This window comes from Pedobacter gandavensis (assembly GCF_032678745.1).
GTDB classification, from domain to species: domain Bacteria; phylum Bacteroidota; class Bacteroidia; order Sphingobacteriales; family Sphingobacteriaceae; genus Pedobacter; species Pedobacter gandavensis_C.
The window spans coordinates 57,672-173,014 of record NZ_JAVTST010000010.1 but is presented as its reverse complement, the minus strand read 5'-3'; the positions used below and the strand labels follow the sequence as shown (position 1 = coordinate 173,014).

At 40.4% G+C, this 115,343-nt stretch carries 104 protein-coding genes (2 of these 104 cut by a window edge); 63 read left to right on the top strand and 41 right to left on the bottom strand.

Translation table 11 applies throughout. The annotated features are described in order from the left end of the window. Both R2S10_RS22990 and R2S10_RS22985 read left to right on the top strand, forming a co-directional pair. On the top strand, nt 1-1,091 hold the 3' portion of the coding sequence (locus R2S10_RS22990; RefSeq protein ID WP_316842765.1) for an arylsulfatase. Its footprint begins 433 nt before the window's first position; the window shows 1,091 of its 1,524 coding nt (coding positions 434-1,524); its start codon lies beyond the left edge, outside the window; the stop codon is at nt 1,089-1,091. A gap of 183 nt (nt 1,092-1,274) precedes the next feature. Further along, the gene (locus R2S10_RS22985; RefSeq protein ID WP_316842764.1) at nt 1,275-3,560 is read left to right on the top strand and encodes a helix-turn-helix domain-containing protein; all 2,286 of its coding nucleotides are present in this window, start codon (nt 1,275-1,277) and stop codon (nt 3,558-3,560) included. Here R2S10_RS22985 and dapF read toward each other — a convergent pair whose 3' ends face one another. Next, nucleotides 3,561-4,346 carry a diaminopimelate epimerase gene (gene dapF, locus R2S10_RS22980; RefSeq protein ID WP_316842763.1) on the bottom strand — a complete coding sequence of 262 codons (786 nt, stop codon included), beginning with the start codon at nt 4,344-4,346 and terminating at the stop codon, nt 3,561-3,563. 223 nt (nt 4,347-4,569) lie between these two features. Here dapF and R2S10_RS22975 point away from each other — a divergent pair, with 223 nt between their 5' ends. The 4 genes from R2S10_RS22975 (at nt 4,570) to R2S10_RS22960 (ending at nt 9,810) form a co-directional block, all read left to right on the top strand. Then, entirely contained in the window at nt 4,570-6,105 is a 1,536-nt protein-coding gene (locus R2S10_RS22975) for a Do family serine endopeptidase (RefSeq protein WP_316842762.1), read from the top strand. Nucleotides 6,106-6,327: 222 nt separating this feature from the next. Then, nucleotides 6,328-7,008 carry a succinate dehydrogenase cytochrome b subunit gene (locus R2S10_RS22970; protein WP_316842761.1) on the top strand — a complete coding sequence of 227 codons (681 nt, stop codon included), beginning with the start codon at nt 6,328-6,330 and terminating at the stop codon, nt 7,006-7,008. 29 nt (nt 7,009-7,037) lie between these two features. Beyond that, entirely contained in the window at nt 7,038-9,017 is a 1,980-nt protein-coding gene (locus tag R2S10_RS22965; RefSeq protein ID WP_316842760.1) for a fumarate reductase/succinate dehydrogenase flavoprotein subunit, read from the top strand. A 22-nt stretch (nt 9,018-9,039) separates the two neighbouring features. Next, a complete protein-coding gene (locus tag R2S10_RS22960; protein ID WP_316746507.1) occupies nt 9,040-9,810 on the top strand; it encodes a succinate dehydrogenase/fumarate reductase iron-sulfur subunit in 771 nt (256 codons plus the stop codon). Nucleotides 9,811-9,904: 94 nt separating this feature from the next. Here the strand turns inward: R2S10_RS22960 and R2S10_RS22955 are convergent, their stop codons facing one another. From R2S10_RS22955 to R2S10_RS22935, 5 genes are all read right to left on the bottom strand, one after another. Beyond that, the gene (locus tag R2S10_RS22955; protein ID WP_316842759.1) at nt 9,905-10,858 is read right to left on the bottom strand and encodes a TonB family protein; all 954 of its coding nucleotides are present in this window, start codon (nt 10,856-10,858) and stop codon (nt 9,905-9,907) included. A 24-nt stretch (nt 10,859-10,882) separates the two neighbouring features. Beyond that, complete coding sequence (locus R2S10_RS22950) at nt 10,883-12,604, bottom strand: TonB family protein (RefSeq protein WP_316842758.1); 1,722 nt, start codon at nt 12,602-12,604, stop codon at nt 10,883-10,885. After that, nucleotides 12,601-12,978, bottom strand: coding sequence for a BlaI/MecI/CopY family transcriptional regulator (locus R2S10_RS22945; RefSeq protein WP_316822311.1), 378 nt, complete (start codon nt 12,976-12,978; stop codon nt 12,601-12,603). Before R2S10_RS22945 ends, R2S10_RS22950 begins: the two co-directional genes overlap by 4 nt. A gap of 191 nt (nt 12,979-13,169) precedes the next feature. After that, nucleotides 13,170-14,738 carry a M28 family metallopeptidase gene (locus R2S10_RS22940; protein WP_316842757.1) on the bottom strand — a complete coding sequence of 523 codons (1,569 nt, stop codon included), beginning with the start codon at nt 14,736-14,738 and terminating at the stop codon, nt 13,170-13,172. 249 nt (nt 14,739-14,987) lie between these two features. Next, nucleotides 14,988-15,191 (bottom strand): hypothetical protein, encoded by a 204-nt coding sequence (locus R2S10_RS22935; RefSeq protein ID WP_316842756.1) that lies wholly within the window; start codon nt 15,189-15,191, stop codon nt 14,988-14,990. 279 nt (nt 15,192-15,470) lie between these two features. Here R2S10_RS22935 and R2S10_RS22930 point away from each other — a divergent pair, with 279 nt between their 5' ends. Then, entirely contained in the window at nt 15,471-16,499 is a 1,029-nt protein-coding gene (locus tag R2S10_RS22930; protein WP_316842755.1) for a sensor histidine kinase, read from the top strand. Then, on the top strand, nt 16,496-17,248 hold the full coding sequence (locus tag R2S10_RS22925; RefSeq protein WP_316842754.1) for a LytTR family DNA-binding domain-containing protein: 753 nt from the start codon (nt 16,496-16,498) through the stop codon (nt 17,246-17,248). Before R2S10_RS22930 ends, R2S10_RS22925 begins: the two co-directional genes overlap by 4 nt. Nucleotides 17,249-17,261: 13 nt before the next feature. On the opposite strand, the gene R2S10_RS22920 is transcribed toward R2S10_RS22925, so the two are convergent. Genes R2S10_RS22920 through R2S10_RS22910 form a run of 3 tightly spaced genes read right to left on the bottom strand, consistent with a single transcriptional unit; the run spans nt 17,262 to nt 21,074 of the window. Beyond that, on the bottom strand, nt 17,262-17,996 hold the full coding sequence (locus R2S10_RS22920) for a lysophospholipid acyltransferase family protein (RefSeq protein ID WP_316842753.1): 735 nt from the start codon (nt 17,994-17,996) through the stop codon (nt 17,262-17,264). After that, nucleotides 17,989-18,567 carry an NUDIX hydrolase gene (locus R2S10_RS22915; RefSeq protein WP_316842752.1) on the bottom strand — a complete coding sequence of 193 codons (579 nt, stop codon included), beginning with the start codon at nt 18,565-18,567 and terminating at the stop codon, nt 17,989-17,991. The genes R2S10_RS22920 and R2S10_RS22915 overlap by 8 nt, the downstream gene beginning before the upstream one ends. A 14-nt stretch (nt 18,568-18,581) precedes the next feature. Further along, nucleotides 18,582-21,074: an outer membrane beta-barrel family protein gene (locus R2S10_RS22910; protein WP_316842751.1), complete on the bottom strand. Its 2,493-nt coding sequence runs from the start codon at nt 21,072-21,074 to the stop codon at nt 18,582-18,584. Between the two features lie 98 nt (nt 21,075-21,172). Between R2S10_RS22910 and R2S10_RS22905 the strand changes: the two genes are divergently transcribed. After that, nucleotides 21,173-21,772: a thioredoxin family protein gene (locus tag R2S10_RS22905; protein ID WP_316842750.1), complete on the top strand. Its 600-nt coding sequence runs from the start codon at nt 21,173-21,175 to the stop codon at nt 21,770-21,772. Nucleotides 21,773-21,814: 42 nt separating this feature from the next. Here R2S10_RS22905 and R2S10_RS22900 read toward each other — a convergent pair whose 3' ends face one another. Next, on the bottom strand, nt 21,815-22,096 hold the full coding sequence (locus R2S10_RS22900; protein ID WP_182960553.1) for an ATP-dependent Clp protease adaptor ClpS: 282 nt from the start codon (nt 22,094-22,096) through the stop codon (nt 21,815-21,817). Nucleotides 22,097-22,173: 77 nt separating this feature from the next. Here R2S10_RS22900 and R2S10_RS22895 point away from each other — a divergent pair, with 77 nt between their 5' ends. After that, a complete protein-coding gene (locus R2S10_RS22895) occupies nt 22,174-23,223 on the top strand; it encodes a beta-ketoacyl-ACP synthase III (protein ID WP_316842749.1) in 1,050 nt (349 codons plus the stop codon). Between the two features lie 35 nt (nt 23,224-23,258). Here the strand turns inward: R2S10_RS22895 and R2S10_RS22890 are convergent, their stop codons facing one another. The 4 genes from R2S10_RS22890 to dcd all read right to left on the bottom strand — a co-directional run bounded on the left by R2S10_RS22890 (nt 23,259) and on the right by dcd (nt 28,221). Further along, nucleotides 23,259-24,134, bottom strand: coding sequence for an SDR family oxidoreductase (locus tag R2S10_RS22890; RefSeq protein ID WP_316842748.1), 876 nt, complete (start codon nt 24,132-24,134; stop codon nt 23,259-23,261). A gap of 3 nt (nt 24,135-24,137) precedes the next feature. Beyond that, entirely contained in the window at nt 24,138-24,899 is a 762-nt protein-coding gene (locus tag R2S10_RS22885) for an enoyl-CoA hydratase/isomerase family protein (RefSeq protein ID WP_316842747.1), read from the bottom strand. Between the two features lie 7 nt (nt 24,900-24,906). Then, on the bottom strand, nt 24,907-27,600 hold the full coding sequence (locus tag R2S10_RS22880) for a carboxypeptidase-like regulatory domain-containing protein (protein ID WP_316842746.1): 2,694 nt from the start codon (nt 27,598-27,600) through the stop codon (nt 24,907-24,909). Nucleotides 27,601-27,684: 84 nt separating this feature from the next. Continuing rightward, the gene (gene dcd, locus R2S10_RS22875; RefSeq protein ID WP_316842745.1) at nt 27,685-28,221 is read right to left on the bottom strand and encodes a dCTP deaminase; all 537 of its coding nucleotides are present in this window, start codon (nt 28,219-28,221) and stop codon (nt 27,685-27,687) included. A 66-nt stretch (nt 28,222-28,287) separates the two neighbouring features. Here dcd and R2S10_RS22870 point away from each other — a divergent pair, with 66 nt between their 5' ends. Genes R2S10_RS22870 through R2S10_RS22855 form a run of 5 tightly spaced genes read left to right on the top strand, consistent with a single transcriptional unit; the run spans nt 28,288 to nt 30,899 of the window. After that, nucleotides 28,288-28,929 (top strand): 4'-phosphopantetheinyl transferase family protein, encoded by a 642-nt coding sequence (locus R2S10_RS22870; RefSeq protein WP_316842744.1) that lies wholly within the window; start codon nt 28,288-28,290, stop codon nt 28,927-28,929. A 10-nt stretch (nt 28,930-28,939) separates the two neighbouring features. Next, complete coding sequence (gene lipB, locus R2S10_RS22865) at nt 28,940-29,635, top strand: lipoyl(octanoyl) transferase LipB (RefSeq protein WP_316842743.1); 696 nt, start codon at nt 28,940-28,942, stop codon at nt 29,633-29,635. Between the two features lie 30 nt (nt 29,636-29,665). Then, nucleotides 29,666-29,971 (top strand): DUF2752 domain-containing protein, encoded by a 306-nt coding sequence (locus R2S10_RS24745; protein WP_410479019.1) that lies wholly within the window; start codon nt 29,666-29,668, stop codon nt 29,969-29,971. 37 nt (nt 29,972-30,008) lie between these two features. After that, nucleotides 30,009-30,263 (top strand): hypothetical protein, encoded by a 255-nt coding sequence (locus tag R2S10_RS22860; protein WP_316842742.1) that lies wholly within the window; start codon nt 30,009-30,011, stop codon nt 30,261-30,263. Between the two features lie 12 nt (nt 30,264-30,275). Further along, complete coding sequence (locus R2S10_RS22855) at nt 30,276-30,899, top strand: GDSL-type esterase/lipase family protein (RefSeq protein ID WP_316842741.1); 624 nt, start codon at nt 30,276-30,278, stop codon at nt 30,897-30,899. 23 nt (nt 30,900-30,922) lie between these two features. Here the strand turns inward: R2S10_RS22855 and R2S10_RS22850 are convergent, their stop codons facing one another. The 9 genes from R2S10_RS22850 to miaB all read right to left on the bottom strand — a co-directional run bounded on the left by R2S10_RS22850 (nt 30,923) and on the right by miaB (nt 40,121). Next, nucleotides 30,923-32,350, bottom strand: a complete 1,428-nt coding sequence (locus R2S10_RS22850) for an L-serine ammonia-lyase (protein WP_316842740.1) — start codon at nt 32,348-32,350, stop codon at nt 30,923-30,925. Between the two features lie 76 nt (nt 32,351-32,426). Next, nucleotides 32,427-33,083, bottom strand: a complete 657-nt coding sequence (locus R2S10_RS22845) for an MgtC/SapB family protein (protein ID WP_316842739.1) — start codon at nt 33,081-33,083, stop codon at nt 32,427-32,429. A gap of 101 nt (nt 33,084-33,184) precedes the next feature. After that, nucleotides 33,185-34,825, bottom strand: coding sequence for a chaperonin GroEL (gene groL, locus R2S10_RS22840; RefSeq protein ID WP_316842738.1), 1,641 nt, complete (start codon nt 34,823-34,825; stop codon nt 33,185-33,187). A gap of 58 nt (nt 34,826-34,883) precedes the next feature. Further along, nucleotides 34,884-35,177, bottom strand: a complete 294-nt coding sequence (groES, locus tag R2S10_RS22835) for a co-chaperone GroES (protein WP_182960577.1) — start codon at nt 35,175-35,177, stop codon at nt 34,884-34,886. A 238-nt stretch (nt 35,178-35,415) separates the two neighbouring features. Beyond that, entirely contained in the window at nt 35,416-35,766 is a 351-nt protein-coding gene (gene secG, locus R2S10_RS22830; protein WP_316842737.1) for a preprotein translocase subunit SecG, read from the bottom strand. A 14-nt stretch (nt 35,767-35,780) separates the two neighbouring features. Continuing rightward, nucleotides 35,781-36,845 carry a hypothetical protein gene (locus R2S10_RS22825; RefSeq protein WP_316842736.1) on the bottom strand — a complete coding sequence of 355 codons (1,065 nt, stop codon included), beginning with the start codon at nt 36,843-36,845 and terminating at the stop codon, nt 35,781-35,783. Between the two features lie 31 nt (nt 36,846-36,876). Continuing rightward, nucleotides 36,877-37,389 (bottom strand): LptE family protein, encoded by a 513-nt coding sequence (locus tag R2S10_RS22820; RefSeq protein WP_316842735.1) that lies wholly within the window; start codon nt 37,387-37,389, stop codon nt 36,877-36,879. A 34-nt stretch (nt 37,390-37,423) separates the two neighbouring features. Continuing rightward, on the bottom strand, nt 37,424-38,653 hold the full coding sequence (locus R2S10_RS22815; RefSeq protein WP_316842734.1) for a sigma-54 interaction domain-containing protein: 1,230 nt from the start codon (nt 38,651-38,653) through the stop codon (nt 37,424-37,426). 19 nt (nt 38,654-38,672) lie between these two features. Beyond that, nucleotides 38,673-40,121: a tRNA (N6-isopentenyl adenosine(37)-C2)-methylthiotransferase MiaB gene (miaB, locus tag R2S10_RS22810; RefSeq protein WP_316842733.1), complete on the bottom strand. Its 1,449-nt coding sequence runs from the start codon at nt 40,119-40,121 to the stop codon at nt 38,673-38,675. A gap of 170 nt (nt 40,122-40,291) precedes the next feature. Between miaB and R2S10_RS22805 the strand changes: the two genes are divergently transcribed. The 9 genes from R2S10_RS22805 to R2S10_RS22765 all read left to right on the top strand — a co-directional run bounded on the left by R2S10_RS22805 (nt 40,292) and on the right by R2S10_RS22765 (nt 51,392). Then, nucleotides 40,292-41,092, top strand: coding sequence for a TIGR04325 family methyltransferase (locus tag R2S10_RS22805; RefSeq protein ID WP_316842732.1), 801 nt, complete (start codon nt 40,292-40,294; stop codon nt 41,090-41,092). Continuing rightward, complete coding sequence (locus tag R2S10_RS22800) at nt 41,085-42,092, top strand: glycosyl transferase (RefSeq protein WP_316842731.1); 1,008 nt, start codon at nt 41,085-41,087, stop codon at nt 42,090-42,092. The genes R2S10_RS22805 and R2S10_RS22800 overlap by 8 nt, the downstream gene beginning before the upstream one ends. Before the next feature lie 62 nt (nt 42,093-42,154). After that, entirely contained in the window at nt 42,155-42,637 is a 483-nt protein-coding gene (locus R2S10_RS22795; protein ID WP_316842730.1) for a hypothetical protein, read from the top strand. A 9-nt stretch (nt 42,638-42,646) separates the two neighbouring features. Further along, on the top strand, nt 42,647-43,258 hold the full coding sequence (locus R2S10_RS22790; RefSeq protein ID WP_316842729.1) for an RNA polymerase sigma-70 factor: 612 nt from the start codon (nt 42,647-42,649) through the stop codon (nt 43,256-43,258). A gap of 10 nt (nt 43,259-43,268) precedes the next feature. Then, nucleotides 43,269-44,309 (top strand): FecR family protein, encoded by a 1,041-nt coding sequence (locus R2S10_RS22785; RefSeq protein WP_316842728.1) that lies wholly within the window; start codon nt 43,269-43,271, stop codon nt 44,307-44,309. Further along, the gene (locus R2S10_RS22780; protein ID WP_316842727.1) at nt 44,309-46,858 is read left to right on the top strand and encodes a TonB-dependent receptor; all 2,550 of its coding nucleotides are present in this window, start codon (nt 44,309-44,311) and stop codon (nt 46,856-46,858) included. The genes R2S10_RS22785 and R2S10_RS22780 overlap by 1 nt, the downstream gene beginning before the upstream one ends. A gap of 1 nt (nt 46,859) precedes the next feature. Beyond that, the gene (locus tag R2S10_RS22775; RefSeq protein ID WP_316842726.1) at nt 46,860-47,690 is read left to right on the top strand and encodes a hypothetical protein; all 831 of its coding nucleotides are present in this window, start codon (nt 46,860-46,862) and stop codon (nt 47,688-47,690) included. Nucleotides 47,691-47,741: 51 nt separating this feature from the next. Then, complete coding sequence (locus R2S10_RS22770; RefSeq protein WP_316842725.1) at nt 47,742-49,529, top strand: hypothetical protein; 1,788 nt, start codon at nt 47,742-47,744, stop codon at nt 49,527-49,529. 33 nt (nt 49,530-49,562) lie between these two features. Further along, a complete protein-coding gene (locus R2S10_RS22765) occupies nt 49,563-51,392 on the top strand; it encodes a hypothetical protein (protein WP_316842724.1) in 1,830 nt (609 codons plus the stop codon). Between the two features lie 80 nt (nt 51,393-51,472). On the opposite strand, the gene R2S10_RS22760 is transcribed toward R2S10_RS22765, so the two are convergent. The 10 genes from R2S10_RS22760 to R2S10_RS22715 form a co-directional block, all read right to left on the bottom strand. Then, nucleotides 51,473-52,537 (bottom strand): phytase, encoded by a 1,065-nt coding sequence (locus R2S10_RS22760; protein WP_316842723.1) that lies wholly within the window; start codon nt 52,535-52,537, stop codon nt 51,473-51,475. Nucleotides 52,538-52,574: 37 nt separating this feature from the next. After that, nucleotides 52,575-53,828, bottom strand: a complete 1,254-nt coding sequence (locus R2S10_RS22755) for a right-handed parallel beta-helix repeat-containing protein (RefSeq protein ID WP_316842722.1) — start codon at nt 53,826-53,828, stop codon at nt 52,575-52,577. 46 nt (nt 53,829-53,874) lie between these two features. After that, nucleotides 53,875-56,649, bottom strand: coding sequence for a TonB-dependent receptor (locus tag R2S10_RS22750; protein WP_316842721.1), 2,775 nt, complete (start codon nt 56,647-56,649; stop codon nt 53,875-53,877). Nucleotides 56,650-56,974: 325 nt separating this feature from the next. Continuing rightward, nucleotides 56,975-58,585, bottom strand: coding sequence for a tetratricopeptide repeat protein (locus R2S10_RS22745; protein WP_316842720.1), 1,611 nt, complete (start codon nt 58,583-58,585; stop codon nt 56,975-56,977). 52 nt (nt 58,586-58,637) lie between these two features. Next, a complete protein-coding gene (locus R2S10_RS22740) occupies nt 58,638-59,147 on the bottom strand; it encodes a hypothetical protein (RefSeq protein WP_316842719.1) in 510 nt (169 codons plus the stop codon). Between the two features lie 123 nt (nt 59,148-59,270). Further along, nucleotides 59,271-61,391 carry a S9 family peptidase gene (locus tag R2S10_RS22735; RefSeq protein ID WP_316842718.1) on the bottom strand — a complete coding sequence of 707 codons (2,121 nt, stop codon included), beginning with the start codon at nt 61,389-61,391 and terminating at the stop codon, nt 59,271-59,273. Between the two features lie 106 nt (nt 61,392-61,497). Then, complete coding sequence (locus tag R2S10_RS22730; protein ID WP_316842717.1) at nt 61,498-62,562, bottom strand: branched-chain amino acid aminotransferase; 1,065 nt, start codon at nt 62,560-62,562, stop codon at nt 61,498-61,500. Nucleotides 62,563-62,682: 120 nt separating this feature from the next. After that, the gene (locus R2S10_RS22725) at nt 62,683-63,645 is read right to left on the bottom strand and encodes a tryptophan 2,3-dioxygenase family protein (RefSeq protein ID WP_316842716.1); all 963 of its coding nucleotides are present in this window, start codon (nt 63,643-63,645) and stop codon (nt 62,683-62,685) included. A 10-nt stretch (nt 63,646-63,655) separates the two neighbouring features. Continuing rightward, a complete protein-coding gene (locus R2S10_RS22720; RefSeq protein WP_316842715.1) occupies nt 63,656-64,954 on the bottom strand; it encodes an HAD-IB family phosphatase in 1,299 nt (432 codons plus the stop codon). A 4-nt stretch (nt 64,955-64,958) separates the two neighbouring features. Continuing rightward, a complete protein-coding gene (locus R2S10_RS22715) occupies nt 64,959-65,936 on the bottom strand; it encodes an NAD-dependent epimerase/dehydratase family protein (protein WP_316842714.1) in 978 nt (325 codons plus the stop codon). A 74-nt stretch (nt 65,937-66,010) separates the two neighbouring features. Here R2S10_RS22715 and R2S10_RS22710 point away from each other — a divergent pair, with 74 nt between their 5' ends. The 4 genes from R2S10_RS22710 to R2S10_RS22695 all read left to right on the top strand — a co-directional run bounded on the left by R2S10_RS22710 (nt 66,011) and on the right by R2S10_RS22695 (nt 70,922). Next, a complete protein-coding gene (locus tag R2S10_RS22710) occupies nt 66,011-67,192 on the top strand; it encodes a formimidoylglutamase (RefSeq protein WP_316842713.1) in 1,182 nt (393 codons plus the stop codon). 124 nt (nt 67,193-67,316) lie between these two features. Next, nucleotides 67,317-68,465, top strand: a complete 1,149-nt coding sequence (locus R2S10_RS22705; protein WP_316842712.1) for a TlpA disulfide reductase family protein — start codon at nt 67,317-67,319, stop codon at nt 68,463-68,465. 504 nt (nt 68,466-68,969) lie between these two features. Continuing rightward, the gene (locus R2S10_RS22700; RefSeq protein WP_316842711.1) at nt 68,970-69,821 is read left to right on the top strand and encodes a DUF6266 family protein; all 852 of its coding nucleotides are present in this window, start codon (nt 68,970-68,972) and stop codon (nt 69,819-69,821) included. Between the two features lie 90 nt (nt 69,822-69,911). Further along, the gene (locus R2S10_RS22695; protein WP_316842710.1) at nt 69,912-70,922 is read left to right on the top strand and encodes a hypothetical protein; all 1,011 of its coding nucleotides are present in this window, start codon (nt 69,912-69,914) and stop codon (nt 70,920-70,922) included. A gap of 64 nt (nt 70,923-70,986) precedes the next feature. On the opposite strand, the gene purD is transcribed toward R2S10_RS22695, so the two are convergent. Beyond that, nucleotides 70,987-72,258, bottom strand: coding sequence for a phosphoribosylamine--glycine ligase (gene purD, locus R2S10_RS22690; protein WP_316842709.1), 1,272 nt, complete (start codon nt 72,256-72,258; stop codon nt 70,987-70,989). 217 nt (nt 72,259-72,475) lie between these two features. Here purD and R2S10_RS22685 point away from each other — a divergent pair, with 217 nt between their 5' ends. The 10 genes from R2S10_RS22685 (at nt 72,476) to R2S10_RS22640 (ending at nt 84,010) form a co-directional block, all read left to right on the top strand. After that, nucleotides 72,476-72,958, top strand: a complete 483-nt coding sequence (locus tag R2S10_RS22685) for a sigma-70 family RNA polymerase sigma factor (RefSeq protein WP_316842708.1) — start codon at nt 72,476-72,478, stop codon at nt 72,956-72,958. Between the two features lie 4 nt (nt 72,959-72,962). Further along, nucleotides 72,963-73,613 carry a hypothetical protein gene (locus R2S10_RS22680; protein ID WP_316842707.1) on the top strand — a complete coding sequence of 217 codons (651 nt, stop codon included), beginning with the start codon at nt 72,963-72,965 and terminating at the stop codon, nt 73,611-73,613. A gap of 218 nt (nt 73,614-73,831) precedes the next feature. Beyond that, the gene (secA, locus tag R2S10_RS22675) at nt 73,832-77,143 is read left to right on the top strand and encodes a preprotein translocase subunit SecA (RefSeq protein WP_316842706.1); all 3,312 of its coding nucleotides are present in this window, start codon (nt 73,832-73,834) and stop codon (nt 77,141-77,143) included. A gap of 70 nt (nt 77,144-77,213) precedes the next feature. Continuing rightward, complete coding sequence (locus R2S10_RS22670; RefSeq protein ID WP_316842705.1) at nt 77,214-77,672, top strand: SPOR domain-containing protein; 459 nt, start codon at nt 77,214-77,216, stop codon at nt 77,670-77,672. Further along, complete coding sequence (locus tag R2S10_RS22665; protein ID WP_316842704.1) at nt 77,656-78,843, top strand: M20 family metallopeptidase; 1,188 nt, start codon at nt 77,656-77,658, stop codon at nt 78,841-78,843. Before R2S10_RS22670 ends, R2S10_RS22665 begins: the two co-directional genes overlap by 17 nt. After that, nucleotides 78,843-79,784 (top strand): hypothetical protein, encoded by a 942-nt coding sequence (locus tag R2S10_RS22660; protein ID WP_316842703.1) that lies wholly within the window; start codon nt 78,843-78,845, stop codon nt 79,782-79,784. Before R2S10_RS22665 ends, R2S10_RS22660 begins: the two co-directional genes overlap by 1 nt. A gap of 44 nt (nt 79,785-79,828) precedes the next feature. After that, nucleotides 79,829-80,503 (top strand): SGNH/GDSL hydrolase family protein, encoded by a 675-nt coding sequence (locus tag R2S10_RS22655; RefSeq protein WP_316842702.1) that lies wholly within the window; start codon nt 79,829-79,831, stop codon nt 80,501-80,503. A 53-nt stretch (nt 80,504-80,556) separates the two neighbouring features. After that, nucleotides 80,557-82,563, top strand: coding sequence for a DNA primase (dnaG, locus tag R2S10_RS22650; RefSeq protein WP_316842701.1), 2,007 nt, complete (start codon nt 80,557-80,559; stop codon nt 82,561-82,563). Next, nucleotides 82,564-82,926: a YraN family protein gene (locus R2S10_RS22645; RefSeq protein ID WP_316842700.1), complete on the top strand. Its 363-nt coding sequence runs from the start codon at nt 82,564-82,566 to the stop codon at nt 82,924-82,926. 7 nt (nt 82,927-82,933) lie between these two features. Further along, a complete protein-coding gene (locus R2S10_RS22640) occupies nt 82,934-84,010 on the top strand; it encodes a glutaminyl-peptide cyclotransferase (protein ID WP_316842699.1) in 1,077 nt (358 codons plus the stop codon). Between the two features lie 68 nt (nt 84,011-84,078). On the opposite strand, the gene R2S10_RS22635 is transcribed toward R2S10_RS22640, so the two are convergent. Further along, on the bottom strand, nt 84,079-84,618 hold the full coding sequence (locus R2S10_RS22635) for a DUF4251 domain-containing protein (protein WP_316842698.1): 540 nt from the start codon (nt 84,616-84,618) through the stop codon (nt 84,079-84,081). 75 nt (nt 84,619-84,693) lie between these two features. Then, complete coding sequence (gene pgi / locus R2S10_RS22630; RefSeq protein WP_316842803.1) at nt 84,694-86,340, bottom strand: glucose-6-phosphate isomerase; 1,647 nt, start codon at nt 86,338-86,340, stop codon at nt 84,694-84,696. 120 nt (nt 86,341-86,460) lie between these two features. Between pgi and R2S10_RS22625 the strand changes: the two genes are divergently transcribed. The 4 genes from R2S10_RS22625 to R2S10_RS22610 all read left to right on the top strand — a co-directional run bounded on the left by R2S10_RS22625 (nt 86,461) and on the right by R2S10_RS22610 (nt 90,430). Continuing rightward, the gene (locus R2S10_RS22625) at nt 86,461-87,765 is read left to right on the top strand and encodes an amidohydrolase (RefSeq protein WP_316842697.1); all 1,305 of its coding nucleotides are present in this window, start codon (nt 86,461-86,463) and stop codon (nt 87,763-87,765) included. Between the two features lie 83 nt (nt 87,766-87,848). Continuing rightward, entirely contained in the window at nt 87,849-88,349 is a 501-nt protein-coding gene (locus R2S10_RS22620) for a DUF937 domain-containing protein (protein ID WP_316842696.1), read from the top strand. A gap of 83 nt (nt 88,350-88,432) precedes the next feature. After that, a protein-coding gene (prfB, locus tag R2S10_RS22615) for a peptide chain release factor 2 (RefSeq protein WP_316842695.1) occupies nt 88,433-89,510 on the top strand; the annotation gives its coding sequence in 2 pieces (ribosomal slippage) (nt 88,433-88,492 and nt 88,494-89,510; 1,077 coding nt in all). A 2-nt stretch (nt 89,511-89,512) separates the two neighbouring features. Beyond that, nucleotides 89,513-90,430: an alpha/beta hydrolase gene (locus R2S10_RS22610; protein WP_316842694.1), complete on the top strand. Its 918-nt coding sequence runs from the start codon at nt 89,513-89,515 to the stop codon at nt 90,428-90,430. Nucleotide 90,431: 1 nt separating this feature from the next. Here the strand turns inward: R2S10_RS22610 and R2S10_RS22605 are convergent, their stop codons facing one another. Then, nucleotides 90,432-91,301, bottom strand: coding sequence for a transglutaminase-like domain-containing protein (locus tag R2S10_RS22605; protein WP_316842692.1), 870 nt, complete (start codon nt 91,299-91,301; stop codon nt 90,432-90,434). Between the two features lie 44 nt (nt 91,302-91,345). On the opposite strand from R2S10_RS22605, the gene R2S10_RS22600 reads away from it, so the two are divergent. Further along, complete coding sequence (locus R2S10_RS22600; RefSeq protein WP_316842691.1) at nt 91,346-92,128, top strand: class I SAM-dependent methyltransferase; 783 nt, start codon at nt 91,346-91,348, stop codon at nt 92,126-92,128. 9 nt (nt 92,129-92,137) lie between these two features. Here R2S10_RS22600 and R2S10_RS22595 read toward each other — a convergent pair whose 3' ends face one another. Then, on the bottom strand, nt 92,138-93,271 hold the full coding sequence (locus R2S10_RS22595) for a BamA/TamA family outer membrane protein (RefSeq protein WP_316842690.1): 1,134 nt from the start codon (nt 93,269-93,271) through the stop codon (nt 92,138-92,140). A gap of 160 nt (nt 93,272-93,431) precedes the next feature. Here R2S10_RS22595 and R2S10_RS22590 point away from each other — a divergent pair, with 160 nt between their 5' ends. From R2S10_RS22590 to R2S10_RS22495, 20 genes are all read left to right on the top strand, one after another. Further along, nucleotides 93,432-94,412, top strand: a complete 981-nt coding sequence (locus R2S10_RS22590; protein ID WP_182960662.1) for a deoxyhypusine synthase family protein — start codon at nt 93,432-93,434, stop codon at nt 94,410-94,412. Between the two features lie 252 nt (nt 94,413-94,664). Beyond that, nucleotides 94,665-95,960 carry a cytochrome c3 family protein gene (locus R2S10_RS22585; RefSeq protein ID WP_316842689.1) on the top strand — a complete coding sequence of 432 codons (1,296 nt, stop codon included), beginning with the start codon at nt 94,665-94,667 and terminating at the stop codon, nt 95,958-95,960. Between the two features lie 44 nt (nt 95,961-96,004). Continuing rightward, nucleotides 96,005-99,079, top strand: a complete 3,075-nt coding sequence (locus tag R2S10_RS22580; protein ID WP_316842688.1) for a TAT-variant-translocated molybdopterin oxidoreductase — start codon at nt 96,005-96,007, stop codon at nt 99,077-99,079. Between the two features lie 23 nt (nt 99,080-99,102). After that, the gene (gene nrfD / locus R2S10_RS22575) at nt 99,103-100,575 is read left to right on the top strand and encodes an NrfD/PsrC family molybdoenzyme membrane anchor subunit (protein ID WP_316842687.1); all 1,473 of its coding nucleotides are present in this window, start codon (nt 99,103-99,105) and stop codon (nt 100,573-100,575) included. 2 nt (nt 100,576-100,577) lie between these two features. Continuing rightward, entirely contained in the window at nt 100,578-101,114 is a 537-nt protein-coding gene (locus R2S10_RS22570) for a DUF3341 domain-containing protein (protein ID WP_316842686.1), read from the top strand. Further along, on the top strand, nt 101,107-101,694 hold the full coding sequence (locus R2S10_RS22565) for a cytochrome c (RefSeq protein ID WP_316842685.1): 588 nt from the start codon (nt 101,107-101,109) through the stop codon (nt 101,692-101,694). Before R2S10_RS22570 ends, R2S10_RS22565 begins: the two co-directional genes overlap by 8 nt. Before the next feature lie 14 nt (nt 101,695-101,708). Further along, nucleotides 101,709-102,923, top strand: coding sequence for a quinol:cytochrome C oxidoreductase (locus R2S10_RS22560; protein WP_316842684.1), 1,215 nt, complete (start codon nt 101,709-101,711; stop codon nt 102,921-102,923). 68 nt (nt 102,924-102,991) lie between these two features. Then, entirely contained in the window at nt 102,992-104,230 is a 1,239-nt protein-coding gene (locus R2S10_RS22555; RefSeq protein WP_316842683.1) for a cytochrome c oxidase subunit II, read from the top strand. A 20-nt stretch (nt 104,231-104,250) separates the two neighbouring features. Further along, entirely contained in the window at nt 104,251-106,131 is a 1,881-nt protein-coding gene (locus R2S10_RS22550) for a cbb3-type cytochrome c oxidase subunit I (RefSeq protein WP_316842682.1), read from the top strand. A 91-nt stretch (nt 106,132-106,222) separates the two neighbouring features. After that, entirely contained in the window at nt 106,223-107,281 is a 1,059-nt protein-coding gene (locus R2S10_RS22545; RefSeq protein WP_316842681.1) for a COX15/CtaA family protein, read from the top strand. A gap of 14 nt (nt 107,282-107,295) precedes the next feature. Continuing rightward, nucleotides 107,296-108,174, top strand: coding sequence for a heme o synthase (cyoE, locus tag R2S10_RS22540; protein WP_316842680.1), 879 nt, complete (start codon nt 107,296-107,298; stop codon nt 108,172-108,174). Nucleotides 108,175-108,184: 10 nt separating this feature from the next. Next, entirely contained in the window at nt 108,185-108,775 is a 591-nt protein-coding gene (locus tag R2S10_RS22535) for a cytochrome c oxidase subunit 3 (protein WP_316842679.1), read from the top strand. A 30-nt stretch (nt 108,776-108,805) separates the two neighbouring features. After that, nucleotides 108,806-109,513, top strand: a complete 708-nt coding sequence (locus R2S10_RS22530; RefSeq protein ID WP_316842678.1) for a cytochrome c oxidase subunit 3 — start codon at nt 108,806-108,808, stop codon at nt 109,511-109,513. Between the two features lie 20 nt (nt 109,514-109,533). Then, nucleotides 109,534-109,884, top strand: coding sequence for a cytochrome C oxidase subunit IV family protein (locus tag R2S10_RS22525; RefSeq protein WP_316842677.1), 351 nt, complete (start codon nt 109,534-109,536; stop codon nt 109,882-109,884). Then, nucleotides 109,884-110,585 (top strand): SCO family protein, encoded by a 702-nt coding sequence (locus R2S10_RS22520; RefSeq protein WP_316842676.1) that lies wholly within the window; start codon nt 109,884-109,886, stop codon nt 110,583-110,585. The genes R2S10_RS22525 and R2S10_RS22520 overlap by 1 nt, the downstream gene beginning before the upstream one ends. Nucleotides 110,586-110,607: 22 nt before the next feature. Continuing rightward, nucleotides 110,608-111,177, top strand: a complete 570-nt coding sequence (locus R2S10_RS22515) for a DUF420 domain-containing protein (RefSeq protein WP_316842675.1) — start codon at nt 110,608-110,610, stop codon at nt 111,175-111,177. A 123-nt stretch (nt 111,178-111,300) separates the two neighbouring features. After that, nucleotides 111,301-111,549 carry a hypothetical protein gene (locus tag R2S10_RS22510; RefSeq protein ID WP_316842674.1) on the top strand — a complete coding sequence of 83 codons (249 nt, stop codon included), beginning with the start codon at nt 111,301-111,303 and terminating at the stop codon, nt 111,547-111,549. A gap of 50 nt (nt 111,550-111,599) precedes the next feature. Beyond that, nucleotides 111,600-111,998 (top strand): DUF983 domain-containing protein, encoded by a 399-nt coding sequence (locus R2S10_RS22505; RefSeq protein ID WP_316842673.1) that lies wholly within the window; start codon nt 111,600-111,602, stop codon nt 111,996-111,998. Next, a complete protein-coding gene (locus R2S10_RS22500; protein WP_316842672.1) occupies nt 111,995-112,657 on the top strand; it encodes a DUF2461 domain-containing protein in 663 nt (220 codons plus the stop codon). The genes R2S10_RS22505 and R2S10_RS22500 overlap by 4 nt, the downstream gene beginning before the upstream one ends. Nucleotides 112,658-112,662: 5 nt before the next feature. Beyond that, nucleotides 112,663-113,505, top strand: coding sequence for an OmpA family protein (locus R2S10_RS22495; protein WP_316842802.1), 843 nt, complete (start codon nt 112,663-112,665; stop codon nt 113,503-113,505). 86 nt (nt 113,506-113,591) lie between these two features. Here R2S10_RS22495 and rfbC read toward each other — a convergent pair whose 3' ends face one another. The 3 genes in view from rfbC to R2S10_RS22480 are tightly spaced (at most 16 nt apart) and all read right to left on the bottom strand, a layout consistent with a single transcriptional unit that may run on beyond the window. Next, nucleotides 113,592-114,146, bottom strand: a complete 555-nt coding sequence (gene rfbC, locus R2S10_RS22490; RefSeq protein WP_316842671.1) for a dTDP-4-dehydrorhamnose 3,5-epimerase — start codon at nt 114,144-114,146, stop codon at nt 113,592-113,594. Between the two features lie 7 nt (nt 114,147-114,153). Further along, entirely contained in the window at nt 114,154-114,456 is a 303-nt protein-coding gene (locus tag R2S10_RS22485) for a DUF4286 family protein (RefSeq protein WP_316842670.1), read from the bottom strand. Between the two features lie 16 nt (nt 114,457-114,472). After that, nucleotides 114,473-115,343, bottom strand: partial view of a tetratricopeptide repeat protein gene (locus R2S10_RS22480; RefSeq protein WP_316842669.1) — the 3' end only. Its footprint extends 938 nt past the window's final position; the window shows 871 of its 1,809 coding nt (coding positions 939-1,809); its start codon lies off the right edge, out of view — the gene reads right to left on this strand; its stop codon occupies nt 114,473-114,475.

The following is a 115,343-nucleotide window of genomic DNA, read 5'->3' as shown; positions in this document are numbered from 1 at the left end:
ATAATGAAGTGAAACCAGGACCTAATGAAGTTGGTTTTAACTATTCCTTTATCTTTCCAGCTACCGCAGATCGGGTACCTACTGTGTTTCTGGAAAATCATAAAGTATTGGCTTTGGAAGCCAATGACCCTATAGAAGTGGATTATGCGAAAAAAGTAGGGGATGATCCTACGGGCAAAGACCATCCTGAATTATTGAAAATGCATAGTTCCCCGGGACAGGGGCATAACCAGACCATTGTAAATGGCATTGGCCGTATCGGTTATATGAGCGGTGGTCATATGGCAAGATGGGTGGATGAGGAGGTTTCTACCACCTTTTTAAATACTGCTCAAGGCTTTATTGAGAAAAATCAGCACCAGCCTTTCTTCTTGTATTTCGCATTAACGGAACCACATGTACCGCGTATGCCAGCTACCAGATTTAAAGGAACAAGTGGCTTAGGATTGCGTGGTGATGCGATTTTACAGTTAGACTGGACGATTGGAGAAATCATGAAGCAGCTGAAATTGCTGGGCATTGATAAAAATACAATGATTGTATTTACGAGTGACAACGGTCCGGTTCTGGACGATGGCTATCAGGATGAGGCGGTAACCAAGCAAAACGGACATCAGCCTGCCGGCGTATTGCGTGGTGGAAAGTATAGTTCGCTGGAAGGCGGAACCAGGGTTCCTTTTATTGTGAGCTGGCCTGGGCAATTGAAGCCACAAGTGTCTTCTGCATTGGTAAGTCAGATGGATTTAATTGCTTCCTTCTCGAAGTTGATTCAACAGCCGGTTCCTGCCGGTGATGCCCCGGATAGTGAGAATTTACTGGATGCTTTGATGGGTAAATCTCAAAAAGGCAGGTCGGCATTTGTCGCACAAGGTGCTTCTCTTTCTCTTTTGAAAGATGGATGGAAATATATCGGGCCGAGTAAAGGGGCTCCATTCATGCAGGATGTAGGCATCGAAACGGGAAACCTGCCCAGCGCACAACTGTATCATTTGACGGAAGATCTGGGAGAGAAAAACAACCTGGCCTCTAAATATCCAGAGCGGGTAAAAGAGATGGCGGCCCTGCTGGAACAGATTAAAGAAAAGAAATAAATAATTTTTGAAGCGCCCGGTCTTAGATCTGGCGCTTGTTGTTTTGCTTCTTTACCCAAATCTCAAATGGGGCTTTTTATATCGTAAGACGATTGATTTTTAATCATTATTAATTAACAGCATTCTTCTTATCTTTGAGCACAACAATTTAAAGATGGTTTATTTTTAATTGATGCCCATAATATGTCTGAACAAAACCCCGCCGAGCTTGCCGCTAAATTTGTAAACTATACTTCCAAACACATCTTTCTGACAGGAAAGGCCGGCACCGGAAAAACTACCTTTTTGCGTAACCTGATTGATCTGACTCATAAAAAGGCAGTCATCGCGGCACCAACAGGTATTGCAGCGATTAACGCTGCAGGAGTTACCATTCATTCTTTATTCCAGCTTCCTTTTGGCACTTATTTGCCTAAAGCTCCGGCTGCAGATGGGGATCATTATAACCAACAATACAATACTCCCAAATCTATTGTCCGCCACTTAAACATGACTTCCTCGAAAAGGAAGGTATTGATCGATATGGAACTACTGATCATCGATGAGGTAAGTATGCTTCGTGCAGACCTACTGGATGCCATAGATATGGTATTGCGCTATATCAGAAGGAACAACACAGCTAGTTTTGGCGGCGTACAGGTATTATTTATCGGTGATTTACACCAGTTGCCTCCAGTAGTGAAATCTTCGGAATGGAACCTGATGGGGCAGTTTTATAACAGCGCTTATTTCTTCGATGCCCTCGCCCTGCAAAATAATCCGCCAATCTATATTGAGCTGGAGAAAATATACAGGCAGGCAGATCAGGTGTTCATTAATTTGTTGAATAACCTGCGTAATAATGAAGTAACCGCTCAGGATGTGGCATTGTTGGATCAATACTATAAGGCCGATTTTAAGCCTACTGTTAATGATAAATACATTACCCTAACTACCCATAATAACAAGGCTGATACTTTAAATAAGGAAAGACTGGAAGAGTTACAAGCTTCGTCTTACTTGTACACAGCTAAAATTGAGAATGATTTTAGCGAGTATGCCTATCCTGCAGAACATATTCTGGAGCTTAAAAAAGGCGCACAGGTGATGTTTATCAAAAATGATCCTACGGGAGAGCAGCGGTTCTTCAATGGTAAGATTGCAGTGGTGACTGAATTGAGGACGGATCTGATAGAGGTGCAGGCGGAGGGGACAAATGAGAAGATTATCCTGGAAAAATATACCTGGAAAAATATTAAATATACCACGGATAAGGTGACCGGGGAGATTGAAGAGGAGCTGGCAGGAACGTTTACACAATATCCTTTGAAACTGGCCTGGGCAATTACCGTCCATAAAAGTCAGGGTTTAACTTTTGATAAAGCCATTATTGACATTGGTAGTGCTTTTGCCCCCGGACAAATTTATGTGGCACTATCCCGTCTTCGTTCCCTGGATGGACTAATCCTTACTTCCAAAATATCAGGCTCTGGTATCCGACAGGATCAAAATGTGTCTTTCTTTTCGAAAACTAAAGAGAATCAGCTGAGCCTGGATACACAGATCGTTACAGAAAGTGATGCTTTTTTAAGATCTTATCTCTTACAGTGTTTTGACCTGACGCCATTAGATAATTATGTGTACGAACATGTGCATTCTTATACAAAAGATATTAATAAATCTGCCAAGCAAAAGCATGTGAAATGGGCCGGACAGTTGCTCAAAGATTTGAGTGAAGTGAAGGCGAATGCCAATAAGTTCTTAGGGCAGATTCAACGGATGTATGCTGTAGATACCCCTGAAGGAAGAACGGCTTTACTGGAAAGAACCATCGCCGCTGAAAACTACTTCAATCCGATTGTAGTTGGTTTTTCCAAACGTATTTTTGAACGTATGGAACTGGTAAAACAGGATAAGCAGGTGACTGCCTATTTAACAGAGCTGTTGGAAATGGAAGCCTTGTTTTATGATCAGTATAAGAAAATAAGAAAAGCAACGGCGATGTTGAGTTCCACCATTAATGGAAGGGATTTCACCAAAAAGGACGTAACGGCGTTGATGAGTCAGGAGGAAAGAGCGGCTACGATGGCCAAAGTATTTGCCGTTCCGGGTAAGCTGGACTTTACCGCTAAGAAAGGAAAAACTGCGACAAAAGGGAAAATCGCTGTTGTTAAGGCAGAAAAAGAACCTAAAGTAGATACGAAAGAGGTTTCTCTGGAAATGCTGAAAGCAGGAAAAACACTAGCTGAAATTGCTTCGGAACGTAAAATGGTGATTGGTACCATTGAAGGACACCTTGCTTTTTATGTCGCGAAACATGAGGTTTCGGCGAAGGATATCATTGGTAAGAAGAAACTAGATAAGATTTTGAAAGCGATTCAGGATTTAAAGACCCTCCAGATGAATCCGATTAGGGAACACCTGGGTAGGGACTATACTTTTGGAGAGATTAAAATCGGCGTGGCCGCACACCTTGCAGAAGGGGAGTAGTTATACGTTAACTTCTCCTTTGAAAACCTGCACTGCCGGCCCACATAAAAATATATTGCGGAATTTTGAGCCGTCATAATCAAACTGGATGCGTAAATCGCCTCCTAATACTTTTATAGGGGTTTCAATGTGTCCTTCTTGTTTTAAGTGTTGCGCCATGGATAGGGCTACTGCGGTAACGCCGGTTCCACAGGCATAAGTTTCATCTTCCACGCCTCTTTCGAAAGTGCGGACAAAGAAATGATCCCCTTGGTTTTCTACAAAATTCACATTGATGCCTTCCGTTTTATAGGTTTCATTATTGCGAATGGCTTTTCCTTCACTAAAGACATCCTTGTCCTTTAAGCCGGTCACTTGTAATACATAGTGTGGTGAACCTGTATTTAAAACATAGGCATTTCCATCTTTTTCTATCGTATCAATGTCGATCATTTGTAAGTTTACCCAGTCGCCTTCTGCTGAAATTTTGGCATAATGAGGGCCGTCTACTGCCAAAAATTCAGTTTCTATATCAATGATGCCCAGGTACTTGGCAAATGCAACGATGCACCTTCCACCATTCCCACACATGCTGCCCAGTTTCCCGTCTGCATTGAAGTATAACATCTCAAAATCATGACTTTCATGATCCTGAAGCAACATTAATCCATCCGCTCCAATTCCGAAACGCCTGTTACACAGGTCTAAAACCGCATTATTATCCTTATATTGGAAAGAAAGATCACGGTTGTCAATTAAAATGAAGTCATTTCCTGCGCCCTGGTACTTGAAGAACTTGGTTTTCATAAACGTTATTTGGTTTCTATTTTAACATTTTTTAACAGTTTTAAAGGGCTGTTACTAATGCAAATATCGTTGATCTGGTATTAAATTTGACTAATCCAATGAAAAGAAAAGTTCTTAACAGGTAAAATAAATAAATGCGGTCTGGCTTTTCGCCAATTAGGTAGATGGGTTGAACCAGATCGGAATAGAGTTAATTGAAAACATACAAAAAAATAGGAGACAAATGAAAAGAATAGGATTGATAGCATTGGCCGCTCTGATGGGTGGAGCTGCTGCACTTGGTGGCTATAAATTATTGGAACGTAATCAGGATGGAAGGTCCATCACTGAGCAACAAAATGTACTTTTTGCAAATAACCCGGCGAAGATTTCTTCAACAGGTGCGGTAGATTTTGTGCAGGCTGCAGCAGCAGTATCGCCAGGGGTGGTACACATTAAAACTACTTATGGTGGCAAAAGTTCTGAGCAATCTGCAGGTTCGCCAATAGATATGTTCGAAGAATTTTTTGGTCGCGGTGGCCGTAGTATGCCACGTGCGCCAAGAGCTGCTTCTGGTTCCGGTGTTATTTTAACCCCAGATGGATATATTGTAACCAATAACCATGTGGTGGAAAATGCAGATAAAATTGAGGTGATCCTTTCTGATCGCCGTAAGGTAATAGCGAAGGTAATTGGTACAGATCCAAATACTGACCTTGCCTTGATTAAGGTGGAAGAAACAGGATTACCAGTGGTAAAAATGGGTAACTCTGATAATGTGCAGATTGGGGAATGGGTATTGGCTGTAGGCTTCCCATTGGATCTTCAAACTACCGTTACTGCAGGTATTGTGAGCGCAAAAGCCAGAAGCATTGGTATCCTTGCGAGACAACAAAACCAGCTAACAGAACAAGAGTATGAAGAATACCGCAGAACTGGTAAAGCACCTCAACGTGTGAACACCAGTATTGAGTCTTTCATTCAAACTGATGCCGCGATTAACCCTGGAAACAGTGGTGGTGCCTTGGTGAATGCAAATGGTGAATTGATTGGTATCAATGCAGCGATTGCTTCTCAAACCGGTACTAACGAAGGTTATGGTTTCGCAATTCCAGTGAATCTTGCTAAAAAGATTCTGGAAGATTTCAGAAAATATGGCACGGTAAAACGTGGTTATATAGGCGTTTCTTTCCGTCCACTGGATGCAGATGCTGCGGAAGATCTGAAAGTTAAAGACATCAACGGTCTGTATGTAATGGATGTAGTTGAAAATGGTGGTGGTGCCGCTGCAGGTATCAAAAAAGGTGATATCATCAAAAAGGTAGAAGGTCAGCCAATTTATGATTCTCCTGATTTACAGGAAAAAATTGGCCGTATGAGTCCTGGTGATAAAATCAACCTGACCATTTTAAGAGATGGCGCTTTGAAAGATATTAGCGTAACCTTAAAAGGTGAAAGCAGTGTGACTACGCCAAAAACTGCGGCAACAGGTAAAGCTACAGGTGCAACGATTAGCAAACTGGGCGCAACTTTTGCACCAGCTCCAGCTACGCTAAAAGCAAAACTTGGTGCTAAATCCGGAGTTGTGGTTACTGCTGTTGAGCCAGGTAAATTGTTCGACTCTTTGGAGATTCCAAAAGGATTGTTGATCACTGGCGTAAATGGTAAACCAGTAAACTCTGCGAAAGATGTAGAAGCAGCATTGCCTACTTCTAAAAACGGAATGACAACGATCACTGGTGTAGGTGCCGATGGTCAAAATTATTCCTTCACTTTCTAAGGAATTAGTTTTCATAAATGATTTAAACGGGAAGCAGTTTTTACTGTTTCCCGTTTTTTTTTTGCTTTAAAGGATGCCTTTCGGATAGAATGGAGCGGCTTTTTGTGTTGCAAAGTCTAGAATGTTTCTAAATAGACCGATTGTCGTTTTTTTATGACAATCCTTAACCAATTAATTCTTTTATTAAATACTTTTGCATGAATAGAACTAAAATACAATCAAATGGCTAGTTTCGGAAACGCTTTTTCCTCGTCTATAGGAAAAAAACTAATAATGGGTATCACCGGCCTGTTTCTTATTTCATTTCTCGCAGTTCACTGCTTTATCAATTTATTGATATTTGTAAATGACGGTGGCTTAACCTTCAATGTAGGGGCACATTTTATGGCTACCAACTGGCTAATCAGAGCGATGGAAGTCGTATTGATGGCTGGATTATTAGCACACATTATCCAGGGCTTACGTTTGGTTTTCCAAAATCAGGCGGCACGTCCGGTAAAGTATGCGGTAGTTGATGGCGCAGCAAACAGTAAATGGTATTCCAGATCAATGGGATTATTAGGAACTATCCTTTTAATTTTCCTGATCGTGCATTTATCTGACTTCTGGGTAGTTTCTCGTTTTACAGGAATTCCTACAGTTGATGCTGACGGACATGAAAACCTTTTTGCAGTAATGGTAGCAAGATTCCAAACACTTTGGGTGGTGATCTTATACACATTGGCAATGGCTTCTCTATGTTACCACTTATTACATGGCTTTGCTTCTGCATTCCAGACTTTAGGATGGAATCATAAAAAATACACGCCGCTAATAAAAGCATTTGGTGTATGGTATTCAATTATCATCGCAATTCTATTTGCTATTATGCCTGTTGCTATTTACGCAGGTTTTATTAAATAATTTTTGAACTTATATAAAGCTTAAATAAAATGGCTGAATTAAATGCAAATATACCGGAAGGCGATTTAATGGAGAAATGGACTAAATTAAAGTCCTCGATGCCATTAGTTAACCCGGCAAATAAAAGAAGCATAGAAGTTATTGTAGTAGGTTCTGGGTTGGCAGGTGCTTCTGCAGCAGCAACTCTAGCTGAAATGGGTTATAAAGTGAAGTGTTTCTGCTTCCAGGATTCACCAAGAAGAGCGCACTCTATCGCGGCTCAAGGTGGTATCAATGCCGCAAAAAACTATCAGAATGATGGTGACAGTACTTACCGTCTATTCTATGACACTATAAAAGGTGGTGATTACCGCGCTCGTGAATCTAATGTTTACCGCTTGGCAGAAGTGAGTGCAAACATTATCGATCAGTGTGTGGCTCAAGGTGTGCCTTTAGCAAGAGAGTATGGTGGTCTTTTAGACAACCGTTCTTTTGGTGGTACACAGGTTCAAAGAACATTCTATGCTGCGGGTCAAACCGGTCAGCAATTGCTTTTAGGAGCATATAGCGCTTTAGAGCGCCAAATTGGTATGGGTAAAGTGGAAATGTTTACCCGCCATGAAATGATGGACGTTGTAGTTATTGATGGTAAAGCACGTGGTATCATTGCCCGTAACTTAATCACCGGTGAATTAGAGCGCCATTTCGGTCATGCAGTATTGCTAGGTAGTGGTGGTTACGGTAACGTTTTCTACCTTTCTACAAATGCAATGGGTAGTAACGTAACGGCAGCCTGGAAAGCACACAAAAAAGGTGCATTCTTCGGTAACCCTTGTTACACGCAGATTCACCCTACTTGTATCCCTGTTTCAGGAGATCACCAAAGTAAATTAACCCTGATGTCTGAGTCATTACGTAATGATGGAAGAATCTGGGTGCCTAAGAAAAAAGGTGATGATCGTTCTCCAATCGATATTCCTGAAGAAGAAAGAGATTATTATTTAGAGCGTAGATACCCTGCTTTCGGTAACCTTGTTCCTCGTGATGTAGCCTCTCGTGCGGCTAAAGAACGTTGTGATGCAGGTTATGGTGTAGGTAAATCTAAATTGGCAGTATACCTGGATTTCAAAGCAAATACAGAACGTTACGGTCGTATTGAAGCAAATAAACAAAATATCCATAATCCTGATAAAGAAACTTGCATGAGCCTAGGCCGTGAGGTGATTAAGGAAAAATATGGTAACCTGTTTGATATGTACAAGCAAATCACCGGAGAAGATCCTTATGAGTTGCCAATGCGTATTTATCCTGCTGTTCACTATACAATGGGTGGACTTTGGGTAGATTACAACTTGATGACTACTGTACCTGGATTGTACGCTTTAGGTGAAGCTAACTTCTCAGATCATGGTGCAAACCGTTTAGGTGCTTCGGCATTGATGCAAGGTCTTGCAGATGGTTATTTTGTGATCCCGCTTACTATCGGTGCTTACTTATCTAAAGAGATTGCTACAAAAGCAATTCCATTGGATCACCCTGCATTTGTGGAAGCTGAAGCTAGTGTGAAAGGCATTGTAGATCAGTTATTCGCAATTAAAGGAACTAAATCTGTGGATCATTTTCATAAGAAATTAGGAAAGATCATGTGGGATAAATGTGGTATGGCCCGTAACGCTAAAGGATTAACGGAAGCAATTGCGGAAATTCAACAGCTGCGTAAAGACTTCTGGTCTGATGTGCGCGTACCAGGTGAGGCTAATGAGTTCAACCCTGAATTGGAAAAAGCAGGTCGTGTGGCCGACTTTATCGAATTAGGTGAGTTGATGTGTATTGATGCCTTGAACAGAAATGAATCTTGTGGTGGTCACTTCAGAGAAGAGTTCCAGACAGAAGAAGGTGAAGCACTCCGTGATGATGAAAACTATGCTTATGTATCGGCATGGGAATACAAAGGAGATGTGACTTTCAACCTGCATAAAGAGGAGTTGAAGTTCGAAAACATCAAGGTTGCACAAAGAAGTTATAAATAGCAAGTACTAAAATCTCAATATCATGAGTACAGGAAATATGAATTTAACGCTGAAAATCTGGCGTCAGAAGAATAGCAAAACCAATGGTAAATTGGTGGATTATAAGTTGTCAGAGATTTCTCCTGATATGTCTTTCTTAGAAATGTTTGACGTGTTGAATGAGGAGTTGATTTCAAAAGGTGATGAGCCAGTTGTTTTTGATCACGATTGTAGAGAAGGTATCTGTGGTGCCTGCTCTATGTACATCAACGGCCGTCCTCACGGACCAAAAGAAGGGGTAACAACTTGTCAGTTGCACATGCGTTCATTTAAAGATGGAGATACGATCGTTGTAGAACCATGGAGAGCGAAGGCTTTTCCGGTAATCAAAGATTTAACGGTAGATCGTACTGCTTTTGACCGCGTTATTGCAGCTGGTGGATTTATTTCAGTGAATACAGGGAATGCACAGGATGCAAACAACCTGCCTATTCCAAAAGTACAGGCGGATTCAGCTTTCGAAGCTGCAGCTTGTATCGGATGTGGTGCTTGTGTAGCAACTTGTAAAAATGCTTCGGCAATGTTATTCGTTTCTGCAAAGGTTTCTCAGTTGGCACAATTGCCTCAGGGACAGCCGGAACGTTACCGCAGGGTACAAAGTATGGTAGCGCAAATGGATGCCGAAGGTTTCGGTAACTGTACCAATACTGGTGCTTGTGAAGCAGAATGCCCTAAAGGAATTTCTTTAGAGAATATTGCACGTATGAATAGAGACTTTTTATCAGCAAAATTTGTATCTGAGGAATCTATTTAATAGCTTTAAGTAACGAGACAAGGATATTAAACACGAAAGCCCGGCTATTATAGCTGGGCTTTCGTGTTTAAGTAGGTTTTTTTAGGTGACTATATTATCTAGGTTTCGATAGTTTTAAGGTAATAGGCATCGTGTAATTGACACGGAGGTATTTGTGATCTCGAACACCAGCAATCCACTTTGGGGATGCTTTCATCAATCTGATGATTTCTTCATCTACGGCTGGATCTAGGCCCCGGATGACTTTAAGGTCACTAATGCTACCATCTTTTTCTACCACAAAGGATAGGAATACTTTCCCTTCTATCTTTTTCAAACTAGAGTTCTTAGGGTAATTGAAGGCGATGCCTATATATTCGTAGAATTTTGACATGCCTCCAGGAAATATTGGGGCGAGTTCTACTGCGTCTACATCATATTTTGTGGTATCGTTGCTGTCGATTGTGACATCTTTGTATTTGAGGGCCATTTCTTTTTGATCGGCTTCGTTTTTGGCCTTCGCTGCTGCCTGGCTACGGATTTCTGCTGGACTGAGCATATCCTGAGCTACGACAACGATTGACTTTAAAGGAGTAAAGCCAGCTAAAACAGGTATTGTGGGGTTTTTTAATGGACTAGTAGAGCCGGCAAAGGTGAAGCTGACTTGAAGAATATGATTTCCATCATTTTCAGAGGTAAATCCTGGGTAGGTATTGAGTAGTTTGATGACCTCATCATCACATCCCGCACCCAATTCTTCCAAAAGGCTAATTTCGCCAATCTTGCCGTCTTTAATGCTGAATTTAAGATGAGTATTACCTTGGACTCCGTAGTCTCGAGCCTGAGTAGGGTACTTTATCTTTTTTAAGAAATAGCTGTAAAGTCCTCCCCAGGTCTTTTTAAATTGATCATCATGGTGTTTGCTGGAAAGGATTGGTGTTGTTGCTGTAATTAGCGCTCCATGATTAGGGGTCGTTGTGGCGGAAGCCGCCATTGTACTGGTGACTGCATGCAGAAAAAGTCCGTATGCGAATACGGACTTTTTGGTTAAAATGTTTGTTTGGAGCATAAATATGATAAAATTAATCTTTTGTTACTGGGGGGATGGCGTCATCGAGAAGCTGATTGGTATATTGAATTTTACGCGCACAATCGTATGATTTAGCACTCCAGGGTCCCATTTTGGGGATTCTTTTAATACGCGGACGGCCTCCTCATCTGTGCCATATCCCAACTTCCTTTCTACTTTAATATCGCTAAGTTTTCCATCTTTCTCTACGATGAAGGAAATAAAAACTTTGCCTTCTATTTTATTAGTATAAGCTTCTTTAGGATATTTGACGCTGCTCTTTACATACTTGTAGAAGTTGGCCATGCCCCCAGGAAAGCTAGGTTGCCTGTCGACAGTCACAAAATCATGGACTTTTGAGTCTTCAGCGCTGACTACAACTTCATTGAGATTGCCGGTTTTAGACGCTGTTTCTTTAGCGGGTCCAAAGGTGATGATGGTAATCAGGCTTAAAGATGTATAGCCTTTTAACGCCGTTAGCTTAGGGTTTTTTAACGGATTGGTATCTTCAGAAAACTTGAAGAGTACCGGAAGGATGTAATTCCCATCCTGAGCCGTACTGAAGTCTTCATAAGAAACCAGGTTTCTAATCACTTCTGCATCGGTTCCAGAGCCTAATTTACTTAGGATACTGATATTGCCTACCTGGCCAGCTTTAATGCTGAACTTCAACTGGCTATGTCCTTGTAACCTGGTGTTGTACGCTTCGGCAGGGTATCTGATGTGTCTTTTAAGATAGGTATAGAACTTTTCCCATGCTGGGGACTTCGGGTCTATGCTGATCGTTTTGACAGCCGTATGGCTTGCTATTGCTTTTTTGGCTATTAGCTTCACTTTAACTGGCGCTACGATCACTTCATTAATAGCGGTTAGTGGTTCGTTTAATGGGATCTCTTCTGTTACTGCAATGATGGTTTCATTACTGCGAATAGTTGCAGAAGAAAGCATCAGCGTGATGGCAAAAAGAGGAAAAAATAGGCCGTATTTGAATATGGCGGTTCTGGTTGATCGTTGTTTATGTAGCATAAATATTCTCTTTTTAATCAGTGATTTATTAAAGAAAGTATTAGTGAGACTGTTTGGCGCAATATGAAATGCCCTGCTCAACAACAGTAGGGTATATTGCTCCTTGTCTCCCTGGAATTTGGCAGCTTCCTCATCCGCCAGGTACTCATGGATGTTTTTAATGGCGTACTTGTAACCGTAAATGATGGGATTAAACCAGGTGAAAATGCTCAACAATTCAAAAAACAGGATGTCCATACTGTGCAGCTGACGGATGTGAATCTCTTCATGCTTATTAATGGTGTCTAGCTCCGGAAGCTGCTCATCTATTCTTTTTTTAGTAAAGAATGAAAAGGCATTTCCAGTAGTTTTCCGCCTTAACAGTCTGGTTACCATAATCAGCTTATAAAGGAACAGGAGGGTACAAATCATTATACCTGCTAAATAAACTACGACCAGCAAATTCCCTGGGCTGAACCTTTCCGGGGCTTCCGGGCCGTAGGTCACTTGTGTTACAAAGTCCTGTAACTGGTCCACCCCTGTGTAAATGGGCTGCGCCACAGCTTGCTTTGTAAACCACTCGATTCGTAAAAAAGGAATGGATAAGGACAAGATCCCCGACATCACCAGGTACACCCGGTTCATGGTAAAGTAGGTCTCATTTGCTAGAAACAGTTTATAAAAGCCATAGAATATCACTAAATAGATATTGGCCTGCAGGATATAATGTGCCCAACTCATCTCGGTCTGTTTTTAATTTTGTTAATCATTTTAAGAATTTCATCTACATCACTCAAGTCAAGTTTCTCTTCTTTTACAAAGAAAGAAAACATGCTTTCCACCGAATTTTCAAAGTAGTTTCCCAATAGCTTTTCTGTAGCATGGCGTTTATAGTCCTCTCTGCTAATGAGCGGAAAGTATTGGTGTGATTTTCCGAAGGCCTCGTGCCCAATAAAACCTTTCACCTCGAGGATCCTGATGATCGTTGAGACGGTGTTATAAGCGGGCTTTGGCTCTGGCAAAAAGTCCATTACTTCTTTCACGAACCCCTTTTCAATCTGCCACAGAATTTGCATGATTTGTTCTTCTGCTTTTGTTAAATCTTTAATCTCCATCGTGTTTGTTTTTTTACCGGTGTTTTTTACTGGGTTAAAGGATCATGTTTGCTCGTCAACAGACACTATAACTAAAACCTTAGTATAAACTTAAAACTAATATCTTAGTTTTCAAAATGTTTCTACTTATTTATTTATCTAAAAAAATAAAAACCCCCGTTATGGAGGTTTCTATGAATATATTGAGCTTATTATTTTTGCGCCTCTGCAGCTTTGGGCAATTCTTTTCTTGGAATCTGTGCTTCACGTTGCGCCGTATGGTATACAAAGGAGGCCACAATAGTAGCGGCTCTTTTTAAATCTTCTTCTGCCAGGCGGTCAAAGGTGTCCTGGTTGCTATGGTGCGTTCTGGTATTGTAATCCATTGGATCCTGAATGAACTGGAAACCCGGGATGCCCAGGGCATCAAAGGCAAGGTGATCTGTTCCTCCTGTATTGCTGAGAGTCACTGTTGTAGCGTTCAGGTCCTGGAAAGGACTCAGCCACTCTTTAAATATAGGGGCAGCAGCAGTGTTGCCCTGTGCGTAAATTCCTCTTATGGCACCTGTTCCATTGTCCAGGTTGTAATAAGCGCTAACTTTTTTATGGTCCTTTGTAAGGAGCATGGTCTTAGAATCTCCAAAATGCTTGGCCACATAACCCCTGGAGCCATGGAGTCCCTGTTCTTCTGCAGACCAAAGTGCAATTCTGATGGTGCGTTTCGGTTTGAAATTGATGGTTTTTAGAATGCGCATGGTTTCCATCATCACCGCAGCACCTGCGGCGTTGTCTGTGGCACCTGTAGCCGAATGCCAGGAATCATAGTGTCCTCCAATCATCACGACTTCCTCTTTTAATTTTCTGTCAGTTCCTGGTATCTCAGCAATGACGTTGTAACCCTGAGGATCCTGATCGTAAAAGGAAGTTTTTATATCGGCTTCTATTTCTACTTTTTGTCCGGCACGTAATAAACGTAAAATGTGTAGGTAATCTTCTGAAGAAATTTCCAGTTCTGGAGAAACTGCTGGCGCATCCAGTGCATAAGATGCCCCATTGCTGGTAAAGAAAGTGCCATAGCTTCCTCTGGCATAAGAAAGGATCATGCCCACTTGCTCGTCCTTCATGAAGCTAGCCATTGCGGCCCGTGTGGCTCTCATTTTCATCATCTGGGCCATCATGTTATTTGCAGCTCCGGCTCGCGGAGAACGCTGTCCTGGCGTTTGTACACCAGCTTCCGCCATTTTGTATAATGTAGAGTCGGTATAGCGGACTACATCCGGCTTGTAGGAAGGGGATAAGGGTTGCAGGGTAAGCTGATCAAATAATACAATCTTTCCGGCAAGTTTCCCTTTGTAAGGGGCAAGGTCGGTAATGGTATCTGCTTTGATCAATATTACTTCAGATTTAATTGGACCTTTGGTACCCGGTGTCCATGCTTTAGGAGCGCCAATAATGGCGTGGTAATAAGGAAGGGTAGTGGCGGCATAATACTTATCAATTTGCCAGCCTTTTCCAAATGTTCCCCAGGATTCCAGGTGGACGTTTTTTAGTCCCCAGGAAGTGAATTGCTGTACCGCCCAGTCCTGCGCACGTTTGAGTCCTGGAGAGTTAGACAATCGCGGACCTGCTACATCTGTAATCTGGAAGGCAATGTCCATTACTTTTGAGTTTTCAAGCCCTTCCTGGCGGATTTTCTGGATCGCCGGAAGATCTAGTTTTTCCTGCGCAAACAGGGAGATACTCCAGCTGATGGCCAGCATAGTTAATGTCAGTTTTTTCATATATTTTTTTCTTGCTATCCAGATGAATACCTGAATTTACAGCAAAAGATAATGGCTTGTATTTTTTTCGCTAAATTATTACATCCAGACTGTTGGATATTTGTACCGCAGCGCAGAAGGCAGCTGGAGATAAAATGAAAAGGGTGGTACAAGACCACCCTTTTCTGACTATTAACTAAAACTAAAAATTATAATTTTTACCCTTCAGATGGCTATGGCGTAGCCGATCCTAAAAGAGCTGGATATTCTTTATTTGAAAGAAATGCTGCTTACCTGTGCAATTCCTTTTACAGAAGTACTAGCTTTTGCTGCCATTTCTTCATCTTGTGCATGACTGATGCTTGTCGCAATGGTCAATACCATCATCATGAACACTGGTACCAATAACAATAAGAACGGTGATACATTTGCTAATCTTTTCATGATGTTTGTATTTATAGATGCAGTTTTCATAATCGTTTCGTTTTGATGAAACAAATAGAACAAATTTTAAAATGCTGCTAAAATCTTTTAGACCAAGCACATATTATCCTAGATAAACGCCTGTTTAGGGTAGTTTTGTGATTGATTGTCTATTTTGTCGATTTGGTAGAAAAAAAATGCCCGTTCGTCGAAAGCCAAGCCCTAAAACAGCCGGAAAAATTTACTTTAGGCCTATAAGTTATGGCCTGTAGAAATTTCAGATAAAGGAAATGAATTAGGTTTTATACTTTTGATCACATAAATATTTCAATGAAAAACAAAGGCCCTCTTATTGTACATCTGATTTTTTGGTCGTTTATCTTGTTCCTTCTCGTATTGAGTGTTCTTTTTTCCAAAGAGCCCCAAACGCCATATAAGATTGCCGTTAATTTTGGATATTCCGGGCTGATCAATATCTCTATCTTTTATATTAACTATACCCTATTAATACCCTTATTGGTTAAAGAGCAGAAAAAATATGGCCTTTATATGGGGGCAATTTTATTGCTGATTGTGGTGATGAGTACTATTAAAACGGTATTGGCAAGTTTAAACGCAGACATCATCTTACTGATAAATGATCATGGTACAAGAGAATTTGTGACCTTAGGTAAATATGCGTTAGCTGCAGTTTTTACCTCTGGATTTTTTGTTGTGGTTTCTGCATTACTTAAATTTGGAATTGATTGGTTTGGTAATGAACGGATTCAACGCGACCTGGAATCTGAAAAGAAGGAGATGGAGCTGCAGTTTCTAAAATCACAATTGAACCCTCATTTCTTATTCAATTCCTTGAATAACATTTATTCACTGGCTTACCAGAAATCAGATAAAACGGCAGATGCGATTTTAAAACTTTCAGAGATTATGCGCTACATGATTTATGAAAGTAATGATAGTTGGGTTTCTCTCAGCAAAGAAATTGAATACCTGCACAGTTATATAGAACTACAGAAATTAAGGTTCAGAGATGGTGCTTCAGTGCAGTTTCAATTGAATGGCGAGATTGATGATCAGCAGATTGTACCGCTCATTTTAATCTCTTTTGTAGAGAACGCGTTTAAGCATGGTGTGGCCAATGATCCTAAAGATCCGATTAGGATCAACATTATTGCCAATCAAAAGATCCTACATTTTAGTATCACAAATAAGAAAAACCAACATAATAAAGATGAAGTGGGAGGCGTAGGCCTCAACAATGTAGAGCGAAGGTTACAATTGCTATATCCTGATAGATATAAATTAAATATTGTAAATTCGGCTACCCATTACACGAGTGAATTAATGCTAGATTTATGACAAAATTAAGATGTATTGCGGTCGATGATGAACCATTGGCGCTGGATATTATAGAAGATTATGTGTCAAAAGTACCATTCCTAGAACTGGTAAAAAGAACAGAAAATGCTATTGAAGCCTTACAAATGGTACAGGCTGGTGGGATTGATCTGGTATTTCTGGACATTCAAATGCCTGAACTTACAGGAATCCAGTTTCTGAAAATTGCTAATGGCAAATCTAATTATATCCTGACGACCGCTTACTCTCAATATGCCCTGGAAAGTTACGACCTGAATGTTTCTGATTACCTGCTGAAACCGATTGCTTTCGATAGATTCTATAAAGCCGTGGAAAAAGTACACAATCAGCAATTGAAGAGCCTGGAGCAGGCTCCACTGGCACCAGTTGTTGCACCAGTAGTGGCTGCTGCACCTACCGCTCATCCGGTACAGGACTTTATCTTCGTGAAAACTGAACATAAAATCCAGAAGATTCAACTGGATGATATCCTTTATATCGAAGGTTTAAAAGATTATATCTCTATTTATACAAAGGCGGAAAGGGTAATTACCCTGCAAAACATGAAAAAAATGGAAGAAACCCTGCCTAGTAGTCAGTTTATAAGGGTTCATAAATCTTATATCATCTCCCTTGATAAAATTGAAAGTATTGAACGCAGCAGGATTACCATTTTTGGTAAAGTTATCCCAATAGGAGATACTTATCGTGATGAGTTTTTCAAGCGGATCGACAATAAGAATATTTAAAGATCAGGAAAGGCTATTGACCCAATTTATGGCGAATGGCCTTTTCTGCTTCCTGTGTCACCTCTTCAGGATTTTTACCTGCAGGCTCAATCGGTGTTAATACCGTCCAGCGGATCTTTTCTCCAAAACTTAGCGGATAACTTCCATATTGTACCAGCTTCCATGAATTTTCTATGGCAATGGGTACAATCAGTGCATTTGGCACCTTTTTAAGCAAGGTGGCAATTCCACCTACATGGAAAGGTTTCAACAGCCCATCTTTTGAACGTGTGCCTTCAGGAAAGATCATTGCCGACCAATTATTTTCTTTCATGCGCTGTCCCAGTTTAATGATTTCTCCAACAGCTTGTTTACTGTCTTTACGGTTAATATTTGCTCCACCACCATGCTTCAGGTTGAAAGAGATCGAAGGGATGCCCTTCGTTAACTCGATTTTAGAGATAAACTTGACATGGTGTTTTCTTAAAAACCAAATCAGAGCCGGAATGTCATACATACTCTGGTGATTCGCTATAAAGATAATCGGCCTATCCCCAGGCAATCCCTGTGTGTTGATAAAGGTCACAGAAGCACCCATAAATAGGTCACAATAGGTGAGGCAGAAATTTAGCGCATCTACCGAAGCTTTATGCGCTTTATAGCCAAATACATGGAAACAAACCCATTGCACAGGTTGGAAAATTAATAAGCTAAGTAGGAATAGTATATAAAATATCGGGCTGAAAATGTATCCTAGGAATTTATTCATAAAGGGCTGTTGTAACGTTAAAAGGGTTTTCCTGAAGTATAATTTTAGTTTTTAGAATGGCGGCAACGCTCATACTGTCGGTGATTTCTCCGTTTAATACCATTTGATAGGCCGATTCGAAAGGAAGTTTCCGGATTTGAAGCTGTTCCGTTTCTTCTGGTTCAGCTTCGCCCATAGTCAGGCCACGGGCAATATAAATGATGGCAAGTTCATCACTCACAGAATTAGATAGATGCATGCGTTGGATTTCTTCCCACTGTGTAGCGATAATGCCGGTTTCTTCTGCCAGTTCGCGTTTTGCACTGTCTAAAGGATCAGTGTCCAGTGGACCTCCTCCCTCAGGAATTTCCCAGCTATAGGCTTTCATGGGAAAGCGGTACTGTCCAACAAGCCAGGTGTTCAATTCATCATCTAAAGGAAGGATTCCTATGGCATAGTTCTTAAAGTGGACTTCGCCATATATTCCTTTGCCTCCCGATGGATTGAGCACCTGGTGTTCTGTTAATCCGATCCAGTTATTTTCATAGACCTTACGGCTTTCCAGAATGGTCCAGGGGTTGTTTTCTTCCATGGACGCAAATATACTTAAAATGACTCTTCATCGGAACGCATTTCCGATTGATCAGATTTTTTGGTTTTCTTAGATTTAAAGTCGGTTTTTCCGAATCGGTAAGAGAAGGTTAAACTGCCCATTGTACCTTGCATATAACGTTCGAAATCAATCATAGACTTCGTAGTACTGGTCGTCATGCTCCAGGCACGGGTATTGAAAAGATCCCTAACATTTAAACTTAAAGAAGCTTTCTTGTTTTTGAAGTCGTATTTCGCACCGGCATCCACTCCATACATTGCGTTTCTTGTGCCCTGTGCCATCACCTGACGCGCGCGGTAATCTCCTTTTACTTGTAAGGTAACGCCATAAGGCAACACAAAGTTGTTGGTTAGGTTGGCATTCCATGTGAATCCTGAATTTTCAATCACTCCAGTTGCAGGAACACCGTCTATTTTACTCTGGTATAAGTTTGCATTGGCGGTGAAATTCCAAGCTTTAAGCACATCAAATCGGCCAATTAACTCCAAACCACTAGACAGTTCTTTGGTTAAATTTTCAGGAGTCGTGATGGTAATTCCGTTTTGATCAGGCTCGGTTCTGATTCTCTGAATCACATCATTAGTTTGACGCATGTAAGCGGTAGAAATGAAGGTAATCTTTGGCCAGAATTTACTATAACTCAATTCAAAGGCGTGTACATCCTCCGGTTTAAGGTTTGGATTTCCCTGACGGTAGTTAAAAGGATCTGAAACATCCAGGAAAGGATTGGTATCCCAGCCTCTCGGTCTGTTTACCCTTCTGCTGTAACTCAGTTGTACTTGTTGTTCTTTTGATAATTTTTGTGTTAAGAAGATACTTGGATATAGCCTGGTATAGGCTACTTTGCCAGGAACATAGCTGAGTTGACCGGTATTGTTAAAGACACCTAAACGGGTGTCTAATGTGGCATCCTCTGCTCTTAATCCCACCTGGTAACCGAAGTTTTTAACCTGGTTCTGGTAATTGGCGTATAGCGCATGTACCTGGTCTTTACTATTAAAATCATTGGTTAAAGCCAGATTAGGTCTGAACTCATCTTCGTAATTGCTGAATTTTTCTGAAAAATTGCTGTTCTCCGAAATACGAATCTGGCTACGGTATCCAGCCTCCAGTTTACCCGTTTTACCAACAGGAAGGGTATAGTCCGTTTGGAAATTGTAATTTCTATTAAAGCCCGTTCCCTCATTACGAACGAGTTCAGGAAATTGAACTACCGGGAGGCCATTGACGTTGTATACTTCCGTATTGTACAACTGTAAATTGTTGTTGTCTCCTTCAGAGAAACTTACATTGAAGGTTAGCTCTTCTCGAGGCTTCGTGAATTTGTGGCTATAATCTAGGTTAAGGTCGTAACTTCCGCCCGATCCAAGATTGGTATTTGTTCTTCTGCTCAATTCTACAGGCTCAAAGCGCCTGTTTAATTGATCTATGGTTAGGAATTCAGTTCTATCATTGTCTCTGAGGTTAAAGCCGGCAGCAAAGCTGATCACATCTTTATCAGTTAGGTAATAGTCTATGCCCGCTTTCGCATTGTGTCCTTTATCTAAGGAATTAGAAATGGTATTCTGATTGGCAAAAGCTGGTAGAAAGGTAGTGTCTCTATAGGTGATATTGTTAAAGCCACCCCCATTTCTATTGCCGTAACGGTAGCTGTAATTTCCATATAGGTTTATTTTACTATTCTGAAAACTTAAACTTGTACTCGCGTTGTAGTTGTCACGGTTACCGGCAGTTAAAGCCAGGTTTCCGTTCAGTCCGAGTTTCTTGTTTTTCTTTAATACAATGTTGATAATACCTGACTGTCCTTCCGCATCGTATTTCGCCGATGGGTTAGTAATCAGTTCCACACTTTCAATGGAACTCGCCGGAATGGATTGCAGAATTTGTGCTACGTTTCCGCCAGCAATCAGAGAAGGTTTTCCATCAATGAGTACTTTAACGCCTGTAGAGCCTCTTAAGCTCACATTTCCGTCCATATCTGATTGTACAGAGGGCACATTTTGTAAAAGGTCGGCAGCAGATCCGCCCTCACTTACTAAGCTTTGATCTACAGAGAATATTTTTTTATCTACGCCCAATTGCATTGTGCTTTTTGCTGCGGTAATGGTCACCTCATTTAAGGCTGTTCCTTTGGCAGTGTTCATTTTGATCGTACCCAGATTAATGTTGTTGATGCTGGCATTGATCGTGATAGAATCGCGTACCATAGTCTGGTAGCCTACATAACTCAACTTAAAAGTGAAAACTCCTTTTGGCAATCCTACAAGGGTTAGATTTCCGTTGATATCAGTTTGAATCCCTTTAATCAGGGCTTTGGTTTTTCGGTTAAGGATAACAGCCGTTGCAAATGGAATGGTTTCATTGGTTTTTGCATCGACCACTTTCGCGGTAATTTTACCATCGCCGGTAGTTTGGGCGTTAAGTTTTACAGTTGTAATACAAATGGCAAGGGTTAAAAATAGTACTTTGTGTAACAGATTCTTCATCGGAACTTTCTCTCTTAGTTTTGGTTTTGTTTAGGATGGACAAAGAAAAGGGCCGGAAGTTTAAAAAAGGAGTCGTAACTATTTTATTACAGCTAAATATGATAAATTACCCTAATATTTTTGAGAACGAAGGAATCAGCTATGCTGCCTATCGCGAATTAGTAAATAAACTGCTACTGGAAAAGAAAACAACCGGCGAAGACCATAGCGATGCCATGCTGCATTATACGAAGATGAATGTGCAGAGAATGAATAGGGTAGATAAAACAGTGACTTTAAATCCTGATTTATTGGAAGCCTTAAAAAACTTGAAAAATAAATATCGTTTTCTGGTGATTTCTGAAGGTTGGTGTGGAGATGCAGCACAAATAGTTCCTGTTTTCAATAAAATTGCAACGGCTACCCCGGAGAAAATAACCCTTAAATTTGTTTTGAGAGATCAGAATCTTCCATTGATAGATGCACATTTAACGAATGGGGGCCGTGCGATCCCTGTATTGTTGATTTTAGATGATGCCGGAAAGGTGGTTTATCAATGGGGACCACGACCAAAAGTATTGCAGTCCCTGCTGGCAGAATGGAAGAAAGAAAGCACTGATATGATGCTCATCGCAGAGCAGCTTCATAGCTGGTACGCCAAAGATAAGACTCAAAGCACACAAGAGGAGCTTAGTGCCGTAATTCAACAGCTCGATTAAATTAACTGGGTTATCACCATTAAAAGAAGAAATTAGGGAGGTTTAGTCAACAGTAACGGTTAGACCTTCTTGCTGTAAAATTTTACGGTAAACTTCCATTTCTGTAAAGGAACCTTCTAATACGGCGCACTTCCCTTTATTGTGGACCTCTAAAGCAATTTTCTCTGCTTGATTTTCTGAATAATCCAGGTACTTCATCATACAGTAGATCACATGGTCGAATGTGTTAATATCATCATTCCAAAGGATTAACCGATGCACGGTTTTTAAGGAGGTTAGGATCTCTTCTAATGTAAAGGTTTCTTCTTTTGTTTCTGTTGACATCCTACAAAAATAAGCTAATTTCAAAATAATGTTGTAGTTAAAGTTTATTTTGCTTAAAATTTGTATTAAATCCAAATATGATGCATCGTTCAAAAATTGCCGGAATAGGATATTACGTGCCTAAGAATGTTTATACCAATGATGATTTGTCCCATTTCATGGATACAAATGATGCCTGGATACAGGAACGAACTGGAATAAAAGAGCGGAGATTTGCAGATCGGCTGGAAGAAACGACTACCACAATGGGGATCGAAGCTGCGAAAATTGCTATCGAACGCGCGGGAACTACCGCGGAAGACATCGACTTTGTCATCTTCGCCACCCTAAGTCCGGATTATTATTTCCCAGGATGTGGCGTACTACTGCAACGTGAAATGAAAATGAAGGAGATCGGTGCATTAGACGTTAGAAATCAATGCTCAGGATTTGTTTATGCGCTTTCCATTGCTGATCAGTTTATTAAAACCGGAATGTATAAGAATATCCTGGTGGTAGGGAGTGAAAAGCATTCCTTTGCTATGGATTTTGAAACGCGTAGCAGGAATATATCGGTGATTTTTGGTGATGGAGCGGGAGCAGTAGTCTTACAACCTTCAAAAATAGAAGGGCAGGGGATCATGAGCACACACCTACATAGTGATGGTGCAGATGCAGAAATTTTGGCGATGTATTACCCCGGAGCCAGTGCTAATAAATGGTTGAAAGATAAACCAGGATATCCAGATCAGGAATTGGGGGGCTTATTTATGACCACCGAACAGCTGGAGAGTGGCGCAGCGCTTCCGTATATGGATGGACCTGCGGTATTTAAGAAGGCAGTAGTGAAGTTTCCAGAAGTGATCAAAGAAGCATTGGAGGCAAATAATTTAACGCCAGCAGATCTGGATATGTTGATCCCACACCAGGCAAATTTAAGGATCAGTCAATATGTTCAGCAGTTGTTGGGACTGAGCGACGATAAAGTATTCAATAATATTCAGAAATATGGAAATACCACTGCGGCATCTGTGCCGATAGCTTTATGTGAAGCATGGGAAGCAGGGAAAATTAAAGAAGGCGACTTGGTATGCCTGGCCGCCTTTGGATCAGGTTTTACCTGGGCCAGTGCTTTAATCAGATGGTAATCGTATAATTAATGTATATAATGTAAGCTAAAGGGTTAACTCCCTTTAGCTGATTTTGTCATTTGGGCAAACATATCCCACATCTCTTCTGGAATGGCCTCAAGTCCGTTAAACTGGCCGGCACCTTGCAACCACTCGCCGCCATCAATACTAATGACTTCCCCATTGATATATCCAGCGAAATCACTGATTAGAAAGGCCGCCAGATTGGCCAGTTCCTGATGTTCTCCTACTCTTTTTAAGGGTACCCTGTTTTTAAAATCGAACTTCTCCGCGAGATCTCCGGGGAGTAAGCGTTCCCAGGCCCCTTTTGTAGGAAATGGCCCTGGTGCAATGGCATTGGTACGAATGCCATATTTGCCCCATTCTACGGCCAAAGAACGTGTCATTGCCAATACACCACCCTTTGCACAAGCCGAAGGAACTACATATGCAGAACCGGTAAAAGCGTAAGTGGTAACAATGTTTAATACACTGGCACTTTGTTTTTCCTTAATCCAGTGTTTGCCAAAGGCAAGCGTGCAGTTTACAGAACCTTTGAGTACAATGTCAATTACTGTAGAAAAGGCATTGGCCGAAAGGCGTTCTGTTGGAGAGATAAAGTTTCCTGCCGCATTGTTTAACAAAGCATCTACACGACCAAAGGTTTTCAAGGTTTCAGCCAATACATTTTCTACCTGTTCATATTCCCGTACATCGCAGGCAACAGCCAAAACTTTACCACCGGTTTCCTTTTCCATCTCTGCGGCCGTCTTTTCTAGGACATCCGCTTTTCTACTGGTGATCACCAGATTGGCGCCTAATTTCAGGAAGTAGGTTCCCATCGCTTTACCAAGGCCGGTTCCACCACCAGTAACTACGATCGTTTTTCCTTTTAAGGCATCATCTCTTAACATAGGTTGATTGTACATGAGCTATTTTTTTTGCAGGTTATCAATGATGGTTTTCAAAATATTTCTGGTGGTAGGTGCCCACCATTGCTTCAACATGACGGCCAATGCTTCTGTCTGGTTAGCGCGGGTGGCTGCTATCAGGTCTTTTCTGATATTCAATTTGCTTTGCTCCCAGGTATTCCTTTCCATGGCCATGTATTTTCTGATCTTGCGTTCCGCTGCGGTTAGAATACTTTCTGGATTGATCAGTTCGTCCACCAGGCCGATCTTAAGGGCTTCTTCCGGACTGAATAATTTGCCTTCAAGCAGACTTCTTGTGGCATGAGCAGTACCGATCCAAAAGGAATACAGGCTGAAAATGCTACCTGGAACAATTATTCCTACGGGAACTTCATTTAGTCCAATAATCGCCTTTCCTTCTGCCATTATTCTGTAGTCGCAAGCTAATGCAATCACACAACCTCCAGCCGGACTATGTCCGTTGATGGCTGCAACCAGTGGTTTGCGGAAAGCAGTAATGTTGGCGGTAAAGTCCAGAAAAAGATGCCAGAAAGACTCTGCTTCTTCTTCTGAGTAGCCATACAGTTCAATTAAATCAAGTCCGGCAGAAAAGAAACCTTCTTTTCCTGTGATGATTACCCCAGCAATATTTGGGTCTGAAGAAATACTATTCATCATATCATTCAGTTCGGATATCATCTCACGGTTTAAAGCATTGGATCTTCCACGGTCCAAGGTAATCAATGCTAAATGGTCTTTTATGGTGACTTTTATCGTATTCATATATTTATTATTTTACTTCATAAGTATAAACGGTTCTTGCCAGATGCCCCATCAGGTCCATTCCTTCCAAAACTACCCTATAAGTTCCTGGCTCATCGGTGTTAAAGAAGCTGAAATTCGTTTTTCCTGTCGGATCACTAAGGAGTTGTGGTCCCCAATATACAGTAGACCTAAAATCGGGAGCATTGTTTGGTTCAGCAACATCATATTTAGGCGAATAGAATTCTTTTGGAACGGTGTATCCTTTAGGGTTAATAACAATCAACCCCGGGGTAGGGCTGTTGGAATAATTGCCACCGCCACGTTTCGTTGTGATGACCAATACCCCACCGCCTCCATTAGAGCCATAGATAGCCGTGTTGCCTGCTGATTTAAGGACTTCTATAGTTTCAATATCGAATGTATTAATATCATCCAGATTGATATCGTCCAGACGCATTCCATCCAATATTATGGTCATAGGTGTCCTTCCTCCACTTCTTGAGAGATAGGCCTTGCCATTCATGATTAATAAACCAGCTACGCGGCCTTGCAGACACATCGTAAGCATTTGGCAATTACTCAACTGTTCCGCAGTAATGACCGCATCGGCCCTTCCTGCTCCATTTAAGTTTTGAGAGTTTTTTGCCAGTGATCTTTGCTGTGTGATTTTCACCTCTTTTAATTGTAATGTTTTTTGTAAGATACCACGTTTACTTTGGTCGTTGAAATATTGGTTACTCTGCTTCAGATAACCAGACAATGCCTCATTAACGTTGATTTCTATGTCGCCATTATTCTTACTTTTGGTAACCACTTGTCCTGGAATAATATCCATTTTAATATCCAACCTTTTTTTACCACTCCCCGTTCTTGCCTGTACGATAAATTTCGGATCATCCACAAAAACCAGGTTGTCGAAATTAAACCGGCCTTGTTCATCAGTGAGTGTATCTAGTGAGAAAAAACCTGCTGCAGTAGAAAGAAGGGTGACTTTGCTTTTAGGAGCGGGCTTGCCCGAATAATTGGTGACTACACCACTAAAGCCTAATGTTTTTTCCGGGTGAAATCTAATAATGGGTGGCGTATTATTAATCACATTTTTCCATAATATCCTACTCCAACCTTGAGTAAGCATGAGGTTGTCCATATTTTTAGCCACTTCTGGTCCTTCTTCTATGAAATAATAGTTGGGCTTTTCAATATAGCCAATCAGGTCTGAGCTGAGTAATAAGGTGGTCAGAATATTACTTTCAGTTTCTGGTTCGGGTTTTACAGCATTGTTGTTAGTAACAGATACCGAGAACATTCCTGGTACCGGATTTCCATTGAAACTGCTTTTTAGCTGGATGGCTACTTTTTCCCTTTTTGCATACACCGCTTTCTCTGTGGATAATTGTACCGTTGCACGGTCTTCTGGATTATAAACAAAAGCAAGGCGTTCGGCGATAGGTTGGTTCGCTTCAGAAAACAGGCTGAGTTGTAAAATGCCCTCAAGAAGTTCTTTTCGTGGAATATTAATGGTCGCGAGTTGATCGGTGATGGTTACCTCAGGACTGAACATCACATTCCCACTGTGTTGCCCAACGAGTCTGAGCTTAACAGGTCCGGTTAGGTTATTACTTCGCATGATTTTAACGGTCAATTTTTCTTTATCTGTACCAGTTACTGTCATGGCGTATCCAGAACTTTGGGTAATAGGAAGTTGAATGCTTTTTTCTGAACCGTCTGCAAATTTAACTTTCGCAATGTACCTGATGCCAGTCTGTGGGTTAATAATGAAGTTTCCCATGCCCAAATGTTTAGTTTCAAATCGGTTGATTTCAATGCCATTTGGATCAAGAATGGTACCGCTGATGTTTTCTCCATGGCCTGACGCATTAACGGCTTTTACGCCAATTTTCGTCGGTAGACCTTCTATCAGGTTACCACTTTCCGGGAAAAATTGAACATCAACTGATCTGGAAGTCGCTTTAATCGGGATTTCTCTGGTTATTTTTTTATCATCTGGTAAGCTAATGGTGGCAACAATTCTTCCTTTTTTACTGATGTCTGGTTGATTGTTTATAAAACTAAGTGAAATTTCTCCTTTTTTGTTGGTGATGGCTTTGCCTTTTAGGAAGCTTTTAGAGTCTAACTGTATTTCATATCTGACATCATTTTCAACATATGGATTACCATCTTTGTCTTTGAAGCTGATGTTTGCCGTTACTCTTTCCCCCTTATCTTCCTTGCTATAACTGTAATCCGTATTGGTAAATACCTGATTGGTCCAGGAATATCCTATTTTGATGGTCTTGTCGAAGAAGAACTCAGGGCCGGTATTTCTCATCCACTGGGTATAAGCACGAACTCTGTAATTTCCTTCGGTCAAAGTATCCGGTAGGCTAAAGTTTCCCCAGGTTGCGCCTGCCATAACTGGTAGTTTTAATTGCTGCTTTACCGAATCTCTTTCATTTATGAGTTCTACATATAATATTTTACTAATATCGGAAGATTCTTGAGTGGTTCCATTATAGATGTAGGCTTTAAACCAAATGTTATCACCTATCGCATAATATGGCTTGTCCAAATGTAGGTGGACTTTTTCCTGCGGATATTTCTGATTGAATTCCTTCATTCTCTCCAGGAGAAGTTCAAAGTTATCATTTAGTACCCCTGAAGCAAAAGCGAAGAAGACGCCGGTAATTAATAGGAGGGGATAAAGAAATTTACGTTTCATATTTATGAGTACTAACAAATAATAAAGCCTCAATATACAAATATTGAGGCTTAAAGTAAATTTAAAAGAAAGAGAATTAAGTGGTTAGAACTCGTTTTTCCACATCATGCTCTCCACTGGTTTAGTGGTTTTGTTATTGTATTTTGCATCTCCCTTGGTATTATACATGGTTTCAATCTCTCCATCTACACCAAAGTAGATCAATTGACCAATAGGCATTCCGGCATAAATTCTTACAGGTTGTGCACAGGAAATTTCCAGGGTCCAGGTATTGCAGAAACCAACATCGCCTTTTCCGGCAGTAGCATGGATGTCGATGCCTAAACGCCCTGTACTGGACTTGCCTTCTAAAAATGGTACATGCGCATGAGTTTCTGTATATTCCAGCGTTACTCCCAGGTAAAGTGTACCTGGTTGCAGCACAAATCCATCTTTCGGGATCTCAAAGTTTTCAATTTTATTATGAGCCTTAGCATCAAGAACCCTATCTGTATAAGTAGCCAGATATTTGCCTAAATGTACGTCATATGAGTTTGTACCCAAACATTCGGGTTTAAAAGGTTCAATTATGATGGTGCCCTTCTCAATTTCTTCGAGAATTCGTTTGTCGGAAAGTATCATTTTATCAAGTATTGGGCTAAATTATGATTAATTTAAGATACTTTTGCATAGTTTTCTAAAATAGAGATGCCCGTAGTTTTTAATAAAAATATTGACGAGAATACCATACTTGCTGTGTGGAAAATCGAAGAGACCGAAGAGCAGTTGCTTTCCGGCCTACAATTGAAACAGCATGAGCTGGATTTTATTTCCTCTTTAAGCAACGGGAAACGCCTGCTACACTGGTTAAGTACCCGTGTGCTGCTGAGAACCATGCTAAAGACTTCTGAGTATATTGATTGCCAGATGGATGAGCATGGGAAACCCTTTCTACCCAATCTTGATTACCACATTTCCCTAAGCCATTCTTACGATTATGCCGCGGTGATTATTGGTAAAAACAGGAAAGTTGGCGTAGATATCGAATTGATCAAACATAAGATCAAAAGCATCAGACATAAGTTTTTATCTGATATCGAGTTGGCTCAAAAACAGATTGGAGATAATATCAATGGACTGTATGTGTGTTGGTGTGCTAAAGAAGCCATTTATAAATGGAATGGCAGAAAAGGCCTTGAGTTTAAGCAGGATATTTATATCAAACCTTTCAAATTAAAGAATGAAGGTAGTTTAAATGCATTAGTTACGCTTCCGGAGGGGATGAAAGAACTCACTGTGAACTACTTTAAAACCGCTGATGGCTATATGCTGGGTTATGTAGTTGCTTAATTTTCAAAAGATGAATAAGAAAGTAGAATTCATAGATTGGGGACTGACCGATTATCAGGAAGCCTGGGATAAGCAAGAACTTATTTTTAATCAGACAATTGCGCTGAAAACCAATAACAGGAATAATGACACGCAGTTGGAAACGCCTAATTATCTGGTTTTTGTAGAGCATCCACATGTATATACGCTTGGAAAAAGTGGGCACCAGGAGAATCTATTACTCGACGAACAGGGGCTACAAGAGAAACAAGCTACTTATTATAAAATCAATCGGGGCGGCGACATTACTTATCATGGCCCTGGACAAATCGTGGGATATCCAATCCTCGATCTGGATAACTTTTTTACAGATATTCATCTTTATCTTCGTACACTCGAGGACGCCATTATACTGACTCTTAAAGATTATGGAATTGAGGCTGGCAGATCACCAGGTTTTACAGGAGTTTGGTTAGATGCAGATACCGATAAAGCGCGTAAAATATGTGCTATGGGAGTAAGATGTAGCAGATGGGTAACCATGCATGGGTTCGCTTTTAATGTCAATACAGATCTTAATTACTTTAAAAATATTGTCCCTTGTGGCATTGATGATAAAGACGTAACTTCCATGCAACGGGAATTAGGTCGTCAGCTCGATATGGAAGAAGTGAAAAATGTATTGAAAGGGCATATTGCCAGTCTGTTTCAAATGGAACTCTCCTAATTGAAAGCGAATCCATTTTTCATTGTATGGATGATACTCACGCTCTTGAGTAGCTTCACGATTTTATTCCCACTATTCTTTTCCAAAGAAACCGTATTACGAAATACGCCTACTTGCGTTTCAAAAAGTAAATATCAACAAGAATGCTTTCTGTGTGGCTCCACAACTGCTTTTACTGCGCTTTCTAAAGGAGATCTTCCTGAAGCCTTTCGTCTTAATAAGTTAAGTCCATTCATTTATGGCTTCTTTTTAATTAATATTTGTTTTTTTGTTGTATTTTTCCTCCACGTTTGGCGCAAATCACTGTCTGTACAGAAGAATAAGCCGGATCAGTAACACTCTTAACCTGTAACCATTTAAACTATATATTTTTATGCAAATTGCAAGTTTGGTCCTAGGACTTTTATCTGTTATTGGGATGCTGATCGCATTTATCCCTTGTTTTGGCTCGCTAAACTGGTTGAATATTCCCTTCGCGGTAGTGGGCTTCATCATTAGCATTATTGCTTTTACACGGACAACTTTACCTGGAGAAGATAAAGGTTATTCAAAAGCAGGGTTGATTTTATGCTCAGTGGCGATCATCTTTGGTTTCATACGCTTAACACTTGGTGGCGGAATACTTTAGTATCTTATAATTATGAAAAACCAATTGACCTATCTTGCATTGGGAGATTCTTATACCATTGGTGAAGATGTAGTTGAAAGCGAAAGTTTTCCAAATCAATTGCAGCACCAGCTGGAAGCAGAGGGCTTGTCTATCGCTACACCAATGATCATAGCAAAAACTGGCTGGACCAGTTCCGAGTTGCAAGAGGCCATTGCTCTGCATCAGACTTTAAAGGGGCAGCAATTTGATTTCGTAACTTTGCTAATCGGTGTAAATAACCAATATAGAGCTGAATCCAAAGCTAGTTATCGCGAAGAGTTTAAAGGACTATTGCAAACGGCTATTCATTTTGCCCACAGTAATCCTAAAAATGTATTTGTGCTTTCGATTCCAGATTGGGGAGTAACCCCTTATGGGATGAAAAGCGGACGGGATCTGGCTATTATTACTACAGAGATTGATGAGTTCAACGGGGTCAACCGGGAAGAAACGCTTGCTCTAGGTGTAAACTATACGGATATTACAAGTATTTCACGACTTGCGTTTTCAGATCCAGAAGGCATGATTGCTGCAGATGGATTACATCCTTCTGCTCAAATGTATCATCAGTGGGTAGTTCAATTGGTTCCAATAGTAATAAAGCGCCTGAAGTAATTCAAGCGTTTTATTATTAAAGATTAACATTCCGGTAAACTGATCGGAATGTTGGTGGCCAAACCACCATCTGATGTTTCTTTATATTTTGAGTTCATATCTAATGCGGTTTCCCACATGGTATTCACGACTGCATCTAAACTTACTTTTGCTTTATCAGGATTACTTTGTAGTGCCAATTGACTAGCAGTAATAGCTTTGATTGCACCCATGGTATTTCTTTCGATACATGGGATCTGTACCAGGCCACCAATAGGATCGCAGGTTAAGCCTAAATGGTGTTCCATTGCGATTTCTGCCGCCATTAATACCTGACGTTGAGACCCGCCTAAACATTCAGTTAATGCTGCTGCGGCCATTGCGGAAGAAACACCAATTTCTGCCTGACAGCCACCCATTGCTGCCGAAATAGTTGCGCCTTTTTTGAAAATACTACCTATTTCTGAAGCACAGGCAATAAATTGGGTAATTTTCTCTTCGGTATAGCCATCGCAAAAAGCGATGTAGTATTGTAAAACAGCTGGGATTACACCTGCTGCGCCATTGGTTGGCGCAGTCACTACTCGACCAAATGAAGCATTTTCCTCATTTACCGCCAGCGCAAAGCAACTCACCCAATCCAGGATATAGTTGAAACCATTTCCACCATCTCGGATAGCCATCAGCCAACTCTCATAATTGGTATAGGTATGGTTGCCGACTAGTCGTTTATTTAGGGCACAAGCTCTTCGGGCCACGTTTAGTCCGCCGGGTAAGAAACCTGCAGTATGACAGCCTCTGTAAGTACAATCCTTCATCACATTGAAGTGTTGCATGATGCCTTTTCTAGTCTCAACCTCGGAGCGCCAGGCTAGTTCATTCTCCATGACCACCTCAGAAACCTTTAATCCAGTGGTTAAGCACCAATGCAAAAGATCTGCTGCTTTTTCCACAGGGAAGGGGAGATCTACCTGTTCTTTATCACTGCCACTTTCTCCTTCTTTTAGGACAAATCCACCACCTATAGAATAATAGGTTTCAGAGATGGCTTTTCCAGTATTTAAGAATGCTTGGAAAGTAACGGCATTGGGATGGAAAGGAAGGCTTTCAAAGAAAAGGAAAACCAAGTCTTCCTCATAGTTGAAAGTGATGTCTTTTTCGCCGTTTAAGTTTAATATTTTGTAAATTTTAATTTCTTCTACAGTAGAATCAATTGAATTCACATCAAAGGTTACCGGATCAGCCCCAATCAGCCCCAATAGGATGGCTACATCTGTTCCATGTCCTTTTCCTGTTTTAGCAAGGGAACCATATAATAAAATTTTCACCTGATCGACTTGCTCCAGTAGGTCTTTCTGTTTTAGTAAGGCAGTAAATTGCTGAGCCGCCCGCCATGGACCTAAAGTATGTGAGCTGGATGGCCCAACACCTATCTTAAAAATATCAAAAACTGAGATCTGTTCCCTTTGCATCTTACAAAGCTAATATAGTTCCGGGACATTTTAGGCTATTAATTGCACTGAGAAAGGATTTTATGCCCTTTTATTCTTAAAAATCAAAGGCAATGATCTTTTTGTCCTGCAGCATACGGTCTACAAATCGTTTGTGATTTTTTGGGCTTCCGATCGCAGTCCAGGTCCCACTAATGGTACCGTTGGCTAGTTCCTGTTTTCCCCGACTTAACTTGAGACCTGAACCTTTGAGGTCTTCTTCGTATTTTTCCAGGCTCTCATTCTCATATTTTTTGACGATGCGGTACACTCGTTTGGTAAAGCGCTGTTCTACCATTTCCTCCAGATAAGGAAAAACCAGTAGTGCGGCAAGCACAATTAAGGTTACCCCGGTAGCCTGTTCATAATAGCCCGCACCAGTAGCCATACCAATTGCGGCAACAATCCAGATCACACAAGCTGTGGTCAGACCTTTTACCTGATTTTCTTCTTTGAAGATAACCCCAGCTCCCAGAAAGCCGATTCCTGTGACAATATTAGAGGCGATCCGGTCATGGCTTGTCACTCCGATTTTTATTGATAAAATGGTGAAAAGGGTAGAACCCAATCCGATCATGATCATTGTTTTTAATCCGGCCTGTTTACTTCTGAGTTCCCGTTCTGCGCCAATCAGGCCACATAAAAGGGTAGCTAGTAAAAATTTGTTTACTTCTGTTTGTGTCAGGAAATGATTGCTTTCTAAAATGTTCTCCATAGCTTGTTCTAAGCTAAAGATAGTAAAGCTTCGCCATAAAAAACAGAAAGCCTCAGAATCGAAATTCTGAGGCTTTCTAAAAGGTTTATTGGGATTGTGAATTACATCATTCCACCCATACCACCACCACCCATTGGAGGCATACCTGCACCAGCAGGAGCATCTTCTGGATCGTCAGCTAATACGCATTCTGTTGTTAACAACATTGCTGCGATAGAAGCTGCGTTTTCTAATGCTACACGACCTACTTTAGTTGGATCGATAACACCGGCAGCGATCAAGTTTTCATATACATCAGTACGTGCATTGTAACCGAAGTCAGCAGTACCTTCTTTAACTTTTTGTACTACGATAGAACCTTCAATACCTGCATTTTGGCAGATTTGACGTAATGGTTCTTCGATTGCGCGTTTAACGATTGCAATACCAGTAGTTTCATCATCATTCACGCCTTTCATGCCTTCTAAAGCTTCGATAGCGCGGATAAAAGCAACACCACCACCTGCAACGATACCTTCTTCTACAGCTGCACGAGTTGCATGTAAAGCATCATCAACACGGTCTTTTTTCTCTTTCATTTCAACTTCAGAAGCTGCACCAACATAAAGAACTGCAACACCGCCAGCTAATTTAGCCAAACGCTCTTGTAATTTCTCTTTGTCATAATCAGATGTAGTTGTCTCGATTTGAGCTTTGATCTGGTTAACGCGAGCTTTGATGTCTTCAGATTTACCTGCACCATTGATGATCGTTGTATTGTCTTTATCAACAAGAACTTTCTCAGCAGTACCTAAGTAAGTAAGGTCAGCATTCTCTAATTTATAACCTCTTTCTTCAGAGATTACAGTACCACCAGTTAAGATAGCGATGTCTTCTAACATTGCTTTTCTGCGGTCACCGAAACCTGGAGCTTTAACAGCAACAACTTTCAGAGAACCACGGATCTTGTTCACTACTAATGTAGCTAATGCTTCGCCATCTAAGTCTTCAGCAATGATCAATAGTGGTTTACCTGTTTGTACTTGTTTCTCTAAAATTGGCAACAATTCTTTCATGTTGCTGATTTTTTTGTCGTAGATTAAGATGTAAGGATTTTCTAATTCCGCTTCCATTTTATCTGCGTTAGTTACAAAGTATGGAGATAAGTAACCACGGTCAAACTGCATACCTTCAACTGTTTTTACTTCAGTTTCAGTACCTTTTGCTTCTTCCACAGTGATTACACCATCTTTACCCACTTTGCCCATTGCCTCAGCAATTAGTGAACCGATAACTTCATCGTTGTTTGCTGAAATAGAAGCAACTTGTTTGATTTTGTTATTGTCTTCACCTACTGTTTGAGATTGTGCTTTTAAGTTAGCAACGATTGCAGTAACTGCTTTGTCGATACCACGTTTCAAATCCATTGGATTTGCACCAGCAGCAACGTTTTTAATACCTGCAGTTACGATTGCTTGTGCCAATACAGTTGCAGTAGTTGTTCCATCACCTGCGATATCCGCAGTTTTAGAAGCAACTTCTTTCACCATTTGCGCACCCATATTTTCAATAGGATCTTTTAATTCGATCTCTTTTGCTACAGTAACACCATCTTTAGTAATCGCTGGTGAACCGAATTTCTTGTCAATAATTACGTTACGTCCTTTTGGACCTAGAGTTACTTTTACCGCATTAGCCAAAATGTCAACTCCTCTTTTCAGGGCGTCACGGGCTTCTACATTATATCTTACTTGCTTTGCCATTTTAAAATATTGTTATTAATGATTGATTGTAATAAGGTTGAATAGGTTAATTCAACGACTAAAGAATTGCGTAAAGATCAGATTCACGCATAATAAGATACTCTTTACCTTCAAAAGTAATTTCAGTACCACCGTATTTACCATATAATACCACGTCTCCAGCTTTAACGCTCAATGGGATTAAGTTACCTGTAGCTTCGGCATATTTACCTGGGCCTACTGCAACTACTGTTCCTTGCTGAGGTTTTTCTTTAGCTGTATCAGGGATATAGATACCCGAAGCTGTTTTTTCTTCGGCAGGAGCAGCTTCAATTACTACTCTATCTGCAATGGGTTTAATGTTTAAAGCCATAACTTATTCTTGTTTTTAATTTTAAAATTAATGTAAAAGGATTACGTGCAGCTGGTATATCAGTTTCTATGCCAAGGAGGTTTTGCTTGCCAAATTTACACGGCATTGTCAGCTAATAGATTAGACGAAACTATTTTTGTGTCAGAGTGGCAGAATTGTGTATAAAGGAGAAAAAAAAGAAAGCATAAAAAAAGTCCGGTATCGAGATACCGGACTTTAGATATTTTTTTGAAATCTCTTATTTCTTTACAGAATCAGTAGGGGTTGTTGCTGGAGCTGTAGTAGCTGGAGCAGATGATCCAAGTGGAGATGGTGTAGGCGTTCTGTCCAAATGTTCCTGGATTTTAGAGTCTACAGCTGCTGCTGATCCACCTGTTTTTGCAATGGTCGTAATAGATAAAGTAAGCACTACAATTAATGCTAATAATACCCAGGTACCTTTTTCAAGAACATCACCAGTACGTTGAACGCCAAACATATTGCTGCCTGATCCGCCTGTTGCAAGGCCACCACCTTTAGGGTTTTGTATCAAAACAAATAGCGCTAAGGCAATGCAGACAATGATTAATAAAATAATTAAAAATAGCATAATCGGTTATATGGTTAAATTTTCTTTTCTATGGATTGGATAAGGTCGGCAAAGTAACGGCTTTTTTCTGGAAACTTCAAACTTAATTTTTCATAAGTCTCTATGGCCTTGTCGTAAAGCATTTGTTCTATGTAAATCTTGGCCAGTGTTTCTGATACGAGGTCATTATGATCTTCTGCACTCTTTTTAGCCTTGTTTTCAGTATTGAGGTGTTCGGCTTTCGGCGGACTAATTTGCGGGTCATTTTTAAGGAAGCTGTCGATGATGTCAGTTCCTTTATGGTGCAGATTTCCGGGAATATATTCCGTTGCAGGTTCATCGGCCAATGGGCTTTGTAAATGGAAAATATGCTCCACATATTGTTGTTGCAACTCATTTGATTTGGCCGGGTCATTGGATTTTCCTGGTTCTACTTCCGTCGTAGCTTTTGGAGTAGTATAAGGTTGGAAAATCTGTTGGTATTCTTTTCTTGTTTTATGTAACCACCACAAAAAGGTGAAAGGCATCTGGTCGTCGTCATATTTACTGACCACCACCGGATCTTCCTGTTTTGCGATTTCTCTTTCCAATGCGGCAAGGCGTTCTTCTTCTTTCAAAATAGCTTCAGGAACGGGTTCCGGGCTAAAGTTCTCCTGAAAAGCAAAGAAATCGGTAGATACAATGTTTTCCAGTACAAAATCGTCGGTTTCAGCAGGCATTAAATCCTCCATTACCGGATTTGTTTCTTCGGATTCGGCAGGCACCTCATCGAGTACAATCTCATCCAGTGTTTCCGCTTGATTACTCAGTAGGTCAAAAGCTGGGGATAGAACAACATTGAAGGTGGTATCTACTAAATATTCTGGCTCGTTGAGGAAGTTATAGAGTAATTGCCCATTCGTATATAAGGCCGCAGTAGCAAGAGAACTATCTTTATCCGAAGTCTCCAAATTAGCTTTAGCTAATAATAAGTGTAGAGGTTGGAAATAAGGATACTTCGATACCAGGTCTTTGAGCATAGGCGCATGATCGGGTCTTACCTTTTCAGGTTCCGCTAATAATACTTCCAGTTCTTGTCTCATGTCTAGTTCCTGCTCCACGTTGCTAAGTTAACAATTGAATTTTCAAATTCTACCAATTTGCAAATGCACGGTCAAAAATATCCTGAGAAATAAGGTCAATCACTTTTTGATTGAGTGCAACCTCTTGTGAGCTAAAACTTGCGCCAGCAGTTGGGAAATCGATAAAACGTTCAATAGGCTCCTCGAAGCTCAACTTAGGATTTAGGTTGTCGGTGTACTTCACATTGACACGAATGGTCATTCTGTTCATTGGAGAGGTATTTCCAACACCACCATTATTCGCGTCGATTACCGTTGTTGGACGGATGTCGTAACTGGTAATGTTCCCCGAGAATACTGCAGCAGGATCATTGGTAGTAATGTTCAGACTGCTCTGGTTGCGAATCATATTTTTTAAAGTTTCCGTCATGTTAGTCGCCATACTTGGAACAACTAAAGTGGCATTATTTTCAAAAAAGAGTACGTTAACCGTTTTCATTTCTGGAGGTATAGAAGAACCATTAAATTTAATGGAACAAGAATTGAAAACAACCACAACCAGCAACAACAATATTTTTTTCATTCGTCTATTTTTAATCTTTTGAGGATGACCTCAGTTAGTTCAAATTCAGTTCTTTAATCTTTCTATATAAAGTACGCTCTGAAATTCCCAGTTCCTGCGCTGCAAATTTGCGCTTTCCTTTGTGTTTTTTCAATGCTTTTTTGATCAGGTCTGATTCTTTATCGATGAGCGACAAAGACTCTTCCACTTCTTCTGCTTCTTGTGTATAATTATAGTCTAAAGGCGCATTCTGAACCGGTTTTTTAATGGTAAAAGTAGGTTCATTAACAGTTTGGTCTACCTCTTGATACAGCTGATTGATATAATGAGTGTTATCTGCGATCACATGAGAAGTATTTCCGCCGCTTTGAATGATCTCTGCAACTAGTTTCTTCAACTCCATCATGTCCTTCTTCATGTCAAAAAGCACTTTGTAAAGAATGTCCCGCTCGGTATAGTCTTCCTTGCTGTTGCCGTTGATGGCCATAGGTAAATTGGTGGCACTTTCATTGGGAATATAGTTCAGTAAGGCCGCAGCAGTTACATTGCGTTCTTTTTCTAATACACAGATCTGTTCAGCAATATTTTTCAGCTGTCTTACATTTCCTGGCCAGCTGTAATTGCTAAGCATCTGTATCGCATCTGGTTCCAGCTGAATCCCCGGACTTCTATATTTATCACTGAAATCCGCGGAAAACTTTCTGAATAAAAGGTAAATATCTTCTTTACGTTCATGTAAAGCCGGAATGCGCAATGGCACTGTATTCAATCTGTAATATAAATCTTCACGGAATTTCCCCGATTTAACGCGGTTGTAGACATCAACATTTGTTGCTGCAATGATCCTGACATCAGTTTTCTGTACTTTAGAAGAACCTACACGCAGGTATTCTCCACTTTCCAAAATCCTTAATAGGCGGGCCTGTGTACCTAATGGCAGTTCGGCTACCTCATCTAAGAATATCGTTCCTCCATTGGCCACCTCAAAATAACCTTTACGGGCCTCATGGGCTCCGGTAAAAGAGCCTTTCTCATGACCGAAAAGCTCAGAATCTATTGTTCCTTCCGGAATAGCTCCACAGTTAACGGCAATAAAAGCGCCATGTTTTCGGGTACTCATTTGATGAATGATATGAGAGAAAACCTCTTTACCACTACCACTTTCTCCGGTGATTAACACAGACATGTCTGTTGGCGCAACTTGTCTGGCGATATCTATTGCCCGGTTCAATAGCGGAGAGCCGCCGATGATGCCGAACCGGTTTTTAATGTCTTGTATGTCCAAAGTTATTTGTCTTTATTGATTAAACAATTTCAGGTACTTCAAGGGCAATGGTTCCTAATAAAGTCGCAGAGGTACAACGGTCAATGTAAACATTAACGTATGTTCCGGCTTTAACTCCTGGCGTTGCAGGGAAAACCACCATCGCATTCTGATCATTTCTTCCACACAGGTCAAGATCAGATTTTTTGGAAGTACCCTCCACTAAAATTCTAACAGTTTTTCCAACAAATTGTTGTAGGCGCATTAAAGAAGTTTCCTGTGCTTTCAGTAATATTTCTGCTAACCTACGTTTTTTCACGGCTTCAGGAATATCATCTTCCAGTTTTCTTGCAGCAAGTGTGCCTGGTCTTTCAGAATAACTGAAGGTAAATGCAAAGTCGTAACCTACATAATCCATTATGCTCAATGTCTCCTGGTGTTCTTCTTCAGTTTCTGTACAGAAACCAGCGATGATATCGGATGAAATTGCGCAACCTGGAATAATGCGTCTGATGGCATCCACTCTATTGATATACCATTCTCTTGTATAAGTTCTGTTCATTAACTCCAATACCCTACTGCTTCCTGATTGAACCGGTAGGTGGATATAGTTACAGATGTTATCGTATTTGGCGATGGCATATAATACCTCGTCAGTAATGTCTTTAGGGTGTGAAGTAGAAAATCTGATCCTTAACTCAGGACTGATCAAGGCCACTTTCTCCAGTAATTGTGCGAAGTTCACCTCGATTGCTGCAGTTTCTTCTGCATCGGTACCTTTCCATTTGTAAGAATCTACATTCTGTCCAAGTAAAGTCACCTCCTTATATCCTTTATCGAATAAGCCTTGTGCTTCTGCAAGGATCGAGTAAGGATCTCTGCTACGCTCGCGGCCTCTGGTAAAAGGAACCACACAGAAAGAACACATATTATCGCAACCACGCATGATCGAAATAAATGCGGTGATGCCATTAGTATTTAACCTCACCGGACTGATGTCTGCATAAGTCTCCTCTCGGGATAACAATACATTGATGGCTTTATGACCATCTTCCACCTGATTGATCAATTGAGGAAGGTCGCGGTAAGCATCAGGGCCAACCACCATATCCACCAATTTCTCTTCTTCCAGAAATTTTGATTTTAAACGTTCTGCCATACATCCTAAAACGCCAACCACTAATTTCGGGTTTCTACGTTTCTCCGCGCTAAACTGCGACAGTCGGTTGCGGACTCTCTGCTCTGCATTTTCGCGGATTGAGCAGGTATTGATAAATACTACATCTGCTTCATGATAATCACCAGTAGTTTCGAAACCCTGATCCTTTAAAATCGAGGCAACGATCTCACTATCTGCGAAATTCATCTGACAGCCATAGCTTTCAATGTACAACTTTCGGCCATTACGGACCTCTGGTGCATCAATAACTAAAGCCTCGCCCTGGCGTTCTTCATCGTGTGTCTTATCTGTAAGCTGTAAATCAATCATAAATGGTTAACATTTTTCTGGGTTCCAAAAATACACAATTAAATTTAGAAATGACAAAGTGGCAGAATCTTAAACGGAAAGAAAATTTCATGAAATAACTTCGGGAACGTATAGGACCTTTTTAATGATTGATTGTCATTGAGCTGAAAATGACTTAAATCCTCTTAAATATGTTCAAAAGCCTCTTCGCAAAAAGTCCTAAGCAGCAGTATGGATGGTTCGGTGATTATTCCTCCTGGGCGGAGGTAGCCGCAGAAACCAGCGGATATGACGCAGGAGTGATCCTTGAGAAAACAAAAACAGCCATTCTGAAAGTAAAAAACGGAGAAGCAGTATATGAAAGAGATTCAGTAACCTTTAGTCATAAGGAATATCCATTTCCTTTAATCTCTTTTTTATTACACAGCGCGGCCTTACAAAAGAAGCCGCTCCACATCCTGGATTTTGGTGGGTCACTCGGTAGTACCTACTTCCAGGTTAAAGAATTTCTAAGCCCTGAAATTTGCGCCAGCTGGAATGTGGTAGAGCAACAACACTACGTAAACTGCGGACAGGAACATTTTGAAGATGACCGGCTTAAATTTTACCATAGCATTGCGGAATGTCAGCAGGAGAAAGCTATAGACCTGGTGGTACTCTCCTCGGTGACACAATACCTAGAGAAACCCCATGACTTTCTGCGTCAGCTGGCGGCTTATCAGTTTCCTTTTTTACTATTCGATCGTACCGCTTTTCACTATGGTGATCAGGATCGGCTCACTTTACAAATCGTGCCGCCTGAAATTTACGATGCTTCTTATCCTTCCTGGTTTTTTAACCAGCCCCGTTTTATGAGTCATTTCCAGGATCATTATCGGTTGGTAGCTGAATTTTCTTCCTATGTAAAAGGAGAAGAAACGATGATGATTAATGGTCTGGAATTGGGTTACGACAAAGGTTTTTACTTTCAAAATTCATCAATTTATGCTTAAATTCTGTACACTTTTTAATACCACCTATCTTTCCCGTGGTTTGGCGATGTATCGTTCTCTGGAGCAATATTGCCCTGATTTTCATCTGTATATTTTTGCGTTTGATTCCCATTGTTATGAGGCATTGACAAATATGGCACTTCCAAAAGCCAGTATCATCTCTTTACAGGAATTTGAAAATGAAGCGTTACTAGCGGTAAAACCCATGCGTACTGAACAGGAGTATTGCTGGACTTCCGCTTGTTGTACCATTAAACACTGTATAGAGAATTTTAAGCTCGACCATTGCACTTACGTGGATGCAGATCTGCTCTTTTTTAGCAATCCACAGGTTTTAATCGATGAGATGGGAGATAAATCAGTATTGATTACCGAGCATAGGTATACTCCTTGTTATGACCAGTCTGGCCCAAGTGGAATTTACTGTGTGCAATTTGTGACCTTCAAAAATACTGATGAAGGAATGGAAGTGTTGAACTGGTGGGTATCTGCCTGTTTGGAATGGTGCTTTAGCAAAATTGAGGATGGTAAATTCGGAGATCAGAAATACCTGGACGACTGGACTACACGTTTTCCCTGTGTACATGTTTGTCAGCATCTGGGTGCAGGTGTAGCACCCTGGAACGTTCAACAATATGCTTTTAAATTGAAATCAGGAAAGTCACAGGGAAAAGCCTTGACCAATGACCTTGATTTTGACCTGGTCTTTTATCATTACCATGGATTTCGCTATTCGGCGAAAAGCAGCTATATGCTTGCACCGGCAATTTATCGTCTGGACCGAAATCAGATCAAGCATCTGTATAAACCTTATGTACGTGCCCTTTCCATCGCCGAAAAACAGATTAAAACCACCGTTAAGGGAGTAATTCCATACCAGGTTGGTAATGAATTGGCCTGGGTAAATCAAGTTTTGGGTCGCTTTTTGGTGTTTACATTACGGGGTTATTATAAAAATTTTTATACCAAAAGGTCTTTTCAGTATGGTTTTATATATTAATAAATTGTAGCCCTACGGATCTTCAATAAATTAGTATTTTAGTTGCCTACTAAAATACTATTATGTGGGGAGTTAAAGGTCAGGGATTTACATTATTCAAAATAGGGGTGTTGTGGGTGATGATGCTGGTGTTCGGAGGCTGTAAAAAGGAATCGGAACGCAGTCAAAAGATTAAACCACCCATAAGGTCTTATGTGGTTACTGCCAGAATAGATAAAAAGGGCGCAAATACAGATTCTGAAGGTACGGCAGTCCTGAAAGGGAAGTATGACGAAGGAAGTAAGTTATTAAGCTATACCTTAGAATATGAGCGCCTGTTGCCAGAACAAATCAGCCTGCGCAATGGTGTGAAAGGTTCAAAAGGTAGCTTAATACAGGAGATCAAACTCCCGGCAGGAAGCACTAAACCTGTTCCTCTGTCGGGAGGAATTGTATTAACCCCATTGCAGGAGCGAAACCTGTTGAAGGGATACTGGTTTGTGGCCATCAATACCTTGCAACGATCACCTGAAATTTCAGGCATCCTTACATTGAAACAAATCTAAGGATAGATCATGAGCAACGAACCGATGAATGCCGCTCTTGATGACGATTTATTACTGATGAATGCCATCAGAAATAAAGATAAAAAGGTATTTGAAACCTTTTATAAAAAGTATTACCGGCAGTTGTTTGTCTTGGCCTTCAGGTATGTAGGACAAACAGAGGCCGCAGAAGAAATTGTACATGATTTGTTTATTAATATTTGGAATAAAGCGGGTCAGTTAAATATTCAGTATGCGATGAAAAGTTATTTATTCAGGTCAATTGTAAATGCCTCACTTAATTTCCTAAAGAAGGAAAAGCAGGATGCGGCAAAACAGTTGAGTTATCTTAGCTTTCAGGACCCTGAAAATCCGGAAGAGGATCGCCGGAATGAGGAGGAGCTATTGATGAAAAACCTGGAGGATGCATTGGGATTGCTTCCACCTAAATGCAAAGAGGTGATGTACCTGAGTCGCTTTGGTAAATTAAAACAACAGGAAATTGCAGACCAGATGAACATTTCTTTAAAAACTGTTAAAAATCATTTGACCTATGGCTTTCAGAAGTTAAGGGAACACCTTGGGAAATCCGGTGCAATCCTGATGACCATATTACTGATCCTAAAAGCCATTTCACGATAAACCGCCTGATATGAAAAACTTTGAAACTAATGAATCGTTTATTTTTTCTCTGATCATAGAAGATCTGGAAGAAACGATTAGCGCGGAGAATAAAATAACTCTGGACCAGTGGAGAAAGGATGATGTGGCAAATGAAAACCTTTATTTGGAATTCAGAAGTGTGCAGATCAACCTGGATAAATTAGTTGAACGTCATGAAGTTGATGCGCAACAATCCTGGACTGTATTGGATCAAAAACTGAACCAGCAACCCGCAGCTATTACAGAAAATACCCTAATAGAGGATAAGGAAAACCATCAATCCATGAAACTAAGCAGAAACAAAAGCATAGCTAGTTTCTGGTTAAAAATGGCGGCTATGTTACTGATTTTATCGACTCTGGGCTATGGCTACTTTTTTTGGAAAAGTAAGGATATTGTGATCAATACCGGCTTAGCAGTACTGACCAATGTGGTGCTTCCTGATGGAACAGATTTGAAACTTAATGCAGGAACGACCATTAGTTATAGCAAAAATAACTTCCTGACAGATCGAAAACTGGTGTTGGTAAAAGGAGAGGCTTTTGTTCAGGTGGCGCCTAATTCCACTTCGCGGTTTAGGGTAGAATTGGGTGCGGTGGAAGCTAAAGATATAGGCACACGCTTTAATGTCAGTAGAAATGAAGTGCAATCTTCGGTCATTGTAGAAGAGGGAGAAGTGGAGTTGAGTGAATATGGTACCCAAAGGAAGGTGAATCTGACTGCCGGGAAACTGGGTGTGTATGATGTAACGCGTAAGACACTGATAGCTTTGGATAACCCCGACCTTAATTATAAAGCATGGCTGGATAAAAGCTTTGTCTTTACAGAAGTTCCCTTAAAGGAGGTTGTTGAAAAATTGGAGAAAGTATATCAGACTAAGATTGAAATAGAAGGGTCAAGCCTGAAAGATAGAAAACTAACTGCTAAGTTACAGTATCAACAGCTGGATAGTGCGCTTGCCGTGATCTCAGCTTCTTTAGATTGTAAAGTCTTGCAAACCGATGGTAAATTCGTTTTATCCGGCAAATAATGACTTTTCCTTTTCGGGTTCTTAGCTTCATTTGGCTGTTATTTATTGCAGGTACGACGCTCGTTGCTGCCCAGGATAAAACGATACTTGGCCGGCCGGTCAGTATCCACCGACCTGCAGATTCTTTGATTAAGGTATTGCATCTGATAGAGGAAAAAACAAAATGTAATTTTGCCTTTGATCCGGACTTATTGCGGAATAAAAAAACCACTGCTTTGAATTTCGTGCAAACGCCATTATCACAGGTTTTAAGCCAGGTGTTATTTGGGACGAATCTTGGTTTTAAACTAGTGGGCAATGACATTGTAATCAGTCCTCTAAAAGAAAAGAAATGGACCATCAGTGGCCATGTTCGGGATCAGGCAAGCGGGGAAGAGCTGATCGGGGCTACTGTTTACCTCCCAGAACTTGGATTGGGTATCAATACCAATCAGTATGGATTCTTTTCCTTGCTGATTTCAGAAGGCATCCACCAGCTGCTCATTTCCAATACAGGTTTTCAAATAAGAGAAGAAAACATTCGCTTAGATCAGGACCTGCAAATCAATCTGGAACTTAGTCTAAAGACCAATCGATTGGAAGAAGTGGAGATCAAGTCCAGTAACATTACTCCAAATCCTATTCTTTTAAATGAACAAAACTTTGGAACGAGCCAATTGAATAATACTGCGTATTACGGCGGAGAAACAGATGTGGTTAAAAAGCTGCAAATGCAGAATGGTATTAAAGCGCTGTCTGAAGGCAGTTCTGGGATGTTTGTAAGAGGAGGGAATTCCGATCAGAATCTGATTTTACTAGATGAGGCTGTTGTTTATAATCCTGCGCATTTATATGGATTGGTCTCTGTCTTTAATCCGGATGTAGTCAATAATGTACAGATATACAGAGATTATATCCCCGCAAACTTTGGTGGGCGTCTTTCGGCTGTGGTGATCAACCAGATGACCGAAGGAAACAATAAAGAGTATCATTTAACCGGAGGACTTAACTTCCTTTCTGGGCGTATTTCTGCCGAGGGGCCCATTGTAAAAGATAAAAGCTCATTTATCTTTGCCTTTAGAAGAAGTCTGCTGGATGTTTTTCGAAGCAAATTCAAGTTGTTTAACCCATTTTCTGTTTATTACGACATTAACGCCAAGGCGAACTATAAGCTCAATCAAAATAACACCATTTTCTATTCCGTATATGCTGGAAAGGATAAATTACTTTCTGAAAACGCATATACCAACAATTGGGGGAACCTGACTTCCACCTTCCGATGGAACCATATATTTAACTCCACCATCTTTCAGAATGTGTCGCTGATCTACAGCAATTATAACAATGTCCTGGACCTGAATGCAGATACTTTATCACAAAAAACACAATGGCAAACCCGGGTGAGAGATATTACCCTAAAGGCAGATTATACCTATTATCTTAGCCCGTTGAATCAGATTAAATTTGGTGGATCTGGAATCTATCATTTGTTTAACCCCGGACAAGTAAAGCAATCACCGAATGATGAGTTTAACATTGCAGGAGACGAAAGCCTGGAAGCAGCGATGTATTATTCTCAACGCCTTAGTTTAAGCCCTAATTTTGAATTGGATTATGGCCTTCGCCTGAGCTTATTTAAAAACAATGAAGTCCGCAACAATCTGTTTGACTCGCAGGGAAACCGTGTAAAAACGCATGAAGTTAAGTTGTTTATAAATCCAGAACCCCGTCTCAATTTCAGTTATCTTCCAACTGCAGACCAACGCTATTTCTTTACCTATAACCGGAATTACCAATACTTGCAACTGATTCAAAACAGTACCCTCGCTTTTTCTTCTCTGGAACCATGGATCCCTGCTTCAAAAACCATTAAGCCACAACATTCAGATCATTTCTCCTTGGGCTACCGATATGTTCCTAATCAGTATATGTGGTCTGCAAATGCCTATTACAAGTATATGGATCACCAGTTAGAGCTGAGTGACCATGCACAGATCATCAATAACCCTGAAGTGAGGAAGCAGTTAAAAGCAGGAAGTGCCAGAGCTTATGGCCTGGAACTGGAGCTAACGAAGAAGGAAGGTAAATTGTCTGGAACCATAGCCTATAGTTATTCCAGGGTGTTCCGGAAAATCGAAGCCCTTAATTTTGGGAAGGAGTTTGTTGCCAACTACGACATCCCTCATGAGTTAAAAATCAGCGCTAAGTATGAGCTGAATAAACGTTTGTCATTTCAAAGCTTTTTCATTTATTCAACAGGCAGGCCATTGACGCTCCCCGTTGGATTTTATCAGCATGACGGCTTAAATGTGCCGATCTTTGAAGAAAGAAATACCACCAGGTTTCCGATGTTTAGCAGGATGGATATTTCTGCACAATATCAGTTTAGAACCAGGATTCCAGGAGAACGGTTCCTGTCCAGCGTCCTGTCTGTTGGTATTTACAACCTCTACAACCGTAAAAATCCTTTGTATTATCATTTGAATTCTTCTTCTTTTGAGGTAAAAAAGAGTAGTATTGAATATGGTTTGGGATTTTATCCATGGATCGCTTACAGTTTTAAAATTTAGGATGAAAGGAGTTTATTTTACCTTAATTATACTGCTTTTAATAGGGCTTTTCGGGTGTAAGAAAACACTGGACGACCGCTTCCTGAACCCTAAACGCCAATACGATCTCTCTATGGAAGGCGGTTTCAATACCCGTGTGCCCACCCAATATATCCGCTTGTCTAAACCCGCATTAAATGCAGATGCAAACCCTTCTCCAATATCTAAAGCTTTGGTTACTGTTGATGATGGCAAGTCCGAAATGATATTTAAAGAGTCGGCAACAGCAGGTGTATACACGGCAACCAATAAAAATGAGCCGAATTATAATGGTGCTTATACCTTGAAGGTTGTTTACAACGGGCAAACTTATACGGCCGTAGATACCTTGAGGCAGGTAGTCAATATTGTTGATGATTTTCTGCCACTGTCTACAAAGGCTGTTGGGAACGGCACCTATAGTGGAACGATTCCAAAGCATACCTTTGGCTACCTCAATCCCAATAAGTGGATGATTTCTTATCAGGATATTCCTTTATGGAATCCTGGGAAGTTCGATCAGTCAAAGTTTTATAGCTATACCCATTACCTGGGTTCACCGAATTCCTTATACCCCTTAAATAATCTGAAAAGAACCTTTGTTTTGGGTAAAGACGATTACATTACTATTTATAAAATCTCCCTTTCTGAGCGTTACGCTAAATACCTGTATGACGTATTTATGGAAACTGACGGGAGTGGATTATTTTCTGCAGTACCGGTTAATGCGATCGGAAATCTGAGCGGAAATGCTCAGGGTTACTTTTATGCGGTTGATGTGGATGCCAGGAGGTATAAAGCCAGCGAACTTTAATTTCCGGGATTATGGCCTCGATATTGCAGTAGTTCTGTAAAGATCGTGCATATGAATCAGGAAAAATCAGGAAAAAAAGTATGGTGGAAATGGTTGCTTGGAATTTTAGCTGTAATTTTTTTGCTGATTGCTGGAGTCGCATTGTACCTGAATGCAAAATGGAAGCCGCTAATTTCCGAAAAGCTAAAAACAGGGGTTAAGGAGGGTTCAGCAGGACTGTATACGCTGAATTTTAAGGATATCCACCTTAACCTGCTAACTGGTACGGCTTCATTGGATGAGCTGAGTCTTTCGCCTGACACCACGGTATTCAACCAGTTAAAAGCTGTTGGGGCCGCACCAATCCATCTTTTTCAATTGAAAGTTAAGAAGCTTCAACTGAACCATTTGGGTTTGATCAATGCTTATTTCAAGAAAACCATCCATATCAATAGCATTGTCCTCGATCAGCCTTCGATCAATATGATGCACTATCAGGTTAAAAAGAAAAAAGATACCAGTAATAAAAGTATTTATCAGCTGCTGGCTAAAAGTTTAAAGTCCCTGGATGTGGATGCAATCCGTATTCTTAACGCTGATTTTGACTATATCGATGGGGCTAGCCAGCGGCCATTACACCGTATAAAAAAACTCAACTTACATGTAAAGGATCTCCTGATAGATTCTCTTTCTCAATTTGATACCACCCGTTTTTATTATGCAAAAGACATCACTTTTGATATTAACGGATACCAATCAAAAGATAAAATGTACCTCACAAAAGTGGATACGATTTCTGGCTCTCTGTCTAAAAGAAATGTTCTGATCAAAGGATTTAAGATGATTCCAAGATATCCTGATCTGGAATTTAGTCGGATGTATCAGTATGGTAAAGACCGCTACGACCTGGACTTCGATCAGATTAGTTTATCGGGGGTTGATTTCCTGCGCTTCAATGAAGAGCGGACATTTCATGCAAAAAAGATAACCTTGGGCCCGGCAAAGGCGGGGATATTTCTGAACCGGGAAATGCCTCCTCCTCCAAATCTGGATAAGGGAAAAAATTTTCCGCACATGGCCTTAAGAAGATTGGGAATTCCTACGATTGTTGATACCTTAAAAATCAATAATATTGACCTGGCATATACGGAGTACAATCCCATAAGCCAGCAGAAAGGAACCATATACTTCCAGAATATAAAGGGGAAGGTTCTTCATGTAACCAACGACTCCCTTAGTGTCCTGAAAAACAATCATGCGATCGCTAACCTGAGCGCAATGGTGATGAAGAAATCCAGGATAGATATTAAGATTGATTTCAACCTAAGCGATCCCAAAGGTGCTTTTCATTATTCTGGTGTTGTGGATCCGATGAATCTGACCGAGTTGAATGCCATTTCGAAACCATTAGGGTTGATAGAAATTGAAACTGGAAAAATGCAAAAGGTAGACTTTAACATTCAGGCGAATACCCGGGGTTCAAAAGGAAAAGTTCATTTTTATTATACCGATCTAAAAGTCAAATTGCTCAAAGAAGGGGAGGATGGTGAGCCAGTAAAGAAAAAAGGATTGTTGTCATTTCTGGCCAATAACCTATTAATTATCGATGCTAATCCTACAAAAGGGGAAGCCCCAAGAACTGCAAATGTTACTTTTGAACGTTCTCCTGCGGCTTCATTTTTTAATTTACTCTGGAAAGGAGTGTTTATTGGGATGAGAGAAAGTGCCGGACTGGGGATTATTCCTGTTAAAACTCCTGAAAAGGCAATGGAAGGAATTAAGGATAAGAAACAAGAGCGTAAGGAGAAAAGAGCTGAACGTCAACAGAAAAGAGCAGAACGAAAGAAAAACAAGACATAAAAAAAGTATCTTAGGCTATCAGGTACCCTGCCTATGATTGAAAAACTACGAAAGCATAAGAAAATACTGATTCGAATAGGCCTTTGTCTATTGGCTGTTGTGTTGGTCATGAGTCTGACTTCCAGGTATCTTGCCTACAAATTTAAGCCCTTAGTTAAAGCGCAGATCAAAGAATTGGTGTTGAGGTCTACTGATAGCCTTTACCACATTGAATTTTCTGGAATTCGGATGAACTTGCTGACAGCCAATGCCGCGCTGACGGGAGTAAAAGTGATTCCTGACCAGCGGATTTTCAAAAAACTGATCGCTTCAAAGAAAGCACCCAATAACATCTATCACCTGGAGTTGGAGAAGCTAGAAATCAGAAACTTCCATCTGTATACCTTCCTGCGGCACCGAAAATTAAACATTACTGAGCTGCGGTTAGACCATCCGGATGTGGTGATGACGAATCAGCAATTTGCTTTCAATGAGGATAAGCCGCCAAGGCCAAATACCTCCCCTTTTGATTACATTTCCGAATACCTGAAAGAGTTCTCTATTCATACCATCAATTTCAACAATATCAGTTTTAAGTACATCAACAATAACGGATTAAAACCTCAGGCAGATTCAGTGAAAAATCTGAACATTACCTTAAAGGATTACCTGATAGACCCACATTCCTCTGTAGATAAGAAAAGGCTCTACCTATTGAAAGATGTGGTCATCAACTTAAACAATTACACTTTTGCTACGCCAGATAGCTTGTATCATATCCGTTTGAACCAGCTCGATTTTTCGGCTTCCTCCGGCAAGCTAAACATCCAGAGCCTGGCTGTTATCCCCAGATATACTGAAATGGAATTTGGGAAATCATTGGGCTATTCAAAAGACAGGTATGAAATTCAAATGAGCGACTTGAGCCTTGAGGGAATTAACCTGCCATTGTATATCCTTAAACAGGAATTGTTCGCGAAAGAAATGACCGTTGCCAATGGTTCCGTTAAGGTGTTCAATAATAAAGCACTTCCTAAACTAATCCGTGAAAAGATTGGACGTTTTCCGCATCAATTGTTGCAAAGAGTGAATGGAAAGCTGAGTATTAAAAAGCTTAACCTGAGTAACATAGATATTAGTTATTCGGAATATGACAACGACAGTCAGCAGAAGGGAACGATCACATTTGAAAACACTTCCGGAAGCTTTAGCAATGTGACCAATACCTCGAAAGATAAGGCCAAAAATCCATGGATGACCGCCGATCTGACTACCTACCTGATGGGAAGGGGAAAGTTGAATGTAGGCTTCAAGTTTAACCTGGATGCTAAGGATGGAGCTTTTTCATATTCCGGTATATTGGGTGAGATGGATGGGCGGGTATTAAACCGGATCACCAGGCCATTGGGGATGATTGCCATTAAAAGCGGAGAGGTGAAAAGGCTGGAGTTTCAGGTGGATGCGAACGACCGTGTTGCAAATGGGAGGATGAAATTTGAATACAATGAGCTTTCGGTGAATTTACTGAAAAAGGAAGCCGGAGAAAACCGCTTGGTAAGACAGGGTTGGATGTCTTTTCTGGCCAATGCCATGATCTTAAACCCCAATAACCCGAGTAAAGAAGGAGAACTGGTCACAGCGGTGATTCATGAAGAACGCGCGAGAGATGGTTCTTTTTTCCATTTCATCTGGAAATCCTTATTTCAGGGCATCAGGCATAGTGTAGGTGTAACAGAGGAAAAGGAGCAAAAGATTAAAACGCAGATCGCCAAATTTGAGCAAATGAAACATGACAGGGAGGCCAGGCAGGCCAGAAGAGAAAAGCGAAGATTGTTGAGGGAGCGTTTGCAAAGAGAGCGATTGAAAACCAGGAAAAGTCATTAATCCTCTTAGCCTGTTACGCCTTTAAATACAAAAGCTGGCGACAGACCGGGAATTGCCTGCCGCCAGCATTGGATTTAACCTTATTTGTTGATGTTTAAAGTCTTCTTGGCAAGATCTTCCCAACGGTAATATTGAAAAGTCTTGTCATCACTCATGGCTACAAATAAACCATGTTGAAAGTCTTTGTTTAGTGGGCCAGAATAAATATCAGAGCCATCACTGTTATTGGTGGATATTGGAATGCTGGTTAGCAATACATGGTTATGTGGGCCGGATTTACCCTCCCTGTTGAATACCTGGAAATGATTTGCCGCCTGATCCGATACCAGAATATATCCTGTAGAATCCGAAGTTTTATAAATACTGATGCCTTCATTATCTTCTTTAAAGCCTGTTTTAGCAAATAAAGCGAGTTCTTCATTTCCTTTTGCAGGATCTGCATGGTATTTTCTTACACCAAACTGCTCATCAGAATAGTAGATGTAACCTAGCTCATTGTCTACAGCAATCGCTTCTATTTCTTTCTTGCCGCTATACTTGCCGAATTTTCTCTTTAAGCTGGCCTTTAGTTTTCCTGTGCCATCATCTTCCAGTAAATACTGCCATAAATAATTGTCTGCCGGCCCAGTCTTACGGCCAACAATGGCATAGATCTGTCCCTTTGGATCCGTATACATGGCAATGCCCATCAGGTCGCGGTACATTTCTTTGTCTTCTCCTTCAAACATTGCTAAACCACCATTGTCGATGGCTTTCATATCCGGTAACGAGAATACGCGGAGTTTATGTGTCATTCTTTCCGTAGTTACGGCAATGTCTACCTTTTTGCCGGCGAGGTTTAATCCATAAGCTACATCCACATTATTAGGTCTTTTCAGTCCTTTTACCACTTTATCTTTGATCACTTTTCCTTGCAGATCATACACATACAGGCCTCCATTTTCATCTTTATCGGTACCGATTACTAATGATTGGGAGGAGTCTGCAGGATTTACCCAGATGGCAGGATCGTCTGAGTCAAACTGTACAGGATCGGAAGTGTACAGTGGTTTTACCGCTGCGGGGTCTTTCTGCACAGAGGAACAGGAAACATGAAGGGTTAATAATAACGCGGAAAGGGAAAGGATAAAATTAGGTTTGTTCATTACTTGTTAATATTTATAAATAAGGTTTTGTTGACGATTAGTTGGTGCCATAGGCACCGATATAGTTGGCCGGAGCAGGAGAAGTATATAAATTTCCATTCATGGTTAATCCTGCAGCATGGTGACGGAAAAACGCCGTCTTTCCTTTGCTGATTGCCGGAGAACCAGCAGCCAGGTGGAAATTCCAGGCGGTGTTGAAATTAGGGTTGTCTACCGGATTCGTTACCGGATAATTCAGGAATTTAGGATCATTTGATCCTGCTGTTTTTCCAATAACATCATCAGTACCGCCAACCACATCTTTTGAAGGTTGAAACTGATCGGTTGTCAATTGACTCTCCCCATAATAAAGGTTGTTTCCTATCAGGGAACGGGTATCTTCCGGGTTTTTAGTATCTCTTTTGATTCCAAAACGCGTATTGGCAAAAATATTGTTAAACAAGTTTACCCTTACCGTTGCTTCAATCCATATCGAGCCACCTTTTGCCGTTGGCCTGCGCCATCCGGTATTGATAAAAGTATTGTTGTAGGCCACTACAAAGGTTTGCGGGTTCCTATCGCCACTATTGGAAAGCTTTAATGCATTCGTATTGGTGCTATACACCAGGTTGTATCCTACATCTGCCAGACAACCGGATTTCAGGTTGATGGCCTCTCCACCCGTTACTCCTGTGGTATAGAAGAGATTGTTGGAGAAGATGATCTTTCCACCTTCAATATACGTACAATCTTCCTGCAGGTTTCTGAACGTGCTATTAGTAACTACTAGTTTTCCATTTACATTGGAAAACCAGATTGCTGGTAAGTTCTCCCCACTTTTTGCCTTATAAAGGCTCATTTTTACGGAGGTAGAGGCAGCGGTGGTAGTAGCGCCTGCATATTCTACAATTGTGTGGTTCAACAGTAATTCTGCACAGCTTGGGGCAGCTAAAATTCCTCCCCATAACCTGCCGAATTTGTTCTTTTCTGTTCTCAAATCTTCAGCAATGGTAAATTTGATTGGGAATTCCGTAGTACCTTCTGCGTATAAGTTTCCTTTTACAATGATTTCTGGTTTGGCCAATGTATCCATGATTACGGTTACGCCTTCTTCAATGGTTAGTGATTGTCCTTCAGGAATGATGATGTCTCCTTTAATGATTTGCGTGCTTCCTTTTTTCCAGATGCCGGAAACCTCGCCGATGGCAGAACCATTTCCTGTATCCGGATCTACATCGCTATTGGCTTTTTTGCAGCTGCTGAACCCGACTAACAATACCGCCAGGCCCATCCATATTTTTGTTGCTTTCATCTTGTCTGTATTTTATGAAATGGTCAAATGTGTAGGTGAAATGCGCTTATAATTTATAGCGTACACCTAGTAAATAAGTTTGTTTATAATAGTCGTTGCGAATCAGAGTTTTGCCGTCATATTCCGTTCCTGTGCTACCATTTGCTTCTGTATTGGTGCCTTTGATGAATAACTTCAATGGCGTATTCAACAGGTTTCCTGCTTTAACAAATACACTCAGGTTGTTTTTGAATTTTTTCTCTGCGGAGGCATCCATTTGTATAAAACCTTGTTGCCATAGGTCGTTGTCCAGGAACTGAGAAACAGTATTGATCCTTGGGCCAGTATAGGAAGCTGCCAACTGTGCATCCCAACCACTTTTTCCGTCTTTGAAAAGCATTGAAAGATTGGCAATATGTGCCGACTGTCCAAATAGGGGTCTGCTTTGATCTACTAAAATTGGTTGTAAGTCGCCATTTCCATCACGCATCCTGGAGGTTTTAGGTGTTGTAATTCTGGAATGGGTATAAGTGTAATTGGCTTTAAACCCGAATTTGTGAATAAACTTGATATAATCTATTTCCAAGCCATAGTTTTTGGCGTTACCAAAATTTCCTGGCGTATAATACGTATCCTGCGGACGAATTGGATCTGGTTGGAAGCTATATTCTATCGGGTTTTTGATGCTTTTATAGAATGCACCTACCAATAACTGATCGGTACTATTTGGGAATAACTCATAGCGAAGGTCGAGATTATCTGCAATAGCGCGTTTCAAATCTGGGTTCCCTCTTTCTTTATAGTCGTCCTGCACCACACCGATTCCCGGAACCAGTTCATAGAAACCCGGACGGTTTAATGAGCGGAAATAAGAAGCACGTAATGCCTGATGGCTGCTCAGCTTATATTTTAAATTCATGCTAGGCAACAGGTCAGTATAAACTTGTTTGCCATCGGGGCGAGGTTGTGCGCCTGGAAATAACATCAAATAACGCTGATCAGTATGTTCCATACGCAGACCACCTATTACCTGCAGATCTTTAACCCTAAAGTTGAACATCCCGTAGGCTGCGGCCAGTTTTTCTGCAGCGTCATAAGTCAGGGCATTGTCTACAGCTCCTGTCGGGTTTTTTACCGTCCAGGCAATTTCCGTATAGTTGTTGAAATCCTTGCCAAATAGGGCAGTTGGATTCGCGGCAGTTAGCGTATATTGGTTGAAGAAACTGCTGCGTTGTTTATCTCTGTACATCCCTCCAGCGCTGAACAATACATTGATTCCAGCAATTGGCTGTGTATAATCGATGTCCAGGTAACCGGCTTTATCTTCTTCAGTACTACGTTCCCAACGGCGGGTATGTGCATCACCGATGGCAGGAACGAAAGTGCGGCGATCTACAAAGTTTTCTCGAACACCTAAAACATTGATGTTACTTTGGTCAGGAACCTCATTTTTCGCTGCGGAGTATACTGCCGACCAGCGTACTTTTAACCTTTCAGGGATCAACTGATGATCACCCTGTAAAGTAGTGTTATAGATTTGTTGTTCAGTAAAACGTGAGCGTGTAGCGTAGTTTAGCTTGGCATTTCCTTTTTCAGGATCATACTCAGAGCTGAAATCTATCTGTTTAGTATCACGGAGCTGTAAGCTATTCAGATCAACATACGCATTATACAAGCTCAGCTTATGGTTTTTATTGAAAGCATAATCTAGCTTTGCATGGGCACCATAGCGCTTTTGCTGCTCAGAAAATTGTCTTTCCTCTTTACTCATAATGGTACCTACCTTGTTTGCGGCCGCCACTACACTGGAATTGTAAAAAGTACTGTTGCTACCTCTGTAGGTGTTCTGGTAGCTGCCGGCGATTAAAACGCCTAGTTTATTGTCCAGAAAGCGCTGGCCAATGGATAAGCCGCCCACTACATTTGGCGTTGGGTGTTTTGTTTTATAATCTACCGTTCCTGTTGGAAAATCCAGTGGTGTGGCTTTATAGTCTTTTCCATGTTGTTCATATGGGGATTTGCTGTTGATATTGCTATGGTCAAAAGAAGTAAATCCGCGGTCGATAAACATCTGGCTATAACCAGTTGCCAGATTGGCATTGATTTTTAATTTATTAGGTGCGTCTTTCATCACCATATTGATCACTCCACCGATGGCATCACCCTCCATATTTGGGCTTAGGGTTTTTGAAACTTCCAGTCTTTCCAGCAGTTCTGCGGGGAAAATGTCTAAGGGTACATAGCGGTATTTGTTATCCGGACTAGGGATTTTGATGCCATTTACCAACGTATAATTGTAACGCTTATCCATACCGCGTAGGATTGCATATTGACCATCACCACTACTGCTTCTTTCTACAGATACGCCGGATACACGTTGAATCACATTCGCCACGGTAAGGTCTGGCGAGATTTCCATGGCTCTGCCGGAAACCACATTAACCAGTTGCAGGGCTTTTTGTTCAATCCTTCTGGCGGTTTTCTCTGAAGATCCATCTCCTTTTGCAGAAACGCTTACTTCATTTAACTCAGCTGCGTTGGTTTCTGACAGGTAAACTTTCAGAATCGGATTGTCTTCTTTCAGGATCAATATCTGTTTAATAAAGGTTTTGTACATCAGGTAAGATACCTTTAAGGTGTAGGTACCTGATGCAGGGTGTTTAATTTCAAATGATCCATCCAGACCGGTTAAAACAGCCTGGTTTGTCTTTTCCAGTTGCACCGATGCACCCACCATTGCTTCTCCTGTTTTCTGGTCGTAAACATAACCTTTCAGGCTTGTAGCATGTGCGACAGTAATGCTAAATAATAGGCAAAAAAGAACGGGTAATAGTGTCTTCATTTTCTGATTAATTTTGTTGAGGTTGTTTGTTTTGCTGTTGTGATTTGTTCGATTAACTGTTGTAATTTCTTTGTCTTAGCATTGCCGATTTTTTCGTTTTTGCTAAGCGTCTGCAAATTGAATACTGGGCAGCAGGACTGGAAATTATGACCGTAAACAAAATGTATACAGCGTTACAAGGCAGGGATACAAAACGCGTACAGCGTGAACATAGGTTTTTTAACTGCTTGATTTTTAGGTGTTTTTGTGTAACCAAAATCTCCATTACCATTTGATTAGCGTAATGTTAAGGAATTGTTAATCACTGCGTTTCCCTCAAAATCCATTATAAAGTCTGAATAAAAGTACTCAGGTTTTCTCCCTGTGGAAGGTTCAGTTTTTTTCGTAAGCGGTACCTTGCCACACGCAAACTGTCTTGGGAAATGCCAAAAAGAACTGCCATGTCTTTTGAACTCAGGTTCATTTTAATCAGGGCTACCAGACGAATATCATTAGCGGTCAGGTTATCACAATGTGTTTTCAAATGGTCGAAAAATGTCTGGTGAATCTGTTCAAACATCCTACTAAAATCTTTCCAGTGCTGGTCTTGATTGATGTTCTGATTGATGCGTTGAATCAGCTGTTGTAAAGCTTTTTTTTGATCTCTTTTATCGTCTTTTACCAAAGATTCTATGCTGCTGCGGAGTTCTTCTAAAAATTGATTGCTTTGAATGGTATGGAGCGTAGTGCTGGTGAGTTCTTTACTTTTTAATTCCAGAGCATCTTTGATGGCATCGTTTTGTGTTTCAAATAAGCGTTGGTTCTGTTCATTGAGCTGTTGCTCGTTTCGGATTTTAAGGCGTTGCCTGCTGATGACACTGGCAGCCAGGCAGAGGAGCAATACAATGATGAGGATGGTGGCAATTAATAAAATCCGATCAGCTGATTTTTCCTGCTCAAATTGTGCAATGGCATCGTCTTTTTGCTGAATTTCGAATAGCGTTTGTAGCAATGCCAGTTGCTTATTATTGTCTTCAGTAAATATTTTAAGGAAGATATCCCGCCCCAATTCGCTGTAGTGGTAGGCACTGTCATAGCGTTTCATCAGGTCAAAAGTTTTGGATAGATCGCGGTAGGCGCTACTCAGCTGGTACTGGTCATTCATGCTTTTAGCCATACTTTCAGCCTTTCTGGTGTAGTTTAAAGCTTCCGGATACCGGCCTGTTTTTCGGTACACATCGCCAATGTTGTTGATGATTTCAATCTGTCCATGGAGGTTCTTTTCAATGGCATTGCCAGCCATTGCCAGTGTATAATATTTTAATGCCGAATCTAAGTGTGGTTTGTCCTCATAAATGCTCCCAATGTTTTCATAGATCTTGGCAATCCCCCTCTGGTTTTTCTCCTTATGGTATCCTGCTAAGGCCAGTTGTTGGTACTTCATGGCGGTGGTATAATCGAGGGTTTTCTCGTAAGTCTGTCCGATCAGGCCATGAGAATCTGCGATCCCTTTTTGATTTCCCAATTGCTGGTACAACTTCAAAGCTTCCTGAAACTTTTCCAACGCAATGCGGTATTGTCTGGCATAGTAATAGGTTTCCCCGATCTTATTTAAGTTTCCGGCAAGTTGGGGAAGGGCATTTTCCTGTCGGAAGAGCTTATCCGCTTTATAATAGTAATTGATGGCCTGGGTATAGGCGGCCTGGAAATAAAACAGTGCGGCGATTTGTTGGTAGCACAAGCCGGCGGTTAAGAAATCCTCTTTTTCTATCGCTTCCTTCAGGGTCTTTTTGATCTGTAGAAATGCGGTGTTTGGTGCTTTCTGAATTAGGGTATCTATAGGAGGGGAGCTGGGCTTTAAGACTTCCTCTGCAAATGTTGGAAAGACAGAAAGTAAGACCAGGCATAGCAGCATGGCTATGCGCTTGCAGAATGGTAATGTAGTAGGTTGTTTCACATCCTAAAATTACCGGGCGGATGTTAAGCTATTATTAAATCAGCAGCTTAATTCAGAGTTCAAATAATTTGTGATTAACAATTAGCTCGCAGTCTTTTGGGAGTAAAATCGCGAGCTCTTCCAATGCTTGTTTGTCATCCGTATCGTCACTAATAAATAGTTGTTTCAAATCTTTAAATGGGCCATTTTCTATCAACGCAGGTACAGTAATAGCAGTACCTCCCAGATGAAGTAGTTCAAGCCCTTTAATCTGATACAAATCGGGTACACAGCCGTCATCTATACCTTGACATTCTTTCAGGCGAAGTTCAGTCACATACTCCAGTTTGCTGAGCAGTCTGATGGCTTCGTTTGTAATGTCCGTTCCATCTAAATCCAATTGATAAACGCTCAAAACGGCTGTGATCATTTTAGCGATCCCTTCATCATCTACATGGTAGTACCTGAAATTAGCTCTTTGCAAGTGTACTGGCACTGCGTCAAGATGCGGGGGTACATTAAAGTAAAAGAAATCATTCCAAAACTGTTCCTCCTTAAGTTTTTCGGCCTTTTTTCTCCTCATATTAAAGATTGAGTTTATGGTTCAACCTGATTCTAAAAATAATAAAAGATAGTCAATAATTGCGCTGAAAAGCAAAAGGCCCTGAACGTGTAAACATTCAGGGCCTTTATCATTTTATGAATCTTAGTTCAGCAAATCTGAAGGAACTGGTTTTTCTAGTAAATGGTTATAATAGAAACGGATTCTTTCCGCCTTATCATGGGCAGTTTTCAGGCCTCCCCAACCATGACGACCACCAGGGTAAATCATCAGTTCGAAATGCTTGTTTGCATCTTGCAATTTATCTACCAGTTGTATCGTGTTCTGCATATGTACATTATCGTCCATATCGCCATGCATGATGCGCAATAGTCCTTTGTAATTGTTCACGTAGGTTAACACAGAGCCATTTTTATAGCCTTCCGGGTTCTCCTTAGGTGTGTCCATGAAACGTTCCGTATAATGACTGTCGTACAGCTCCCAGCTCGTTACAGGCGCTCCAGCGATCCCGAAATCGAAATCATTGGCACCCATTGTTAAAGCCATACAAGTCATGTAGCCACCATAACTATGACCAGTGATCAATAGCTTCTTGTTGTCTACATAAGATTGAGCTTTCAACCATCTTGCTGCGGTAGTATAATCTTTCATCTCCCATTTACCAAGGTTGCGGTGCATTAGTGATACGCCTGCTTTACCGAATTGCCCGGAAGCGCGGTGATCTACTGCAATCTGGATGATCCCTTCGTTAGACCAGTACTGAGCCGCGGTACCTTTCCAGGTATTCGTTACCGTACCTGCATTCGGACCGCCATAAATACTCATGACCACCGGATACTTTTTGTTTACATCGAAATCTGTAGGATAAGTAATTACAGCTGGCAACTGATAACCATCATCCGTAGGGATCGTAATCATTTCCGTTTTACCGAAGTTATATTGTGCGAAATCCGCAGATTTACTGTTACCCAATTCCTTTACCACTTTTCCATTATTGTCTAATAATGTTCTTTTTGGAGGGGTACTCACATTAGAATAAGTGGTAATGAAATAATTGCCATCTGGCGAAAGCTGTACCTGGTGGTTATAGTCACCAAAAGTTAGTCTTTTCAGGTTTTTACCATTGTAATCTACTCGGTAGAAATCAGAACGTGTAGAAGCCTCTTTGCGGGCATTAAAGTAAACCACCTTGTTTTTTTCATCTACATGAACCAGGCTAGTCACCTGCCATTTACCAGAGGTGATAGGATTGATTAATTTTCCGCCTAAAGTATACAGGTAAAAATGTGCCCAACCTGTTTTATCACTTTTCAGGATATAGTGTTTTTTATCTTGTAAGTATTCAATACGACCATCATAATCCAGGTCTACCCATGAAGATTGTTTTTCGTCATAGATTTCTTTTTTACCTCCTGTAGCTGGATTTACGGAATAGAACTTCAGGTTATCCTGACCGCGGTTCATCCATTGTACCATCAGGCTGCTGCCATCATAGCTCCAGTAAGGCGTACCGAAATACTGATCATCTTTTTCATTGAAATCTGCCCAGGTGATGCTGCCACCTGTTACAGGTACGAAACCAACTTTCACTTCCGGGTTAGGATCACCTGCTTTAGGATACCTTGTTTTTTCTACATAACCATGTTGACCGGTTGAACCATTGATTGGGAACATCGGAACTTTGGTATCATCGAAATGCATGAAAGCAATGTTCTTGCTATCTGGCGACCACCAGAATGCTTTGTAGTTTGTAGCGCGGCCCAGGATCTCTTCAAAATATACCCATGATGACCAACCGTTATAAATCACATCGGTTCCATCAGTTGTATATCTTGTTTCTTTTCCAGTTTCCACATCTACGGAGTATAAATCATTATCGCGGGTAAAAGCGATGTATTTACCATCTGGAGATAGGGTAGGGTTTTTTTCTTCTGCTTTAGTGTTGGTCAGTTGTTTTGCGGCTTCTTTTCCATACTGAATATAAACATCATTGTTTCGGATGTTTACATTCACGTTGCTTTTTGGAGCAGGCGTATACAGGCTTTTGTCTCCTGTTTTTACATCTACTGCATATAGTTTACGATCGGCTAGGTCCATTTCAATATAATGGTTGTTGTCAGACCAGCCATATACCATATTCATTGCTTTGCTGAGCGATGGCTGGCCTCCTAAAGTTTGTTGTTGGCTCAACCTTTTTAGTTGTGCCTGTACCGTATAGCTGAAGCAAAATGATGCCGCTAAACTGATAAGTACTGTTTTCTTCATTTATGTATAATTGTATGTTTTGTTGATGGGCTTAAACCTAATAAAAAAAAGGCGCCCTGGTTCAAAGGCGCCTCACAAAAATTATTTATAGCGATGTGCTATAAACTTACAAGATAAAATTCCATCCGAATTCATCCGGAGCAAGTCCGTAACGGATGTCATTTAATGTTTTTGCAATACCTGCAGAAACCGTACGTGTTGAGGGATCTGTCAGGGTATATAATTTGCCTTCGTAACCGATTTCACCGATTGGCGTTACTGTAGCGGCAGTACCAGCTGCAAAAGCATCTGTTAAGCGGCCGTTTTCAATTCCTTCAATCACTTCTTTTACGCTGACACGTCTTTCTTCTACTTCAATACCTGCGTGTTTCGCCAGTTTGATGATTGTATCACGGGTTACACCATCCAATACCGTACTTCTTACCGAAGGCGTTACCAGCTTACCATCGATCACAAAGATCAGATTCGCGGTTCCTGCTTCTTCGATAAATTCATGCGTTACTGCATCTGTCCAGATCAACTGATCGAAACCTTCTTTGGTCGCTTCAGCAAATGGGAATAGAGAACGGGCATAGTTACCTGCAGTTTTTGCATAACCTACACCACCTTCATCTGCACGTGTATATTCAGTTTCAATCTTTACTTTTAAAGCTTTGCTGTAGTAAGGGCCTGTTGGCGTAGTTAACAAACAGAAAGTATATTTATCAGATGCTCTTACACCCAGGTAAGGATCTGTAGCGAACATTACCGGACGGATATATAAAGAATAACCATCTTGGTTAGGCACCCAGTTTTTGTCGATCTCAATCAAGGCTGCAATGCCTTTCATGAAAATATCCTCGTCAATCGCTGGCATCGCCATACGTGCAGCTGATTTATTAAAACGCTCAAAATTTTTGTCTGCTCTGAAAACGCTAACCGTATCGTCTGGTTGACGGTAAGCTTTCATGCCTTCAAAAATCGCCTGTCCATAGTGAAGGGCAGAGATTGCCGGGCTCATTGGAATTGGGCCATAAGGAAGCACCTGTAGATTTTTCCATGCGCCATCTTCGTATTCGGCAATAAACATGTGGTCGGAAAACACCTTTCCGAAGGGAAGTTGTGAAAAGTCTGTTACAGTTAATCTGCTTTGTTCAGTTTTCGTGATGGTTATATCCAGTGTCTCGTTCATTTCAATTCGTATTTCTATAGGCAAATCTACTAAAAAATGCCATCCTTATTTGTTTTATTTGTATTTTAAAAGGGCTTCTATTGGTGTTTAACGTACACTAAGTTCCCTTGTTTCTAAGGGTTATCCCCTTAAGTCTTTCAGCACATTGATCACCCATCCTTTACCCCATTCTGCGATCTGTTCTTCCGTCCATAGGAAAGGGTAGAAGATTCTTTTTTGAAAACGCGGAGGCAGGTATTTCTGCCAGTTCGTACCACCGGTGGCGGCAATATCTACCGGATCTCTTTCCAGGTAACGCACTGCGGATTTATAATGAGAAAGTGGCCATTCTACATTCACAAAAAGATCCAGTTTTTTCAACTCATCTTCTAAAGCACTGAGGTCCTCACCCTGAGCTTTCAATTGATGGTAAAGCGCAGAAAAATTACTTTCCTGACGGTCTTTCACCAATTGTAAAAATTGTGATGCATATTTATTGATGAACTGTTTTAAAGTCAGCGTTTGCTTTCCAGTAGCCAGTTCTGTAGCACCGGCTTTCCAGTAAATATATTCGAACTGCTCTTCAACAGTTGCGTTCTTCAATTCTTCTCTTTTGTCTTTCTCCACCAGGCGGATAAAATCCGTCGCGCAGATTTCTATCATGCGGTATTGGCCGGATTGAAAACCACTTGCCGGTAACAATGACATTCGGAATTTAAGAAACTGTTCTTTTTCCATGCCATTCACCATCACTTCAAAAGAAGAAACCAGGGCTGTAAAATAAGCATTGATTCTTTTCACTCGATCCGTAAAAAAGGTAACGGTCAGTGTTTCTTTGGCGGCTGCAATCTGGTTGAATTCATGTAAACAAAGTTTAAAGTACAACTCTGTAATCTGGTGGTACATGATAAAGATTTCTTCGTCTGGGAAGGAGGTCTTAGGATGCTGCAAACTGAGCAGGGTATCCAGGTGAATATAATCCCAATAGGTTAAGAAATCTGCATATAACAAGCCATCCAGATAGGCCGACATATCCTGGCCCATCGCTGCATATTTTTCCTGCAGCTTGTCCAGTTTGTCTTTAATTTGTGGGGTCAGTTCCATTTTTTATTCGCTAGTACAATACCCTGAATTTAATGGTATGTTCAATTTTCTTCAGAGATTTAAAAAGTTGTTTGTCGTATTCAGAGTTGATGTCGGTGATCACATACCCGATCTCCGCATTGGTCATCAGAAACTGTCCGACGATATTGATGTCGTGTTTCGCAAATACCGTATTGATCTTCGCCATAATCCCCGGAACATTCTGGTGAATATGGATCAGACGGTGTGATTTCTCAATCCTTGGCAATTGCAGGTTCGGGAAGTTATTACTCAAATGAGTAGTTCCTGTATTCATGAAGTCGATCATTCTTTTCGGAATGAAAGTCAGGTTTCTTGGGTTGGATTTCAAATCGTCAAAAACCACTACACCTTGTTTGGTACAGGCATTCAGATCAACCTTGTTCTTCGATTGTCCGAGGTAACCAATAGTCTTTAATTTTACCGCTTGGGTCAATTGATCCAGGCTTAGTTTCTCCCCATCAGCCAATAATAGCATGTGTACGTCTGCCACATACTTCTCTTCAAATGAAGTTTTATGACGGATAGAAAAGCCATCTTTTTTCAGTAAGGCGATACTTTCCGGGTTTACATCTCCGATCACCAGGCATAAGATCCTGTTTTTAGGATAAGAAATTGCCCTTGGCAGGTTGTTTACATATAAAAACTCGTCGAAACTTGGTGTTACATGGTCTGCTTTTTTAACAATGCTCTCTCTGGAAATGTTTTCGGTAAAGGCATAGAATTTCTTGATCAGTCCGCTTTCTCTCAGCTGGAAATCAGAATAACCATCACCGATGCCATAAAGATTGCCTTCCAGATTCAATTGCTGCATTAATTTCACTTTACCACCTTCTTCACTTAGGGGATTGGAATGGTCGTAATCTATAATTTTTCCATCTCCTGTGGTCACAAAAGTGTTGGCGTATATATTTTCTTTTTTGATGTGATACTGGCTCACCACAGGGGTGATAAACTCTTTAAAACCACCAGAAACGATCAACACTTCATCTGCATGTTTCTTGAAAAAATCTGCATTGCGGGAGAAAGAAGCAGAAACCTTTTTCTTTAAATGTCTGATTAGCTGCTTCAAATGGTCTTCTGTAGCTTCTAATAGCTTTACGCGCTGCGCTAAGCTCTCGCCGAAAGAAAGTTTTCCTTCCATGGCAAGGTTGGTATAGTCCTCAATCTTTTTGAAGATGGCTTCTTTTTCAGGATGCTTTTTCAGGGAGATACGGGCCAGCTCATCCAATGCCTCTACCTGGGTAAAGGTGCTGTCGAAATCAATGATGTAAATGTTCTTCTGGTTCATAATTTTAATGAAGTGAAACCTGTTTCAAGGCCTGGCAAGTTTCCGCCACGCTCTGATCCAAGGGCTTAAAGGTTATTCCAATCGTATCAATTATCTTTTTATTGCTGTATAAACTTTCATTAAGGCTGCTTCTGGCAGCATCACTGGTTAAGGCAGCAGGCTTTCCGGTAAATAAGGAAGCCAGCTTTGCAGCCCTCCAGGCGATGCCCAGCATCCATGGTTTGGCCTCTTTTGAAGGCGCTTTGACCCCAAATCCTTTAGCGATTTCGCCAAAAAAGCGCTGGTAATTATAATTTTCTGCGGAGATCGTAAAACGCTCCTCGCTGATGTTGCTATTCATTAAAGCGACCATACTTTTCGCTACATCTTCCACATCTACCAGTCCGGTTGCCCCTCGGGTATAATAGGAAAGACCATCTTTTACCAGTTTGAAGATCGCACCGCTGCCTTCAAATCCGGCTCCACCGCCAATGATCACAGATGGATTCACGATCACTGCCTCCAATCCTTCGGCAATGCCACGCCATACTTCCATCTCCCCTTCATATTTGGAGATGGCATAACTATGCGCTTTTGAATCATATTCCCAGAAGTCTTTTTCGGTGATCAATGCACCTTTCTTCGCGTTGCCTAAAGCTGCAACAGAACTCACATGTAGGAGTCTGGCCTGGTATTCTACACAAAGGTTCACCACATTACTGGTGCCCTCAATGTTTACTTTCAAGAGCTTCGCCTTGTCTTTAGGATCAAAAGATACCATTGCCGCACAATGATACACCTGTGTAATGCCTTCAAAAGCATCCTCCAGGGTAGAAAAGTCGTTCAGGTCTGCAACCGCCCAGCTGATCAGGGTATTGTCTTTCAGAAGGGCTGGAATCACAGAATGCTCGCGCTTTAAAGCCCGGAGCTTAATTCCTTGTCCCGTAAGTTGATGTATTAATTCTGCCCCTAAAAATCCAGTAGCACCGGTAACCAATATCATTTCATTATTTTTAGGATGTTCATTAAAATATGATCTCAAAAATAGATATTTGACAGATACATTTATAATACAATATGTCATTATCAGATTTTTTCTCCCCCGTCAACCCCGATAAATTTGCACCGAAACAAGGATTCTATGCCAGTCAGTTAGGTTTAAGGGCCGGATTCTACACGGATAAATTTCCGGAACTTGGGGAAAATCAATATGATATTGCCATTTTTGGTGTACTAGATGACCGTGCTGCGGTGAATAATGAGGGTTGTGGCCTGGCGCCAGACTATTTCAGAGGGCAGTTTTACAGCTTACATGAAGGGGCTTTCGACAGCAGGATCATTGATCTTGGGAACATCAAACCGGGAGCTACCATTGCGGATACATATGTGGCGGTAAAGATGGCGGTTGGAGAATTGATCAGACTCAACATTATTCCGGTCATTATTGGGGGCGGGCAAGACCTGACCTACGCGCAATACCTGGCTTATGAAAGTCTGGAGCAAAAAGTAGACCTGGTAGTGGTAGACAGCAAGTTTGACCTGGACGAAGAAGATCAGGAAGGATTAGCTGCAAAGTCAGATACCTACCTGAATAAAATATTATTACATCAACCCAATTACCTTTTCAATTTCAGTAATGTTGGCTACCAGACTTATTTTGTGAATCAGGACAGCCTGAAGGTCATGAGTAAGTTATATTTTGATGCCCACCGACTGGGAGAATTTACAGACGACATCACCTTAACTGAGCCAATTATCCGCAATGCGAACATGATCAGCTTTGATATTGGTGCAATCAGGTCTTCTGATGCAGGAGCCAATGCCAATGCCGGACCTAATGGCTTCTATGGTGAGCAGGCTTGCCGAATTACCCGTTATGCGGGAATGAGCGATAAGCTAACTTCCATCGGTTTCTATGAGTTTAACCCGGCATTTGACCAGAACGGACAAACGGCTTTATTGCTCGCTCAAATGGTCTGGTACTTCATAGAAGGCTTTTATAACCGTAAAAAAGATTTCCCATTAACGCCGAAATCGCAATACCTGATTTATCGTGCGAGCCTCAATGACGGTTCTGGTGACATGCTGTTTGTGAAGAGTAAAAAGTCCGACAGGTGGTGGATGCAGGTTCCTTATCCATCGGGTATCACCAAGAACGAACGTTACCATCTGGTGCCTTGCAGGTACGACGATTATACGATGGCCGTGAACGGGGAAATGCCCGATTTATGGTGGAGAACCTATCAAAAGCTATTGTAATTTTACATAAATTCTCGCGTTATTGTCTAGAGGCTTCCTTATATTTGGGTATGATTACCCGTATAGGTGCTACTTATGCCTTATTACGTATATAAAATTTAAACTAACGAAAATCCATAATTAAATGAAAAGAACACTAATCGCCGCGGTCTGCTTATTGCCAATTGCAGGTATGTCGCAAGGCAAATTTACCGTTCAAGGTAAGGTAGGAAACTTAAACGCACCTGCTAAGGCTTATATTGCTTATAGAGCAGGTCAGACTCAGGTAACTGATTCAACTGCGATTGTAGGTGGAAAATTCACTTTTCAAGGTCCTTTAGCAGGTATTGCTCAGGCACAAATCAGAATCAAGCATGACAATGCGGTAGCTGATCCAGCTAAACGTGTTGCTCCGGATGTATTGGCTTTTTATTTAGAGCCTAAAGAAATCCAGATCGTTGCGCCTAAAGATTCTATCAAATACGCAACCATTAAAGGTTCTAAGGTAAATGAAGAAAATGAGAAATATAAAGCATTAACGAAAAGTGCAAGTGCAAAAGGTGCTGCTTTAATGGCTGAATACCGTAGCAAAACAGAAGCAGAACGTAAAGATGAGGCTTACATGAAAACGGTATATGCCCGTGATGAAGCGGTTCAAAAAGAGCTTGAAGCCATCAATACTGCATTTATCGCAGCTAATCCAGATTCTTACGTAGCTTTAGTGGCTTTCCGTAGCAATTTAGGAGATATTGATCCAGCGGTTGTTGAGCCTCAATTCAATAAGTTCTCTTCAGCAGTTAAAAGCACTGATTTAGGTAAAAATATTGCCGGTATGATCGCTTCTGCAAAAAACACTCAGGTAGGACAAATGGCAATGGATTTCACACAGAATGATGTGAATGACAAGCCAGTTAAATTGTCTGATTTCAAAGGTAAATATGTGTTGCTTGATTTCTGGGCATCATGGTGCGGACCTTGTCGTCAGGAAAATCCAAATGTAGTCGCTGCTTACAATAAATATAAAGACAAAAACTTTACTGTTCTTGGTGTTTCTTTAGACCAACCTGGTAAAAAAGATTCCTGGTTGAAAGCAATTGAAAAAGATGGTTTGACATGGACCAATGTTTCTGATCTAAACTTCTGGAACAATGCTGCAGCAAAAATGTATGGCATCCAGTCTATTCCTGCAAATTACCTGATTGATCCAACAGGAAAAATCATCGCTAAAAATGTTAGAGGCGAAGAATTGCAAACAAAACTTGCTGAAATTTTAGGCGAAGGAAAAACAAAATAATTTCCTGAAGAAAGAAATTTCAATATTCAAATAACCAGAAAAAGCTATCCAAAAGGTAGCTTTTTCTGGTTTATACCCTTTTGGGTATATTTTTGCTATGATTTAGCCACCTGAGTATTTCTTGTGCTGACGTTTGGCTGATCTTTTTTGAGGCCAGCATTCTGCCAAAAAAAAATGATAATGGAGCTGTAATTGTCCTTTTATTTAATGAGATTTTAAGGCGGTTTTGCAAGTCGGTTGCCGGGGCCTTAGCCGGCCAGTTTCCCTGCCAAAGCTTCCCTTTCGCCTCCTCCTGATTCTTTTACACTGCAACGCTATACCTTAATTATTATTCATAAATATTCCGGTTATTTATGAGTGGCTATACCCTATACCAACCCTTTCCCAACCTGGTTAATTTGTTGTTTTTCTGGGTTTTGATGTTCAGTTTGTTGGTGTTCGATTCTTGTTTAATGGTTTTATAATGTGCAACTTGGTTTGTATAAACCAATAAATATTAAAATTATGGCAATATCAAAAAATGGCCCTCATAGCTGGTCCAGTGGAAAACTCGGATACATCGTATCTTATATGTTAAGGGGACAATTTGTTCAACGAACCATTGGCAAACCGGGGAAACCGAGTTTGAAACAAAAGGCGAATCATCAGGCGATGGCAGTAACGACCCGTTTTTTAAACCATTTGAACGAGTTTATAAATAATGGTTTTGAGCTGGAGGCAGCAGGAACGATCAGAAACCAACATAATCTAGCCGTTTCTTATATTAAGAAAAATGCTTTGCAGGGCGAGTATCCTAACATTAGTATCGATTATGCGAAAGTGCAACTCAGTAAGGGAAGTTTAGCAATCCCTAAAGACCTTCGGATGGAAAAAGTAGGGGGAGGCTTACAAATCAGTTGGGACCCTCTGCGTTATGATGGGGAAGGTGCGCAGTACGACGATTGTCTGCAGTTAGCGGTATGTTTCTCGGAAAAGGGAAAGAAAAAAATAGAATTGAATTTCTCCAAAAGGGAATTGGGCACTGCTTTTCTAGCCTTAGCGCCAGAAGAACTCGAGCGCTCTATGGAGGTATATTTGTTTTTAAGAGCTGCAAACCATGATTCTGTTTCGGATACGGTGTATCTAGGCAACCTGAATGGCAGTTATGAAAACCCTAAAGTCACTGAAATAAGAGAAAAGGAACAGGCAGAAGATTTGAAGCTAAAGCTGCGGTTTGAACTGGTCAGCGTACAATATAAGGCGCAACTGAAGCTGAAACCCGAGAAAAGAATGGGCGCAAAGGCTTTTAGGAATCTTGAAAAGGAATACCTGGTTTTGCTGGATAGGCGGGGGCTAAAATCAACGAAACCCGGTTAATCTTCGCCGTATTTTTAATTGCCGGGTAGCGGAATTATATTAATTTTGGTCATCGTTTTATTTTAACGATTTGAACCCTAAAAATAACCTATGCGTATTCGCTTATTACTAACTTTTGCTGTGCTGTTTACGGCCATTGCAACTTCCTATGCCCAAAATTTGGAAGGTAATTTAAACTTTCATGGCTTCGCAGATAACAGAGAATATGCGAAATCTAACCGTACTTCGGAAACCATATTTGGGATGAGAATTGCTCCTGAAGTAGGTTTGCTTTTAGATAGTACCCATAGGATCAGGATTGGTTTTAATGCACTTCATGAATTTGGCTCTTCGAAATTCACGACGAACATCGCCCCAGTGGCTTATTATCAATATATGAAGAAGAATTGGAATTTCTATCTGGGCGCATTTTCCAGGGAAGGACTGATCTCTGATTTTCCCCGCGCGATCTTAAACGATACTTTAAACTATTACCGCCCTAATATTGAAGGGATGTTGCTGAAATATGAAAATGAAAACTGGAAACAAGTTGTCTTTATTGACTGGACCGGTAAGCAAACTGCAACTGATAGGGAGAAATTTGTTTTCGGTTTCTCCGGTACCTATAAAAAAGATATGTTTTTTGTTTCGCATCACGCGATGATGTTGCATAACGCCTTACCTGCGATTGCTACTCCTGATATCCATATCGAAGACAATGGTGCGGCAAGTGTTAAAGTGGGATTGGATTTATCGAAAAAGACCTTTCTTGACTCCTTAACATTGAGTGCCGGTGGCTTGGTTTCTTTGGAGCGTACGCGTACCGTTGGCAGCTGGAAAGCTCCAAAAGGGTTGTTATTGGAGCTTAATATGGAATACCATAAATTCGGAATCATCAATTCCTTTTATAAGGGAGAAGGGCATCACCTGATCATGGGAGATAAATTCTATACTGCAAAAACTTATAACAGAACGGATCTGACCTGGCGTCCGATTGTCTATAAAAATCTGGAAGCTAAACTGGTTTTATCATTCCACTTTGTAGACGGTGTAATCGATAGTCAGCAAGCTTTTTCATTAAGGTATAACCTCTTCGGCAGTAAATCTTTAAAAAGAAAATAAATTGCAATAAAAAAGGGCTTTGTTCAATCGAACAAAGCCCTTTTTTTATTTTTATGGTCTGAACTTAGATTAAGTCAAAACCAATGTCTTCCCTGAAATACTTACCATCAAAGTAAATGCGTGCTGCATCACCAGTAGCACATTGTAATGCCTCAAACTGGTTGTCTTGTAAGCTGGTTATGGCAATCACTCTGCCGCCGTTTGTTTTCACAATACCACCTTCTAATGCTGTTCCTGCGTGGAATACATGAGAATTGCGCACATTTTCAATACCAGTGATGGCTTTACCTTTTTCATAATCACCAGGATAGCCACCTGCAACGATCATTACGGTTGCTGCATTTTTAGGGCTGATGGTTAATTTATAGTTTTTTAATTTCTTTTGAGCAGTTGCCATGAACAGTTCTACCAGATCATTTTCGATACGTGGGATTACGCTTTCCGTTTCCGGATCGCCCATTCTGCAATTGTACTCTATAATTAATGGCTCATCACCAACTTTGAATAAACCAAAGAAGATAAAGCCGGTATAATCAATTTTGTCTTTCTTTAAGCCATTGATCGTAGGAATGATAATCTTCTGCTCTACTTTGCTTAGGAAAGCTGCATCTGCGAAAGGTACCGGAGATACGGAACCCATACCGCCAGTGTTCAAACCAGTGTCTGCTTGTCCGATTTTTTTATAGTCTTTTGCCTCCGGAAGGATCACATAGTTTTCACCATCTGTTAATACGAACACAGAAAGTTCAATACCAGTTAAGAATTCTTCTACAACTACTGTGCTACCTGCATTACCGAATTTACCACCTAACATTAGCTTTAATTCTGACTGGGCTTCTTCGATGCTTTCCAGAATTAATACGCCTTTTCCTGCTGCCAGTCCGTCTGCTTTTAATACAATTGGAAGTGTATGTGAAGCCAGGTAAGTTAATCCTTCTTCCAGACTGTCATTGCTGAAAGATCTTGATCCTGGTGTAGGGATGCCATGGCGTGCCATAAACTGCTTAGAGAAATCTTTACTTCCTTCCAGAATTGCACCTTCTTTTTTAGGGCCAATTACCGGGATGTGCGACAATTCAGCATCCTTAGCGAAGAAATCATGGATACCGTTTACCAGAGGCTCTTCCGGGCCTACTACCAATAGTTCGATGGCTTCTTTTAATGCGAAAGCTTTTACGGCTTCAAAATCATTAGGATTCAGGCTGATATTTTTCCCGTAAGCACCGGTACCACCGTTGCCTGGTGCAATAAACAGTTGAGAACATTGAGAAGATTGGCTCATTTTCCAGGCTAATGCACTTTCTCTGCCGCCAGAACCTAATAGTAAGATATTCATCTATGTATGATTTGTTGTTTGAATTGTTAGGTGGATCGGGTACCTGCCCGCTTCGTTCCGGCAAATATACCGCTTTAGCTAAATTATCACAGTTTAAGTTGAATATTAAATGAAAGGGACCAGATGTGCTGAGACGTATTCTGCTAAAAAAAGATTTATTTTAATTAAATGTAATTTTCTGCAGTTTCGCATCGACTTACTCTATAAACTAATATTGATGGAAAAGGCTTTTATCGAAATGATAAATAAACATTCTGGGATTGTCTATAAGGTTTGTAGTATGTATGGACTGGAAGAGGAAGATCAGAAAGATCTTTTTCAGGAAATCGTTTTGCAGCTCTGGAAGTCTTTTCCATCTTTCAGACAAGATTCACAATCAAGTACATGGATGTATCGGGTTGCTTTAAATACTGCGATTAGTAGTTTTCGTAAAGAAAGTAGAATCCCTGCGCGTACAGGTCTTTCCAGTGCTGAGTTAGAAATTCCTGACGCCTGTATTTTTTCGGATCAGGAATATCAACAGGGAGTATTAAAACAAGCACTAGGACAATTGACGAAAATAGAAAAAGCGGTGATCTTACTTTATTTTGAAGAAAAGAATTACCAGGAGATTGCAGAGATCACCGGAATGACGAAGACTAACGTGGGGGTGAAAATTAGCCGCATCAAATTGAAATTGGAAAAGATAATTAAATCATAAGGCGATGAATTTAGAAGAACTAAAAGGAGAATGGGTAGCGCATCATGATAAAATAAACCATACTTCCCCGCTTAAGCCAGAGCTGATCGCAGGAATCATCAGAAAGAAATCTGAAACGATCAGCTCAAAAATTAGGAAGTTTTATGTTCATGGGGCTTTGTTTTGCAGCTTTTATATAGTCGCTATCTCTCTCCTGGGATGGCTATCTGATGAAATGGAATTTTTGAATTGCCCATCCATATTACCGCTTAGCTTTTTGTTCCTTGCTATATTTGTATTTGGCCTGGGTTTATTATTGATGCGAAAGATTGATTCTGAACAAAATGTCCTGAATTACCTGGAGAGAGTCGCTAGCCATTATGTATTGGCGCTTCGGATGGTTATCGGACTTGCAGTGGTCGCATTAGGTATCCTTTTAATTGTACTTCCTTCTTTTAAATTATCTGAAAATATAGGTGAGCATGGCCTCTTGTGGGGTATATTGGATACTTACGAGCTTTTTATTGTAGGGTTCATCATACAATGGTTGGGACGATTTATTCCGCAAGCATATCTTTGGTCTAAGAAGGAAGACAGGTATAGTTTGAGGCAGCTAAAACTAGAATTAAAAGAACTCCGGGAACTTACTGATGAGTTGAGAGTTGGGTTGTTGTAATTATTTAACTCTAGGATAGGGGCTTACTGGTTTTGTGAAGGTACTTTACGATTTATCAAAGATTTTTAAATAAAATTGCGATGCTAAAGCAAAGTACAGGATATTTTGTAATTTTAGCGCCCGATGACTGCCATTCTGACTTATTGTTTGATATGGCTTGGTTGTTGTAAATTATACCTTTTTCAATTAGTAATAAACAATAAACACAAACATAAAAGATGTTAGGATTTTTAACCAAAGTATTTGGAAGCAAATCGGAAAGAGATATTAAGGCATTACAGCCTATAGTTATCAAAATCAACGAAGAGTATTCGAAGCTTTCTGTACTGAGCAATGATGAGTTGCGTAACAAAACGGTTTATTTTAAAGATGTTATTGCACAGGCTTTAGCAGATATTGATGGAAAGATCAGCGGCTTAAAAGCAGATGGTGAAAGTCAGGATTTGTCATTAGCGGAAAAAACAGCTTTATATGATCAGATCGATGAGCTGATTAAAGAACGTGATAAAGAATTAGAAGTAGTATTACTAGATATATTGCCACAGGCATTTGCCGTGGTGAAAGAAACTTCAAGACGTTTCTCAGAAAATGAGCGCTTAGAGGTGACTGCAAGTCAACACGACAGAGATTATGCAGTACGCAGAAACAATGTAGTGATTGAAGGCGATAAAGCTTTCTGGGCAAATACATGGGATGCTGCCGGTACACAAGTGAAATGGAACATGGTACATTACGATGTTCAGTTGATCGGTGGTATGGTATTGCACAGTGGTAAAATCTCTGAGATGGCTACGGGTGAGGGTAAGACTTTGGTAAGTACATTACCTGCTTATCTGAATGCACTTGCTGGTAAAGGAGTTCACATTGTAACCGTGAATGATTACCTGGCACGACGTGACTCGGAGTGGAATGGTCCTTTATTCGAATTCCATGGTATTAAAGTAGATTGTATTGATAAGCATGAGCCAAACTCTCAGGAGCGTCGTGATGCTTACCTTGCAGATATTACTTATGGTACCAATAATGAGTTTGGTTTTGATTACCTGCGTGACAATATGTCGCAAACTCCAGATCAGTTGGTGCAACGTAAATTGCATTTCGCGATGGTGGATGAGGTCGATTCAGTTTTAATAGATGATGCCCGTACTCCTTTGATCATTTCTGGTCCGGTTCCTTTTGGAGATCAACATGAATTCCATGAGCTGAAACCAAGGATCGAGAGATTAGTTGCTGCACAAAGAGAATATGTAACCAAAGCTTTAAATGAAGCTAAGAAATTAATTAATGATGGTAAAGCCGGAACCGAAGAAGGTGAAGGTGGTTTAGCACTTTTACGTGCGCACCGTGGTTTACCTAAAAATAAAGCATTGATCAAGTTTTTAAGTGAGGGTAGTGTAAAACAAACCTTATTGAAAACTGAAAATCATTACATGGCTGATCAGTCGAAGAACATGCCGAAAGTAGATTCGGAATTGTACTTCTATATTGATGAGAAAAACAACCAGGTAGAGCTTACGGAAAAAGGTATTGAGCTAATCACCAAATCCGGTGAAGATGCACACTTCTTCGTATTACCTGATGTTGGTACTGAAATCGCTGAGATTGAAAAATCTGATTTAAGTAATGAAGAGAAAATTGCACAGAAGGATGCCCTGATGCGCGATTACTCGATCAAAGCAGAAAGAATTCACTCGGTGAATCAATTATTGAAAGCTTATACTTTATTCGAGATGGATGTAGAATACATCATCGATGAAGGAAAGATCAAAATTGTTGATGAGCAAACCGGTCGTATTATGGATGGTCGTCGTTATTCAGACGGTTTACACCAGGCGATTGAAGCAAAAGAAAATGTGAAAGTAGAAGATGCTTCGCAAACTTATGCAACGGTTACACTTCAAAACTTCTTCCGTATGTACCATAAACTTTGTGGTATGACGGGTACAGCAACTACAGAAGCTGGTGAGTTCTGGTCGATCTATAAATTGGATGTAGTGGAAATTCCTACAAACAGAGTAATCTCCAGAGTTGACCACCAGGATTATGTATACCGTACCGTTCGTGAAAAATACAATGCCGTAGCAGAAGAGATCGTTAAATTAACGGAAGCTGGCCGACCAGTATTGGTAGGTACCACTTCAGTTGAGATTTCTGAGTTGTTGAGCAGAATGTTGAAACTTCGCGGAATTAAACACAATGTGTTGAACGCGAAAATGCACCAGAGAGAGGCAGATATCGTAGCTGAAGCAGGTCAGGCTGGACAGGTAACGATTGCAACCAACATGGCTGGTCGTGGTACGGATATTAAACTAGGTGCTGGTGTTAAAGAAGCAGGTGGTTTGGCAATCGTAGGTACAGAGCGTCATGAGTCTCGTCGTGTAGACAGACAGTTGCGTGGTCGTGCAGGTCGTCAGGGTGATCCAGGTTCATCTCAGTTCTTCGTTTCTCTTGAAGATAACTTAATGAGGTTATTTGGTTCTGAAAGAATTTCTAACATCATGGTGAAAATGGGTATCGAAGATGGTGAAGTGATTCAACATTCAATGATCACCAAATCTATTGAGCGTGCGCAGAAGAAAGTAGAAGAAAATAACTTTGGTATCCGTAAGCGTTTATTAGAGTACGATGATGTGATGAACTCACAACGTACGGTAATTTATGCGAAACGTAAAAATGCATTGTTCGGTGAGCGTTTAGACGTAGACATGAACAACATGACTTTTGATGTTGCTGAAGATATCGTTACTGAATATAAAGAAGAAGGAAATTACGAAGGTTTCAAACTGGAAGTGATCAAAAACTTCTCTGCAGATACTACAATTGATGAAGCAGAATTCAGTGCAAGAAATGTACACCACCTAACAGATAAATTGTTTGAAGAAGTGACGGCATTCTATGCTAGAAAATCTGAAGGCATCATCCAACAGGCTATGCCGGTATTGAACCAGGTATATGAAGAGCGTGGAGAACACATTGAGCAAATTATCGTTCCATTTACAGATGGTATTCGCAGCATCCAGGTGCCGGTTGGCTTGAAAAAAGCAATCGACAACAACGGTCGTGAGGTGACTAAATCATTCGAAAAAACAATTGTACTAGCCTTGATCGATGAATCTTGGAAAGAGCATTTGCGTGAAATGGATGAGTTGAAACAATCGGTTCAAAATGCGGTATACGAACAAAAAGATCCATTGATCATTTATAAAATGGAAGCCTTTAACTTGTTTAAAAACATGTTGAATGCCGTAAATAAAGAAGTAGTAAGTTTCTTATATAAAGGTGGTATTCCAATTGAAACTGATCCTAATGACGTTAGAGAAGCTCAGGCACCAAGACCTGCTCCGAGCAAATTGAAAATGTCTAAACCGGATTTTGAAATTTCAGTTGGTAATGAGCCGATGACTATGGAAGATACACGTGAAGCAGCACCTCAACAGCCCATCCGTAAAGAAGTAACGGTAGGCAGAAATGATATGTGCCCTTGTGGAAGCGGTAAGAAATTCAAAAACTGCCACGGCGCAGGATTGTAATTTGTAATACACATTTAGAATGCCGATTTTTGTAACAAAAAATTCGGCATTCTTTTTTTTAAGCCCTTTCATGAAGATATTATTTACCAGTATATTTTGTTGTTTTACCATCGTCCTTTTTGCACAACGTAAAGGAGAGGTGGTCGTGGTTAAAGATCCCATGATCGATAGCCTGATCGCCAAGCGCATCGCTTTATACACGAAATCTGCTGGTTCCACAGCTGGTACTCCGGTTAAACCAGGAGCAGCTATCGTTGGTCAGATGGGTTATCGTGTACAGATATTCTATGGCTCAGACAGGCGTCAGGTATTTTCGGAACAAGCCCGGTTTAAATCAGCTTACCAAAATCTGAATACCTATATTACCTATAAAGAACCTAATTATTATTTGCGCGTTGGCGATTTTAGAACCCGTCTGGAAGCCCAGCGTTTACTGAATGAACTAAGACCAATGTTTCCAACCCTATTTATTTTTAGGGAGAAAATTAATGCACCTAACCTAGATTATAGCAATGACAATGAAAGATAAGATCCAAACCCTTGCGCTTGATATTTTTGATCAGGTGAGAGGCTACCGTCAGCACATACATGCCAATCCTGAACTTTCCTTTAAGGAGTTTGAAACTTCAGCCTATATTAAAAGTCAGCTGGAAGAATGGGGAATCCCTTATACTGAGATGGCCAATACAGGGGTAGTTGGATTGATTACAGGTGGAATCCCTTCTGATAAGATCATCGCCTTGCGTGCGGATATGGATGCTTTGCCAATTATTGAGGCAAATGATAAACCTTATGTTTCAAAAAATCCTGGAGTAATGCATGCTTGCGGTCATGATGTACACAGCTCCTCTCTATTAGGAACTGCCTATATCCTGAATAGCCTAAAGGCAGAATTTGCAGGAACGATCAAATTGATTTTTCAGCCGGGTGAAGAAGTGCTGCCAGGTGGTGCAAGTATCATGATTAAAGAGGGTGTATTGGATAATCCAAAGCCTCAGGCGATCCTTGGACAACACGTGATGCCATTAATCGATGCAGGTAAGGTTGGTTTCCGTTCAGGCATTTATATGGCTTCAACGGACGAATTATATGTGACCGTGCATGGTAAAGGTGGTCATGGCGCTCAACCGCATCAGAATATTGATCCAGTACTGATTGCTGCGCATATTGTAGTGGCACTGCAACAGATTGTGAGCAGAAATGCAGACCCTCGTTTGCCTTCCGTACTTTCTTTTGGAAAGGTACAGGCAAATGGTGCAACCAACATCATCCCTAATGAAGTGAAAATGGAAGGTACTTTCAGAACACTAAATGAGGACTGGCGTAAGGAAGCGAAAAAACTAATGAAGAAAATGGCGGAAGGCATTGCAGAAAGTATGGGTGGTAGCTGTGATTTTAACATCATGGATGGCTATCCTTACCTGATCAATGAACCGGAACTGAGCGACAATGCCCGTGCTCATGCCGAAGATTATTTAGGAAAAGAGAATGTTCTGGAATTGGATATCTGGATGGCAGCGGAAGATTTTGCCTATTATTCGCAGGTAACCGATGCTTGTTTCTACAGGTTAGGTACCGGAAATAAGGACAAAGGAACTTGCTATTCTGTACATACGCCAAACTTCGATATTGATGAAGATGCTTTAAAATTGTCTACTGGTTTAATGGCCTACCTTGCGTTAAAGCAATTAGGTAATTGATGAAGAAAGGACTTTTATTAGCGGTTTGTACCTTGCTTTTTGCAAAAGGTTTTAGCCAGGAGATCCCTCGCTTTAACCCGGATACGATTAAAACCATCCAGCTGGATTCAGCAGTTAATATTGTATCGCAGAAGTTCGGCGTGGAGACATTTATCAATGCCATCATTACTGACAATAGCTTTTATCAGGCTTTCAGAAACATGAAGAAGTATGGCTTCCTCGCAGAAAACAGAATTTATACCTACGATAAAAAGAATAAAGTAAACGGTAGGATTTACCGTAAAATCAGGCATAACCCAAAAGGCCCCCTCAAGATGGAATACCTGGTAAAACAGGATACGGGAAAGGTGTACAAGAAAAACGGTAAATACCAATTGTATACCATAGAAATGTTTGATTACATTTTTATGAATGCTTATCAGTCGGAATTTGTCGCAGAAGCCCCAATGACTTCCGGTAAAGCAACCGAAAGTAATGAGAGTTATAAGGATAAACTGAAGACGTTGATTTTTGCTCCGGGAAGGCCGATTAAAGGTTTGCCATTTATCGGTAGTAAAACGCAAATCTTTACGGCCAATATGCGCCAATATTACGACTATAGCTATGCCAGCGGTACTTATCTGGATTCTATTCCGGTATACCGCTTTAAGGTAACTGTGAAGCCAGACCTGAGTAATGGTACTAAAGAGGGCTTGATGATTAAGGAGCTGACGACTATTTTTGATCAGCGTACTTTTGAAATTTTAGGTCGCTATGTGGACATGAAATATAGTAAGATGCTGTTTGATTTTAATGTGCAGATGAACATTGAAATGAGTTATTTTGGAGGAGAGAAACTGCCCACAAAAATTACCTATCAGGGGAATTGGGATTATCCTTTCAAAAAGGAAGAAAGAGCAAGCTTTCTGATTGTCCATAAGGACTATCAGGTTACAAAATAGATTTCCGAATTTTAAAATATATTTGATAGACAAACTCTTCTGCTATGAAAAAAATCAGGTTCGTTGTTGCTTCTCTTTCCTTACTAGTGCCAATGGCGCTACTTGTTTTATTTACTGCTATGATTGTTAAGCCTAAAAAGATTATTTTTTTCGGTGATTCCATCACCCAGATGGGAGTAGAGCCGGGTGGATATGTGGATCTGATTCGCAAATCCCTGGATCCCTTGAAATATGAAGTAATTGGCTCAGGAATTGGTGGCAATAAGGTGTATGATCTTTATTTACGGATGGAGGAGGATGTACTGGCAAAAAAACCAGATCTGGTGGTGATCTATGTAGGCGTAAATGATGTATGGCATAAACAGTCGATGCATACCGGCACGGATTACGATAAATTTATTGCCTTTTATCAGGCATTGATCAATAAGATTCAGGCTGCTGGTGCAAAGGTGGTTTTATGTACACCAGCAGTGATCGGGGAGAAGAAAAATGGCGCGAATGAAATGGATGCAGATTTAGATAAATATGCTGGAGCGATCAGAGAATTGGCAGTTAAAAATACATTGCCATTGTGCGACCTGAGGAATTTGTTTAAAACCTACGGGGAAAAGAATAATACAGCAGATGCAGCTAAAGGAGTATTAACGACTGATGGTGTACATTTGAACAATAAAGGGAATCAAGCCCTGGCAGAAGTATTGATCCCGCTGTTGAAATAAACAAAGGGATAAAATAAGGTGATTAGAGCAAGCGATAAATAAAATATTAAAAAATGATTAACCAGGATACCATCAGCAAAATCATGGAAACCGTCCGCATTGAGGAAGTGGTTGGTGATTTTGTGTCTTTAAAAAAACGTGGTACCAGTTTGATAGGGAATTGCCCTTTTCACAATGAGAAAACACCCTCTTTCCACGTTTCTGTGGCAAAGGGGATTTACAAGTGTTTCGGTTGTGGTAAAGGTGGTGATTCGGTCCATTTTATCATGGACCATGAGAAGTATTCTTATCCGGAAGCGTTAAAGTTTCTGGCACAGAAATACCATATTGAGGTGGAGGAGACGGTACAGTCTCCACAAAATATTGAAGCCCAGAATGCGCGGGAAAGCTTATACATCGTTTCAGAATTTGCGGCAAATTTCTTTGCCAATGAACTGTGGACAGGGGACCAGGGCCGAGCCATAGGTCTGAGCTATTTTAAAGAGCGCGGGTTCCGGGAAGATATTGTCAAGAAGTTTCAACTCGGCTATTCCCCGGATGTTTGGGATGCCTTGATTCAACATGCCGTTGCGGCAGGACATAAAGAGGAATACCTGGAGAAAACGGGCTTGTCGATCAGAAATGATAAAGGCAAGTTGTATGATCGTTTCCGAGGTAGGGTGATGTTCCCAATACATAATTTTACGGGCAGGATTATTGGTTTTGGTGGTAGAACACTTAAAACGGATAAAAACGTCCCTAAATATGTCAATTCACCGGAAAGTGAGATCTACCATAAGTCGAATGTGCTTTATGGTTTGTTCCAGGCAAAAAAAGCGATCAGGGATGCCGATAACTGTTACCTCGTAGAAGGTTATGCTGATGTGCTCGCTGCACATCAGGCAGGAATAGAAAATGTGGTGGCCTCTTCCGGGACTTCATTAACTACGGAACAGATTCGTCTAATTGGTCGTTTCACAGAAAATGTGACCATTCTTTATGATGGCGATGCTGCGGGGATTAAAGCTTCACTACGTGGATTAGACATGATCCTGGAGGAAGGATTGAACGTAAAAGTCGTTTCTTTCCCTGATGGTCATGATCCCGATTCTTACATGCACCATGTAGGCTCTGGAGCATTTAAAAAATATATTGAAGAGAACCGTAAAGATTTTATTCTTTACAAGGCAAATATCCTGCTGAAAGAAGCAGGAACAGATCCGATTAAAAGGGCAGGGATCATCAGGGACATTGTAGAGAGTATTGCAAAGATTCCGGATGACATCAAGGCTTCGATTTTTATCAAAGAATGTAGTAGTTTGCTGCAGGTAGAAGAGCGAATTTTGCTTTCTGAACTGAATAAGATCAGGATGGCGAAGTTTAGAAAATCTGGTTCCGGTAATTCGGGTACTGGAAATTCTGGGCTAGGTTCTTCCGGTTTTCAACAGCAAAATCAAAACCAGTATCAGCCTTATCCAGATGGTCCGCCAGACAATCTGTTTGAAATTCCTGGCGCCGGAGGAGAAGCTGCGGAAGCGGCAGCAGCCGAAGAAAGTGACTTGCTGCAGGAGCAGGAGGTGGTACGTCTCTTATTGGCGTATGGCCATGAACTGGTGAGCTGGGATAAGATCGATAACATGTACATCGGATCTTTTATCATGCAGAATCTCGCAGATGTGAGTTTCACTGATCCGACCTGTAAAAGTATCATTGATACCTATAATGAAGAAATAGAGAATGGTCACCTGCCGGTAGCCAGTCAGTTTATCAATAATGAGGATCGGAAAATTGTGGAACTGGCGATTACGCTATCTACGTCTCCATATTCCCTAAGTGAAAACTGGTATAATAAGCACAATATTTATGTTAGAGATGAAAGTGTCAATCTGAAAGCAACTGTTCTCGGTGGAATTTTCCACCTGAAAAAAGGAAAAGTTGCAAGGATGTTGGCGGATATCTCTAAAGAGATTAAAACAGAAAATGATCCGGTAAATCTGGAGATTCTGATGCAGCGTTTTATGTTTATGAAAACCGTAGAAAGAGAGATTTCAAAGTTCCTGGGAACGGTGATTTTAAAATAGATGGCGGCACATAATGAACTTGGCCAACGTGGGGAGGAGATCGCCAGAGACTATCTGGAAAATGCAGGATACCGCATTTTAAATGTGAATTGGAGATACGCCAGGGCAGAAGTTGACGTTATAGCTGATCAGGGAGGAACCTTGGTTTTTGTGGAAGTGAAAACCCGGACCAGCACTGATTTCGGGGATCCCGAAGATTTTGTAGACCGCAAAAAAGAAAGGCAATTGGAATTTGCTTCTGCAGCCTATATTGAATTGAAACAACATCAGGGGGAAATCCGTTTTGATATTATTGCCATTACTTTTGAGCATAAAAACCTTTTTAAAATTAATCACATTGAAGATGCATTCTGGCCAAGTTAAAAAAATCATGAGTTTATCTAAATTAGCCCTGTCGGCCTGCTTATTATTGAGCGTTTCGCTGGTTATTTCTTGTAAAAATAATACATCAGTTGGTTCTGGTGTAAGTTTTAAATCGCCGGAACAAGGGCAAAGTTTTCCGCTGGGAACGGAGGTTAAAGTGGCTTTAGAACTTCCTTCAGGTAGTAACATTACTTCCGCTGTGTATTCCCTGGATGGAAAGCCAGTGGCTACAAATAATAACGGAGAAGCAGTTTCTATTCCAACAAATGGTTTGAGTTTGGGCTATAAGCTAATTACAGCCGTTATAGAGGAAGATGGAAAGAAAGATACGTTAACGATCAACTTTGAGTTGAAGTCGGCTGTAGTGCCTGTACAATACGGCTACAAAGTGGTTAAAACTTTCCCTCATGATACAGCTGCGTATACACAGGGCTTAGAGTTTCATAATGGCCGTTTTCTGGAAAGTACCGGTCAGGAGCAACATTCCTCAGTGAGATGGGTAGATGTGCCTACAGGTAAAGTATTACAGCAAACGAAACTGGATGACCAGTATTTTGGAGAAGGATCAAGTTTGGTAGGTGATAAAATCGTGATGCTGACCTGGCAAAATAGGTTGGGATTGGTATTTGATGCAAAGTCTTTGACGCAGCAGTCTACTTTTCCTTACCAATCGAGTATGGAAGGCTGGGGCTTATGTTTTGACGGACAAAGGCTATACAAATCTGATGGTACCAATAAGATCTGGTTCCTGAATAAAGACAATTATAAAGAAGAAGGGTCTATTGAAGTTTACAACAATAATGGTCCGGTACCTCAGCTGAATGAGTTGGAATACATTGACGGTAAGATTTATGCCAATGTTTATACGAAAAATGTAGTGGTAGTAATTGACCCGGCAACGGGTGTGATCGAGAAGGAGATTGATTTCTCTGGATTACTGCCAGCAGGATATTATACAGATGAGATAGATCAGGCAAACAATGTATTGAATGGTATTGCCTGGGATAAAGCAGGTAAACGCTTATTCGTAACGGGCAAGAAATGGCCACATATGTTCCAGGTTAATCTGCTGGCTAAGCCATAATCTGCTAAGATTATTAATGAAAAAAGCCCGCCATATCCTGGATATGACGGGCTTTTCGCTGCTTCTTATTATTTTTCTGTTGTTTCAGTTTTTTTAGGTTCAGCAATGACACCGTTAAAGGTAATTGGTTGTCTGTTCATGCTGTTCACATTCAAGGTGGCATAACCACTTGTAGATACACTTAAAGATAACGAGCGTACATCTTTGGTGTCTTTAGGAGTGATTTCAATGATCCATCCTCCTTTTTTCTTGGCAGTGGTTTTATAGTCGAATTTTTTAGACTTAAATTTTATACCTGAATCATCCGGATTCATCGGAGCTGTATATGCTCTTCCATAATAAGGAAGGTAAGCTTCTACGCTATCCTTATCAATAATCAGTTGATATTGAGATCCGGAAAGTTGGATCATACCACCACTTACACCACCTGGGAATCTGCTCATTACTTTGTTTAAATCAGCATTAGCCATAGGGGTCGCAGAGGTAGCTTCAAACACAAGATGTTTGTCAGCGACTAATTTGGCTGTGGTTGCTTTGTCGGTTTGTGCCATTACCTGCACAGTAGAGAAAACAATAAGAAGTGCTAACAATTTTTTAAATGTTCTCATGATCATATCCTTTTTTATTTGGTTAGAACAAAATAGCGCTTAAAAGGTTTAATTCCAAGCGCTATTTTTTTGTAATTATCTCCAGTTTTTATACTGGTTGATCAAGCCGTTTGTAGAAGCGTCATGAGAATTAACTTCTTGATTTCCTTCTAATTCCGGAAGGATGCTTTTGGCCAATTGCTTGCCGAGCTCTACACCCCATTGGTCGAAACTGAAGATGTTCCAGATGATGCCCTGAACGAAGATTTTATGCTCATAAATTGCAATCAGACTGCCTAAGCTAAATGGCGTTACTTTCTTTAATAGAATAGAGTTGGTAGGTCTGTTTCCTTCGAAAACTTTGAATGGTGCCAGTTTTTCGATTTCTTCGCTGCTTTTACCTTCTTTTTCCAGTTCTGCAACTACCTGTTCCTTTGTTTTACCATTCATCAGCGCTTCTGTTTGCGCGAAGAAGTTAGACAATAAGATCGGGTGATGATCGCCGAGTGGGTTTAAGCTTTGCGCAGGAGCGATGAAATCGCAAGGGATTAAACGGGTACCCTGGTGGATCAACTGATAGAAAGCATGTTGTCCATTGGTTCCTGGTTCTCCCCAGATGATTGGTCCGGTTTCATAAGTTACTTCGTTACCATTGCGGTCTACATGTTTACCGTTGCTTTCCATATCTCCCTGTTGGAAGTACGCAGCAAAGCGGTGCATGTATTGATCGTACGGTAAAATGGCTTGAGTTTCTGCATCAAAGAAATTGATGTACCAGATGCCAATTAAAGCCAGGATCACAGGTACATTGTTTTCAAATTCTGCATTTTCAAAATGGGTATCAGCGGCATGTGCCCCAGCAAGTAGCTGTTTGAAATTGTCGAAACCGATGCTTAAAGCGATAGGAAGACCGATCGCACTCCATAAAGAATATCTTCCACCTACCCAGTCCCAGAATTCGAACATGTTGTTGGTGTCAATACCAAATGCAGATACATCTTTCGCATTGGTAGAAAGTGCCGCAAAATGCTTGGCTACATCGCCTTGCGCAGCACCGCTATTTAAGAACCAGTCCTTTGCACTGTTGGCATTGGTCATGGTTTCCTGTGTTGTAAAAGTTTTAGAAGCAATCAGGAATAGGGTGGTTTCCGGATCTACATTTTTTAAGGTTTCTGCAATGTGCGTTCCGTCAATATTTGATACGAAATGCATATTCAAATGGTTTTTGTAAGCTTTTAAGCCTTCAGTAACCATTACAGGACCTAAGTCTGAACCACCAATACCGATGTTCACTACATCTGTGATGGCTTTCCCAGTATAGCCTTTCCATGATCCGGAGATGATGGCCTGACTAAATTTATCCATTTTCTCCAGCACTTTGTTTACTTCTTCCATGACATTTTTGCCATCTACAAGAATCGGGTCATTACCTTGGTTACGTAAAGCGATGTGGAGTACCTGGCGACCTTCGGTCTGGTTGATTTTATCACCCTTAAACATGGCTTTAATAGCCTCGTCTAGTTTGCACTCTCTGGCCAGTTGCATTAACAACGCCATTGTAGTATCATCAATTCTGTTTTTTGAATAGTCGACAAGAATGTCTTCAAATAAGAGCGAAAATTTTTCAAAACGGGAAGCATCTTCCGTAAAAAGATCCTTTAAGCTTTTTTCATTGATACCGATGAAATGATCAGTCAGGTATTTATAAGCTGCAGTTTCTGTAAAGTTTATCGTTGGTAGCATCATATTGGGGTTTTTGTAAATGTAGGGGTTTATTTTATTTGCTGAAATGACCTTTTTAATATTTCTATCCGAAATGAATATCCACTCATTATCTTATATTTAACGTAAAAAAATAGGTTTATGAAAAGATTTTACTTTGTACTGTTGGTTTTGTGTAGCGCTACTGCGGTTGCCCAAAAGCAAAATTTGAGACCTGAGGTTTCAAAAAAAGCCTTGAGCATCGCACAGAAAGTGGTGGATTGGCGTCGGGATCTGCATGAGCATCCGGAAATGGGTAACCAGGAAACGAGAACAGCTGCATTGGTGGCAAAACATTTAAAATCTTTGGGGATCGAGGTACAGACAGGTATAGCAAAAACGGGTGTAGTTGGGATTCTTAAAGGCGGAAAACCAGGACCTGTAGTTGCACTAAGAGCAGATATGGATGGTTTGCCAGTAACAGAACGAGTGGATTTGCCTTTTGCTTCTAAGGTGAAAACGATATATAATGGCCAGGAGGTTGGGGTGATGCATGCTTGTGGTCATGATAGCCATGTTGCCATTTTAATGGGAGTAGCAGAAGTGCTGGCTTCCATGAAGAAGGATATTCCAGGAACGGTAAAATTTATTTTTCAACCTGCAGAAGAAGGAGCGCCCCATGGAGAAGAAGGTGGTGCTGAATTGATGGTAAAAGAAGGGGTATTGGAAAACCCGAAAGTGGATGTCATTTTTGGTTTGCACATCAATTCACAAACGCCGGTTGGGGAGATTACTTATCGCCCGGGCGGAATTATGGCTGCAGTGAATGATTTGAAGATTACGGTGAGCGGTAAACAGGCACATGGTGCTTATCCTTGGAGCAGTGTTGATCCCATTGTGATTTCTGCACAAATTGTGAATAACCTGCAGACAATTGTGAGTAGGAACCTTAATGTGACGGAAAATCCAGGTGTAGTTACGATTGGTGCCATTAACGGGGGGATTCGATCTAACATCATTCCGGAAAAGGTGGAAATGTTGGGGACGATCAGAAATTTCAGTAAAGAAGATGAAGCGATGTTTATTGAAAGGGTAAAGACGATTGCCACAAAAACAGCGGAAGCTGGAGGAGGTACTGCTGAGGTAAAGATTCCATATAGTAACCATTATCCTGTGACTTTTAATGATGTGGCATTAACAGAAAAGATGTTGCCTAGTTTACAGGCTACGGCTGGTGCTGCCCATGTAAAATTGAAACCTCCGGTAACTGGAGCAGAAGACTTTTCTTTCTTTCAGGAAAAGATCCCGGGCTTGTTTCTTTTCCTGGGAGGAATGCCTAAAGGACAGGACCCGTTAAAAGCACCGTCACACCATACTCCTGATTTCTTTATCGATGAAAGTGGTTTTGGTTTGGGGGTGGAAGCGCTTAGTAACCTGGCACTTGATTACATGAGTTTGAAAAAATAAGGATGGTTTTTTGATTTACTGATGGTTTTAATTGATTATATTTAAGATACTAATATTAGTACATCACCTAGAAAAACAATTTTATGTTAGAAAATTTGAATGAACTGGTTAAACAAAGCGCTCAGGATGCCATTGTGAATAATAGTGAGATTCCTAATGAGCAAAATGAAGCAGCGATTCAAGCGGCTTCCGGTTCTATTTTTGACTCCTTGAAACAACAATTGTCGTCCGGAAATATTGGTAACCTGGTGGATGCCTTTAAAGGTGGAGATGTGGCGAATTCTGCGGTGGTGCAGGATGCTTCAACTGGCTTTATTGATAAGCTGGCCGGTATGGGCATCAACCTGGATTCGGCAAAAGCTATTGCCGCTTCTATCATCCCCGGAGTAATGGGACAGTTGGTGAATAAGACAAATGATCCGAACGACAGCTCTTTTAATCTTCAGGATATGTTAACGAAGATTTCAGGACCTGATGGTAAGTTCCAATTGTCGGACTTGACAAACTTGTTTGGCGGTGGTGCTGAAGATGGAAAAGAAGGTGGAAATGGTATCGTTGATAAGCTAAAAGGCCTTTTTAATTAAGAAAAGGAAAAGGTTTAAAGAGGTTCTGTGCTTGTTTTTTAAAACAGGGACAGAACCTCTTTGTATTTTATATATTTGTGATTATGACAAAAGAACAAATACAGGATTTAAGGGACAGAGTAGCGTCGCTGAGGAGGCATCTTTGACGTCGAAACACGACTTGAAGAAATTTATATAGAGCAGGAGCTTACACTGCAGACCGACTTTTGGGATGACCCTAAAAAGGCAGAAAAACATTTGGCAGGAATTAATTCCAAGAAAGTGTGGACCGATGCCTGGCAAGAGGTGAATAAAGAGCTGGAAGATACAGAAGTGATGTTTGAGTTTCTACAGTCTGGTGATGCCAGTGCAGAAGAAATGCAGGAACAGTACAACCGCTGTTTGAACATGGTGGAAGAACTGGAACTGAAAAACATGCTGAGTAGTAAGGAAGATCAGCTTCATGCAGTGATGCAGATTACAGCAGGTGCCGGTGGTACCGAAAGTTGTGATTGGGCAGCGATGCTGATGCGGATGTACATCATGTGGGGAGAGAAGAACGGCTATAAGGTAACAGAACAGGATTCGCAGGAAGGGGAGGTAACGGGTATAAAATCGGTTACGCTTCAGTTTGCAGGAGACTTTTCTTATGGTTATCTGAAAGGAGAAAATGGGGTTCACCGTTTGGTGCGCATTTCGCCCTTTGATTCCAATGCCCGCAGACATACTTCCTTTGCTTCCGTATATGTTTATCCTTTAGTGGATGATACGATTGAAATTGAAGTGAAGGATTCAGAAATTGAATTCGAGACTTTCCGCTCCGGTGGTGCTGGTGGACAAAATGTGAACAAGGTGGAAACGGCTGTAAGGTTGTATCACAAGCCTTCGGGTATTGTGATTAAAAACCAGGAGTCGCGTTCTCAGTTGCAAAATAAAGAGAATGCAATGCGTTTGTTAAAATCGCAATTGTATGAAGCGGAGATGCGCAAGCGCATGGAAGCAACAGCTTTAATTGAAGGCTCGAAGAAGAAGATCGAATGGGGTTCGCAAATCAGGAATTATGTACTTCATCCTTATAAATTGGTGAAAGATTTACGTACCAATTATGAGACTTCTAATGCGCAGGCGGTACTGGACGGAGATTTGAATGAGTTTTTGAAAGCTTACTTAATGGAATTTTAAATATGAGATACCTTATTGGACTAATGATGACCGGTCTTTTTGTTGCAAGTAGCGCAATGGCGCAGGAAAGTATATTCATTTACCCAGGAGCAATTCCGGGTTCGAAACCTACACCTGCGGATTTTAAAGAGATTTCTGAAACGGGGAAAGATGGGATAGTTAGAGTCAGTAAGGTATCTGTACCTACACTTAAAGTGTTTTTACCTTTGAAAGAAAAGGCAACAGGTGCAGCGGTGATCATTTGTCCGGGGGGTGGCTATGGAATTTTGGCAATTAGCCATGAGGGTGATGATGTGGCCAGGAGGTTCAATGAAATCGGCGTTGCTGCGTTTGTACTGAAATACCGTTTGCCTGATGATGCGATTATGCTGGATAAGTCTTTCGGGCCTTTACAGGATGCCGAACAGGCAATTTATCTGCTAAGGAAGGATGCAGCGAAATATCATATTGATCCTGCAAAAATAGGGATCATGGGTTTTTCTGCAGGTGGCCATCTTGCGGCTACGCTGACGGTACATTATAAGGATGTTAAGATAGAGAATAAGGAAGGACTGAGTCTTCGTCCTGATTTTTCCATGTTGATTTATCCGGTAGTTTCATTTTTGGAGTCACCACATACAGGTTCTGCAAAAAATCTGGCCGGGCCAAATGCAACAGCCGCGCAAAAGGATTACTTTTCCAATGAACGTCATGTGGATGCAGAAACACCGCCTACATTTTTAGTACATGCCAATGATGATAAATCTGTTCCTGTAGAAAATAGTTTGTCTTTTAACCGCGCAATGGTAAAAGCAGGGATCAAGGCAGAGTTACACGTTTACCAAGGTGGTGGACATGGTTTTGGTTTAAACAACAAGACAACAGCCGATCAATGGTTTGACAGGTTGGTTAATTGGATGAAAGCCAATAAAATTATATAAACTAGAGGTTGCTACTGCTCAGGATTTCCTGCAGCTCTTTTAATTCCTTCACCTTTTCTGTTGAGCCTAGATTCTCATAAGAGGAGATCAGGTTTCTGATGATTCTTCTGATGATTTCTACATTACTGCATGGGGCATAAAAGCCGGGCATAGGATCAAGTCCCAGTTGACGTAAGAACTGGTCTACATCATGTTTGCCAAAGATGGCCCCTTTATTAAAAGCATTGATGTAAAAGAGTACGCCAAACTCATGATCTTCTCTTTTACTCTCATCAATATACCCCAGGATAAAATGTTGTGGCAGATTGACGCCATATACCGGGATATCTAGTTTCTGGGCAATTGTTGAATAAATGATGGCTAAAGATATCTGATTTCCCTTTTTACTATCCAATACCTGATTGATGTAAGAGTTTTGAGGGTCGTGGTGATTTTTCGTATTTCCACTGAAACCATACACATTATAGAATACGTGATTGATGAGTTTGATTTTTTCAATAGAACTCATTTCATATTGTAATCCGATCCAGATTTCTCTTTTGATCTCTTCCATCTGGAGCTTGATCTTTTCTTCGTTGAGATCGGGGTATTGATATCTATTTACGACCAATGCCCCCTGAAGTAAATCGAAAGCACCGCTTTGGTACCAAAGATTCAAGTCTTCTTTAACACTGTTGAACTGGATTTTATGAACTACATTCTCGATTCGTTCCTGTAGTAAAGCGTCTAATGATTGTTCCCATGCATTTTCAAGAAAATGAACCACTTCTTCTCCATACTCCAGCAGGCGTTTTTCAATATGCTCGAAGATCTCCGGATCGGGATCGTCCAACAATTTGACTAAAGCACTTATTTCTTTACTATTTTCCATTAAACATGCAACTTAGAATCATGTGATTGCTTATTTTTGTAGCTATGGTTTTCAATTTTATCAGCGACTATCTACAGCACCGATTGACTTCAAAAAGCAGACATGGTACTCATTCTCCTTTCGTTTATAAGCTCACAGATGAGGTAATTTACGATTTTAACGCTAAAAGTGATTACAAAAGCATTGAAGCACAAAGAAAAAAACTTTTAAATGACGATTCTTTAATTACAGTGACGGACCTGGGTGCAGGTTCTCATTTGAATAAGAACCGTACTAAAAAGGTGCGACAGATCGCAAAGAATGCATTGAAAAGCCCAAGGTTGGCGCAGTTGATTTATCGCCTTGCGAAAGAAAACAAGCCAAGCCATATTTTAGAATTAGGTACTTGTCTGGGCTTAACCACTTCTTATCTTTCGAAGGCTTGTCCGGAAGCAGACATTGTGACCATTGAAGGTTGTCCGGAGACTGCAAAAGCAGCATATAAGAATTTTCAGGATCTGGAATTGGAAAATGTAGAGTTAAGGGTAGGGAATTTTGACAACTTACTTCCTGAGTTTATCTCGCAATCAGATCGGTTGGATTTCGTTTATGTAGATGGCAACCATAGAAAAGATGCGACCCTCAATTACTTTAACTGGTGTTTACCGAAAGTACATGAAGGTTCGCTATTGATCTTTGATGATATTTATTGGAGTGAAGGGATGAAAGAAGCATGGGAAGAGATAAAGAGCCATCCTGATGTGACTGTGACCATAGATTTGTTTTGGATCGGATTGGTTTACTTTAAAAAAGGACAGGCAAAAGAGCATTTTAAGATTAAGTTTTAAAATCAGGTTTTAAAATGCTTCTGCCAGGGTGAAATAGAAACCACTCTGGCGTTTTTCATTGATGCGCTTTTCTCCAACTGCATAATCCATACGGACGCTGAGTCCTTTCTCAGGATCGAAGAAATATCTTCCGCCAACTCCATAAGAGGGTTTGAAGTTTTTAGCGGCAAAATTACCATTAGCAAATACTTGTCCGGTTCCGGCGAATACTACTGCGCCGAAGCGGTTATTGTAGCGGTAGCGCAGTTCGGCCTGGCCGGCTAATAAATTCTGATCACGGTAGCGGCCGGTGTAATATCCCCTCATCATTTCATCATTCCCCATTTGTGGCAATAAGTAAAAAGGAATCTTTTTTCCCTGTACGGTATGGAATAAGGCATTTACCCCCAGGACAAATTTAGGGCTGAGCGACCAGAAGTTTCTGACGTTTGCTTTGATGACACTTCCTGTGAAGCTTTCTCCTGACCATAAGTCTGGTGCGTATTGATAGGCGATTCGGCCGAGGAATCCTTTAGTAGGGTAGTTGTTGGAATTTCTGGTATCGTAGCTTTGGGAGACACCTATATATGCAACATTGCCACCTGATCTGTGGATCAGGTTTGGATCTGTGGCGAAAAGCCCACCTGTGACTTCATCTTTGAAATTATAGTTTTCGAAACCAAGAGAGAGTCCGGTATAGGCATGGGGTAATAATCTTTTTTCAGCCTCCAGCATGATTCTGGATTGTCGCTGTACCAGTCGGTCTGAATTTGCAAACAAAGTTTCATTACCAATCCCGAAAAAATCAAAAGGCATTCTTTTAAATCTGAATTCAGAAATGAAATGATATTCGTTGCCCTTGGTCCATATATCGCTCTTTAAAGAAAAGTTGTACTGCCCTTTGGTCGATACGGAAGCAACTCCGGAAAAGTTTGAGCTGCGGTTGGTGCTGTCTTTTCTATCAAGATAAGTGGAGTATAGTGCGCCAAGACCGAATTCTGCTCCGATTTCCTGTGAGTACCGAAAAATGGGCACTGGCATAAAACTCGCTCTGCGTGAGCTATCTGTTTTTTCTGACAAGTATCGTTTGATAAACTTCTTTTGTGCGGATGCGTTTGCGACGGTAATGATCAGGATAGTGATGCAAAGCGAAATTCTCTTCATTGGCCTAAAATAGGAAAGATTTATATAAATTTTGTTACTGGCGATCCCATAGCAAGATTAGCGCCAGTAATTGCTCAGGTTTCATTTTTAAAGCGGGGTTAGGATTAGTCCTTTACGATTATTTGCCTATTTTTGCGCTAACAACAAAATTTAATCAAAAATGAGTACGAAAAGAGGACCTATCTCGCAATTCATGGAGACGAATTATCTCCATTTTAATGCGGCAGCTATGATGGATGCGGCTAAAGGATACGAAACACATTTGGATGAAGGTGGTAAGATGATGATTACGCTTGCAGGCGCAATGAGTACTGCTGAGCTTGGAATCTCTTTAGCTGAAATGATCCGTCAGGATAAAGTTTCGATTATTTCTTGTACTGGTGCCAACCTGGAAGAGGATATCATGAACCTTGTTGCGCATTCTCATTACAAAAGAGTGCCTAACTACCGTGATTTAAGTCCACAGGACGAGTGGGATCTTTTAGAAAACCATTACAACAGGGTTACAGATACTTGTATTCCTGAAGAAGAGGCTTTCCGTAGATTACAGAAACACATTAATAAGATCTGGAAAGATGCAGAAGATGCTGGAGAACGTTTCTTCCCGCATGAATTCATGTACAAGATGTTATTAAGCGGTGATCTTGAGCAATACTATGAGATTGATCCTAAGAACTCATGGATGCTTGCAGCAGCTGAGAAGAACTTGCCGATTGTAGTACCAGGATGGGAAGATTCTACAATGGGAAATATCTTTGCTTCTTATGTGATGAAAGGTGAAGTTAAAGCGACTACTGTAAAAGGTGGTATTGAATATATGGGTTATTTAGCAGACTGGTACATTAAAAACAGTTCTGGTAAAGGAATCGGATTCTTCCAGATTGGTGGAGGTATTGCAGGTGACTTCCCAATTTGTGTTGTTCCGATGTTGTATCAGGATATGGAAATGGAGAATATTCCATTTTGGAGCTATTTCTGTCAGATTTCTGATTCGACTACTTCTTATGGATCTTATTCAGGAGCAGTACCGAACGAAAAAATCACTTGGGGTAAATTAGATATCAACACGCCAAAGTTCATTGTAGAATCAGATGCAACAATCGTTGCGCCACTGATCTTTGCATGGATATTAAAAATGTAAATTGAATTTACAAATATTGTCAATGTGAGGTTGGCTGAGAAGAATCAGCAGTTTTTCGAAAATTGCTGATTTTCTTCGTTTAAAGCCCCAAAAACAAACTATTTAGATTGATTATAAATTGTATTTACTGTCATTTATTTGTCATTGGTAAGTTAATAAATTTTACTTTTGTGGACGTTTTGGTGTAGAACCTAAGTTCGATTGCCAAAGGCGGTTTACAAGTTTTTTAAAAAATAGCATAAAATACTCATTATGAGGGATATCTCATTGATCATTAGAAGAGTTTGGAAGTCGGCATTCATGTTTACGGCTTTATCTGTTTTAATCGTTTCTGCAACACAAGCGCAAGATGTAGTGGAAGGAAGGAAAATATTTAAAGATAAATGTTCTTCTTGTCACCAATTAGACCGTAACAGTACAGGTCCGGCTTTAACGCCTAAAGTAAACGAGCTAGACGAAGCCTTTACCATTAAATGGGTAAAGAACTGGAAAGCTTTAGTTGACGCTGGCGACAAGCAAGCGATTGAGGCTGCGAAGTTCTCTCCATCGGAGATGACTACGTTCCCAACTTTAACGGACGACCAAATTAAAAACGTTATCGCTTACGCTAAAGCGGGCGAGCCTAAGAAAGAAGGCGAAGTTGCAGTAGGTGCAGCAACTGCTGACACAGGTGTATCTGACTTCTCTATCGCAGGTATCGTTGCTATTATATTAATATCGATTGCGGTATTGGTAATCTTAGGACGTGCGATTAAAATGTTAGAGCGTTTGATCTTACAGAAACAAGGTGTTGAAATCTCTGAAGAGGACAACGTTTCTTTAGCTGTAGGTGTTCGCAGGTTATTCAAAAACAAAAAATTTGTATTCTTCTTCATTCTATGTTTAGTAGTGAGCTTAGGTTCATTCGGTTGGATGGGCATGTGGAATACAGGTGTACACACTGGATATCAGCCGGTACAACCAATCAAGTTCTCTCACGAATTACACGCGGGTACGAATCAGATTGACTGTCAGTACTGTCACTCAGGTGCATTTAAATCTAAAAATGCTTCTATCCCATCTGTGAACGTTTGTATGAACTGTCACAAATCAGTACAAGCGACTGAGAAGTATAACGGTGAAATTTCTCCTGAGATCCAAAAGATCTATACTGCGATCGGTTACGATCCTGCAACTTTGACTTATGACAAGTCAAAAGAGAAACCAGTAGAATGGATTCGTGTACACAATCTTCCTGATTTTGCTTATTTCAACCACTCTCAACACGTAGTAGTAGGTGAGGAAGCGATCAGAAAAGAAAAAGGTCTTCAGCCAAATGAGCCGGTATGTTTTGCATGTCACGGTCCAGTGAATACCATGGAAGAAGTTTATCAATTCTCTCCGCTAACAATGAAATGGTGTATCAATTGCCATAAAGACGCTGAGATTTCAGGTAAAGACAATGCTTTCTATTCGAAAGTGATTGAAGCCCATGAGAAAATCAAAAAAGGCGAAAAAATCACTCCAGCATTATTGGGTGGTTTAGAGTGTGGTAAGTGCCACTATTAATAAGAGTTTAATAAGAACGTTCGATAAACAGTAATATAGCTTAAATGGAAAGCAATAAAAAATACTGGAAAGGCTTAGAGGAGTATAAAAACACTCCCGATTTTGTTGAAAACAACAAAAACGAATTTGCTGAGCCCCTTCCAATAGAAGATGTTTTAAATGAAGCAGGGTTAAGTACGGTAACCCCGCGCCGGGACTTTTTGAAAGCACTAGGTTTCGGCCTGGGAGCGGTAACGCTTGCAGCTTGTCAGACAGCTCCGGTTCATAAATCAATTCCTTATGTCATCAGACCTGAAGAGGTAGTTCCGGGTATCCCGAATTACTATGTATCAAGTTTCAATGGACAGAGTGTATTGGTGAAAACCAGAGAGGGACGTCCAATTAAGATTGACGCAAATCCTAATTCAGGAGTATTCAATACAGGTACAGATGCACAGGCGCAAGCTTCTGTTTTAGACCTTTATGATGTTTCTAAATTACATGGTCCTGTTTTAAAGGATGATGAAAAAGCAACATGGGCTAAGATTGATGAATTTGTAAAAGGCGAATTAAACAAAGCTCAGGCATCAGGAAAGAAAATCCGTTTGGTTTCTTCTACAGTAAGCAGTCCTTCTACTAAAGGAGTAATTGCAGACTTTACTGCTGCTTATCCTAATACTAAGCACGTACAATACGATGCAGTATCTTATACTGGTATTATCAAAGCAAATGAAAATAGCTTCGGTAAAGCAGTAGTTCCACAATATAGATTTGATAAGGCTGACCTGATCGTAAGTTTCGGTGCAGACTTCTTGTCTACCTGGATCAGCGGTGAAGAATTCACTTCCCAGTATGTTGCGAACAGAAATCACAAGTCTTTAAAAGCTGGTAAAATGTCACGTCACTTCCAGTTCGAAGCTGGTATGAGTGTAACAGGTACTAACGCGGATACGCGTGTACCGATTAAACTATCAGAAGAGGGACCTGCATTAATTACCTTATATAATACCATTACCGGAAATAACTTAGCTGGTGCTGCTTTACCAAATAACGTAACTGCTGATAAAGCAATTAAGTTAGTAGCTAAAGAATTGTTGCAAAACAAAGGAAAGGCATTAGTAGTTTCAGGTTCAAATGACGTATCTACTCAGATTCTGGTAAATGCGATCAACTCTGCGATCGGTAGTTATGGTACAACGATCGACTTAGACAATCCTTGTAAACGTTACGCAGGTAATGATGCAGAATTTGCTGAGTTTATCAATGAAATGAACAGGGGAGAAGTTGCTGCGGTATTCATCTTAAATGCTAACCCTGGTTATGATGTAGCAAATACTAAAGCTTTTGCTGATGCATTGGCTAAGGTGGCCTTAAAAGTATCGTTCTCTGATCGTAAAGATGAGACTTCAAGCTTATGTGATGTAATTGCAGTAAACCATAACTATTTAGAGTCATGGGGTGATGCAACTGCTTACGAAGGTGTTTACTCTATCGTTCAGCCAACAATCAATCCAGTATTCAATACCCGTCAGGCAGAAGAGAGTTTATTAATCTGGTCTGATAACGCGGTTAAAGATTATTTCCAGTATGTACGTAACAACTGGGAGAAAAATATCCTTCCTTTATTCGGTAAAACCTGGAAAGAAGTATTACAAACGGGTGTATTCATTGCAGCAGCTAAACCAGCAGGAGCTTATACCTTCAGCTTATCATTAGCAGCAGTAATTCCTACTATTTTAAATAACAGTAAATCATTAGCAAAAGATATCGAGTTACAAGTTTACGAAAGTGCAGCAATGCGTGATGGTAGACATGGTAACAATGCTTTCTTATTAGAATTGCCTGATCCGGTTTCGAAAGTAACCTGGGACAATTACATTGCTATTGCGCCTAAGTTCGCTGAGAAATTAGGTTATAAAGAATTCGATATCGTATCTGTAAAAGCAGCAAACGGTTATACTATTGACTTACCTGTGTTGATTCAGCCAGGACAAGCACAAGGAACTGCTTCTATCGCTTTAGGATTTGGTAGAACAATGACTGGTAAGGCTGGAAATAACGTAGGTAAGAATGCTTATCCTTTTGTAAGTTTCAGCAATGGTACTTCTAAATATGCAACTACGGTTCAGTTGTCTGGAACGGGTCGCAGAGAAGAATTGGCGCAAACACAAACGCACCATTCATTCGAAGGAAGAAACATCATTCGTGAAGCTACTTTCACTGAATACAAAAAGAATCCAGCTGCAGGTTCAGGTAATGACCATGCAAAACATAAAACTTACGATTTGTGGCCTGCTTACGAGAAACCAGGTAACAACTGGGTAATGGCAATCGATTTGAATGCTTGTACTGGTTGTGGTTCTTGTATCGTTGCATGTAACGTTGAAAATAACATTCCTGTTGTAGGTAAAGAAGAGGTTCGTAAGCGCAGAGAAATGCACTGGATCCGTATTGACCGTTATTACAGCTTTAATGTTGAGGCAGATGCACATGCAGACGCAGCACATGGTAATCATGGTACAGGTATCAACTCGGTAACTGAAGAGAAAGAAATTGCTCATTTAGACAACCTTGATAACGTATCTGTAGTTCACCAACCAATGCTTTGTCAGCACTGTGACCACGCTCCATGTGAGACGGTTTGTCCGGTTTTGGCAACAGTACACTCATCAGATGGCTTAAACCACATGGCTTATAACCGTTGTGTAGGTACACGTTACTGTGCGAACAACTGTCCGTATAAAGTACGTCGTTTCAACTGGTTTAACTACTGGAATGATTCTCGTTTCGACAACTACTTGAACAACGAATTTACTCAGTTGGTACTTAACCCTGATGTAACTGCTCGTTCAAGAGGTGTTATGGAGAAATGTTCTATGTGTATCCAACGTATCCAGGCTGGTAAATTAACTGCTAAGATCGAAAAACGTCCATTAAAAGATGGTGATATAAAAATGGCATGTCAGCAAGCGTGTTCGGCAAATGCGATCATCTTTGGCGATGCCAATGATCCTGAGTCGGAAGTATCTAAAGCACTACGTAGTGAGCGTATTTACTATGTATTGGAAGAGATCAACGTACAACCGGGTATAGGTTATATGACAAAAATTAGAAACACAGATACAACAGTACAAGCGTAAGCTGATATTAAAGAAAATAAATTATGTCAGGACATAAGGAATCAATATTAAGAGAGCCATTAATCACCGGCAATGATATCACGTATGCAAAGATTACGGATGATATTTTAATGCCAGTTGAGAACAAGCCTAACAGGGCATGGTGGATAGGATTTATACTCGCACTTTGCGGTGCCACACTTTGGTTGGTATCCGTTGGATATACCTTTTGGTTTGGTATCGGTGCTTGGGGATTAAATAAAACAGTTGGATGGGCATGGGACATCACCGGATTCGTTTGGTGGGTAGGTATCGGTCACGCAGGAACACTGATCTCTGCGGTACTATTACTCTTCCGACAGAACTGGAGGAATTCCATTAACCGTTCCGCAGAGGCGATGACGATCTTCGCCGTAATCTGCGCCGCGACGTATGTAGTATCCCACATGGGTAGACCATGGTTGGCTTACTGGGTACTTCCATTACCGAATCAATTCGGGTCATTATGGGTAAACTTTAACTCTCCGCTAGTTTGGGATATGTTTGCCATCTCTACTTACTTCTCGGTATCACTATTGTTTTGGTATACAGGTTTATTGCCTGATATCGCGACTATCCGTGACCGTGCAACAGGAACGAGACGTAAAATCTATTCTATCCTTTCTTTCGGATGGTCTGGTAACGTAAAAACATGGCAGCGTTTTGAGGCGGTATGTATCATCTTAGCAGGTATCTCTACGCCACTGGTACTTTCGGTACACACGATTGTATCTATGGACTTTGCAACCTCGGTAATTCCAGGATGGCATACCACGATCTTCCCTCCATACTTCGTAGCAGGGGCGATCTTCTCAGGATTTGCGATGGTATTAACATTATTACTAGTAGCACGTAAAGTATTAGGTCTTGAAAACTACATCACCATGTTCCACATTGAATCGATGAATAAGATCATCATTCTAACAGGATCGATTGTAGGTGTAGCTTACATCACTGAGTTTTTCATTGCCTGGTACTCAGGTTCAGAATACGAGCAATACGCTTTCATTAACCGTTCAACCGGACCATACTGGTGGGCATATTGGATGATGATGACGTGTAACGTAATCTCTCCTCAGTTGCTTTGGTTCAAAAAGATCCGTACCAGTATTGCAGCAACCTGGATTTTATCTATCGTTGTAAACATTGGTATGTGGTTCGAACGTTTCGTAATTATTGTGACTTCATTACACCGCGATTATATCCCTTCAAGTTGGGCGATGTTCTATCCTACATGGGTAGATGTGGGTGTCTTTGTAGGCTCAATAGGAGTGTTCTTTACCTTGTTCCTTTTATTCTTAAGAGTATTACCTTCTATCGCAATTGCAGAGGTGAAACTGTTACTGAAGAGTGCAAGTGAGCAGTCTAAAATGGAACAAATTAAAGAAGGTCATCTGGACAAAGAACACGTGAAAGAATACGTAGAGTCTTTAGAGAAATTTGATAGTGTTAAACAAGAAGAATACGCAAAAATATAACAATGAGTAATATCAAATATATTTTAGGCAGTTTTGGTGATCCTGACGAAATGATGCACGGCATCGACCAGTTACAGGCAAATAACATTAAAATACATGATGTTTATACACCAATGCCTATTCACGGCATCGAAGCTAAATTAGGGATCAAAAGATCCAGGTTGGATATCCTTGCATTCTTTTGCGGGGTAGCCGGAACCATTTCTGCATTCGCATTAATCTACTTAACCTCGGTGGTAGATTGGAAACATAATATTGGTGGTAAACCAGCTTTAGCACTTCCGGATTTTATTCCGATTATGTTTGAAGTAACGGTTTTATTCTGTGCATTCAGTTTAGTGGGCGCATACTATGCTTCAACGCATTTGTTCCCAGGAAGAGCACCTAGAGTAATGGACTTAAGAGCTACGGATGATAGATTTATTATCGCTGTGGATGCTAAAGAAAATACCGATCATAGTAAAATTGATGGTTTATTAAAAGATGCAGGTGCTTTAGAAATTAAGCACAATGAAAGGAAGTATATTAGCTATGAATAAGAATAAAGTAGTTTTAGCCTCGTTTTGTATTCTTGCCAGTGCTGTTGTCTTTTCAGCGTGTAAAGATCCGCAGAGTACAGGTTTAGAATATGCAAGGAACATGTATGATCCGATTGCTTATAATCCAGATCAGCCAAATAAAAACTTTAAGAACGGATCAACGGCACAAACGCCACCAGCTCATACTACCCCGGTTGGGTTCAATAAGTACGACGATTTTCCTAATACTAAAGAAGGATACGAAGCTGCCGGTACTAGCCTGGTAAATCCGTTTCCTGAAACAGAACAAAATCTAATAGCAGGAAAGCATCTGTTCACAGTATTCTGCTCACCATGTCATGGTGAAAAAGGAGATGGACAAGGTCACCTGGTGAAAATCGAAAAGGTGAGCGGTATTCCTTCTTACCATGGTGATGCAGCTTCATCACGCGGTGGTTTGATGAAAGACCTTTCTGCAGGAAAAATTTATCATACTATTGAGTATGGTTTAAATAACATGGGTTCACATGCCTCTCAACTATCTCCTGATGAAAGATGGAAAGTAGTGATGTATGTTCAACAATTACAAAAAATACAATAGAAAAGCACAAATAAATGGGAACTCACAATTATAATTTAACTGAGCAGTTTGAGTTTACAGGTAAAGCAAAGACCTTAAGTCTGATCGCTATTGTCCTAGGAGCAGTAGCTATAGGATATGGCTTTTCGGCAGAGGCGCTTCACGAGCGTACTTATGCGAACCTGTTACTGATGGCTTATTACTTCGCATGTGTTTGCATGTCAGGTGCATTCTTTCTTGCTGTTCAATTTGTAGCACAGGCTGGTTGGTCTGCTTCTATATTACGTGTACCACAGGCGATGGCTAAAACCTTACCGATTGCGGTTGTTATTTTAATCGCAGTAATGGCAGCTGGTTTGTACACACACAACTTATATCATCACTGGAATGCTCCAGGTTTAACAGACCCAAGCAGTCCTCAATATGATAAATTAATCGCTGGTAAATCAGCATTCCTTAACGTGCCTTTCTTTATGGCACGTCAGGTGATCTTCTTAGGTGTTTACTGTATTTTTGCAGTACTTCTTGCTAAGTTGTCTACGAATGAAGATTTAGAAGGTGGTTTAAATTCTTACAGAAAAAGCTTTAAATACTCTTGTATATTTTTAGTAATCTATGGTTTCACTACCCCAATCTTTGCTTTTGATACTATCATGTCTCTTGAGGCACACTGGTTCTCAACAATGTTCGGTTGGTACAACTTCGCTGCAATGTGGGTAAGTAGTTTAGCGACTATGGCGATCATCATCATCCTGTTGAAAAAATCAGGTTACATGAGCTGGGTTAACAATAGTCACTTACATAACCTTGGTCAGTTTATCTTCGGATTCTCTATTTTCTGGACTTATGTTTGGTTCGCTCAATTTATGTTGATCTATTATGCAAACATTCCTGAAGAGACGGTTTACTTCTACAAAAGATTTGATCACTACCAATTCTGGTTCTACCTTAATCTGGTATTAAACTTCTTAGCCCCTGTTTTATTATTAATGGACAGAGACAATAAGAGACAAGAAAACATCATGTTAACGGTTTGTATCATTGTATTGTGCGGTCACTGGGTTGATTATTACCAAATGATTATGCCTGGAACAGTTGAAGAACACCATGCTTTTGGTATTATTGAGATTGGAACAGCTGTAGGTTTTGTAGGATTGTTTACCTTTACCGTTTTAAGAGCACTGAGTAAGCAGCCTTTAATCCCTAAGAACCACCCGTTCTTACAGGAAAGTTTGAATCATCACTTGTAATAAGTGATCTTAATAGAGTATATAAAATAATAGTATAATAGAAGTACAGCGTTACTACTTTTAAGGAAATGAGTTTAAGAAAATTTATAAGTAACAAAACAATAGCGGCACTAGCAGTGATTCTTACTGTTTTTGCAAGCACAAGCGCATTTGCACAAGCTGCCGGCGCTGCCGCTGAGACCGTAGCCAAACCTATTGATATGGGCCCGGTTTATAAAACGGCTATATTTTATACCATGGCATTTCTGCTGGTTTGCTTATTTGTAGCAATCATTGGAAAAGCTTTAAAGGTATATGAGTTGACCCGTGAGGCTCAAGATCAACCGAAAGGTATCAACTGGAATACGGTAAACGGAGTTCTGTTTGCCTTGTTCCTTATAGTAGGTCTATATGGTGTTTATTGGGAATATACGGTTCATGGAAAGATGATCCTTCCTGAAGCAGCTTCAGAGCACGGTAAGAAAATTGATCAGATGTTTAACATCACCCTGATCATTACCACTATCGTATTTATTGCTACGCACATCATCCTATTCGTTTTTGCTTATATCTACAGAAGCACAGGAAAAAGGAAAGCATATTACTATCCTCATAACAACGCTTTAGAGCGTATCTGGACAATCGTTCCTGCATTGGTATTGACCGTGTTGGTTTTGATGGGTTTCTTAACCTGGAGATCGATTTTCTACAAAATTGAAGATCCTAATAACAAGCCAATCAACATCGAGATCACTTCATCTCAATTTGCATGGGCAATCCGTTATCCAGGAGCTGATGGTATTGTAGGACTTAAAAACTACAAGTTGATCAACTCTATTAATGCTTTAGGTATTGATTTTAAAGACAAAAACACTTTAGATGATCAGACTGCTGATGAGATGGTGATTCCAGTAAACAAACCGGTTCGTTTAATTTTAACGAGCAAGGATGTATTGCATAGTTTCTACATGCCTCACTTCAGAATTCAATTGAATACAGTACCAGGTATGACTTCTTACTTCGAGTTTACTCCAACCATCACTACTGAAGAGATGAAAGTGAAAACTAACGATCCTAAATTTGCTTACTTATTCTTATGTGCTAAAATTTGTGGTGAAGGTCACTACAAAATGCAGAAGGAAGTTAGAGTGGTTTCGCAAGCTGAGTATGAGGCATGGGTTAAAAAACAGGGAACTTATTTGACAGACGATTTGAGAAAAGAGTTTAACCTGCCAGTAACAGTAGCACCAGCTGCAGTTGCACCAGCAGATAGCGTAGCAAAAGACACTTCTGCAGTTAAAACAAATCAATTAGCTTTAAAAAAATAATAATACTGGAATAGCACATTATGTCAACTATATCATTACACGATACACATAACCACGATAGCCATGATGATCATGGACATCACAAAGAGACCTTCTTAACGAAGTATGTCTTTAGTCAGGATCACAAAATGATCGCTAAGCAGTTCCTGATAACAGGTATTATTATGGCTGTTATTGCGATGGGTTTATCTATCCTGTTTCGTTTGCAACTGGCATGGCCAGAGAAAAGCTTCCCGATCCTGGAAACATTCCTTGGTTCATGGGCTGAAGGCGGACGTATTAAACCGGATTTCTATCTGGCATTGGTAACGATACATGGTACCATCATGGTATTCTTTGTATTGACGGCAGGTCTGAGTGGTACATTTAGTAATTTATTGATTCCTCTTCAGATAGGGGCAAGGGATATGGCATCTCCATTCCTGAACATGTTATCTTACTGGTTCTTTTTCGGCGCCTGTGTAATCATGATGAGTTCATTCTTTATCCAAACTGGTCCGGCAAGTGCAGGATGGACAATTTATCCTCCGCTATCAGCTTTACCAACGGCGATTAAAGGTTCTGCTTTAGGTATGACTTTATGGTTGATCAGTATGATCATGTTTGTTGCTTCTTCTCTTATGGGCGGTATCAACTATGTGAGTACTGTATTGAACATGCGTACTAAAGGTATGGATCTTTGGAAAATGCCATTGACAATCTGGGCCTTCTTCTTAACAGCGATCTTAGGTGTACTTTCCTTCCCTGTATTAGTAGCAGGTGTGGTACTTCTGATTTTTGACCGTAGTTTTGGTACAAGTTTCTACCTTTCTGATATTGTTATGGGTACTCAGGTATTACCTAATGAAGGTGGTTCCCCAATCCTTTGGCAACACTTATTCTGGTTCTTAGGTCACCCTGAGGTTTACATTGTAATCATGCCAGCTTTAGGTATCTCATCTGAGGTTATCTCAGTAAACTCAAGGAAACCAATTTTCGGTTACCATGCGATGATTTATTCATTGATCGGTATCACGGTATTATCATTCATCGTTTGGGGCCACCACATGTTTGTGACGGGTATGAACCCGTTATTAGGTGGGGTATTTATGATCACTACGTTGATTATTGCGGTTCCTTCGGCAGTAAAAACTTTCAACTACCTGGCTACATTATGGAGAGGTAACATCAGATTCACACCAGCAATGTTATTTGCGATTGGTTTGGTATCTTTCTTCATCTCTGGTGGTCTAACCGGTATTTTCTTAGGTAATGCTTCTTTGGACATTAACTTACATGATACTTATTTCGTTGTTGCCCACTTCCACTTGGTAATGGGTTCTGCTGCGATCTTTGGTATGCTTGCAGGTGTGTACCACTGGTATCCTAAAATGTTCGGTAGAATGATGAGCAGTAAATTAGGTTACCTTCACTTCTGGTTAACTTTCATCTCTGCTTACCTAGTATTCTTTCCGCTTCACTTCTTAGGTCTAGATGGCGTACCTCGTCGTTACTATGCATTTACTGAATTTGAGTTCATGCAAAAATGGTTAACAGTGAACGTATTTGTTACTTGGGCAGCTATTATTGGTGCATTGGCACAAGTAGCTTTCTTATGGAACTTCTTCTACTCGATCTTTAAAGGTAAGAAAGCACCACAAAATCCTTGGGAAGCTAATACTTTAGAGTGGACTACACCAGTAGAGCATATCCATGGTAACTGGCCAGGAGAAATTCCAACTGTATACCGTTGGCCATATGATTATAGCAAGCCAGGTTCTGAAGCGGATTTTATCCCTCAGACGGTTCCTTTCTCTCAAACTATGTCTTCTAACATGCCTCACGATTTTGAAGGTAATACAGAAGCTGAACGTATTCAAAGAGAATGGGAAGCTAAAAACCCTGCTATAGCAGAAAAATAGATATATATCGTATTCTAAATACACAATGGGGTATCTGCAGTAGGTAAATACTTACAACAGATGCCCCATTTTTTTTAATCAAACACCTACCATGGTTCCTAAAGCTGAAAAGAGATTTATCAGGCTTAACCTTCTCACCATTGTCGTGACCTTATTGCTAATCCTGGCAGGAGGAATCGTACGAAGTACAGGTTCTGGTATGGGTTGTCCGGATTGGCCAAAGTGTTTTGACCAGTATATTCCTCCAACACATGCTTCACAGTTACCTGCCAATTATAAGGACAAATATGTTGCTGAACGTGTGGCTAAAAATGAACGTTTCGCAAAAACACTAGAGAAGATGGGAAAGGCGCATCTTGCGGATAGTATCCGTCATGATGAGTCTATTTTACAACCGGAGACCTTTAATGTTGCTAAAACATGGACGGAGTATTTGAACCGCTTAATGGGAGCATTCACCGGTTTCTTTCTGGTAGGCTTGTTGGTTTATTCCTTTTCTTATCGTAAAACAGCCACAAGGATTCTGGTATTGAGTATTCTCAATGTGATCATAGTAGGTTTTCAGGCCTGGTTAGGTTCAATTGTGGTTTCAACTAATCTAATGCCTTGGATTGTTACGGTACACATGCTATTGGCACTGGTTATTTTGGCAATTTTAGTTTACACTTATAATTATGCCAAGCAGCTACATGAGCAACAGGTAGTTATTATGTCCAATATTATTTGGTTAAAAGTGTTGGCTTTATTGTCTGTAGCTTTGAGTACTATTCAGGTGGTATTGGGTACAGAGGTTAGGGAAGCTATTGATGCGATTTCAAAAAATATGATGTATAATGATCGTGCTAGTTGGGTCGCTAAAGTAGGAGATGTTTTCTCATACCATAGGGATGTGGCCATTCTGGTTTTGATCCTGAATGTCGTGATTTATAAAATTGTAAAGGATAAGTTTAATGGTAAAGCTACTGCGCTGTTAGTTGGTAATGGAATTGCCATAGTTTTGATTATCCAGATTGTTACCGGCTTATTATTGTCTAACTTTGCGCTGCCTCCATACGCGCAGGCATTACACATTCTGTTTTCTACTGCATTGTTCACCTTACAGTATTACCTGTATTTGTTGGTGTATAGAACAGATACTTACCATCAATAATAATTATATATAAATTGAAACAGTTTTTAGCAGATTTTTCTAAGCTTATTAAATTCAGATTAACGTTTCTGGTTGTATTTTCCGCATCAGTTACTTTTTTAATTGGCTCTAAAGTACCGGTAGATGGCATTAGTCAGGACATTAACTGGACCAACTGGTTGATCCTTATTGTAGGTGGTTTTCTGGTTACTTCCGCCGCCAATTGCTTTAATGAAGTGATTGAAGTGGATTTGGATAAACTAATGACCCGTACAAAAGATCGTCCAATGCCAGCTGGTCACATGACAACTGGACAAGGATTGGTTTCGGGTTTAGTGATGGGATTAGTAGGTACATGGTTATTGGGTAATTACCTAAACATTGTAACCGGTTTTCTTTCCGTTTTTTCTATCTTCTTATATGCCTTCGCCTATACTCCTTTGAAAAGGAAGAGTCCAATAGCGGTTTTTGTTGGTGCGATTCCAGGGGCTTTACCTCCGCTAATCGGATATGTAGCTGCACATGGTAAAATAGATCAGATCGCAGTTATCTTATTTTTGATCCAGTTTGTATGGCAGTTCCCACATTTTTGGGCCATTGCCTGGGTATTGGATGACGACTATAAAAAAGCCGGGTTTAGATTGTTACCTACTACTAAAAGGGACAAAACCAGTGCTTTTATTACGTTTTTAAGTACACTGATTCTTATTCCTGTGAGCTTAATGCCTACGTTCTATGGTTTTGGTGGCTATTATATTGCAGGAGTATCTATCCTCGGCGGGCTGGTTTTTGCAGCGCTGGCGTTTAAAATGTGGATAAATGTGGATGTGGTAAATGCTAGAAGGGTGATGTTTTGCTCTTTCTTCTATTTACCTATCGTTCAGTTGGTTTTATTGTTTGATTTTATAGCTTAATAATTTAAATATGGTACATACGTTAAAAGAGCAGGATGTAAAATATGAGGAGGTTGTTAACTCAAAACCTAAGAAGTTTATTCTTTGGTTGTTTGTAGTGTCATCAACGATCATGTTTGGAGGCTTTACGAGTTTCTACATCGTATTTGCAGCATCAAAAGGTAAAGGTCATGGATTGGTACTTCCAGACGCCTTTATGTACAGTACATTGATTTTAATCGGTAGCAGCATTTGTCTGTTTCTTGCCGCCAAGGCATTGAAGGCTGGTAATATTGGTTCTGAGAAAATTCTTCTTTGGGGAACCATGGCATTGGCACTGGTTTTTGCATATCTTCAGGTAGACGCATGGAGTGTATTATACCAAACCGGAGCAACGTTGGTGAACAATAATGCGGCGATATCTTTAATTTATATCGTTTCTGGATTTCACTTATTGCATATTTTTGGTGGACTTTGTTTCATATTGAATTGTATATTCGGTGCTTACGGTGGGATATCACTACCAAGAGCGAAATACAGAATGGAAATTGCCTCTATATTTTGGCATTTTATAGATATATTATGGATATATCTGTATGTTTTTTTACTTTTGAACAGTTAGATTTGTTAACAAACTATTACAATTTATAAAATGAATTCATTATCACAATTAGATCAGGTAAAAACTACTCCTTGGAGCGGAGGTCGCTCGCCGTGGTCGGTAGAGTACGGTAAATTAATGATGTGGTTTTTCTTGCTATCTGATGCATTCACATTCTCGTCATTATTGGTTTATTATGGAGCACAACGTTTCACTAAGTTAACCTGGCCAGATCCGGATTTGGTATTTCAATCAATCCCTGGTATTACAGATACTGGCGCACCGTTGGTGTTTGTAGGTATTATGACTTTTATTCTGATCATGAGTTCTGTAACCATGGTATTGGCTGTAGAGGCCGGTCATAGACGTGCTAAGAAAGAAGTAATTTGGTGGATGGTTGCTACTATTATCGGTGGTTTCATGTTCTTAGGCTGTCAGGCTTTAGAATGGACACACTTATTCCATGAAGGATTTGGATGGGGTAAAATTCCTCCGATGGAAACACTTAAGCACTTGTTTAACGGAGAGGTTTCAACCGTATCTGCTTTACAGTTTTCAAATCTTTTCTTCACAATTACTGGATTCCACGGATTTCACGTATTTAGTGGAGTAATCATTAATATCATTATCCTGATTATGACCATTAATGGTGTATTCGAAAAACGCGGACATTACCTGATGGTGGAGAAAGTTGGTTTATACTGGCACTTCGTTGATTTAGTATGGGTATTTGTATTTACTTTCTTCTATTTAGTTTAATCATTCAATAAAAAAATATTATGTCAGATCACGCACCTAGCACAGAGCACGGACACGGAGAACACGAAGGTCTAACCAAGAAAAAAATATGGCAGGTATTCGGTATTCTTTTACTAATCACAGTAATCGAATTCTTTATCGCCCTTTGGGTATTGCCACATGGTTACATGAGCCATGGTGTAGGTAACTTCCTATACATTGCACTTACTTTAGTGAAAGCATTTTATATTGTAGCTTACTTCATGCACTTAAAGTATGAGAAGCTAGGCTTACAATTAGCATTAACCGTATCGTTTATTTTTATTTTCTATTTTATAACACTAATGCTAATTGAAGGCGGATATCTGCATCTTCATATGCCCCTTGTTTAATGAGTAGTTCACAAATAAAAAAAATATTAATCCTGGTCACCATTTTAGCGGTACCAGGATTTTTGTATTATTTACTACAGGAAAAAGGAAAGAACAGGTACAAACCACTTCCTATATTTGGCCCTAAAGTGGTAGCCTCTACCTTTCATTCTGTGAAGGGTAAACAGATTCCTGATACAATTTATCATTTCGTTCCTGACTTTAAATTGGTTAATCAAAATGCGGATAGCATCAGCTGGAAAAACTATGAAGGAAAGATTCTAGTGATGAATTTATTCTATACAAATGCTGATGCTGTGAGCTTTGCCAATAAGGCGATGAAGGCCTTCGAAAGCACTTATGATCATAACAAGACGGTTAGTTTTGTTGGATTAACTATCGATCCTAGGCGTGATACTCCGGATGTATTATCAAAATATGCAGGTACACTAGGAGCAAAGGCTGGAAAATGGGATTTGTTGACAGGTGATAGCACCGCAATTTATAGTTTAGTTAATAAAGGCTTGTCTATCGATGCACATCAGGAAGTCCAAAATGGAGAACGTAAATTCGTTTATAGCAATATGTTTGTTCTGTTAGATCCTCAACGTCGTATCCGGGGCTATTATCCGGCAAGTAGTCAGGAAGCGCTCTCTCAGCTAAATGATGAGATCAAAGTATTGATCACAGAAGAATTAAGAAACAATAACGACGGAAGGTAAACCTTTCAAAATACCATTTAAGATGAATAATGATAAGTTTTTTCTAAGATTAGTTTGGATAGTGACGGCAGTGGTATTAACTGTCGTAATTGCCTTGAAACTGGTTCCCCCACCTGTTAATAAGCCTGATTTCATTTATATGTTACCTCATATTATTGGTGGCATCAACGCAACCTGTTCAATTTTGTTGATCCTATCGTTGATCTTCATTAAGAAGGGAAATATTCAAGCACATAAAATTACAAACATTACGACTTTCATTTTATCGGCTATATTTCTTGTCTTTTATATCCTTTTTCATTTATACGAGAAGGATACGAAGTTTGGTGATGTTGATCATAATGGTATTTTATCTGCAGCCGAACTTGCAGCAGTTGGAATTACGAGGTATGTATATTTCTTCATCTTAGCTACGCATATTATCCTAGCAGTTGTGGTGTTGCCTTTAATCCTGGTTAGCTTTTACAGAGGATTAATGTTGCAGGTGGAGCTTCATAAAAAGATTGTTCGCTGGTCTTATCCAGTATGGTTATATGTCGCAGTAACGGGGGTAATAGTTTATTTGATGATTTCTCCTTATTACAATTTCTAGATCGACAGTTTACAATTCTTAATAAAAAAGGTTGCTGGATTCCAATTCAGCAACCTTTTTTATGTGATATTTTTTACAATAGCAATTGCCTTATTCTTAGGGTTCTTTCTCTATATTTGCAGGATGAAAAAGATAGTTTTTATCTTCCTTTTTATGGTCACTATGGTGATATCAAACATGCCTACTGCAAATGCACAATGTGCAATGTGTACGGTTAGTGCAGAACAGAGTGTGAAAAATGGGAATACACAAGGGAATGGACTGAATTCGGGGATTCTTTACCTCTTAGCAATTCCTTATTTGTTAATTACTGGAATGGGCATCCTTTGGTATGTTAAATTCCGTAAGAAAAGCACTGAAGAACTCGTTTAAAATTTTCGAATACGATTCGCTCCCATCGTTTTTGTGATTCACAGATCTCTATGAAGAAAACCTCAAAATTGTATGCAGTAGTACATGGTAAATGCCCACAATGTCGTAGAGGCGACATCTTTACGGGGAGTATGTATGGTTTTAATATCCAACGTACCAATACCAATTGTAGTCATTGTGGTTTCCGATTTGAGATTGAACCTGGATATTTCTATGCAGCAATGTATGTGAGCTATGCGATGAATTGCGCAGAAATGATCAGTTTGGGTATTGCTGCTTATATATTGTCTGGCGGTTGGCTTGAATATGAATCTTTCTGGATGTACATTACTGTGATTTTTACTGGATGTTTAATTCTGGCGCCTTTTAATTACCGCTATTCCCGAGTGATGTTATTACATTTTCTATCACCAAAGATAAAGTACAAACCAGCATACGATAAACCATGATTAAACCTGAAACATTCGCTTTTATTACTGATGTAGCCCGAAATAATAATCGGGAATGGTTTGCTGAAAACAAAGCGAGATATGAAAATGCAAAGGATGATGTATTAGCCTTTATAGATCAGTTGATTCCAGTATTGGCAGGAATAGATCCCTATTTCTCTTTAGATACACCAGCAAAGAAATGTTTGTTACGTATTTACAGGGATGTGAGGTTCAGTAAAAATAAAGATCCCTATAAAAATAATTTCGGAATTTCTTTTAATATCAAGGGTACTGGCATTCATGGGCCTGGATATTATCTTCACCTTCAACCCGGCGAGTGCTTTTTAGCTGCAGGTTTCTGGATGCCGGAAGCTCCTGTACTTAAGAAGATCAGGGAAGAAATCGATTATAATGGCTCAGAATTTTTAGATATTATACATGCTAAAAGTTTTGAAAGTACGTTTAAATTAAGCAAAGAGGATACTTTGAAAAATGCACCGAAGGGTTATGAGTTGGATCATCCGCAGATTGCCTATTTGAAGTTGAAAAGCTTTGTGGCGGTTTTCCCTTTATCAGATAAGGCATTTTTACAAGCCGGGATTGTTGATCAATTAAAGCTAGCCTTTGAAAGTGTATATCCGTTTATATTATTTTTGAGAAATGCCGTAGCGCAATAATTATGATGAGAAGAATTGTTTTGTTTCTGTTTGTTGGACTGTTTGCTTGTGCATTCAGTGCCTGTGTGGTTTTGTCACCGAAGAAATATAAGGCTTTATTGGCAAAGCAAGATTCGTTGAGTACAGGTTTAGAGCAGTCTCAATTGAAAAATGAGTATCTGGAAGATTTGATTACCAGATTGAAGAAGGATACTACGGGGCTTAGTGCTTCATTAAATGATCTGAGAGGGAAGTATTCTGAAATTGATGATAGCTATGCCAAGTTAAAGGACAATAGTGCTACAGAGATCAATAAGCTGTCTCAGGACCTTAAGAAACGGGAGCAACGTTTAAAAGAAGTGGAAGAGATTTTGCGCAAGCGTGATGAGGCAACGAATCAATTGAAAGAAAAGCTACAACAGGCTTTATTGGGCTTTACAAAAAGTGGTTTAACAGTGGAGATCAAAAATGGAAAAGTATATGTGTCTTTAATGGATAAGCTATTGTTCCCTTCTGGTAGTATTGTGATTGATGAAAAAGGAAAACAGGCATTAACCCAACTAGCAAATGTATTAAAGGAACAGCCTGAGATTAATATTGCTGTGGAGGGACACACTGATACACAGAAAATCAGTAACCTCGGTCAAATAAAAGACAATTGGGACCTGAGTGTATTAAGATCTACCTCTGTAGTAAGATACTTAACTGAGGTAACTAAAGTAGAAGGAGTAAAGATGACCGCTACTGGAAAGGGAGAGTTTCAGCCATTGGCATTGAATACTACTTCAGATGGGAGAAGTAAGAACCGCAGGATCGAAATTGTACTTTCTCCGAAATTAGATGAACTTTACAATTTGATTAAACAATAATATAATTTTGTAATACAAAGGCCGTTAGGATGATCATCCTAGCGGCCTTTGTATTTGGTTGATTTTTCTTATTAATAGTCTGTTTTTTAAAAAGGGCTATTAAAATCTTTAAAAGCAGGCAGGACTAAGTCTTTCTCTGAGAGTAGAAGATCTTCTATTGGGATTTCCTTACTCCAGTTGATGTTTAAATCAGCATCATTCCAAATCACTCCTATTTCTGATTCCTTATCGTAGTAATTACTTACCTTATAAGTGAAAATTGTCTGATCTTCCAGTGTTAAGAAGCCATGTAAAAAGCCTGGTGGTACCCATAGTTGTCTATGGTTTTCTCCGCTAAGTTCTATACTGAAGTGTTGTCCGTAAGTAACAGAGTCTTTTCTAATGTCTACTGCAACATCCAATACCCTACCCTGGATTACTCTCACTAGTTTTCCTTGAGCAAATGGCGCTTTTTGAGCGTGTAACCCACGCAATGTGCCTTTTTGAGAGAATGATTGATTGTCCTGAACGAAATTGACATTTATGCCAACTTCAGAAAGGGTCTTTGCATTGAAGCTTTCATAGAAATAGCCACGGTTGTCTTTCCAAACTTTTGGCTCTATGATTAGTAGGCCAACAATAGGGGTTTTTAAAATATTCATATTTTATTTAATCGATGATTTCCATTAATGTTCGAAAAGCAACAAGTTGATTTTCGAATTTTTCGGTGACTTCGGCTTGTAAGGCTGGGGCAAAATTTTCTTGGTAATCCAGGTAGGCATTCATGTCTTCTACCACATATTGTGCGCAATAAGTCACACCTTCATTTGGAGAGTCTACAACTTTAAGTAAACGGTGGGAAGCAAATTTTCCTGTGGCCATTACGCTTGGAATATGAGATTCCTGCATCCATTGCAACCAGCGATCCGCTGCTGCATCTTCAATTATTGAGGTAACATTGTATACTAACATTCTGCAAAGATAGGAACTATGTGCCAATAATATCTCCGCGAAGTTTTCTAAAACGTTTACGTGCCTCAGCGGTGTACATGCTGCCTGGGTAATCGTTGATTAGTCTCTGATATATGGATTTAGCTTGCTCAACATCTTTTAAATTGTTTTCATAAATACCCGCCAGGGCAAATAGGGCATCATCTGCCCAAATGCTAGTTACATGTTTATCAGATAGTGTTTTTAGTGTAGTGATAGCTTTACTGATCTCATTGTTTTTTACCCATATTTTAGATTTAGTCATTAGAATATCATCGGCTAAACTATTTTTGGGGAAGGCAATGTCAATACTGTCTAGTTTCTCAATTGCCTTAAGGGAGAGGTTTCTAAATTGCAGCATCTCAGCATCCGCGTACATTTTCAAGGCAGTGCTGTCTGTTGGAAGCTGTAGATTATCTGAAATGAGGAGGCTGAGATTAAGTGCGTCATTTGCGATCAATTGTGATGTGGAGGTTTTGAGGACATCTGCTTGTGATTTAGCATAAGCGAAATTGCCTTGATAAAATGATAGTCGGGCTGAACGGTATCGCGCTTCATTGCCGATAGTTTGGTTTTCAAATTGTTTGGCTACTTGCTCATAGGTCAGAATGGCTTCCCAGGGTTGTTGGGTTAGGATATAAAGATCTCCAAGATCGAGTTTTAACTGACCAAGATCAGTAAGAGATACGCCAGGGATTTTAATGGCTTCTTCTAATGCTTTTTCTGCAATGTTGAGATGGTTTAGGTAATAAGCCTGTAAATTCGCCCATTTTTTAAGTGCGAAAATAGTTTGTGGTGTTTTGCCAAATTCATCTAGAATAGATTGGTAATCTGCTGCTAGTTCTGTAATGGCATTTTTTTCATATTTT

Bases quoted from the DNA above. Each gene is read 5' to 3' on its own strand.
- purD (WP_316842709.1), bottom strand. From the start codon at position 72,258: ATGAATATCTTACTATTAGGTTCTGGCGGCAGAGAAAGTGCATTAGCC.
- R2S10_RS22785 (WP_316842728.1), top strand. From the start codon at position 43,269: ATGAAAAACTTTGAAACTAATGAATCGTTTATTTTTTCTCTGATCATA.
- dapF (WP_316842763.1), bottom strand. From the start codon at position 4,346: ATGAAAACCAAGTTCTTCAAGTACCAGGGCGCAGGAAATGACTTCATT.
- rfbC (WP_316842671.1), bottom strand. From the start codon at position 114,146: ATGAATATTTTAAAAACCCCTATTGTTGGCCTACTAATCATAGAGCCA.
- R2S10_RS22610 (WP_316842694.1), top strand. From the start codon at position 89,513: ATGAGATACCTTATTGGACTAATGATGACCGGTCTTTTTGTTGCAAGT.
- R2S10_RS22640 (WP_316842699.1), top strand. From the start codon at position 82,934: ATGAGTTTATCTAAATTAGCCCTGTCGGCCTGCTTATTATTGAGCGTT.
- R2S10_RS22625 (WP_316842697.1), top strand. From the start codon at position 86,461: ATGAAAAGATTTTACTTTGTACTGTTGGTTTTGTGTAGCGCTACTGCG.
- R2S10_RS22775 (WP_316842726.1), top strand. From the start codon at position 46,860: ATGAAAGGAGTTTATTTTACCTTAATTATACTGCTTTTAATAGGGCTT.
- R2S10_RS22900 (WP_182960553.1), bottom strand. From the start codon at position 22,096: ATGTCAACAGAAACAAAAGAAGAAACCTTTACATTAGAAGAGATCCTA.
- R2S10_RS22715 (WP_316842714.1), bottom strand. From the start codon at position 65,936: ATGATATTGGTTACCGGTGCTACTGGATTTTTAGGGGCAGAATTAATA.
- R2S10_RS22795 (WP_316842730.1), top strand. From the start codon at position 42,155: ATGTGGGGAGTTAAAGGTCAGGGATTTACATTATTCAAAATAGGGGTG.
- R2S10_RS22850 (WP_316842740.1), bottom strand. From the start codon at position 32,350: ATGCAAAGGGAACAGATCTCAGTTTTTGATATTTTTAAGATAGGTGTT.
- R2S10_RS22685 (WP_316842708.1), top strand. From the start codon at position 72,476: ATGGAAAAGGCTTTTATCGAAATGATAAATAAACATTCTGGGATTGTC.
- R2S10_RS22485 (WP_316842670.1), bottom strand. From the start codon at position 114,456: ATGTTAGTATACAATGTTACCTCAATAATTGAAGATGCAGCAGCGGAT.
- R2S10_RS22585 (WP_316842689.1), top strand. From the start codon at position 94,665: ATGAGGGATATCTCATTGATCATTAGAAGAGTTTGGAAGTCGGCATTC.
- R2S10_RS22725 (WP_316842716.1), bottom strand. From the start codon at position 63,645: ATGGAACTGACCCCACAAATTAAAGACAAACTGGACAAGCTGCAGGAA.
- R2S10_RS22975 (WP_316842762.1), top strand. From the start codon at position 4,570: ATGAAAAGAATAGGATTGATAGCATTGGCCGCTCTGATGGGTGGAGCT.
- R2S10_RS22720 (WP_316842715.1), bottom strand. From the start codon at position 64,954: ATGAACCAGAAGAACATTTACATCATTGATTTCGACAGCACCTTTACC.
- R2S10_RS22765 (WP_316842724.1), top strand. From the start codon at position 49,563: ATGATTGAAAAACTACGAAAGCATAAGAAAATACTGATTCGAATAGGC.
- R2S10_RS22595 (WP_316842690.1), bottom strand. From the start codon at position 93,271: ATGAAGAGAATTTCGCTTTGCATCACTATCCTGATCATTACCGTCGCA.
- R2S10_RS22985 (WP_316842764.1), top strand. From the start codon at position 1,275: ATGTCTGAACAAAACCCCGCCGAGCTTGCCGCTAAATTTGTAAACTAT.
- pgi (WP_316842803.1), bottom strand. From the start codon at position 86,340: ATGCTACCAACGATAAACTTTACAGAAACTGCAGCTTATAAATACCTG.
- R2S10_RS22590 (WP_182960662.1), top strand. From the start codon at position 93,432: ATGAGTACGAAAAGAGGACCTATCTCGCAATTCATGGAGACGAATTAT.
- dnaG (WP_316842701.1), top strand. From the start codon at position 80,557: ATGATTAACCAGGATACCATCAGCAAAATCATGGAAACCGTCCGCATT.
- R2S10_RS22695 (WP_316842710.1), top strand. From the start codon at position 69,912: ATGCGTATTCGCTTATTACTAACTTTTGCTGTGCTGTTTACGGCCATT.
- groL (WP_316842738.1), bottom strand. From the start codon at position 34,825: ATGGCAAAGCAAGTAAGATATAATGTAGAAGCCCGTGACGCCCTGAAA.
- R2S10_RS22515 (WP_316842675.1), top strand. From the start codon at position 110,608: ATGAATAATGATAAGTTTTTTCTAAGATTAGTTTGGATAGTGACGGCA.
- R2S10_RS22705 (WP_316842712.1), top strand. From the start codon at position 67,317: ATGAAAAGAACACTAATCGCCGCGGTCTGCTTATTGCCAATTGCAGGT.
- R2S10_RS22845 (WP_316842739.1), bottom strand. From the start codon at position 33,083: ATGGAGAACATTTTAGAAAGCAATCATTTCCTGACACAAACAGAAGTA.
- R2S10_RS22700 (WP_316842711.1), top strand. From the start codon at position 68,970: ATGGCAATATCAAAAAATGGCCCTCATAGCTGGTCCAGTGGAAAACTC.
- R2S10_RS22500 (WP_316842672.1), top strand. From the start codon at position 111,995: ATGATTAAACCTGAAACATTCGCTTTTATTACTGATGTAGCCCGAAAT.
- R2S10_RS22890 (WP_316842748.1), bottom strand. From the start codon at position 24,134: ATGTACAATCAACCTATGTTAAGAGATGATGCCTTAAAAGGAAAAACG.
- R2S10_RS22605 (WP_316842692.1), bottom strand. From the start codon at position 91,301: ATGGAAAATAGTAAAGAAATAAGTGCTTTAGTCAAATTGTTGGACGAT.
- dcd (WP_316842745.1), bottom strand. From the start codon at position 28,221: ATGATACTTTCCGACAAACGAATTCTCGAAGAAATTGAGAAGGGCACC.
- secG (WP_316842737.1), bottom strand. From the start codon at position 35,766: ATGCTATTTTTAATTATTTTATTAATCATTGTCTGCATTGCCTTAGCG.
- R2S10_RS22505 (WP_316842673.1), top strand. From the start codon at position 111,600: ATGAAGAAAACCTCAAAATTGTATGCAGTAGTACATGGTAAATGCCCA.
- R2S10_RS22535 (WP_316842679.1), top strand. From the start codon at position 108,185: ATGGTACATACGTTAAAAGAGCAGGATGTAAAATATGAGGAGGTTGTT.
- R2S10_RS22945 (WP_316822311.1), bottom strand. From the start codon at position 12,978: ATGGAGATTAAAGATTTAACAAAAGCAGAAGAACAAATCATGCAAATT.
- R2S10_RS22580 (WP_316842688.1), top strand. From the start codon at position 96,005: ATGGAAAGCAATAAAAAATACTGGAAAGGCTTAGAGGAGTATAAAAAC.
- nrfD (WP_316842687.1), top strand. From the start codon at position 99,103: ATGTCAGGACATAAGGAATCAATATTAAGAGAGCCATTAATCACCGGC.
- R2S10_RS22680 (WP_316842707.1), top strand. From the start codon at position 72,963: ATGAATTTAGAAGAACTAAAAGGAGAATGGGTAGCGCATCATGATAAA.
- secA (WP_316842706.1), top strand. From the start codon at position 73,832: ATGTTAGGATTTTTAACCAAAGTATTTGGAAGCAAATCGGAAAGAGAT.
- R2S10_RS22895 (WP_316842749.1), top strand. From the start codon at position 22,174: ATGATGCATCGTTCAAAAATTGCCGGAATAGGATATTACGTGCCTAAG.
- R2S10_RS24745 (WP_410479019.1), top strand. From the start codon at position 29,666: ATGATACTCACGCTCTTGAGTAGCTTCACGATTTTATTCCCACTATTC.
- R2S10_RS22780 (WP_316842727.1), top strand. From the start codon at position 44,309: ATGACTTTTCCTTTTCGGGTTCTTAGCTTCATTTGGCTGTTATTTATT.
- R2S10_RS22645 (WP_316842700.1), top strand. From the start codon at position 82,564: ATGGCGGCACATAATGAACTTGGCCAACGTGGGGAGGAGATCGCCAGA.
- R2S10_RS22940 (WP_316842757.1), bottom strand. From the start codon at position 14,738: ATGAAAAAACTGACATTAACTATGCTGGCCATCAGCTGGAGTATCTCC.
- R2S10_RS22755 (WP_316842722.1), bottom strand. From the start codon at position 53,828: ATGAAAGCAACAAAAATATGGATGGGCCTGGCGGTATTGTTAGTCGGG.
- R2S10_RS22800 (WP_316842731.1), top strand. From the start codon at position 41,085: ATGCTTAAATTCTGTACACTTTTTAATACCACCTATCTTTCCCGTGGT.
- R2S10_RS22565 (WP_316842685.1), top strand. From the start codon at position 101,107: ATGAATAAGAATAAAGTAGTTTTAGCCTCGTTTTGTATTCTTGCCAGT.
- R2S10_RS22635 (WP_316842698.1), bottom strand. From the start codon at position 84,618: ATGAGAACATTTAAAAAATTGTTAGCACTTCTTATTGTTTTCTCTACT.
- R2S10_RS22930 (WP_316842755.1), top strand. From the start codon at position 15,471: ATGAAAAACAAAGGCCCTCTTATTGTACATCTGATTTTTTGGTCGTTT.
- R2S10_RS22560 (WP_316842684.1), top strand. From the start codon at position 101,709: ATGGGAACTCACAATTATAATTTAACTGAGCAGTTTGAGTTTACAGGT.
- R2S10_RS22750 (WP_316842721.1), bottom strand. From the start codon at position 56,649: ATGAAGACACTATTACCCGTTCTTTTTTGCCTATTATTTAGCATTACT.
- R2S10_RS22600 (WP_316842691.1), top strand. From the start codon at position 91,346: ATGGTTTTCAATTTTATCAGCGACTATCTACAGCACCGATTGACTTCA.
- R2S10_RS22620 (WP_316842696.1), top strand. From the start codon at position 87,849: ATGTTAGAAAATTTGAATGAACTGGTTAAACAAAGCGCTCAGGATGCC.
- R2S10_RS22570 (WP_316842686.1), top strand. From the start codon at position 100,578: ATGAGTAATATCAAATATATTTTAGGCAGTTTTGGTGATCCTGACGAA.
- R2S10_RS22820 (WP_316842735.1), bottom strand. From the start codon at position 37,389: ATGAAAAAAATATTGTTGTTGCTGGTTGTGGTTGTTTTCAATTCTTGT.
- R2S10_RS22935 (WP_316842756.1), bottom strand. From the start codon at position 15,191: ATGAAAACTGCATCTATAAATACAAACATCATGAAAAGATTAGCAAAT.
- R2S10_RS22545 (WP_316842681.1), top strand. From the start codon at position 106,223: ATGGTTCCTAAAGCTGAAAAGAGATTTATCAGGCTTAACCTTCTCACC.
- miaB (WP_316842733.1), bottom strand. From the start codon at position 40,121: ATGATTGATTTACAGCTTACAGATAAGACACACGATGAAGAACGCCAG.
- R2S10_RS22770 (WP_316842725.1), top strand. From the start codon at position 47,742: ATGAATCAGGAAAAATCAGGAAAAAAAGTATGGTGGAAATGGTTGCTT.
- R2S10_RS22855 (WP_316842741.1), top strand. From the start codon at position 30,276: ATGAAAAACCAATTGACCTATCTTGCATTGGGAGATTCTTATACCATT.
- R2S10_RS22885 (WP_316842747.1), bottom strand. From the start codon at position 24,899: ATGAATACGATAAAAGTCACCATAAAAGACCATTTAGCATTGATTACC.
- R2S10_RS22950 (WP_316842758.1), bottom strand. From the start codon at position 12,604: ATGAGTTGGGCACATTATATCCTGCAGGCCAATATCTATTTAGTGATA.
- R2S10_RS22495 (WP_316842802.1), top strand. From the start codon at position 112,663: ATGAGAAGAATTGTTTTGTTTCTGTTTGTTGGACTGTTTGCTTGTGCA.
- R2S10_RS22760 (WP_316842723.1), bottom strand. From the start codon at position 52,537: ATGAACAAACCTAATTTTATCCTTTCCCTTTCCGCGTTATTATTAACC.
- R2S10_RS22510 (WP_316842674.1), top strand. From the start codon at position 111,301: ATGAAAAAGATAGTTTTTATCTTCCTTTTTATGGTCACTATGGTGATA.
- R2S10_RS22555 (WP_316842683.1), top strand. From the start codon at position 102,992: ATGAGTTTAAGAAAATTTATAAGTAACAAAACAATAGCGGCACTAGCA.
- R2S10_RS22655 (WP_316842702.1), top strand. From the start codon at position 79,829: ATGAAAAAAATCAGGTTCGTTGTTGCTTCTCTTTCCTTACTAGTGCCA.
- R2S10_RS22970 (WP_316842761.1), top strand. From the start codon at position 6,328: ATGGCTAGTTTCGGAAACGCTTTTTCCTCGTCTATAGGAAAAAAACTA.
- R2S10_RS22870 (WP_316842744.1), top strand. From the start codon at position 28,288: ATGCCCGTAGTTTTTAATAAAAATATTGACGAGAATACCATACTTGCT.
- R2S10_RS22520 (WP_316842676.1), top strand. From the start codon at position 109,884: ATGAGTAGTTCACAAATAAAAAAAATATTAATCCTGGTCACCATTTTA.
- groES (WP_182960577.1), bottom strand. From the start codon at position 35,177: ATGGCTTTAAACATTAAACCCATTGCAGATAGAGTAGTAATTGAAGCT.
- R2S10_RS22550 (WP_316842682.1), top strand. From the start codon at position 104,251: ATGTCAACTATATCATTACACGATACACATAACCACGATAGCCATGAT.
- R2S10_RS22860 (WP_316842742.1), top strand. From the start codon at position 30,009: ATGCAAATTGCAAGTTTGGTCCTAGGACTTTTATCTGTTATTGGGATG.
- R2S10_RS22925 (WP_316842754.1), top strand. From the start codon at position 16,496: ATGACAAAATTAAGATGTATTGCGGTCGATGATGAACCATTGGCGCTG.
- R2S10_RS22920 (WP_316842753.1), bottom strand. From the start codon at position 17,996: ATGAATAAATTCCTAGGATACATTTTCAGCCCGATATTTTATATACTA.
- R2S10_RS22790 (WP_316842729.1), top strand. From the start codon at position 42,647: ATGAGCAACGAACCGATGAATGCCGCTCTTGATGACGATTTATTACTG.
- R2S10_RS22660 (WP_316842703.1), top strand. From the start codon at position 78,843: ATGAAGAAAGGACTTTTATTAGCGGTTTGTACCTTGCTTTTTGCAAAA.
- R2S10_RS22880 (WP_316842746.1), bottom strand. From the start codon at position 27,600: ATGAAACGTAAATTTCTTTATCCCCTCCTATTAATTACCGGCGTCTTC.
- R2S10_RS22665 (WP_316842704.1), top strand. From the start codon at position 77,656: ATGACAATGAAAGATAAGATCCAAACCCTTGCGCTTGATATTTTTGAT.
- R2S10_RS22915 (WP_316842752.1), bottom strand. From the start codon at position 18,567: ATGGAAGAAAACAACCCCTGGACCATTCTGGAAAGCCGTAAGGTCTAT.
- R2S10_RS22525 (WP_316842677.1), top strand. From the start codon at position 109,534: ATGTCAGATCACGCACCTAGCACAGAGCACGGACACGGAGAACACGAA.
- R2S10_RS22730 (WP_316842717.1), bottom strand. From the start codon at position 62,562: ATGAACGAGACACTGGATATAACCATCACGAAAACTGAACAAAGCAGA.
- R2S10_RS22905 (WP_316842750.1), top strand. From the start codon at position 21,173: ATGATAAATTACCCTAATATTTTTGAGAACGAAGGAATCAGCTATGCT.
- R2S10_RS22710 (WP_316842713.1), top strand. From the start codon at position 66,011: ATGTCATTATCAGATTTTTTCTCCCCCGTCAACCCCGATAAATTTGCA.
- lipB (WP_316842743.1), top strand. From the start codon at position 28,940: ATGAATAAGAAAGTAGAATTCATAGATTGGGGACTGACCGATTATCAG.
- R2S10_RS22965 (WP_316842760.1), top strand. From the start codon at position 7,038: ATGGCTGAATTAAATGCAAATATACCGGAAGGCGATTTAATGGAGAAA.
- R2S10_RS22735 (WP_316842718.1), bottom strand. From the start codon at position 61,391: ATGAAGAAAACAGTACTTATCAGTTTAGCGGCATCATTTTGCTTCAGC.
- R2S10_RS22670 (WP_316842705.1), top strand. From the start codon at position 77,214: ATGAAGATATTATTTACCAGTATATTTTGTTGTTTTACCATCGTCCTT.
- R2S10_RS22740 (WP_316842719.1), bottom strand. From the start codon at position 59,147: ATGAGGAGAAAAAAGGCCGAAAAACTTAAGGAGGAACAGTTTTGGAAT.
- R2S10_RS22530 (WP_316842678.1), top strand. From the start codon at position 108,806: ATGAATTCATTATCACAATTAGATCAGGTAAAAACTACTCCTTGGAGC.
- R2S10_RS22805 (WP_316842732.1), top strand. From the start codon at position 40,292: ATGTTCAAAAGCCTCTTCGCAAAAAGTCCTAAGCAGCAGTATGGATGG.
- R2S10_RS22955 (WP_316842759.1), bottom strand. From the start codon at position 10,858: ATGCTCCAAACAAACATTTTAACCAAAAAGTCCGTATTCGCATACGGA.
- R2S10_RS22910 (WP_316842751.1), bottom strand. From the start codon at position 21,074: ATGAAGAATCTGTTACACAAAGTACTATTTTTAACCCTTGCCATTTGT.
- R2S10_RS22960 (WP_316746507.1), top strand. From the start codon at position 9,040: ATGAGTACAGGAAATATGAATTTAACGCTGAAAATCTGGCGTCAGAAG.